At 34.0% G+C, this 115,343-nt stretch carries 99 protein-coding genes and 1 pseudogene; 80 read left to right on the top strand and 20 right to left on the bottom strand.

The genetic code is table 11. The features are described from left to right. Window positions 1–268: ISAon1 family transposase N-terminal region protein (locus tag ACNQGN_RS10935; protein ID WP_417987866.1), on the bottom strand; the 268-nt coding region annotated here is incomplete at its 3' end. Window positions 269–328: 60 nt separating this feature from the next. On the opposite strand from ACNQGN_RS10935, the gene ACNQGN_RS10940 reads away from it, so the two are divergent. Continuing rightward, window positions 329–1,051: an Abi family protein gene (locus ACNQGN_RS10940; RefSeq protein ID WP_417987867.1), complete on the top strand. Its 723-nt coding sequence runs from the start codon at window positions 329–331 to the stop codon at window positions 1,049–1,051. 557 nt (window positions 1,052–1,608) lie between these two features. On the opposite strand, the gene ACNQGN_RS10945 is transcribed toward ACNQGN_RS10940, so the two are convergent. Genes ACNQGN_RS10945 through ACNQGN_RS10955 form a run of 3 tightly spaced genes read right to left on the bottom strand, consistent with a single transcriptional unit; the run spans window position 1,609 to window position 4,471 of the window. Continuing rightward, on the bottom strand, window positions 1,609–2,832 hold the full coding sequence (locus tag ACNQGN_RS10945) for a hypothetical protein (RefSeq protein ID WP_417987868.1): 1,224 nt from the start codon (window positions 2,830–2,832) through the stop codon (window positions 1,609–1,611). After that, on the bottom strand, window positions 2,829–3,269 hold the full coding sequence (locus ACNQGN_RS10950; protein WP_417987869.1) for a QcrA and Rieske domain-containing protein: 441 nt from the start codon (window positions 3,267–3,269) through the stop codon (window positions 2,829–2,831). Before ACNQGN_RS10950 ends, ACNQGN_RS10945 begins: the two co-directional genes overlap by 4 nt. A gap of 2 nt (window positions 3,270–3,271) precedes the next feature. Beyond that, window positions 3,272–4,471 (bottom strand): di-heme oxidoredictase family protein, encoded by a 1,200-nt coding sequence (locus ACNQGN_RS10955; RefSeq protein ID WP_417987870.1) that lies wholly within the window; start codon window positions 4,469–4,471, stop codon window positions 3,272–3,274. Between the two features lie 124 nt (window positions 4,472–4,595). Between ACNQGN_RS10955 and ACNQGN_RS10960 the strand changes: the two genes are divergently transcribed. The 9 genes from ACNQGN_RS10960 to ACNQGN_RS11000 all read left to right on the top strand — a co-directional run bounded on the left by ACNQGN_RS10960 (window position 4,596) and on the right by ACNQGN_RS11000 (window position 15,438). Further along, window positions 4,596–4,910 (top strand): DUF6660 family protein, encoded by a 315-nt coding sequence (locus ACNQGN_RS10960; protein WP_417987871.1) that lies wholly within the window; start codon window positions 4,596–4,598, stop codon window positions 4,908–4,910. A gap of 97 nt (window positions 4,911–5,007) precedes the next feature. After that, window positions 5,008–9,327: a CusA/CzcA family heavy metal efflux RND transporter gene (locus ACNQGN_RS10965; RefSeq protein ID WP_417987872.1), complete on the top strand. Its 4,320-nt coding sequence runs from the start codon at window positions 5,008–5,010 to the stop codon at window positions 9,325–9,327. An 11-nt stretch (window positions 9,328–9,338) separates the two neighbouring features. After that, window positions 9,339–10,598: an efflux RND transporter periplasmic adaptor subunit gene (locus ACNQGN_RS10970; protein WP_417987873.1), complete on the top strand. Its 1,260-nt coding sequence runs from the start codon at window positions 9,339–9,341 to the stop codon at window positions 10,596–10,598. Window positions 10,599–10,695: 97 nt separating this feature from the next. Then, window positions 10,696–11,388 (top strand): HupE/UreJ family protein, encoded by a 693-nt coding sequence (locus ACNQGN_RS10975; protein ID WP_417987874.1) that lies wholly within the window; start codon window positions 10,696–10,698, stop codon window positions 11,386–11,388. 11 nt (window positions 11,389–11,399) lie between these two features. Further along, window positions 11,400–12,029, top strand: coding sequence for a hypothetical protein (locus tag ACNQGN_RS10980; RefSeq protein WP_417987875.1), 630 nt, complete (start codon window positions 11,400–11,402; stop codon window positions 12,027–12,029). 4 nt (window positions 12,030–12,033) lie between these two features. After that, window positions 12,034–12,363, top strand: a complete 330-nt coding sequence (locus ACNQGN_RS10985) for a heavy metal-binding domain-containing protein (protein ID WP_417987876.1) — start codon at window positions 12,034–12,036, stop codon at window positions 12,361–12,363. A 68-nt stretch (window positions 12,364–12,431) separates the two neighbouring features. Then, window positions 12,432–12,788: a hypothetical protein gene (locus ACNQGN_RS10990; RefSeq protein ID WP_417987877.1), complete on the top strand. Its 357-nt coding sequence runs from the start codon at window positions 12,432–12,434 to the stop codon at window positions 12,786–12,788. 5 nt (window positions 12,789–12,793) lie between these two features. Continuing rightward, the gene (locus ACNQGN_RS10995; protein WP_417987878.1) at window positions 12,794–13,408 is read left to right on the top strand and encodes a class I SAM-dependent methyltransferase; all 615 of its coding nucleotides are present in this window, start codon (window positions 12,794–12,796) and stop codon (window positions 13,406–13,408) included. 2 nt (window positions 13,409–13,410) lie between these two features. Continuing rightward, window positions 13,411–15,438 (top strand): heavy metal translocating P-type ATPase, encoded by a 2,028-nt coding sequence (locus tag ACNQGN_RS11000; RefSeq protein ID WP_417987879.1) that lies wholly within the window; start codon window positions 13,411–13,413, stop codon window positions 15,436–15,438. Window positions 15,439–15,490: 52 nt separating this feature from the next. Here ACNQGN_RS11000 and ACNQGN_RS11005 read toward each other — a convergent pair whose 3' ends face one another. The 6 genes from ACNQGN_RS11005 to ACNQGN_RS11030 all read right to left on the bottom strand — a co-directional run bounded on the left by ACNQGN_RS11005 (window position 15,491) and on the right by ACNQGN_RS11030 (window position 20,408). Further along, window positions 15,491–17,461 (bottom strand): protein-disulfide reductase DsbD family protein, encoded by a 1,971-nt coding sequence (locus ACNQGN_RS11005; RefSeq protein WP_417987880.1) that lies wholly within the window; start codon window positions 17,459–17,461, stop codon window positions 15,491–15,493. Window positions 17,462–17,679: 218 nt separating this feature from the next. After that, complete coding sequence (locus tag ACNQGN_RS11010) at window positions 17,680–18,486, bottom strand: hypothetical protein (protein ID WP_417987881.1); 807 nt, start codon at window positions 18,484–18,486, stop codon at window positions 17,680–17,682. Window positions 18,487–18,488: 2 nt separating this feature from the next. Next, window positions 18,489–19,016 (bottom strand): heavy-metal-associated domain-containing protein, encoded by a 528-nt coding sequence (locus ACNQGN_RS11015; RefSeq protein ID WP_417987882.1) that lies wholly within the window; start codon window positions 19,014–19,016, stop codon window positions 18,489–18,491. Between the two features lies 1 nt (window position 19,017). Next, window positions 19,018–19,506, bottom strand: coding sequence for a TlpA family protein disulfide reductase (locus tag ACNQGN_RS11020; protein ID WP_417987883.1), 489 nt, complete (start codon window positions 19,504–19,506; stop codon window positions 19,018–19,020). Window positions 19,507–19,535: 29 nt separating this feature from the next. Then, window positions 19,536–19,898, bottom strand: a complete 363-nt coding sequence (locus ACNQGN_RS11025) for a heavy-metal-associated domain-containing protein (protein ID WP_417987884.1) — start codon at window positions 19,896–19,898, stop codon at window positions 19,536–19,538. Between the two features lie 153 nt (window positions 19,899–20,051). Continuing rightward, the gene (locus ACNQGN_RS11030; protein WP_417987885.1) at window positions 20,052–20,408 is read right to left on the bottom strand and encodes a hypothetical protein; all 357 of its coding nucleotides are present in this window, start codon (window positions 20,406–20,408) and stop codon (window positions 20,052–20,054) included. Between the two features lie 559 nt (window positions 20,409–20,967). Between ACNQGN_RS11030 and ACNQGN_RS11035 the strand changes: the two genes are divergently transcribed. The 19 genes from ACNQGN_RS11035 to ACNQGN_RS11125 all read left to right on the top strand — a co-directional run bounded on the left by ACNQGN_RS11035 (window position 20,968) and on the right by ACNQGN_RS11125 (window position 39,752). Beyond that, on the top strand, window positions 20,968–21,336 hold the full coding sequence (locus ACNQGN_RS11035) for a hypothetical protein (RefSeq protein WP_417987886.1): 369 nt from the start codon (window positions 20,968–20,970) through the stop codon (window positions 21,334–21,336). Window positions 21,337–21,491: 155 nt separating this feature from the next. Further along, the gene (locus ACNQGN_RS11040) at window positions 21,492–22,385 is read left to right on the top strand and encodes a DUF3347 domain-containing protein (protein WP_417987887.1); all 894 of its coding nucleotides are present in this window, start codon (window positions 21,492–21,494) and stop codon (window positions 22,383–22,385) included. Between the two features lie 17 nt (window positions 22,386–22,402). Beyond that, window positions 22,403–23,455: a YncE family protein gene (locus ACNQGN_RS11045; protein ID WP_417987888.1), complete on the top strand. Its 1,053-nt coding sequence runs from the start codon at window positions 22,403–22,405 to the stop codon at window positions 23,453–23,455. Between the two features lie 106 nt (window positions 23,456–23,561). Next, window positions 23,562–24,185: a heavy metal-binding domain-containing protein gene (locus ACNQGN_RS11050; protein WP_417987889.1), complete on the top strand. Its 624-nt coding sequence runs from the start codon at window positions 23,562–23,564 to the stop codon at window positions 24,183–24,185. Window positions 24,186–24,242: 57 nt separating this feature from the next. Further along, window positions 24,243–24,977: a DUF3347 domain-containing protein gene (locus ACNQGN_RS11055; protein ID WP_417987890.1), complete on the top strand. Its 735-nt coding sequence runs from the start codon at window positions 24,243–24,245 to the stop codon at window positions 24,975–24,977. A gap of 1 nt (window position 24,978) precedes the next feature. Then, on the top strand, window positions 24,979–25,449 hold the full coding sequence (locus tag ACNQGN_RS11060; RefSeq protein WP_417987891.1) for a heme-binding domain-containing protein: 471 nt from the start codon (window positions 24,979–24,981) through the stop codon (window positions 25,447–25,449). A 5-nt stretch (window positions 25,450–25,454) separates the two neighbouring features. Then, on the top strand, window positions 25,455–26,753 hold the full coding sequence (locus ACNQGN_RS11065) for an efflux RND transporter permease subunit (protein ID WP_417987892.1): 1,299 nt from the start codon (window positions 25,455–25,457) through the stop codon (window positions 26,751–26,753). Beyond that, a complete protein-coding gene (locus ACNQGN_RS11070) occupies window positions 26,750–28,687 on the top strand; it encodes an efflux RND transporter permease subunit (protein ID WP_417987893.1) in 1,938 nt (645 codons plus the stop codon). Before ACNQGN_RS11065 ends, ACNQGN_RS11070 begins: the two co-directional genes overlap by 4 nt. Then, window positions 28,674–29,927 carry a TolC family protein gene (locus ACNQGN_RS11075; RefSeq protein WP_417987894.1) on the top strand — a complete coding sequence of 418 codons (1,254 nt, stop codon included), beginning with the start codon at window positions 28,674–28,676 and terminating at the stop codon, window positions 29,925–29,927. The genes ACNQGN_RS11070 and ACNQGN_RS11075 overlap by 14 nt, the downstream gene beginning before the upstream one ends. 2 nt (window positions 29,928–29,929) lie before the next feature. Further along, complete coding sequence (locus ACNQGN_RS11080) at window positions 29,930–31,177, top strand: heavy metal-binding domain-containing protein (RefSeq protein WP_417987895.1); 1,248 nt, start codon at window positions 29,930–29,932, stop codon at window positions 31,175–31,177. A gap of 2 nt (window positions 31,178–31,179) precedes the next feature. Further along, window positions 31,180–32,394, top strand: coding sequence for an efflux RND transporter periplasmic adaptor subunit (locus ACNQGN_RS11085; protein ID WP_417987896.1), 1,215 nt, complete (start codon window positions 31,180–31,182; stop codon window positions 32,392–32,394). A gap of 41 nt (window positions 32,395–32,435) precedes the next feature. Beyond that, window positions 32,436–34,064 (top strand): thymidine phosphorylase family protein, encoded by a 1,629-nt coding sequence (locus tag ACNQGN_RS11090; protein WP_417987897.1) that lies wholly within the window; start codon window positions 32,436–32,438, stop codon window positions 34,062–34,064. Between the two features lie 88 nt (window positions 34,065–34,152). Then, window positions 34,153–35,034: a ribose-phosphate pyrophosphokinase gene (locus ACNQGN_RS11095; RefSeq protein ID WP_417987898.1), complete on the top strand. Its 882-nt coding sequence runs from the start codon at window positions 34,153–34,155 to the stop codon at window positions 35,032–35,034. Between the two features lie 316 nt (window positions 35,035–35,350). Next, a complete protein-coding gene (locus tag ACNQGN_RS11100; protein ID WP_417987899.1) occupies window positions 35,351–36,235 on the top strand; it encodes a DUF2911 domain-containing protein in 885 nt (294 codons plus the stop codon). After that, window positions 36,225–38,570, top strand: coding sequence for a multicopper oxidase domain-containing protein (locus ACNQGN_RS11105; RefSeq protein WP_417987900.1), 2,346 nt, complete (start codon window positions 36,225–36,227; stop codon window positions 38,568–38,570). Before ACNQGN_RS11100 ends, ACNQGN_RS11105 begins: the two co-directional genes overlap by 11 nt. A gap of 179 nt (window positions 38,571–38,749) precedes the next feature. Further along, window positions 38,750–38,944, top strand: coding sequence for a hypothetical protein (locus ACNQGN_RS11110; RefSeq protein ID WP_417987901.1), 195 nt, complete (start codon window positions 38,750–38,752; stop codon window positions 38,942–38,944). Next, window positions 38,941–39,171: a hypothetical protein gene (locus ACNQGN_RS11115; RefSeq protein WP_417987902.1), complete on the top strand. Its 231-nt coding sequence runs from the start codon at window positions 38,941–38,943 to the stop codon at window positions 39,169–39,171. Before ACNQGN_RS11110 ends, ACNQGN_RS11115 begins: the two co-directional genes overlap by 4 nt. 33 nt (window positions 39,172–39,204) lie before the next feature. Beyond that, window positions 39,205–39,312 (top strand): heavy metal-binding domain-containing protein, encoded by a 108-nt coding sequence (locus ACNQGN_RS11120; protein ID WP_417987903.1) that lies wholly within the window; start codon window positions 39,205–39,207, stop codon window positions 39,310–39,312. Continuing rightward, complete coding sequence (locus tag ACNQGN_RS11125) at window positions 39,309–39,752, top strand: universal stress protein (RefSeq protein ID WP_417987904.1); 444 nt, start codon at window positions 39,309–39,311, stop codon at window positions 39,750–39,752. The genes ACNQGN_RS11120 and ACNQGN_RS11125 overlap by 4 nt, the downstream gene beginning before the upstream one ends. A 251-nt stretch (window positions 39,753–40,003) precedes the next feature. Here the strand turns inward: ACNQGN_RS11125 and ACNQGN_RS11130 are convergent, their stop codons facing one another. Continuing rightward, on the bottom strand, window positions 40,004–40,612 hold the full coding sequence (locus ACNQGN_RS11130; RefSeq protein WP_417987905.1) for a c-type cytochrome: 609 nt from the start codon (window positions 40,610–40,612) through the stop codon (window positions 40,004–40,006). A 489-nt stretch (window positions 40,613–41,101) separates the two neighbouring features. On the opposite strand from ACNQGN_RS11130, the gene ACNQGN_RS11135 reads away from it, so the two are divergent. From ACNQGN_RS11135 to ACNQGN_RS11150, 4 genes and pseudogenes are all read left to right on the top strand, one after another. Beyond that, entirely contained in the window at window positions 41,102–41,482 is a 381-nt protein-coding gene (locus ACNQGN_RS11135) for an ArsR/SmtB family transcription factor (RefSeq protein ID WP_143388880.1), read from the top strand. After that, window positions 41,479–42,111: a mercuric transport protein MerTP gene (gene merTP / locus ACNQGN_RS11140; protein ID WP_417987906.1), complete on the top strand. Its 633-nt coding sequence runs from the start codon at window positions 41,479–41,481 to the stop codon at window positions 42,109–42,111. The genes ACNQGN_RS11135 and merTP overlap by 4 nt, the downstream gene beginning before the upstream one ends. 82 nt (window positions 42,112–42,193) lie before the next feature. Beyond that, a complete protein-coding gene (gene merA / locus ACNQGN_RS11145; RefSeq protein ID WP_417987907.1) occupies window positions 42,194–43,852 on the top strand; it encodes a mercury(II) reductase in 1,659 nt (552 codons plus the stop codon). Between the two features lie 98 nt (window positions 43,853–43,950). Further along, window positions 43,951–44,058: pseudogene (locus ACNQGN_RS11150) on the top strand (cadmium transporter); the annotation flags it as partial. A 670-nt stretch (window positions 44,059–44,728) separates the two neighbouring features. Here the strand turns inward: ACNQGN_RS11150 and ACNQGN_RS11155 are convergent. Continuing rightward, a complete protein-coding gene (locus tag ACNQGN_RS11155; protein WP_417987908.1) occupies window positions 44,729–45,418 on the bottom strand; it encodes an SIMPL domain-containing protein in 690 nt (229 codons plus the stop codon). Window positions 45,419–45,472: 54 nt separating this feature from the next. After that, window positions 45,473–46,111 (bottom strand): rhomboid family intramembrane serine protease, encoded by a 639-nt coding sequence (locus tag ACNQGN_RS11160; protein ID WP_417987909.1) that lies wholly within the window; start codon window positions 46,109–46,111, stop codon window positions 45,473–45,475. A gap of 115 nt (window positions 46,112–46,226) precedes the next feature. On the opposite strand from ACNQGN_RS11160, the gene ACNQGN_RS11165 reads away from it, so the two are divergent. Beyond that, window positions 46,227–47,096, top strand: a complete 870-nt coding sequence (locus tag ACNQGN_RS11165) for a lysophospholipid acyltransferase family protein (RefSeq protein ID WP_417987910.1) — start codon at window positions 46,227–46,229, stop codon at window positions 47,094–47,096. Window positions 47,097–47,193: 97 nt separating this feature from the next. Here the strand turns inward: ACNQGN_RS11165 and ACNQGN_RS11170 are convergent, their stop codons facing one another. Continuing rightward, window positions 47,194–48,681, bottom strand: a complete 1,488-nt coding sequence (locus ACNQGN_RS11170) for an aminotransferase class V-fold PLP-dependent enzyme (RefSeq protein ID WP_417987911.1) — start codon at window positions 48,679–48,681, stop codon at window positions 47,194–47,196. A gap of 212 nt (window positions 48,682–48,893) precedes the next feature. On the opposite strand from ACNQGN_RS11170, the gene ACNQGN_RS11175 reads away from it, so the two are divergent. After that, a complete protein-coding gene (locus ACNQGN_RS11175; RefSeq protein ID WP_417987912.1) occupies window positions 48,894–49,481 on the top strand; it encodes a hypothetical protein in 588 nt (195 codons plus the stop codon). 160 nt (window positions 49,482–49,641) lie between these two features. On the opposite strand, the gene ACNQGN_RS11180 is transcribed toward ACNQGN_RS11175, so the two are convergent. The 3 genes from ACNQGN_RS11180 to ACNQGN_RS11190 form a co-directional block, all read right to left on the bottom strand. Continuing rightward, on the bottom strand, window positions 49,642–50,223 hold the full coding sequence (locus ACNQGN_RS11180) for a porin family protein (RefSeq protein ID WP_417987977.1): 582 nt from the start codon (window positions 50,221–50,223) through the stop codon (window positions 49,642–49,644). A gap of 36 nt (window positions 50,224–50,259) precedes the next feature. After that, window positions 50,260–51,030: a membrane metalloprotease gene (locus tag ACNQGN_RS11185; protein ID WP_417987913.1), complete on the bottom strand. Its 771-nt coding sequence runs from the start codon at window positions 51,028–51,030 to the stop codon at window positions 50,260–50,262. A 91-nt stretch (window positions 51,031–51,121) separates the two neighbouring features. Next, complete coding sequence (locus tag ACNQGN_RS11190) at window positions 51,122–52,165, bottom strand: hypothetical protein (RefSeq protein WP_417987914.1); 1,044 nt, start codon at window positions 52,163–52,165, stop codon at window positions 51,122–51,124. Between the two features lie 258 nt (window positions 52,166–52,423). Between ACNQGN_RS11190 and ACNQGN_RS11195 the strand changes: the two genes are divergently transcribed. The 3 genes from ACNQGN_RS11195 to ACNQGN_RS11205 are packed head-to-tail and all read left to right on the top strand — an operon-like array spanning window position 52,424 to window position 56,432. Beyond that, entirely contained in the window at window positions 52,424–52,939 is a 516-nt protein-coding gene (locus ACNQGN_RS11195; protein WP_417987915.1) for an RNA polymerase sigma factor, read from the top strand. Window positions 52,940–52,993: 54 nt separating this feature from the next. After that, entirely contained in the window at window positions 52,994–53,908 is a 915-nt protein-coding gene (locus ACNQGN_RS11200; RefSeq protein ID WP_417987916.1) for a FecR family protein, read from the top strand. After that, window positions 53,895–56,432 (top strand): TonB-dependent receptor, encoded by a 2,538-nt coding sequence (locus ACNQGN_RS11205; RefSeq protein ID WP_417987917.1) that lies wholly within the window; start codon window positions 53,895–53,897, stop codon window positions 56,430–56,432. The genes ACNQGN_RS11200 and ACNQGN_RS11205 overlap by 14 nt, the downstream gene beginning before the upstream one ends. A 315-nt stretch (window positions 56,433–56,747) precedes the next feature. Here the strand turns inward: ACNQGN_RS11205 and ACNQGN_RS11210 are convergent, their stop codons facing one another. Together ACNQGN_RS11210 and ACNQGN_RS11215 are read right to left on the bottom strand one after the other, a co-directional pair. Further along, the gene (locus ACNQGN_RS11210) at window positions 56,748–57,347 is read right to left on the bottom strand and encodes an O-methyltransferase (RefSeq protein ID WP_417987918.1); all 600 of its coding nucleotides are present in this window, start codon (window positions 57,345–57,347) and stop codon (window positions 56,748–56,750) included. Window positions 57,348–57,766: 419 nt separating this feature from the next. Continuing rightward, a complete protein-coding gene (locus tag ACNQGN_RS11215) occupies window positions 57,767–58,195 on the bottom strand; it encodes a putative quinol monooxygenase (RefSeq protein ID WP_417987919.1) in 429 nt (142 codons plus the stop codon). Window positions 58,196–58,892: 697 nt separating this feature from the next. Here ACNQGN_RS11215 and ACNQGN_RS11220 point away from each other — a divergent pair. Next, a complete protein-coding gene (locus ACNQGN_RS11220) occupies window positions 58,893–59,192 on the top strand; it encodes a hypothetical protein (RefSeq protein ID WP_417987920.1) in 300 nt (99 codons plus the stop codon). A 355-nt stretch (window positions 59,193–59,547) separates the two neighbouring features. Then, the gene (locus ACNQGN_RS11225) at window positions 59,548–59,928 is read left to right on the top strand and encodes a cupin domain-containing protein (protein WP_417987921.1); all 381 of its coding nucleotides are present in this window, start codon (window positions 59,548–59,550) and stop codon (window positions 59,926–59,928) included. Window positions 59,929–60,019: 91 nt separating this feature from the next. Here the strand turns inward: ACNQGN_RS11225 and glmM are convergent, their stop codons facing one another. Then, entirely contained in the window at window positions 60,020–61,408 is a 1,389-nt protein-coding gene (glmM, locus tag ACNQGN_RS11230; protein ID WP_417987922.1) for a phosphoglucosamine mutase, read from the bottom strand. Between the two features lie 119 nt (window positions 61,409–61,527). Between glmM and ACNQGN_RS11235 the strand changes: the two genes are divergently transcribed. From ACNQGN_RS11235 to ACNQGN_RS11430, 40 genes are all read left to right on the top strand, one after another. Continuing rightward, window positions 61,528–62,112, top strand: coding sequence for an acyl carrier protein phosphodiesterase (locus tag ACNQGN_RS11235; RefSeq protein ID WP_417987923.1), 585 nt, complete (start codon window positions 61,528–61,530; stop codon window positions 62,110–62,112). Next, window positions 62,109–63,794, top strand: coding sequence for a gamma-glutamyltransferase (ggt, locus tag ACNQGN_RS11240; RefSeq protein ID WP_417987924.1), 1,686 nt, complete (start codon window positions 62,109–62,111; stop codon window positions 63,792–63,794). Before ACNQGN_RS11235 ends, ggt (ACNQGN_RS11240) begins: the two co-directional genes overlap by 4 nt. A 15-nt stretch (window positions 63,795–63,809) precedes the next feature. Continuing rightward, entirely contained in the window at window positions 63,810–65,495 is a 1,686-nt protein-coding gene (ggt, locus tag ACNQGN_RS11245; protein WP_417987925.1) for a gamma-glutamyltransferase, read from the top strand. A gap of 15 nt (window positions 65,496–65,510) precedes the next feature. Then, window positions 65,511–66,179 carry a DNA alkylation repair protein gene (locus ACNQGN_RS11250; protein WP_417987926.1) on the top strand — a complete coding sequence of 223 codons (669 nt, stop codon included), beginning with the start codon at window positions 65,511–65,513 and terminating at the stop codon, window positions 66,177–66,179. Between the two features lie 42 nt (window positions 66,180–66,221). After that, the gene (locus tag ACNQGN_RS11255) at window positions 66,222–68,006 is read left to right on the top strand and encodes a chloride channel protein (RefSeq protein ID WP_417987927.1); all 1,785 of its coding nucleotides are present in this window, start codon (window positions 66,222–66,224) and stop codon (window positions 68,004–68,006) included. An 87-nt stretch (window positions 68,007–68,093) separates the two neighbouring features. After that, entirely contained in the window at window positions 68,094–70,925 is a 2,832-nt protein-coding gene (gene uvrA / locus ACNQGN_RS11260; RefSeq protein WP_417987928.1) for an excinuclease ABC subunit UvrA, read from the top strand. Between the two features lie 119 nt (window positions 70,926–71,044). Beyond that, entirely contained in the window at window positions 71,045–71,773 is a 729-nt protein-coding gene (locus ACNQGN_RS11265) for an LOG family protein (RefSeq protein ID WP_417987929.1), read from the top strand. Between the two features lie 257 nt (window positions 71,774–72,030). Beyond that, entirely contained in the window at window positions 72,031–74,778 is a 2,748-nt protein-coding gene (locus ACNQGN_RS11270; protein WP_417987978.1) for a gluzincin family metallopeptidase, read from the top strand. A gap of 185 nt (window positions 74,779–74,963) precedes the next feature. Continuing rightward, window positions 74,964–77,372: an alpha-ketoacid dehydrogenase subunit alpha/beta gene (locus ACNQGN_RS11275; protein WP_417987930.1), complete on the top strand. Its 2,409-nt coding sequence runs from the start codon at window positions 74,964–74,966 to the stop codon at window positions 77,370–77,372. A 143-nt stretch (window positions 77,373–77,515) separates the two neighbouring features. Then, entirely contained in the window at window positions 77,516–77,782 is a 267-nt protein-coding gene (locus ACNQGN_RS11280; RefSeq protein WP_417987931.1) for a hypothetical protein, read from the top strand. Between the two features lie 99 nt (window positions 77,783–77,881). After that, window positions 77,882–78,559, top strand: a complete 678-nt coding sequence (locus ACNQGN_RS11285; RefSeq protein WP_417987932.1) for a peptidoglycan DD-metalloendopeptidase family protein — start codon at window positions 77,882–77,884, stop codon at window positions 78,557–78,559. A gap of 3 nt (window positions 78,560–78,562) precedes the next feature. Then, the gene (locus tag ACNQGN_RS11290; protein ID WP_417987933.1) at window positions 78,563–79,036 is read left to right on the top strand and encodes a hypothetical protein; all 474 of its coding nucleotides are present in this window, start codon (window positions 78,563–78,565) and stop codon (window positions 79,034–79,036) included. Window positions 79,037–79,057: 21 nt separating this feature from the next. Then, window positions 79,058–79,591 carry a hypothetical protein gene (locus tag ACNQGN_RS11295; protein WP_417987934.1) on the top strand — a complete coding sequence of 178 codons (534 nt, stop codon included), beginning with the start codon at window positions 79,058–79,060 and terminating at the stop codon, window positions 79,589–79,591. A 387-nt stretch (window positions 79,592–79,978) separates the two neighbouring features. Further along, window positions 79,979–80,533, top strand: coding sequence for a helix-turn-helix domain-containing protein (locus tag ACNQGN_RS11300; RefSeq protein ID WP_417987979.1), 555 nt, complete (start codon window positions 79,979–79,981; stop codon window positions 80,531–80,533). Between the two features lie 16 nt (window positions 80,534–80,549). Beyond that, a complete protein-coding gene (locus ACNQGN_RS11305; protein WP_417987935.1) occupies window positions 80,550–83,807 on the top strand; it encodes a PAS domain S-box protein in 3,258 nt (1,085 codons plus the stop codon). Beyond that, window positions 83,807–84,241, top strand: coding sequence for a response regulator (locus tag ACNQGN_RS11310; RefSeq protein ID WP_417987936.1), 435 nt, complete (start codon window positions 83,807–83,809; stop codon window positions 84,239–84,241). The genes ACNQGN_RS11305 and ACNQGN_RS11310 overlap by 1 nt, the downstream gene beginning before the upstream one ends. A 92-nt stretch (window positions 84,242–84,333) precedes the next feature. Next, a complete protein-coding gene (locus ACNQGN_RS11315) occupies window positions 84,334–85,158 on the top strand; it encodes a CheR family methyltransferase (RefSeq protein ID WP_417987937.1) in 825 nt (274 codons plus the stop codon). Beyond that, complete coding sequence (locus ACNQGN_RS11320) at window positions 85,159–85,731, top strand: chemotaxis protein CheB (RefSeq protein ID WP_417987938.1); 573 nt, start codon at window positions 85,159–85,161, stop codon at window positions 85,729–85,731. It abuts the gene before it with no gap. A 26-nt stretch (window positions 85,732–85,757) separates the two neighbouring features. Then, window positions 85,758–89,531 carry a response regulator gene (locus tag ACNQGN_RS11325; RefSeq protein ID WP_417987939.1) on the top strand — a complete coding sequence of 1,258 codons (3,774 nt, stop codon included), beginning with the start codon at window positions 85,758–85,760 and terminating at the stop codon, window positions 89,529–89,531. A gap of 117 nt (window positions 89,532–89,648) precedes the next feature. Further along, window positions 89,649–92,096, top strand: coding sequence for a response regulator (locus ACNQGN_RS11330; RefSeq protein ID WP_417987940.1), 2,448 nt, complete (start codon window positions 89,649–89,651; stop codon window positions 92,094–92,096). Window positions 92,097–92,302: 206 nt separating this feature from the next. Next, the gene (locus ACNQGN_RS11335; RefSeq protein ID WP_417987941.1) at window positions 92,303–96,478 is read left to right on the top strand and encodes a CheR family methyltransferase; all 4,176 of its coding nucleotides are present in this window, start codon (window positions 92,303–92,305) and stop codon (window positions 96,476–96,478) included. Between the two features lie 178 nt (window positions 96,479–96,656). Next, entirely contained in the window at window positions 96,657–97,481 is an 825-nt protein-coding gene (locus ACNQGN_RS11340; RefSeq protein ID WP_417987942.1) for an ice-binding protein, read from the top strand. 317 nt (window positions 97,482–97,798) lie between these two features. Beyond that, window positions 97,799–97,993 (top strand): hypothetical protein, encoded by a 195-nt coding sequence (locus ACNQGN_RS11345; protein WP_416845900.1) that lies wholly within the window; start codon window positions 97,799–97,801, stop codon window positions 97,991–97,993. Between the two features lie 819 nt (window positions 97,994–98,812). Then, on the top strand, window positions 98,813–99,805 hold the full coding sequence (locus ACNQGN_RS11350) for a 2-hydroxyacid dehydrogenase (RefSeq protein WP_417987943.1): 993 nt from the start codon (window positions 98,813–98,815) through the stop codon (window positions 99,803–99,805). A 348-nt stretch (window positions 99,806–100,153) separates the two neighbouring features. After that, entirely contained in the window at window positions 100,154–100,489 is a 336-nt protein-coding gene (locus ACNQGN_RS11355; protein ID WP_417987944.1) for a DUF892 family protein, read from the top strand. A 340-nt stretch (window positions 100,490–100,829) separates the two neighbouring features. After that, window positions 100,830–101,918: an alkene reductase gene (locus ACNQGN_RS11360; RefSeq protein WP_417987945.1), complete on the top strand. Its 1,089-nt coding sequence runs from the start codon at window positions 100,830–100,832 to the stop codon at window positions 101,916–101,918. A 51-nt stretch (window positions 101,919–101,969) separates the two neighbouring features. Further along, entirely contained in the window at window positions 101,970–103,031 is a 1,062-nt protein-coding gene (locus tag ACNQGN_RS11365; protein ID WP_417987946.1) for a class I fructose-bisphosphate aldolase, read from the top strand. 358 nt (window positions 103,032–103,389) lie between these two features. After that, window positions 103,390–103,863, top strand: coding sequence for a Dps family protein (locus tag ACNQGN_RS11370; RefSeq protein WP_417987947.1), 474 nt, complete (start codon window positions 103,390–103,392; stop codon window positions 103,861–103,863). 38 nt (window positions 103,864–103,901) lie between these two features. Then, the gene (locus ACNQGN_RS11375) at window positions 103,902–104,069 is read left to right on the top strand and encodes a hypothetical protein (protein ID WP_417987948.1); all 168 of its coding nucleotides are present in this window, start codon (window positions 103,902–103,904) and stop codon (window positions 104,067–104,069) included. 269 nt (window positions 104,070–104,338) lie between these two features. After that, the gene (locus ACNQGN_RS11380) at window positions 104,339–105,712 is read left to right on the top strand and encodes an OmpA family protein (RefSeq protein ID WP_417987949.1); all 1,374 of its coding nucleotides are present in this window, start codon (window positions 104,339–104,341) and stop codon (window positions 105,710–105,712) included. A gap of 279 nt (window positions 105,713–105,991) precedes the next feature. Further along, window positions 105,992–107,038 carry a glycoside hydrolase family 130 protein gene (locus tag ACNQGN_RS11385; RefSeq protein ID WP_417987950.1) on the top strand — a complete coding sequence of 349 codons (1,047 nt, stop codon included), beginning with the start codon at window positions 105,992–105,994 and terminating at the stop codon, window positions 107,036–107,038. Beyond that, the gene (locus ACNQGN_RS11390; protein WP_417987951.1) at window positions 107,028–109,430 is read left to right on the top strand and encodes a glycosyltransferase; all 2,403 of its coding nucleotides are present in this window, start codon (window positions 107,028–107,030) and stop codon (window positions 109,428–109,430) included. Before ACNQGN_RS11385 ends, ACNQGN_RS11390 begins: the two co-directional genes overlap by 11 nt. 151 nt (window positions 109,431–109,581) lie before the next feature. Continuing rightward, window positions 109,582–109,965 carry a hypothetical protein gene (locus tag ACNQGN_RS11395; protein WP_417987952.1) on the top strand — a complete coding sequence of 128 codons (384 nt, stop codon included), beginning with the start codon at window positions 109,582–109,584 and terminating at the stop codon, window positions 109,963–109,965. Between the two features lie 46 nt (window positions 109,966–110,011). Beyond that, window positions 110,012–110,239: a YidH family protein gene (locus tag ACNQGN_RS11400; RefSeq protein WP_417987953.1), complete on the top strand. Its 228-nt coding sequence runs from the start codon at window positions 110,012–110,014 to the stop codon at window positions 110,237–110,239. 534 nt (window positions 110,240–110,773) lie between these two features. Next, the gene (locus ACNQGN_RS11405) at window positions 110,774–111,244 is read left to right on the top strand and encodes a PA2169 family four-helix-bundle protein (protein ID WP_417987954.1); all 471 of its coding nucleotides are present in this window, start codon (window positions 110,774–110,776) and stop codon (window positions 111,242–111,244) included. A gap of 246 nt (window positions 111,245–111,490) precedes the next feature. Next, a complete protein-coding gene (locus ACNQGN_RS11410) occupies window positions 111,491–112,249 on the top strand; it encodes an MlaE family ABC transporter permease (protein WP_417987955.1) in 759 nt (252 codons plus the stop codon). 2 nt (window positions 112,250–112,251) lie between these two features. After that, the gene (locus ACNQGN_RS11415) at window positions 112,252–113,028 is read left to right on the top strand and encodes an ABC transporter ATP-binding protein (protein WP_417987956.1); all 777 of its coding nucleotides are present in this window, start codon (window positions 112,252–112,254) and stop codon (window positions 113,026–113,028) included. Between the two features lie 34 nt (window positions 113,029–113,062). Continuing rightward, entirely contained in the window at window positions 113,063–113,947 is an 885-nt protein-coding gene (locus tag ACNQGN_RS11420) for an MlaD family protein (RefSeq protein ID WP_417987957.1), read from the top strand. Window positions 113,948–114,145: 198 nt separating this feature from the next. Beyond that, window positions 114,146–114,910 carry a DUF4382 domain-containing protein gene (locus ACNQGN_RS11425; protein ID WP_417987958.1) on the top strand — a complete coding sequence of 255 codons (765 nt, stop codon included), beginning with the start codon at window positions 114,146–114,148 and terminating at the stop codon, window positions 114,908–114,910. Window positions 114,911–115,093: 183 nt separating this feature from the next. After that, window positions 115,094–115,303: a hypothetical protein gene (locus tag ACNQGN_RS11430; protein ID WP_417987959.1), complete on the top strand. Its 210-nt coding sequence runs from the start codon at window positions 115,094–115,096 to the stop codon at window positions 115,301–115,303. Window positions 115,304–115,343 lie beyond the last annotated feature (40 nt).

Below are 115,343 nucleotides of genomic sequence, written 5' to 3' on the forward strand. Positions count from 1 at the left end.
CTTTTCCAGTATCCTCATTAAGCCATCTTCTTCGGGTGATATGTAGGTATACCTGATGTCCGCGAATTGGAAAATCCTGAACGGTTATCTCATCAAAGAACCCTTTTGATGTTAACTCAGACCCTCGGTATTCTTTAGGAATTGAATAGATCTCTTTTAGATATAAATGAAGTATTTCATCTTCCTTCTTATAAGAAGTAAGCTCAAAGTAGTCTACTATTATTTCAGGTAGCAATAACTTCAGTATATTGGTAAAAGAATCTTGCATTTGTATAAAATTTGGAAGGACAAATATCTAGATTTTTATATTTCCCCACAACTTTTACGCATGATCCTGATTTATACGTTGTCGCACACTCATGGACCGTTTTGGTTTGATGATTCCACACTTTTTCAAAATAATAGGACTTTTAACAATACTAATGTGCGTTTTACAAAAGATTTTAATGACAGTGATGAAGAATTTATTAAAAACTTTAAATTAAGTTATTCTGAAAATTTACCACCAAGTTGGATGATGTTGGAGATTACATCTTTCGGTAGCCTTTCAATTGTTTTTAAAAATCTTAAAGCGAGCAGAGAAAAAAGATTTATTGCTAATTCTTTTGGTGTAAACGAAACCACATTCCAATCTTGGCTCCATAGTATGGTTTATATTCGTAATGTTTGTGCTCATCATGGAAGACTTTGGAATAGAAACATGAGTATTACTCCTTCTATCCCTACATCACCTATAAACCCATTTTTAAATATTACGACTCTTCCTAACCATGATGTTACTCAACCTCCAATTGATTTAAACAATAGGACGTACTACATTTTATCAATGATTATTTATTTACTAAATACGATAAATCCAAATCATACTTTCAAAGAAAAATTATTTGACTTATTGAAAAAATACCCAATGATTGATGTAAAAGCTATGGGATTTCCTGAAGGTTGGGAAAATGAAAATATATGGAAATGGAAAAATATTGTTATATCACAAAAATGGTATAATATTTTATCTAAAAAAAATATAAAAAAGTTTAATAAACTTCATTCTTAGCTAAAAAAGCAGTCGCTAACAGCTAAGTTTTCGTTGTGCACATAGCAGAAACAATGAAAAACTCAGGTCGCACAACCTCTGAAAAAATCCGAATCGGCAGAAAACGTATAAAAAAACAACCTCGTTTTAAGTCATTTGAGGGAGGTTTGTTTTTTAGGTCTTTACCTGAGAGGGAAGATTTATTAGTTTAGGAAAAATTATCATTATAATGATGGTTGGAGGAATAGGTTAAATCCACCTTGACTGACCCCAATAAGTTTCTAACTTTTTTAGAGCAGTCTAAAATAACCAGGCTTTTGTTTTATATGTGCAGCAAGGTAAAAAAAAAACATCTTTTGAAGCTCGGGCAGTCATTGATACGTCAGGCACATGGCAAAATGGTAATCCACTTGGATCTGGTGGGTTATTAGCTCTGGGTGAAATAGCTGACCCCAAACAAAGTAAATTTGCAAAATAAAATCAAACTAAAATAATTGAAGATTAACTATTTTTAAAATAATAATCCCGTCGACCTTTTTTTGGAGAACTCAAGATTTTAAAACAATTTTCAAAAAAAATTAAAAATAAGTCGAAATCCCAATGTTAAACCCAGCAGTAGTTGCAGGAGGGTTTCCTAAAATATCGGTTTGTTTCTGAAAACGGTAATTTACCCTAAAAACAGTCTGTGAGGTAGGACGAAAACTTACCGCGGGCATGATGCTCCAGATGTCTTCTCTGATATTCCCACCGGTCTCTTTAAAAGTCCCTACGTTCCAGTCTACATACTCTACTCGACAAGCGATGTTTAATACTGCGTTTTCCCATCCTAAAATGTTTTTTTTAAGAATTGGTTGAACGACATCCATAAAGCCACCAAACTGTTTGTTTCCAAATTGCTGTCCATAGGTGCTCGGAACATCTACTTTAATCCATGCCCATTCACCCGTTATAAATGTTTTTACTTTTGGCAAAGTAGTGTTAAAGTCTATTGCAAAAACATCAACACGTCTTTTTCCGTCTATTATTACCCCATCATCTTGATACTTATTGTAAACCCCTCCCATATAGGATAGTCCTAACTCCCCTATTTTACTGTTTCGAATAGCAATTTTACCAGTAAATAACGGTGTTCCACTATTTATTTCTTCAAAACGTTCCGGATTGTTTTTGGCAGCTGGCAGAAAAGTTTTGTTCTCTGTATTTTCAATTATCGAATTATCGAAACTTCCTGAGAAATAAGCTTCATATCCAATCATCCAACTGTTCGAATATTTTTTTCCAAAAAGCCCAGCCCCAGCATTGCTAAAAGTGCTCGGTAACATTTGTGTTGCTGAAATGGGTCTGTCGGTAAATTCCCATTTTGGACCATCATGATTCTGATTGAAAGCCCCAATAGGATTCATGATTATTCCTCCTCTAAAATTAACCAAGGGATGAAATTCAACATCGACAGAGGCGAATTCTATGGCGATTTCCTTTCCGCCATCTTCAAATTCGATCTCGGTTAAAAATTTCACCCGTTTACTGATTGCCGATGACATAAATATGGTTAATCGTCTGGCTTGAAATTGATGCCCTTCGGAAACGCCATCGGTGGAAAGGCGTTGCCAATTGGCTTCCAGATAACCTCCAACGGCTATGGGTGTTTTTCCAATATTTAAAAAAGGACGATTGTAAACCGCATCCATGTTTAATGCTTGTTTTGTACTGTCATTTTGGGTTCTTTTTAGTAAACTGGAGTCTATTTGTGCATAGAAATTTAAGGAAAACAAAAATGTTATGTAGAGGAATTTTAATCTCATTTTAATGATATTTTAAGGGTATTGTTATCTATTTTAATTGGAAAATTTCGTAAATTTCTGTCAGCTGGGCCGTTTTCTACATTTCCTTTGTTGCTAAATTCACTTCCATGTGCTGAGCATTGTAATTTATCTCCAAAAACCTGCAATTCGGTTCCTTGATGGGTACATTGCATTAATAAGGCGCTATAATTATTGGCACCAAATCGATAAACACAAATAGGATATTTTAGTTTCTCGTTTTGTATGATTATGTATTTTTTATATTCGATTGTCCCATTGTCTTTGATTTCAAAATCAGTTAATGGAACTAAAATATCGGAACCGTTTATGTCTTTTGCCAAAACTTGAGAAGAACCGCAGCTTTGCAGCAATGAAGCACCCGTCAATCCTGCCAAACAACCAAAACCGCATGTTTTTAGAAACTCTTTTCTGTTCATGATTACATTGATTTTATAAATTTGAGCAATGCCTCTTTGTCTGATTGTGAAAGATTCTGATAGTTAGCTTTACTATTGTTTGCTTCGCCACCATGCATTAAAATAGCTTCTTCAATAGTTCGTGCCCTACCGTCATGCATTAGGAAATAGTTCCCTCCTTGAGAACTTTCAGAAAGTCCTATTCCCCATAATGGCGGTGTTCTCCATTCATGCGTTTTTGCATTTCCTTCGGTATAGCCATCGTCTAAACTGCTTCCCATGTCGTGTAATAATAAATCGGTATAAGAAGCAAATGTTTTATTCGAAAGGGCTTTAATAGGTGAATAGCCTGTTTTCAATTCAGATTTATGACAGCCAGTACAATTAATTTGATTGAAAATAGTTGCGCCTTTATTAACAGTTGCATCACCTTGATTGCGTTGAATAGGAGCTTTTAGTGTTTGTAAATAAAAAGCAACATCGTTTACGGTACTTGTAGCAATTTCAGGATCGATTTCCAGATGGGTATAGGTATCAATAGGTCTAAATACGGATGTTATTCCCATATCTTGATTGTATGCGTTTGCCGTTTGATGTAATAAACTATGAGCTGCTGCTTTTTTACCAAAGCGACCAATATATTTTCCGTTTTGCGAAACAGCATTTGATGTTGGGATTACAAAATCAGGAATGTCTATCCAGTTTGGAACACCGGATATTCCGTCGCCATCACTGTCATTAGGATCTGCCATCGCTAAGATAGCTGCATCTGTAACAGATTCTAAAAATCCTAAACCTGTATTTGCTGGTGGCGTAAATCTAGCAAAAGTAGCTCCAGATGGAATTTGTTCGGGTAAAAATCCGGGTAATGATCTATTTTGTAATTGTGGACCACCTTGGTTTAGGAACAAGTTTCCTGTTTCGTCAATTTGTCCAAAACGGGTAAGTGTGGTAGAGGGGTGTCCTTTACCATCACCGGCATGACAACTGATGCAGCTTGTCGCAACAAATGTGGGTCCAAGCCCTGTTTCACGGGTAAAAACTTCATTGAATGCCGCATCGCCTTTTAAGAAACGTGCTAACTCTTCATGGGAGAGTCCTTCTACGGTTCCATCTAAAACTTCATCATCGGCAGGAATTTCAGTATAGTTTTCATCACAAGATGTAAATAACAGGATTAAGAGTATTGGTATAACTCCAAAAAACAAGTGTGTGGTTTTCATTTATAAAAAATTAATTTTAGGCAAAGCTAAATAAATATTTCGGATTAAATCAAAATATGGTAATAAAATTAATTAATCCCTAAATCATATATATTTTATTGCTACTTTTGTATTAGTGAAATGGATGAACCTCATACTATCAATTTATCTAATAGCACTTTCATTTTTGCCTTGTGCTGATTTGGAAGTAAATAGTCTGGTACATACATCAAAGGAACTTTCCTCCTATAACGAAAACCATTCCCACAATAAAAAAAAAGATTTGTGTTCTCCTTTCTGCGCTTGCAATTGTTGTGGAGTGCAAATATTAAGTCATTTTCCAATTAATTTCGATTTTCCTTTAATTTCTACGGTTATTAAAACCAAAGAGCCATTTTATAAATCTATTTTTGCTTCCAATTTCTTCGGAAGTATTTGGCAACCACCTCAAATAGCATAATGATACCCGAGTAATTTCGGGTTAGAAAGTTGTGACCTTATCACAAATAATGGCAAATATTCTATTTGCTAATTTCTAATTCATTATAATATTTTCAATGTTAGACAAAATCATACAGTTTAGTATAAAGAACAAGTTCATTATACTTTTATTTACCCTCGTACTTATAGCATGGGGAAGTTATTCCATTAAAAATTTACCGCTTGATGCATTACCTGATGTAACGAATAATCAGGTTCAAATCATTACTACTGCTCCTACATTGGCCAGCCAGGAAGTAGAACAATTAATTACCTATCCGCTTGAACAAGCTGTAAAAACCATTCCAAAAGTCATCGAGTTACGAAGTATTTCTCGATTTGGATTATCGGTGGTTACAGTAGTGTTTAAAGATGATGTAGATATTTATTGGGCAAGAGAACAAATATTTCAACGCTTAAAACAAGCGGAAGAAAACATACCAAAATATGCAGGTTCACCAGAATTAGCACCAATATCTACCGGTCTAGGAGAAATATATCAATATGATGTATATGCCAAAAAGGGCTATGAAGATAAATACGATGCAGTAAAATTACGAACCATTCAGGACTGGATTATTATTCCTCAACTACAAGGTATTGAAGGCGTAGCCGAAGTAAGCACTTGGGGCGGAAAATTAAAACAATATGAAATTGCAGTTAATCCTAATACCTTAAATAGTTTAGGAGTAACAATAACTGAAATTTTTGAAGCTTTAGAAAAAAACAATCAAAACACTGGTGGTGCTTATATCGAGAAAGACCAATATGCATATTTCATTCGTGGTGTCGGTATGGCATCTGGTATCAAAGATTTAGAAAATATAGTGGTCAAAAACAGAAACGGATCACCCGTTTTGGTTCGGGATGTAGCTTCAGTAAATGAAGGAATATCATTGCGTTATGGCGCTTCTACAAAAGACGGAAAAGGCGAAATTGTTAGCGGATTGGTACTAATGCTTAAAGGAGAAAACTCTAGTGCGGTTGTTGATAGGGTGAAAGAAAAAATGGAGCAAATCAACAAAACCCTACCCGAAGGTGTAGTTGCCGAAGCTTTTATCGACAGAGGGAAATTAGTAGATAGTGCTATAGGAACTGTTACCAAAAACTTATTGGAAGGTGCATTAATAGTAATATTTGTACTGATATTATTTCTTGGAAATCTTCGAGCCGGATTAATTGTCGCATCCGTAATTCCGTTGTCCATGCTTTTTGCAGTAATTTTAATGAATGCTTTTGGCGTAAGCGGAAACTTAATGAGTTTAGGGGCAATCGATTTTGGAATTATAGTCGATGGTGCGGTAATTATAGTCGAAGCCACGATGCACCATTTACAAAAAATCAAAAGGCAAAAGGCTTTAACACAAACGGAAATGGATAGCGAAGTATATAAATCGGCTTCCAAAATCCGGAACAGCGCTGCTTTTGGTGAAATCATAATTTTAATCGTTTATCTTCCTATACTGGCATTAGTAGGAACGGAAGGAAAAATGTTTAGACCCATGGCCATGACCGTAGGTTTTGCAGTTATTGGAGCATTTGTACTTTCACTTACTTACGTACCTATGATGAGTGCGATGTTTTTATCAAAAAACACCGAACACAAACCCAATTTTAGTGACAAAATGATGGCTTGGTTTGAAAAAATATACGCACCATTTTTAGATAGCGCCTTGCGTTTCAAGAAAGCAGTTTTAGCAATTGCTCTAGGAATGTTTGTCTTTGCAGTTATTGTTTTCCAAAATATGGGAGGCGAATTTATACCAACAATCGAAGAAGGTGATTTAGCTATTAACGCTACCATTATGACGGGTAGTTCGCTTTCGCAAATGGTTAAAACCACAACCGAATATGAAAAAATCCTAAAAGCAAAATTTCCGGAAATAAAAACCATAGTTTCAAAAATTGGTAGTGGTGAAATCCCGACTGACCCGATGCCAATAGAAAGTGCTGATTTGATTATTGTGCTTAAAGACAAAAGTGAATGGACTGGTGATTATGAAAATTGGGAAGATTTGGCGAATGCAATGAAAGAGGAAATGGAGGCCATTCCTGGTGCAAATATTGAAGTTTCACAACCCATTCAAATGCGTTTTAATGAATTAATGACGGGAAGCCGAAGTGACATTGCCATCAAAATTTTTGGAGACGATTTAGAAATTTTAGATACTAAAGCCAAAGAATTGATTGCAAAAGTCAATAATATTGAAGGTATTGGAGACTTAAAAGCGGACAAAGTAACGGGTTTACCTCAAATAACCGTAAAATATGATTACAATAAAATCGCTTTGTATGGCTTGAATATAACGGATATAAACCAAATTATCCGTTCCTCTTTTGCCGGAGAAAGTGCCGGTAAAATTTACGAAGAAAGCAAACGATTTGATATAGTGGTTCGTATGGATGCAGCCAACCGAAGCGACATTACCGACGTGAGCAATTTATTTATTCCATTACCAAATGGTAAACAAGTACCACTTTCGCAAGTCGCTTCTGTGAATTACGAGCAAGGTCCGGTTCAAGTAAGCCGTGAAGATGGTAAACGCCGAATTACGGTGGGTTTAAATGTTCGAGGGAGAGATATCAAAAGTGTGGTAGAAGAAATTCAGCAAAAATTAGATAAAGATTTTAAACTCCCAGCAGGATATTATATTACTTATGGTGGACAATTTGAAAATTTAGTCGAAGCCAATAAACGATTATCAGTAGCATTGCCGATTGCTTTAGGTTTAATATTGGTGTTATTGTTTTTTACATTCAAAAGCGTTAAACAGGCAGGACTAATTTTTACAGCCATTCCATTATCAGCTATCGGAGGTGTTTTTGCATTATGGCTTCGCGGAATGCCGTTTAGTATTTCGGCAGGAATTGGCTTTATTGCTTTGTTTGGAATTGCAGTGTTAAACGGAATCGTATTGATTTCTTATTTCAACCAACTCAAAACGGAAGGAATTACAGACCCTTTGCAACGAGTTTTGATTGGAACTAAAGTAAGACTTCGACCGGTTTTAATGACTGCTGCGGTTGCCTCACTAGGATTTTTACCTATGGCATTATCAACCAGCGGAGGTGCCGAAGTACAAAAACCATTAGCAACCGTAGTTATTGGCGGATTATTTTCGGCAACATTGCTAACACTTATCGTTTTACCGATTTTATATTTATTATCTGAAAAAGGAATTAAAAGAAGAAAAAATATGTCAAAACCCATTGTAACAGTAATTATTTTATTGATAAGCAGTTTCTCTTTTGCTCAAAATAGTCAAACAATTACGTTAGAAGGCGCCATCGAAAAGGCAAAATCAAATAACATCAATTTGAAAATTGCCGATAAAGAAATTGAAAAACAAACCGTCCTCAAAAAGACGGCTTTTCAAGTGGATCCATTGCAAGTACAGTACCAAGGCGGACAATTTAATAGTGTAGATTATGACCACAATGTTTCGGTACAGCAATATTTTCCGATAGGAAAAATCACTAAAGCCAATCGACAGCTTCAAGAAGAGTTGGTAAAACTTGCCGAAAAACGAAAAGCATTATCTGAATATGAAATCGAAAAAGCGGTAACCTTATCGTATTATCAATATTTATACGGTGTTTCCATTCAAAAACTGAATAACGAATTGAATGACATCTACACCAAATTCTTAAAAAATGCGGAACTTCGTTTCAGTACCGGCGAAAGTGGCAATATCGAAGTAATTAGTGCCAAAGCAAAGGTTAAAGAAATTGAAACCCAAAAAGCACAATTAGAATATGATTTGGCTATTTATCAAAAGCAATTACAATTTTTTGTTCAAACCGAAGAGAACATTGTGCCAGATAGTAATACACCAGTACAGTTTACAACTCTAACTGATGCGAATAAATCGAAAGTAGAAAGTTTAGTAACCGATTATTATCAACAGCAAATTTCAGTATATCAAAAAGAAGCCAAAACGTTCAAGGCAATGCGAACACCAAAACTGGGATTAGGTTATTTTGCCCAAACCATTGATACAAAATCTTTGTTTCAAGGATTTACTGCTGGGCTGCAAATTCCGCTGTTTGGAGGTGTTAATACAGCTCGTGCTAAAGCAGCGGCGATAAGTGTTACGCAATCTGAGCTGGAATTAGAGAAAAATAAATTGTCGCTGAAACTACAAATCCAGGAATTGCAAAACGAATTTGAAAAGCAACAAAAAGGATTATCCTACTATCAAAAAGAAGGTTTACAATATGCGGAACAAATTATTGCAACGGCACAAAAAAGTTATGCCAATGGCGATATGAGTTACTGGACGTACATCAGTTTTCTGAACCAAGCAATCGACATCAAAAAGCAATATGCCGAAACTTTGAATACATACAATCAAAGCGCTGTTCAATTGCAATTCCCATCAATCTATAACAACTAATAATCATTAAAATGAAAAATATAAAAAACAAAATGAGCAGTAAATATTTTCTATTACCAATTGCTTTTTGCCTATTAATTTTTACATCTTGCAACGACAAGAAAGCCGAAGAAACTCACGAAGAAGAAAAATCTGAAAATGAAGTGGCACTAACCGCTGCACAATTTAAAACGGTTGGCGTTGAATTTGGTGCTATTGAGAATCGTAACCTTAATACAGTAATAAAAGCGAATGGATACACCACAGTTCCTCCACAAAATTCCGCTAAAGTGGCTACGCTAATTGGTGGTACTGTTAAGGATATTTTTGTATTGGAAGGCACTTTTGTAAACAAAGGAAAAGTCTTGGCAACCATTCAAAACCTGGAAGTTGTTGAAATGCAGGAAGACTATAATTCGGCAACAGCCAATATTGAGTATTTGCAATTGGAATTCAACCGTCAAAAAACATTGACCGACGAAAATGTGAATCCGCGAAAAACATTACAGGAAGTAAAAGCAAAACTGGCTGTAGAAAAAGCGAGAGCACAAGCTGCAAAAAACAAATTACAAGCATTGAATGTAAGTACTAACAGTAATAGTGCTTTAATACCTATAGTTTCACCAATTAGTGGATATGTCGGAAAAATTAGCATTGCTAAAGGAGCTTTTGCTGAAACAGGAATTCCGCTTTTTGAAGTGGTTGATAACAGCCAAATGCACTTGGATTTGAATGTGTATGAGAAAGATTTAGGTGCTATTTCAGTAGGTCAGGAAGTCGATTTTGTATTGACCAATCAATCCAATAAGGCAATAAAAGGCAAAATATTTGGTATTAATAAATCCTTTTCTAACGAAAGTAAAACCGTAGCGGTTCACGCCAAAATAAATCCGGCTGATGCAAAAGGATTGATTTCCGGTATGTATGTTTCTGCCAATATCAACCTCAATAATGAAACTGTTCCTGCATTGCCAAAAGATGCGATTGTGAGAAATGGGGATAAGTACTTTGTTTATATCCAAGAGGAACACCACGAAGAAAAAAAACCAGTAGCAAAAGAAGAAACTCACGAACACAAAGAAGGAGAGGCACATGCTGAACACGCAGAAGGAGAAGAAGAAGAGCACAACGAAATGTACTTTAAAGCGATTGAAGTGGTACCGGGAACTACTGATTTGGGTTATACTCAAATAAAATTTGTAGAACCAATTCCTGCCAATGCTAAAATTGTTGTAAAAGGGGCATTTTATCTCTTGTCTGCTATGAAAGGTGGCGGTAGTCATGACCATTAATAAAACGAATCCAAATTAAGATAAAAGAACCTGCCGGATGTAATTATTAAAGAATATTACATCCGACAGTTTATAAACATTTAAATCCATACTATAAATGATAAATAAAAATAAGATACCCTACTTTTTAGTGTTAATCTTTACGTTGTTAAGCTGTACAAAAGTATTCGCTCACGGCGTTGATGACAATACAAAAGTTTTTTTGATGGATAATAATGGCCCTGCTTTTATGCCTTTTTTATATATTGGCGCCAAGCACATGTTGACAGGTTACGATCATTTACTATTTTTAGTCGGAGTCATCTTCTTTCTTTACAAACCAAAAGAAGTATTGCTTTATGTAAGTTTCTTTACACTAGGCCATAGTATAACTTTACTATTGGGCGTATTGCTCAATTTTCAAGTAAATGCTTATTTAATTGACGCTGTAATTGCGCTGTCGATTGTATATAAAGGTTTTGACAATTTAGGAGGATTTCAAAAAATCTTTAATTTCCAACCCAATACAAAAATGGCAGTGCTCCTTTTTGGTTTGTTTCACGGTTTGGGATTGGCAACTAAATTGCAAGAGTTTAATTTTGACAAAGAAAGTTTGTTTACCAACTTAATCGGTTTTAATATCGGTGTGGAAATAGGACAATTTGTTGCGCTTCTTTTTGTACTTATTCTGATCAGTGTTTGGCGAAAATACAGTTCATTTTCTCGCTTTTCTACTATTACTAATACTGCCCTAATGATGGCTGGTTTTGTTTTAATGGCTTTTCAACTCTCAGGTTACTTCAATTCTTAAATAAAATAAAAATGACAAATAATAATTCGCAACCAAACCTCACATCGTCACAAATAATCAAAGCAACTGGTATTGCTTTGGTAACTTCATTTATAATTACAATAGTTGCTGTTTTACCCGCTGAATATGGAAAAGATTATACCGGTTTAGGTAAAATAGTAGGCTTTTCTAGATTGCATCAAAACGAAGATAAATCAAATGAAGCAGAAGTAGTAACGCCAAGTTTTAAAGAATTAACTTTAAAAAATGTAGGTTCAAGTCCCGAAGTTCCTATGCCAATAGAAGGCAAAAACCCTGCTCCATCGAAGCAGTATGAAATCAGAAAAGACAGTGTCAAAATTACTGTTCCCGCAGGCAAAGGATTAGAGTATAAAATAGCGGTTTTAAAATACGGACAGGTAAAATACGCATGGAAAACTAACCAAGGAATTTTGTTTGTAGATATGCACGGCGATGTAAAATCTGCAGATAAAAAATCGGGCTACTTTGAAAGTTATACTGTGGCAAATTCTAATAATATGGCAGGTTCTTTTATAGCACCGTATGAAGGAAAACACGGTTGGTATTTTAAAAACAAAACCAATCAGGACATCGAAGTAACAATAAATTTAACAGGTGATTATCAATTAATAAACAATTAAAAAAATGAAAAAAGCAATCCTTATGATGGCATTTGCTATCGCAACAGTGTCAGTAGTTTCGTGTGATAAAAAGGCTAAAACAGAATCAACTACAGAACACGAAGGACATGACCACAAAGCCGGAGACGCACATCAATTAGCCTATGTTTGCCCAATGGATTGTGAAAAAGGAAAAACCTATGAAACAGCTGGAAAATGTCCTGTTTGTAAAATGGATTTGGTAGAACAAAAACACACTAAAAGCGACGGTCACGAACACTCAAAAACTAAAGAATTAACTCCAGAAGAAAAAGAACACGGACATTCACACAATGAGGAAGGGCACGATCATTAATTAAGTAAAAACAGAGTAGTCATTGTAGATTACTCTGTTTAATTTTTTTTTTAAATTAATAAAATCAAATGAAAAATTCAATACTAAAATCAATCTTTTTTTTAGCAGTATTATTTTTTGCAAGTAATACCGTATCAGCACAGAAAACAAATCAAAAAGCAGTTATCAAAACTACTTTAAACTGCGACCATTGCAAAGAATGTGAAACCTGTGGACTAAAATTTAAAACTGAAATGCTTAAAATAAATGGTGTAAAGATGTATGAGCTTGACGATAAGAAAATGACTTTTACTATTTATTACAACTCAAAGAAAACGACCTTACAGGCCATTAAAGAAGGTATTTCTAAATTAGGTTACGATGCAGATGAAGTAAAAGCAACCTCAGAAGGAATTGCGTCTTTGGATGGATGCTGTAAAAAATAGAAACAATGGAAAATAACAAATCACATTGGGAAAATGTTTTTGCAACTAAAAATCCAAACGAGGTAAGTTGGACACAAAAATATCCAAAAACTTCAATGGATTATTTAGAAAGTTTGAACCTATCGAAAATCGCTAATATAATTGATATTGGTGGTGGCGATAGTAATTTAGTAGATGCCTTAATTGAAAAGGGATATGAAAATATTTGGGTATTAGATATTTCTGAATTTGCTTTAGAAAGAGCAAAAAAGCGTTTAGGAGATAAAGCCGATAAAGTACATTGGATAATCTCTGATATTACAGAATTTAAACCCCAAGTAATTTTTGATTTTTGGCACGACAGAGCTGTTTTCCATTTCTTGACAGAACAGGAAAGCATCAATAAGTATATAGCAATAGTAAATAATGCTATGGCTGATAACGGAAATTTTCTATTAGGTACTTTTTCTGAAAATGGACCACTTAAATGCAGTGGATTAGAAATAAAACAATATTCCGAAAATGAGATGGAGCTTACTTTTAGTGAAAATTTTGAAGTTATAAAATGTTTTACGGAAAACCATATTACTCCATTTGATACGGTTCAGGATTTTCAATTTTGTGGATTTAAAAAAAAATAAAAATGAAACACCAACATAAATACGATGCAAACGGCAAACAGCTTTGTTGCACACTAGAAGAAAAAATAAATAGCAAAACGGATAATGAAACTGGATGTTGTTCCACTCACAAAGAACCTGAAAATCATTCTGATGATGATGGACACGACCACGACCATTCAGGCGGTAATGAAAGTACGTTCAAAATGTTTCTTCCTGCAATTATCTCTCTTTGTTTATTACTAATTGCAATTGTTTTTGATAACTATTTTCCACAAACTTGGTTTATGGGTTGGGTTAGAATTGCGTGGTATATAATAGCCTATTTACCTGTTGGATTTCCAGTGTTCAAAGAAGCATTGGAAGCCATAAAAAAAAGAGAAATTTTCACAGAGTTTTTATTGATGTCCATTGCCACTTTAGGAGCCTTCTATATTGGTGAATATCCCGAAGGTGTTGCTGTAATGCTGTTTTATGCCGTTGGCGAAGTGTTTCAAACATTAGCAGTTCAAAGAGCAAAATCAAACATCAAATTCTTATTAGACCAAAGACCGGATACTGCAACTGTAATGGAAGGTGAAAATGCCATTTCTAAAAAAGCATCCGAAATCACCATTGGAGAAATCATTCAATTAAAACCGGGAGAAAAATTAGCATTAGACGGAAAATTACTTTCTGATACAGCCTCGTTCAACACCGCGGCGCTAACGGGAGAAAGTAAGCCAGATACCAAACAAAAAGGTGAAACCGTTCTTGCCGGAATGATCAATCTCAATACAGTTGTTCTTGTTGAGGTAACTACGGCCTACACCGATAGTAAATTGTCTAAAATTCTCGAAATGGTACAAGATGCAACATCCAAAAAAGCACCAACTGAATTATTCATTAGAAAATTTGCCAAAATCTATACGCCAGTAGTCGTATTTCTGGCAATCGGGATTTGTTTACTTCCAATGCTATTTGTCGAAAACTACGATTTTAATGACTGGTTGTACAGGGCATTAATTTTCCTGGTAATTTCTTGTCCTTGTGCTTTGGTAATTTCCATTCCATTAGGCTATTTCGGTGGTATTGGAGCAGCAAGTAAAAATGGAATTTTATTCAAAGGGTCAAATTTTCTTGATCTAATGGCTTCCGTTCAGGTAATCGTTATGGACAAAACAGGAACATTGACCAAAGGAGTTTTCAAAGTTCAAAAAGTAGTTGCCGTGGGTATTCCCGAAGCCGATTTAGTAAAATATACAGCCGCGCTTGAAACCAAATCGACGCATCCGGTCGGCACTGCCATTATCGAATATGCTAAAGGTTCAGAGAAAAATGTAAGCGTTACTGATGTTGAAGAGATAGCGGGCCATGGACTTAAAGGAAAAGTAGATGGAAACGAAATCTTGGCAGGAAATATAAAACTGATAAAAAAATTCAATATCAGTTATGATCCCGAAATCGACAACACCCCTTTTACAATTATCGTTATTGCGATCAATCAAAAATATGCCGGCTATTTTCTAATTGCTGACGAGATTAAAGAAGATGCAAAAGAAGCAGTTCAAAGTTTACACAAAATAAATATTAAGACCATAATGCTTTCAGGCGATAAACAAGCAGTAGTTTCAGCAATTGCCAAAGAATTAAACATTGATCAGGCTTTTGGAGATTTGTTACCCGAAAACAAAATCCAAAAAGTTCAAGAGCTTAAAAAGCAAAACCTAAGAATTGCCTTTGTGGGTGATGGGGTAAACGATGCGCCGGTTGTAGCCCTTGCCGATGCCGGTATTGCAATGGGGGGTTTAGGAAGTGATGCAACAATTGAAACTGCTGACATTGTTATTCAAAACGACCAGCCCACGAAAATTTTTACAGCAATAAATATTGGTAGAAAAACAAAACAAATCGTTTGGCAAAACATTGGGTTGGCATTCACAGTAAAAGCAATTGTACTGGTTCTTGGTGCCGGAGGTTTAGCCACCATGTGGGAAGCTGTTTTTGCCGATGTTGGTGTGGCTTTATTAGCTATTTTAAATGCAGTGAGAATACAGCGAATGAAGTTTTAAATCTGATATAAATAAGAAGAGGCTGTCCAAATCATTTTTGGACAGCTCTTTTCTATTTTTGAAACTGTTTAATACCTAATTTCAGCCATTGCTCATATTCTGCAATGTCAGGTGTATATCCAGCGGGTTTATTTAAACTTTTTTCATTAGTATCTAATATGATATAATAGGGTTGAGCATTTGCTTTATAACGTGTAATTTGAAAATCACTCCATTTGTTTCCTATTGATTTTATCTTTTTGCCAGTTTCTTTAGAGACATATTGTTCTTCGATAGGCAATTCTCTTTTGTCATCAACATATAGTGAAATAAGAACTACTTCATTATTTAAAATAGATAAAATGCGAGGATCCGACCAAACATAATCTTCCATTTTTCGGCAATTTACACAAGCAAATCCTGTAAAATCTAAGAGAATAGGTTTGTTTACACTTTTGGCGTAAGCCAATCCTTTTTCATAATCGGTAAAAGCCATAATATCATGTGGTCCTTTATGTGCTCCGTCTGGTAATGCTATTGCTGATGTAGATTCTCTGTTGGAGCCGCCTACACCGTATGGAGATTCGCTATAGGTCATAGGTGGAGGAAAGCCACTTATTAATTTTAATGGAGCACCCCATAAACCCGGAATAAGATATATTGTAAATACCAATACCACTAGTCCAACAGATAATCTTCCTACTGAAATTGAAGACGAAGGAGAATCATGTGGCAAGGTTATTTTTCCGAATAAGTAGAATGCCAAAGTACCGAATATCGCTATCCAAATGGCTAAGAATATTTCTCTTTCAAACCAATGTAATTGCAATACCAAATCGGCATTAGACAAGAATTTAAAAGCCAAAGCCAATTCTATAAAACCTAAAAATACTTTTACTGTATTTAACCATCCGCCAGATTTTGGTAATGTATTTAACCAACCCGGGAACATGGCAAACAGCATAAAAGGTAATGCTAAAGCAAAAGAAAAACCTAACATTCCCACAATTGGTGCAATTCCACCTTTGGAAGCAGCTTCGACTAATAAGGTCCCTATAATTGGTCCGGTACAAGAAAACGAAACTATTGCCAGTGCCAATGCCATAAACACGATTCCTAATATGCCACCTTTATCCGCTTGACGGTCTACTTTATTGGCCCACGAATTAGGCAACATGATTTCGAAAGCACCTAAAAACGATAGAGCAAATACAACCAATAATACAAAGAAAATAACATTAAACCAGACATTGGTTGACAATGCATTTAACGCATCTGCTCCAAAAATAAGGGTAATTACAGTTCCTAGAAATACATAAATCAAGACGATTGATATACCATAGATAATGGCATTTTTAATTCCTTTGGCTTTGTTTTGGCTTTGTTTTGTAAAGAAACTTACTGTCATTGGAATCATCGGAAACACGCAAGGAGTAAGCAATGCCGCAAAACCAGATAGGAAAGCAATAAAGAAAATCATATATAAACTAGAATCAGATTCATTAGATTCTGGTTGTTTTTCTACCGCTGTATTTGCATCCGTTTTGGTAGTTTTTTCGTTTGCAATATCGGAAGCCTGGATTTCTTTTGCTTCAAGCGTTTTAAGATCAAACTCAAAGTATTTTGTTTCGCTAATACAGTTTTCCTTGCAAACTTGGTAAGAAAGCTCCACTTGTATAATTTCCTTTTCTGGATTAATCTGTTTGATTAATTGGGTAAAAGTAACTTTATCGGAAAAGAAGATTTCATCGACACCAAAGATTTCATTAAACTCTCGTTTGGTTTCACTTTCGGTTGCTTTTCCAATAAATTCATAATTGTTTTTACTATCGTGAAAAATGAATTCGGCAGGAAGAGGACCATCTTCAGGTGTAAATTGAGAATATACGTGCCAACCTGCTTCGATATCACCATTAAAAGTAAGGATGTACTCAGAGTTGGATTTTTTCTCAATTGCTGCTTCCCATTTCACAGGATTTATAATTTGTGCCTGAGCTTTGACAAAAACAAAGCCCAAGAGTAGTAAGTAAAAGATTTTTTTCATTATTATAAGTTTAATCAGAACAACTAGTTCTAGTGATAATTTAATTTTTTTGAAATGTTTATGAACCTTTTCCCTATAATTCATAGTAGATGTCTCAATGGCAAAAAAATGCCATCGAAAACATTTATTTTTTTAGCCCCATATATATTCTGAAAGAGTCAAAATCTTTGAATAATTTCAGAACTAAAAGCTTAAATTAAGATTTTAGGAAAAGTAATTTATTTGGTAACATTGAAGAAAGTATATTCCAGTTTTAAGAAGATACCATCAGCTGTTGCGCGTTGCATTGAGCTATACAATTCTTTTTTGTAAGCAAGGTCGATTCTTGCCTGACTGTTAATTATAAACTGAATAGAAGGAACTAGATCTAGATATGATTTTCCGTTTTCGGTTATAGTTTGTCCAGTAAATTCCAGCATCGCATTGATGTTGGTTTGTTCAAAACTAGTATATTTTTTAGGATACATCAATTTCCCTACAGAAAGGGTATAATTTACGGCACTGTTTCCTAAATGTTCTGGAAAGCTATAATCACTGTTATTAAGGGCTCTAGCATAACTTACAGAAGAACTTAAGGCCACTTTATGGATTAATTGTGTAGCCACTAAACCTGCTTCGTAACCTGAATTTCCATTTGCTAAGTCAATCGCTTCCTGATGAATTACCGAATTGTTCCAGCTGTATCGACCAAAAGCCGCCATCCTAAAATGACTTTGCAAATCATCTACAGATAAAAATCGGTATTTGGCATAAGCACCACCGCCTTTTAGTCCCAATCCGTTGTTTTCATTGTTCAGAAAAGCACTCGTACGAACCATTAAATTCTTATTGATTCCCCAAGTGACTTCGGGCGTTAAATTATACATTGAGCCACTTTCCATTTGGTTTTTCATAAAAGATTGCCCAACACGAACCCCAACAGAACCCGCCGGAGCATTACTGGCGGGCTCGGTTACTACAAATAATTCCTGTGCATCTATTTTGAATGAAACAAACAATAAGAAAATAATTGATAGATATTTCATTTCTATAATGCTTTTAAATAATAATCATTTTCATTTTCTGTTGTATAACCTGGATATTTTGAATATGATTTAATTAGTTTTTTATACTCTTTTTGGGTTACAAAACCTTTATCCAGAACTCTGTATTTTGTTTCTTCATGAGCTACTGGATTTTTAATGTCGATGAAAGTATACGTAGCATCATCGACTTTTAGCGTTGTATTATCTTCAATTTTTGGAGTATGGAACTTTGCGGTCAAAACCATAGAACCTACGAAGAAACCAGCTTTTTCAACAGCGTTTTTCAATACTTTAGGTTGTAATGAATTATCTTTTTTAAAATAAACGGTAAACGTATTTGTGTTTAAATCAGTACCAATACTATCTACTTCGGTAAAAGATTTTAATTGTTTATTTATCGCATTAGAGCACATAGAACAAGTTAATCCCGTTGCCATTATTTCGGCTTTAGTGATTTGAGAATATGATTTTACACCAGTTAATAATACTAAAAGTGTAGCGGCTACGAATTTTATATGTAATGTTTTCATTTTATTTTTTGTTTTTTTTGATTTGAGCAATTATTTGTGCTTCGGTTGGATTGATGGCAATCAGTTTTCCTGATGCATCAAAAAGATAGGTCGATGGCAAAGAATCAACTCCAAAGGTTACAGCTGTTTTGGCATCAAAACCTTTCGGGTCGATTAATTGCTGGTGTTTCATTTTGTCTTTTTCAATGGCTTTTAACCATTTTGATTTATCGATATCAATTGATATTCCAACGATTTCAAAATTCTGACCTTTGTATTGATCATATATTTTTACCAATTTTTTATTGGCCATTCGGCAAGGTGCGCACCATGATGCCCAAAAATCTACCAAAACTGTTTTTCCTTTAAAAGTATTTAGTTTAACTGTAGCGTTCTTATTGTTTTGAAGCTGAACATCTGGAAAAGAATCTCCTATTTTTATTTGTGCACTTGCTATAGAAACAGTTGCTATCAGGGAGAATAATGTGATTATATTTTTTATTTTGAACATGAAATTTAATTTAAATGATTTGATTATGATTACTCCGCTTTTTTAGGACTTGCTTCTCTATCATATTGGCAACATCCGTGCAATTCATCGTAAACAGCATTTGGGGCATTAAATTTTTCATTGTCATATCCAGCATCTGCAACACGTTTTAGTATCGCATCCAGATTGGTTTTCTTTGTATCGTAGGTAACTGTAGCGGTTTTGGTGTTCGTGTCCCAATTTACTTTGGCAACTTTATCAATGTTTGCAGCCGTTTCAATAGTTTTTTTACACATACCACAATTACCATTGATTTTTACGGTTTCAGTTGTTTTGTTTTTTATTTGCGCGCTGGCGAAAGTGACTGATAGCAATAGAGTCATTGCCATCAATAATTTTTTTATTGAGTTCATTGTTTTATTTTTTTTGAGTGAATTAATTCGAAAACATGACAGAAGCACAGCAAATACAGCTATATCTGAAAATGAATCGGATTAAATATTTTAATGATTTTTAGCCTTAAATAGGCTTTGGAAGAGACAGACTTATGGCTGTCAAAAAGGAATCTAGCTTAATTTAGGTGGAAGCCAGATAGAACGGAAATCTGAAGAAATAAAAATTTCTGAATAAAAGTAATCTTGTTTTTTTTCTGAAAAACTAAAAAGAGAATTATTTTCTGTTTGGAAAAAAACCATAGAAGTGGAACCGCAGTAAGTAGTTGGACACCCACAAGAATTACCAACACAACTATTATCGCAATTATGTCCTTTCTTTTTAGAATCTTTCTCTTTACAACATGTTTTTGCTGCGGATTCTTTTTTACAACATGTCATACTTGCCTTATTACTATGCGCAAAAGCCAGCGTTGGCCCTATAAGGAAGCCAAGCGTAACAATTAATAGTATGTAGAATTTTTTTGCCATGTTGGCAGCAAAGATATTATTTAATTCGCTGTCTCGGTTGTTAATTTTTTTATAAATATTCTATTATAATTGATTCTTCAATTATGCTTAGTGACATCTCGTCGAGATAAAAATATTTAATTGATTGATAGTCAGTATTTTTGTTTTCAGGAATAAAAGATTGTTTTTAATTTACTGAACACTTGTAACATGTAGATTAGTAATTTTTACAAATTAAAAGAAATATAATTGTTGATTATAAAACCAGTTAATTGATAACGCACCCCGACTGAAGAACTGAGTATTCATCGCTTTCATTTAACCAACGGAAAGAATTTGATAAAATTATCGATGGATTTGAAGAGCCATATATCTTCCATGTGATAACATTAAAAGCTAGTGAATTCAAATTTCTAATTTTAGATTATGATAAGTCTTTATCTATTTGCTTCCCTAATAATACTTTTAATGAGAATATAAATCAAACCAAAAATAGTAGTGATGAAATTTTTTTAACAAGTCTTTAGCGAGAATTAAGATTATTTCTCTAACTTTGTTTCATATTAGATTTTCGATACAAATGAAAAAGTTTCACATTTTATTAATCGTTGTACTTGGCTTCTTCTTGATGCCAACGGTAACTTTTGCGTGTGGAAACAATTCAGAAAAACAATCTTGCAAAAAAGAAATCTCTTCTAAAACAGATAAAAAAGATTGTTGCGAAGGTGATAATCATTCGAAGAATAAAAATCATAAAGGTTGTGGAGGAAAATGTGGTCATTCTAAATGTGGTTGTGCTTCTTCTTGCAACACATCTGTTTCTATTAATGAATTGAACTTTAATAGAAATATTTTTAATTTCTTTTCAGAAAAACAAAATTTTTACAATTACGAAACCTCCATTTCTTCTGGTTTCAATTCTTTATGGCTTATACCAAAAATAGGCTAAATTTTAAATTTGAGAGCCATAATTGTGTCAAATAAAAAGCAATTATTGCTTTAAAATCATTTGTTTTCTCAGTTAATTTCATCTTCAAAAAGGACGGCTTTGTTGTGCTGTCATTTTGTTCTTGTTTAACTAATTTAATTTAAAATTATTTTACAATGAAATCAATAAAAAAAATATTGATAGCAATGACTCTATTGCTATCAGTCGTAGTCGCTAATGCGCAAATTAAAAACGCTAAAACTGAAACCGTAAAAATATTCGGTAACTGTGGAATGTGTGAGGCTACTATAGAAAAAGCAGGAAATCTCAAAAAAGTTGCCAAAGTAGATTGGAATGCTACTACTGGAATGGCTACTATCACTTATGATACCAAACAAACCAACCAAGATGAAATTCTAAAACGTATTGCTTTAGCTGGATATGATAGTGAAAAATTTCTTGCTCCAGATGATGTATATAACAATCTTCATGGCTGTTGTCAATATGATAGAGAGGCAAAAGTTGCAGTAAAAACCGAAATTAAATCAGACCCGAGCGATAGCGAAAAGGCGAAGCAAATGGCAACTATGGAAAATCATAGCGCTCACGCCAATCAATCAGAAACTCAAAAAATAGGACAAGCAACTCAAAATCAATTAAAACCAGTATTTGATAATTACTTTTTATTGAAAGATGCTTTAGTAAAAACGGATGGCAAAACAGCTTCAATGCAATCTAAAGAATTGTTTTCGGCTATCAATGCAGTAAAAATGGAAACATTGAAAATGGAAGAGCATATGATTTGGATGAAAGTTTTTAAAGATTTAACTGCTGATGCAAAAAATATTTCTGAAACACAGGATATCAAAAAGCAAAGAGAACTTTTCAAATCATTATCTAAAAACACGTATGAGCTGATAAGAGTTTCAAAATTTACTGAACCGGTTTATTATCAATATTGCCCGATGCAAGATGCCAATTGGTTAAGTAAAGAAAATACAGTTAAAAATCCTTACTACGGTTCACAAATGTTGAGTTGTGGTAAAACAGTAGAAACAATAAAACAATAAAATTAAAACTTTAAAATATGAAGAATATATTTTTTACCGCATCAATAATTGGAGTAATACTTTTATCATCTTGTAATAAAGATGATAATATGGATATGACAAATGCAGCATTAAACGTAAACTATCCTGCTGCTTATGTGGTGAATGGAGAAGATGCAACAATTTCAGTAATCAAATTATCAAATAATGAAGTCACGGCAACAATTCCATTGATGGGAACTGGGACTGATATGATAATGTGGCCACACCATATTTCTTCACATTCAAATCATCTTGCAATTGGAGTTCCAGGAATGGATTTAAGCACAGGACATGCAGTAACAGGAACTATGTCGGGGAAACTTGTTATTATTGATGCAATAACTGGTTCAATTGTTAAAAACATGGGGTTATCTGTAATGAACCACAATACTATTTATTCTCCAAATGGTACAGAAATTTGGGTGCCTCAAATGGATATGAATGGTAAAGTATTGGTGTATGACGCTACAACTTATGCATTGAAAAGTACAATTACTGTAGGTATGATGCCGGCAGAATTGACTTTTTCAGCAGACGGAACAAAAGCCTATATTGCTAATGGCGATGATGATACTGTTTCTGTAATTAATGTGTCAACAAAAGCAGTTATTGCAACGGTTACAGTAGGAGATAATCCTGTCGGAGCTTGGACTGGTAGTGATGGTAAAATGTATGTTGATAATGAAGACGGACAATCTATTTCTGTTATCAATGTGGCTACAAATGCCGTTGACCAAACCATTGTTTTAGGTTTTATGCCCGGAATTGCTTCACACAACGGGACTAAAAGTGAATTATGGGTTAGTGACCCGATGAATGGTAAAGTACATTACTGGACTTGGGATGCTGGTATGATGATGTGGATGCACGGCGGAGCTTTTAATACCGGTGCTGGTGCTCACGCAATTTCTTTCACTATGGACGGAAACACTGCTTATGTAACCAACCAAACAGCAAATACAGTTTCTGTTGTAAATGTTACCAATCATATCGTTACTAAAACAATCAATGTTGGTAAAAAACCAAATGGGGTTGTAATAAAAATGTAAACTATTAATTTCTAAAATATCAAATGAAAATTTGATAAACAATTTAAATAGCTTGCAATTGATCAGTGTTTAATATTATAAACAATTAATTAAAACTGTAAAAAAAATGAAAACATTAACTATCGTACTAAGCGTATTCTTAGCAGTAAATACATTGGCATCAGCTCAAGAAGCTACAAAATCTTCGCAAAAAGAAGCTCAAAAAACAACTTACACCTGTCCGATGCATCCAGAAGAAGTGAGTTTAATAGAAGGAAAATGTCCAAAATGTGGAATGGATTTGACAAAAGTCACCGAAAAAATGGATACACACACTACAAAAGGAAGTCAACCTATGAGTAAAACTGTGACAAGATATGTTTGCCCAATGGACAGCTCAACTTCTGATAAACCTGGAAAATGTTCTAAATGTGCAATGAAGATGGTAAAAACCACCGAAAAAATAGATACCCACGCTACAAAAGGAAGTCAACCTATGAGTAAAATTGTGGCAAAATATGTCTGTCCTATCGACGGTTCAATCTCAGAAACCGAAGGAAAATGTTCTAAATGCGGAACAGGAATGGTGAAAATCACCGAAAAAATAGATACCCATGCTACAAAAGGCAGTCAACCTAAAAGTAAAATTGTGACAAAATATGTTTGTCCAATGGACGGCTCAACTTCTGACACTAAAGGGGAATGTCCTAAATGTGGAATGGAAATGACTGAAAAAAAGTCTAAAAAGTAAGAAGTTAAAAATAAAAAATGCACCAATAGTAATAATAACAAATAACAATTAATAAAAATGAAAAATTTAATTCTTTCAACCATAGTGATGTCATTTGTACTGGTTTCTTGTAACCAAAAAAACAAAGAAGCTCAAACCAGTAATTCTGAAACGACCGAAACTGCTTCACAATTGTATGCGTGTTCTATGCATCCCGAAGTAACAGGAAAAAAAGGAGAAAAATGTTCAAAATGTGGAATGGAATTAACCGAACCAGTTGTACAAAATGAAGCAGCTCATGATCATACTGATGGTAGTCATAGTCACGATGATGCAACAACAGTTGAAGTTAATAATGAAGCTACATTGGTTACCCAAACAACATTTTCTACAAATGAAATAATTTCTGATTATTTAAAACTAAAAAACGCACTCACAAAAGACGATACAAAAGGAGCAGCCAATGCGGGTAAAGCATTATATGCAACTTTCAATAAAGTCAATACCAATACAATAGATCCAAAATTGAAAACAGAATATATTGATATTGCTGATGATGCTAAAGAACACGCAGAACACATTGGCGATAATGTTGGAAAAATTGACCACCAAAGAGAACATTTTGCGATGTTGAGTAAAGATGTGAATGATTTGATAAAAATATTTGGAGCAAAACAAAAACTATATCAAGACTTTTGTCCTATGTATAATGAAGGAAAAGGTGCTATTTGGATAAGTGAAAGCAAAGAAATAAAAAATCCTTACTACGGTTCGAAAATGCTTACTTGTGGTTCTATGAAAAAACAATTATAAAATGAAAAAAATCATCAAGAAAATACTCATAATTGGGTTTGTTATTTTTTTGTTGATGCAGTTATATCAACCTGCTCGTAATGAAAGTTATGAGCAGGAATTAACTGCAAATTTCACAAAAATGTACGATGTTCCTAAAAATGTTGAAACTATTTTACGGACATCTTGCTACGATTGTCACAGTAACAATACCAATTATCCATTCTATTCTTACATTCAGCCAGCACGGTTTTTTATGGAAGAACACATTAAAGACGGTAAGAAGGATTTAAACTTTAATGAGTTTGGAAAGTACTCCAAGCGAAAACAAGAAAACAAATTAGAAGCTATCATCAAACAAATAAAATCTGATGAAATGCCCTTAGCGTCCTACACGCTACTTCATAAAAATGCAATAGTAACACCTGCTCAAAAAGAGGAAGTAATCAATTGGATAAATAAAACAAAAGATAGTCTTTCATTAGAAAACTAAACATTATGGTAGAAAAATTAATATCATTTTCACTAAAAAATAGATTTGTTGTTCTTCTCGTCTCAGCTTGCTTATTCGCTTGGGGTATTTATAGCGTACAACAAAACCCCATAGATGCCATTCCGGATTTGTCCGAGAATCAAGTTATTGTATTTACAGAATGGATGGGAAGAAGTCCACAGGTTATAGAAGCACAAGTAACCTATCCTTTGGTTTCAAACCTGCAAGGAATACCAAAAGTCAAAAATATTCGTGGTGCATCTATGTTTGGGATGAGCTTCGTATATATAATCTTTGAAGATAATGTAGATGTGTATTGGGCAAGAACTCGAGTGTTGGAACGGTTGAATTATGCCCAACGATTATTGCCTCAAAATGTAGTGCCCACATTAGGACCTGATGGAACTGGAGTTGGCCATGTTTTTTGGTATCATTTAAAGGCTAACGGTATGGACTTGGGAGAACAAAGAGCTTTACAAGATTGGTACGTGAAATTTGCATTACAAACTGTTCCCGGCGTGGCTGAAGTAGCATCATTTGGGGGTTTTGAAAAACAGTACCAATTAGTGTTAGATCCCTTAAAAATGCAGTACTACAATGTGAGTATGATGGAAGTGATGAATGCAGTCAAAGCAAATAATAATGATGTTGGTGGTCGAAAATTTGAGATGAGTAATATGTCTTACATAGTAAGAGGTTTAGGGTACATAAAAAACATAAAAGATGTAGAAGACATTGCTGTTAAAAATTATAATTCCGTTCCAGTAAAAGTAAAAGACATTGGTTCGATACAAATGGGTGGAGATTTACGCTTGGGAATTTTTGACGAAAATGGAACAGGTGAAGTTGTAGGAGGAATTGTAGTCATGCGTTATGGTGAAAATGCAGATAAAGTTATAAAAGCAGTAAAAGAAAAAATGAAAGAAGTTGAAAAAGGATTGCCTGAAGGCGTTACTTTTAAAACGTCTTATGACCGAAGTGAATTGATTGAAAAAGCTATCGCATCGGTTAAAGGTACTTTAATAGAAGAAATGATTGTTGTTTCAATTGTTATACTACTTTTTCTTTTTCATTGGAGAAGTGCTTTAATTATCTTAATACAATTACCTATATCTGTGGCTATTGGCTTTATTTTGCTTGAAGCATTTGGGATATCATCTAATATCATGTCATTAACGGGTATTGCATTAGCTATAGGTGTTGTCGTCGATGACGGAATTGTAATGGTGGAAAATGCGTATAGGACAATTTCGGAGAAACAGGAAGAGATGGTGAGTAATCAAAATAATTCGGAAATAAAATGAAAGATAAAATAAAAAATATATTCAAAAAAGAACATGACCCCTTATCTTCTGAAGAAAAGTTACAGCTTATAGAAAAGTCTTCAAAATTAGTTGGTCCAGGTGTCTTTTATTCAACACTCATTGTGATAGCTTCCTTTTTACCTGTATTTCTTCTCACGGGTATGGAAGGTAAATTATTCAGCCCATTGGCTTGGACAAAATCGTTTATACTTATAGTAGATGCTTTTTTAGCCATTACCCTTACTCCAGTTCTAATTAGTTTTCTGCTTAAAGGTAAACTTCGTCCAGAAAACAAAAATCCAATTAACAAAAAACTGGAAAGCATCTATACTCCTATTTTAATTTTTTGTTTAAAATGGAGGAAAACAGTATTAGGTATTAATATAATTGCGCTCCTGATTGGCGTTTTAATGTTTACCCGTTTAGGTACAGAATTTATGCCCCCTTTAGATGAAGGTTCCGTGCTTTTTATGCCTGTAACATTGCCAGACGTATCCAATTCTGAGGTAAAAAGAATTTTACAAGTGCAAGATAAATTGATAAAATCAATACCCGAAGTAGCACACGTATTGGGAAAAGCCGGACGCGCTAATACAGCAACCGACAATAGTCCAATAAGCATGATTGAAACGATTGTTTTACTAAAACCCCAACACGAATGGAGAGAAGACAAAACGAAAGCCGATATTGTTAATGAAATAAATAATAAACTTCAAATTCCAGGAGTTACGAATGGTTTTACACAGCCCATCATTAATAGGATTAATATGCTTTCTACTGGTATTAGAACCGATGTAGGAATAAAGATTTACGGAGCAAGCTTAGACACTATCAATGTTTTATCTCAAAAAATAAAAAAAGCCCTTGAAGGTACTTCTGGCGTAAAAGATTTATATGCGGAACCGATTACTGGAGGAAAGTACATCGATATCGAGGCAAAAAGAGAGGCCATTGGCAGATACGGACTTACAATAGATGATATTAACAATGTGGTAGAAGCGTCTATTGGTGGAATGAAACTCACCACAACTATAGAAGGAAGACAACGATTTTCTGTAAATGCAAGATATGCTCAGGAATACAGAAATAGTATTGAGGCATTAAAAAAACTCCAAGTACAAACAATGGAGTTTGGTCCTATTCCATTAGAAGCCGTCGCGGATGTAAAAATAAGCGATGGTCCTCCCATGATAAATAGCGAAAATGCAATGCTACGAGGCAGTGTACTGTTTAATGTGCGAGATCGTGATCTTGGAAGTACGGTAAAAGAAGCGCAGGAAAAATTGAATGCAATGATCACTAAAATGCCAAAAGGCTATTATGTGGAGTGGAGCGGACAGTGGGAAAACCAAATCAGAGCCAACAAAACATTAAGCATGATTTTACCTATAGTTGTTATCATTATTTTCCTTATTCTGTACTTCACCTATCATTCTATGAAAGAAGCACTGATTACAATGATAACCGTACCGTTTGCTTTGATTGGAGGGATTTTTATGGTCTATTTTTATGGAATAAATTTATCCGTTGCAGTTGCAGTTGGTTTTATAGCACTATTTGGTATGGCAATCGAAACCGCTATGTTAATGACTATTTATTTGAATGAAGCAATGAATAAAATGGTAGAAAAACACGGGAACAGTGCAGCAACAATTACAGAAGCAATTTTGAAACAGTACATTATTGACGGTTCTGCCAAAAGGTTGAGACCAAAATTGATGACCGTTTCCGTTTCACTGTTTGGATTAATCCCTATTCTTTGGGCAACAGGAACGGGTGCCGATGTGATGCTGCCAATTACGGTTCCACTCATTGGGGGTACAATTACCTCAACAATTTATGTATTATTAGTAACCCCTATAGTTTTTGAGATGGTGAAACTTCGAGAATTAAAAACAAAAGGCAAAATAGAACTTATAGATGTTAAAGAATAACTATTATATCGCAATAAGCTGTTTGATTTTAAGTACTGCTAATATGGTGGCGCAAACACTTTCGTTGGATGCTGTTTTGACGAATATCAAAACAAATAATCCACAACTAAAAATGTATGATGCTGATATTCAAAGTATGGATGCTGCTGCAAAAGGCGCCAAAAGTTGGATGGCACCACAAGTGGAAACGGGTTTTTTTATGACACCTTACAATAGTAAATTATGGAAAGCCGATGAAATGGGACCAGGTATGGGATCTTACATGGTTGGTGTTACACAAATGATACCGAATGCTAGAAAACTTAAGTCTGATTTCAATTACATGAATGCAATGTCATCTGTTGAAAAAGAAAATAAAGGGTATACGATTAATCAATTAAAGGCACTGGCAAAAACGAATTATTACCAATGGCTGGTATTAAATAAAAAAATAAAAATTGCGGATGATAATTTATTGCTCTTAGACTATATGATAAAAAGTATGGAAATACGCTATCAGTATAATATGGATAAATTGCCAACCTATTACAAAGCAAAATCGCAATACGGTGCATTACAAAGTATGATTGTAATGTTACAAAACGATATTTCCCAGAAGCGAATTATGCTAAATACCTTGATGGCTAGAGATAAAAACACTTTGTTTGAAATAGATGAAACCTATAAATTAAATGATTTTGATACCATAAAAGCAGATACAACCTCACTTTCCCAAAACCGAAGTGATGTTAAAGCTATTGAAAAAACAATGGTATTAAATCAATTAAAAATTGAAACCGAAAAAGCAAAATTATTACCCGAATTTGGTGTCAAATATGACCATATGTTTGCCTTTGGAGAACAGCCAAAACAATTCTCTTTAATGGGAATGATTACTATTCCAATGCCTTGGTCAACAAAAATGAATAAAGCCAATATCAACAGTTTTAAAATCAAGAATGAAGGTCTCAACTGGCAAAAGCAAATGATTTTGAATGAAGCAGCAGGAATGATTTCGGGTATGAATACAGAATTGATAAACTTAAAAAAACAATATGATATTGCTGAAAAAAATATCATTCCTGCCTTAAAACGAAACTATGATACTGCAATATTGGCTTGGCAGAATAATACGGGAGATCTGTTTGCAGTATTGGATGCTTGGGAAGCATTAAATATGGCACAAATTGATGTTCTGGATAAATTACAAAATATTTTAAGCACACAAGTAGAAATTGAAAAACAACTGGAAATCAAATAATTATGAATAAATATTTAAAATATAGTTTAATTTTAATCGTAATTTCTAGTATAGGATTTGCTGTCTATTTCTTTGCAATAAAATCAGAGAATCACTCGGAGAATTCACATCAAACAGAAGTTTATACCTGTTCTATGCATCCCGAAATTATTAGAGATAAACCTGGAAACTGTCCTATTTGCGGAATGACTTTGGTGATAAAAATAACAGAAAACCAAGCTGAGGAAGACAATTCTATTGACAATCTTTTGAAACCTACTGATAATTTTATCGTCGGGAATTATCAAACTACAACAGCTAAAGACACTACATTAAGCAGTGAGATAAACTTACCTGGAATAGTGTCTTACGATCCAAATTCATCAGTAAATATTGCTGCTCGAATAAGTGGAAGAATAGAAAAAATGTATGTCAATTATAAGTACCAAAAAGTAGCTAAAGGACAGAAATTATTTGATTTATACAGCCCTGAATTATTGACAGAACAGCAAAATTTTATTTATTTAGTTTCCAATGATTCCGATAATACATCAATTATTAAAGCCTCAAAGCAAAAATTATTGCTTTATGGAATGACTAAAAATCAGATAAATTCATTGTCTTCTTCCAAAAAAGTAAATCCTCAAGTTTCAATTTACAGTCCAGCTTCTGGAATTATTCAAGGAACAGAAAAAATGGATAATACAAGCAATTCGACGATGCAAAATGCAAGTAACAATACAGAAATATTAAACATAAAGGAAGGTAACTACATAAAAAAGGGAGAAGTCGTTTTTAAATTAGTAAATACAGATAAAGTATGGGGTATCTTTAATGTTAGTCAAGGTTACAATAGTCTAATAAAAATCAATCAAACTATCAAAATTGCTACAGAATTAGACAAAAATGAATTCATGGATGCACAAATAAATTTTATTGAAACTCAATTTAATCCAGCAGATAAATCCAACAGAATTAGGGTATACCTAAACAACAATAAACTGAAATTCCCCATAGGTCTGCGATTACAAGGAATTGTGAAAACAAATTCAATACAAGGGGTTTGGTTGCAAAAACAAGCATTAGTGAGTATTGGCAACAAGAAAATAGTTTTTATAAAAAAGAATAATGGCTTTAAAGCAACTGCAATAAAAGCAGGAATTGAAATAGATGATTTTATTCAAATTATCAGTGGAATTTCCGTTGAAGATACCCTTGCTAAAAATGCACAATATTTAATTGATAGCGAAAGCTTTATTAAAACCGAGTAATTATGAAAACGATAAAAATAATAGGCATTCTATCCATACTACTTACAGTATTTATAGCTTGCAATACTAAAAACAAAGAAGACCATAGCAAACATAAAAACAAAGAAACTATTTTTTACACTTGTTCTATGGATCCTCAAGTAAAGGAAGATAAGTCCGGGAAATGTCCTATTTGTCATATGGAGTTAACTCCAATAAAAAGTGACGACACAGCTGCAAATGAGATAAGCTTGAGTAAACAGCAGCTACAATTGGGAAACATCACCACGCAAACTGTTGCAGAAACTCAAAGCAGTTTAGAGCAAAATTACACAGGGGTTTTAACGATTAATCAGGAAAAAATCAACACCATTTCTGCTAGAGCAATGGGGCGAATTGAAAAGTTATATTTCAAAACGGTTGGAGATTATGTTGCTAAAAACGAACCAGTATATCAATTGTATAGTGAAGATATTGCCATAGCCAAACAAGATTACTTCACAGCATACAAACAACTTACCATGCCAGGTGATTTTGGAAAAAATGCACGTACGATGCTCATTGCTGCCAAACAAAAACTATTGTTCTTTGGTTTATCCAATGCCCAAATTGAAACTATAAAATCCAGTAAAGAAATTTCTCCGTACACTATTTTCTATAGTAATAGCAGTGGAACTATCTCGGAGATAATAGCAACAGAAGGCAGTTACATCATGGAAGGTTCCGGTATAATTAAATTGGCAGATTTAAATAGTCTTTGGCTCGAAACACAGGTGAATATAAATTATGCAAAAAGCATACACCTTGGACAAAACGCCAAAGTTTCATTTACCGATTTTCCAGATAAAACTATAAATTCAAAAATCTCCTTTATTAATCCAGAAATAAATCCAGAAACCAGACTGCTTTTAATTCGAATGGAAGTACCCAATCAAAACTTGCTGTTAAAACCCGGGATGCAGGCAATTGCAAAATTGACACAATCCAATATAAAAGGGGTATTCATACCTACTGATGCTGTTATCAGGGAAGAAAATGCTTCTTATGTATGGATTGAAAAAAGACCGGGAGTATTTGAAAGCCTAATGGTGGAAACAGGAGCAGAAACCAATGGGATGATTGAAATTAAATCGGAAATGGATCCATCTAAAAAAGTAGTCATTACTGGAGCGTATGCCATAAACAGCGAATATAAATTCCGCAAAGGAAGTGACCCCATGGCGGGAATGGAAATGTAATGTTTAAAATATAAAAATGACAAACCTACACCATTACCGGAATGGCTTGTGATATTTGTTTTTCTAAAGTTGGAAAAAAATTGAAGTTTATTTATGGCATTGTAGCTTCAGTTTCATTACCCTCGCCAGGCTACTATAACAATGATAAAAACGATGCAATAATGAAACACCATGATCATTCAAATCCGTTAAAAGTAAAGTCTCTTGGAATAGATACCTACCGAGAGAATAATATTTACATGTTAATCGACTGTGATATTTGTCGATCTGAAGGGTTTTCGGCACTTACACGACTCGTTGTTCACCACAACGAAAAAAATATCGTTGCAACGTTAAACGTAGTACATTCTGAATTGTTACAGGAAAATGAAGCGGGACTTTCCGATATAGCATTAAAGCGCCTCGATGTCAAAGATGGTGATTTAATTACAGTATCACATCTTAAACCGATTGAATCATTGGGCGATGTTCGTGCAAAAATATATCACAAAAAAATTGATGAAACTGCCTGCCGTAAAATCATCAATGATATAACCAATGGCCTTTATTCTGACATCGAAATAGCTGCTTTCATTGCCGGATGTGCCGGAGACAATCTGGATTTGGAGGAAATCACATGGCTTACCAGAGCAATGATTGATTCCGGGTCAAAATTAAAATGGGACGAAAAAATCATCATGGATAAACATTCTGTTGGTGGCCTGCCTGGAAACCGGACAACTCCAATAGTAGTAGCAATCATTGCAGCAGCAGGACTGACAATTCCAAAAACATCTTCGCGCGCCATCACTTCTCCTGCGGGCACAGCCGATACAATGGAAACAATAACTATTGTGAATCTATCCATTGAAAAAATAAAGGAGGTAGTAAAAAAGGAAAGCGGATGTTTTGCATGGGGACGTTTGGCAAAATTGAGTCCGGCAGATGATATTCTAATCGCCGTGGAGAAAGCTTTAGACATTGACAGCTCAGGACAAATGATTGCCTCCGTACTTTCAAAAAAGGCTGCCGCAGGTTCAACACATGTAGTTATTGAAATTCCTTTTGGGGAAACGGCAAAAGTACGAACACACGATGAAGCATTGAAACTGCAATATTATTTCAAAGCCGTTGGCGATGCTATAAAATTAAATATTGAAGTATTAATTACCGATGGCTCACAACCCATTGGGAAAGGAATTGGCCCATCCTTGGAAGCAGTGGATGTACTTGCAGTATTGAGAAATTGCAAGGATGCTCCAAATGATTTAAAAGAAAAATCAGTGCTGATTGCAGGAATATTACTGGAATTATCAACTAAAATTGAAAAAGGAAAAGGAGTTTCGGAAGCAAGACAAATTCTGGAAAGCGGTAAAGCGTATAACAAGTTTGAAAAGATCTGTTTGGCACAGGGAGGAATTACTGAACCAAAATTTGCAAAATATAAAATCGAAATCAAATCAGAAATTGCAGGAATTGTAGCTGCCATCGACAATAGAAAATTAGCGAAGATTGCCAAACTTTCAGGTGCTCCTCGATCTCCTTCAGCTGGAATTTATTTCAATTCACCCATTGGAACTAAAATAGAAAAAGAACAGACACTCTTCACCATTTATTCTGAATCGGAAGGAGAATTACAATACGCTGTTGACTATTTAAAATCTGTAAACCCTATAATCAAAATCGTTTAAGATGAAATAAGCATTAGGCAAACTCGATGTAAAAACTAATGAAGAGATACGAATTCCATATTCCTTTGAAAACAAATATTAGCTACAGATGAAAAAAATATTTTTTGCTTTACCCGGAAATGATGCACTGACTAAATCTTTAGCTGAAAAATGTAATGCGGAATTAGGCAAGGCAATTATCCGCCAATTTCCCGATGGTGAAACCTATATCAAAATCGAATCCGATGTGTCAGACAAGCAAGTACTACTGATTTGTACACTAAATAATCCTGATGAAAAATTATTGCCTCTCTTTTATTTATCACAAACCGCAAAAGAATTAGGCGCAAAATCCATCTGTACTGTAGTGCCTTATCTTGCTTATATGCGGCAGGACAAACGCTTTCAGCCGGGAGAAGGAGTCACTTCATCCTATTTTGCAAAACTCATTTCGTCATTTGCTGATTCACTCATTACTATTGACCCTCACCTGCATAGAAGAAGTTCCTTGTCCGAAATATATGCGATTCCAACCACCGTGATTCATGCTGCAGATCTCATTTCAAAATGGATTCTCAGCGATATTGAAAAACCTGTGTTAGTTGGTCCAGATAGTGAAAGCGAACAATGGGTTTCCGAAGTGGCTCATCAAGCAGGGGCACCTTTCATTATTCTTAAAAAAATAAGAAGAAGTGACAAAGAGGTAGAAATATCTGTTCCGGATCTCGAGAAATATAAAGAGTATACTCCCGTTTTAGTAGATGATATTATTTCCACTGCAAGTACTATGATCGAGACCATTGGTCAGTTAATAAATGCAGGAATGAAAAAACCGGTTTGTATTGGTATCCACGGAATTTTTGCAAATAATGCCTATTCCGATTTGTTCTTTGCGGGAGCAGATAAAGTGATAACATGTAATACTATTCCGCATGAATCGAATAAAATTAAAATTGACGAAATTATTTCCTTATCAATCAACCGTATATGAAAAATAAAGTAACCATACCTTCACTAAGTAATGCTCAGTGCATTTATGTATTGAATCTAAGTATTAAAAAATAATAGTTACTTGGATTTCAAACATTTTAAAATCGAAATCAACGTACAAAAAATCATCTTGCAAGGCAATCATACTTTATGTTCTTTTCTAATAGTGTATTTACAAAACAATCGTTCATTACAACCTTTATGTAAAAGGGACAATTATAAATTAATCAAGTAAGAGCAAACTGAAACCTGGGCAACAGCGGAACTGAAGGAAAATTAAAATAATAAAAAAAGAAAATCAATTAAAATCAAAAACCATGAAAAAAATAATTCTAATACACTTCTTTATTTTACAAGCTTTAATAATTTCGGCACAAGAAAAAGTTCAAATAAAACTAACTTCTGCAAGTCCATCTGCATCATTTGAACAAGAATTGGGTAGCACAATAATCAAAGTTTCTTACAGCAGACCACTAGCAAGAGGCAGAAAAATATTTGGTGAATTAGTGCCTTTTGAAAAACTCTGGCGAACTGGCGCTAGTGATTGTACTTCAATAACTACCAACGAAGATATTGTATTTGGAAATACTACTTTAAAAATGGGTAGTTACTCAATATTCACAATACCTTCTAAAAAGGAGTGGACAATAATTGTAAATACAGATACCTCATTACACGGCGAAACTGGATATGATGCCAAAAAAGATGTTTTTCGTTTTACAGTTCCAGTAGAAAGCATACCTAATTTTTATGAAATATTTACAATCGAAATAAATGACATTAATAACAAAGGGGAGGGATTTCTAAAAATAATATGGGAAAATTCGATGGTGAAAATTCCATTAAAAAGTAAAGCAGATGAAAATATTTTAGCAGTAATAGATAAAAACATCATTAAAGAAAAGACTCAAGATGCTAATTTATTATTTCAAGCAGCAAACTATTATTACAGTACAAACAGAGATTACAAACAAGCAATAGCTTGGCTTATTGAAGCCGAGAAATTAGATCCAGAGAATTTCTATTATCCTAATTTAAGACAAAAAATAGCAACGGAACTAAAAGACTATTCAAGTGCAATTGAAGCAGGCAAAAAAGCTTTATCAATAGCAGAATTAAAAAAAATGAAAAGTGTAGAATCACTTAAAAAACAAATTTTAGAGTTGGAGTTATTATTGAAAAAATTAGAAAATGAAAAATAAAATCATTATCATAATTACAATATTACTTTTTACATTAAATGCAACTGCACAAAAAATAGTCCGGTATGACCTTTATGTAAAAGACACCATTGTAAATTTTTCAGGTAAACCTAAAAGAGCCATTGCCGTAAACGGACAAATACCTATGCCTACATTAACATTTACGGAAGGCGACATTGCTGAAATATATGTGCATAATGAGCTATACGAAGAAACATCCTTGCATTGGCACGGACTAATGCTACCCAATCGATACGATGGTGTGCCCAATCTTACGCAAATGCCTATAAAGCCACATACTACGTATTTGTATACCTTTCCAATTATTCAACACGGAACTCATTGGTACCATAGCCATACTGGTCTGCAGGAACAAATCGGAATGTACGGTTCTTTCGTGATGAATAAAAAGGCAGATACCCCAACTTTTAGGAAAGGTATTGATGATTTACCAACCGTTCCATTAGTTTTAAGCGAGTGGACAGATATGAATCCCGAAAACGTTCACCGAATGTTACATAATGCTTCCGATTGGTTTGCCATTAAAAAAGGAACAACCCAAAGTTATGCTGAAGCCATAAGAAGCGGCTATTTTAAAACCAAACTCAAAAACGAATGGAAAAGAATGAACGCAATGGATGTGAGTGATATCTTTTACGATAAATTCTTAATAAACGGAAAAAACGAAAGCCAACTTACACAATTTAAAGCAGGCGATAAAGTCCGTTTACGGATTGCAAACGGTGGCGCATCAACCAATTTCTGGTTGACATATGCCGGTGGCAAAATTACCGTTGTGGCAAACGATGGAAACGACGTAGAACCAGTTGAAGTAGACAGGCTACTAATTGCTGTTTCTGAAACTTACGATGTTGTGGTCACTATACCAGCAGACAAAACTGCATATGAATTTCTTGCCACACCAGAAGACCGCACAAAATCAGCGTCCTTGTATTTAGGTAATGGTATCAAGCAATTAACAGCTCCTCTACCCAAATTAAAATATTTTGAAGGGATGAAAATGATGAACGACATGATGAAAATGAACGGAGATCTGGACGATATGGGAATGCAGATGAGCCTCAACAAAATGGATATGAATGTAGTTATGTATCCGGAAATAACAGGTGAGCTAAAGAAAAAAGGTGATGATAAAATGCCGGGTATGAATATGGAGGGAGATAAAATGGATGAAATGGAGATGAATAAAGGGGAGATGAAAGATAAGGATAAAGGCAAGGAGAAAAAAGAGGGTATGAATATCGGCGACCATAAAATGCACGGCATGAAAAATCAATATGATTCAAATGCACTTTCTGATCTTGTTACCTTGAATTATGCCATGCTAAAATCGCCAACAAAAACCAATCTTCCAAAAGATGCACCGGTAAAAGAATTAAAGTTTGAACTAACAGGAAATATGAACCGTTATGTTTGGAGTTTAGACAACAAAGTAGTTTCAGAAGCCGACAAGATCTTAATTAAAAAAGGGGGAAATGTGCGTATCGTTTTACACAACAATTCTATGATGCGACACCCAATGCATTTGCACGGACATGATTTTAGGGTAATCAACGGACAAGAAGATTATGCCCCTTTAAAAAATATCATTGACATCATGCCAATGGAAACCGATACTTTAGAATTCAATGCAAATGTAAGTGGTGATTGGTTTTTTCATTGCCATATTTTGTACCACATGATGAGCGGTATGGGAAGAGTTTTCTCTTATGAAAATCAAGCGCCAAATCCCGAAATTCTGAATCCAAAATTAGCACAACGAAAATTATTTGCTGACGACAGAGAGTTTCATTTTATGGCTGAAAATGATTTTGCCACAAACGGAAACGATGGGGAAGCAATGTTAGGGAGTACTCGTTGGAGTATTGGAACAGAATGGCGTTTAGGTTATAAAGAACACCACGGTTATGAAACCGAAACACATATAGGGCGATACATCGACAAAATGCAATGGATAATGCCTTTTATAGGTTTTGATTGGAGATCTAGAAAAGGGGGAATAGACGTGCAAGAAAGAAATCTATTTGGGCAATCCAATTCCAAAGACAAAAGAGCTGTTTTTAGTGCAGGGGTTAATTATACTTTACCAATGCTTATAGTGGCACAAGCCGAAGTATTTACCGATGGTAATTTCCGATTACAATTCGAGCGAAAAGACATTCCTGTTTCAAAACGATTAAGAATGAATTTAATGTGGAATACTGACAAAGAATATATGGCAGGTTTAAAATACATTGTCAAAAGAAACTTTGGAATTACAACGCATTATGATAGTGATATGGGGTTTGGATTTGGTGCTGCTTTAAATTATTAAAATTTTAATTTAAGATTAATGTTGAAGATGCTTGTTGTAAAAACAAGCATCATTTTTTTATTTAAATATTTGAAAACGTGACAATTGTGTAAAAATAAGCTAAGATTATGTAATATTTAATAAATTAGTTATACTACCTTTATATCATGAAAATTACTTCATAGCTAAATATTAAATGAATGAAAACCATTCAAAAAATTATTTTAAGTATTGCTTTTGTAACATTATTTTCATCGTGTCAATCCAAAATTGATATAAATCAAATTCTTTCAAATTCAGATACAAAAAAGGCAATTATGGATACTATTGCAAACAATAGTGAAATGTCTAAAGATATGATGCAAGCAATGCTGAACAGTAGTAAAGGAAAATGATGATGATAAATCACGAAAATATGATGAAAATGATGAAGGATAATCCAGATATGATGAAAGGAATGATGACCGAAATGATGGAAGCATCTAAAACAGATACTACGATGATGTCTGAAATGTGTAAATCGATGATGGATAATCCTAAAATGATGGATATGATCAAAGATAAAAAAATGCAATCACACAAAATGACTGGAATGGATAAAAATATGGATATGTCCAAATAATACAAATACAAACAACATTAAAATATAAAAAAAATGGAAACTCAAAAAACGTACACCTGCCCAATGCACCCAGAAGTTACCTTGGATAAACCCGGAAAATGTTCCAAATGCGGAATGAATTTAGTGGAGAAAGAAGAATGAAAATTCTATTAGCAACCGATGGTTCAAAATATAGTAAAACAGCAATTAATGAAATTGCCAACAGACCATTTCCGCCAAAAACAGAAGTGTGTATTGTGTCTGTTTATGAAAGAATGTCGCTAATAAATACTCTTGAGCCAATGGGAGTTTCACATGAATATTATGCTGAAGTTGATCACAACGCTTTTAAAGGCGCAGCGAAAATTACGGAAAATGCAGCGAAAATTTTACGTGATAAAAATCCGGCTTTAATTGTAACTACAATGGTTATTAGTGGTTCTCCAAAAAGTGCAATACTCAAAGAAGCTGAAACATTCGGTGCTGATTTGATTATCGTTGGTTCTCATGGTCATGGAGCTATAGAAGGCTTTCTGCTTGGATCGGTTTCCCAAGCGGTGGCATTACATGCAAAATGTTCTGTGGAGATTGTACGTAAATAAAAAACTTAACAGTTCTTCCTTCCTTGGTTTGGTATCTTTGTTGTGCCTTAGCTGAAAAGCTCCATAGGAGTAATGCTATAATGGTACATACCCATATTTTTGTTAGAATTTTTACCATTACTTTATACATAATTACGATATAAATATATGTTTGCAATTACTTTTCTGAATTTGAAATATTCTCCATTCCTTTTAAAAGTACTTCGGTTATTATCATTTGAATTATTTATGTTTTTTTTTCATTCATTTTCCTAATGATTTTGCCCTTGGTGTTCCATCATTCCGTCTGAATTTTTCAGAGAATTTACATATGCATAGACCGAAAGGATTTCTTCTTCGCTCAAAACGTTTTCCCATGCTGCCATTGCAGTTCCCTTCATTCCTTTTTTTATGAGGTATATTCGCCCCTGATCTGAATAAAATGATGAATGTTCAGGGTCAGTAAAATCGGCTGGCTTTGGTTGTAATGTTGCTACTCCTGGACCATCGCCTTTACCGCCACTTCCATGACAAGTAAGACAATATTTTGTGAATATCTCTTTACCTTGTGCAAGTTGTTCCTCTGTACCAAGAGATACGGGCTGATTATATTTTTCGCCTAATTCCTGTTTTAACCATTCGCGAGTTTCATTCATTAGTTGTGAATGCTCGCTATGTTCATGGTTGTTATTTTCTTCTCCTTTTTGTTGAGGATGGTTCTGTTCAACTTGCTTCTGGTTTTTTTCTGAATTCCGGCAGGAAGAAAACATCAGCACTGCATAAATCATTGCGGTAATGATTGCAAACTCGATTTTGGTAGCTCGGAAGAGTTTACGCAGAGTGTGACTGAAGGACTCACCATATTGTTTTGATTTTTTCATAGTTGTCGTTCTAGTTTTTAAATTAAACCATCAACCAAATACAAATTCTCGATACTTTTTACTAAAAAACGCTTGAATTAGGTGCAAAGTGCTATTTTTCAGTGATTTAATATAAATTTACGATTTATTTAAGGATGTAACTTGGAATTTTTTATTTTTTTATTTCCACAAATAAATAATATACATCATGTTGAAGGAATCATTAACTTCATAAAACCATTTCAGTTTTAGGATCTTTGCATCCTGCCATTACCGTCACCACTCTCCCTAATAACACTTTGTCAATGCTTATAATAACTCAAGTCGAAGTATTTACCGATGGTAATTTGATACAGTTTGAATGAAAAGCAATACTAAATCATTTACTTTAAAAATTGAAGTATTCATTTCAAAGTAAAATGTTAAACTTATTTTTATTATTTAAGCATTTTCTTAAATAATAAAGCAATTAACTACATTTGTTTAGTATTTAATTTAACAAAGACAGCAATGGATAATAATCAAACGTGTATAAGAGTTTTTGCAGATATAAAACAAATCAACGCCTGCAAAAACAAATTGAACAATAATAGTAATGCTTTTGGGCTATTGAGTGGTTTATTAGCATTGGCCGGCAATGAAGTACGACTGAAAATAATGTTTCTTCTTGAAGAAGAAAACGAACTCTGTCCTTGCGACCTTGCCGATATTTTAGGAATGAGTATTCCTGCCGTTTCACAACATCTTCGCAAAATGAAAGATGGAAATGTTATTGAAGCTAGACGATCTGGTCAGACTATTTTTTATTCTCTAAAATCAGAACAATTACAAATACTTCGTCCTTTTTTTAAATACATTATTAGTCAAAATTCAAATTTAGAACTCATATGAACACAAATTCAAAATCAGGAAAATTAGCTGGAGCAAGTATTTTATCAGCAGTGGCAGCATCACTTTGTTGCATAACACCCGTTTTAGCTCTTATTTCTGGAGCTTCTGGCGTAGCATCAACGTTCTCGTGGTTAGAACCTTTTCGCCCTTACTTAATTGGAATAACTGTTTTGGTATTGGGCTTTGCTTGGTATCAAAAACTAAAACCACGAACTACGGAAGAAATACAATGTGTTTGTGAAGAAGAGGATAAAACACCTTTTATGCAAACTAAAAAGTTTTTAGGTATTGTAACGGTGTTTACTTTTTTAATGATGGCTTTCCCATACTATGGACAAGTTTTTTATCCAAAAGCGGACAAACAGCTAATTGTTGTTTCTTCTGATAATATGCAAAAAGTAAAATTTAATGTGAATGGAATGACTTGTGCCAGTTGCGAAGATCACGTTAAAAATGAAGTAAACAAATTACCGGGAATTATAACCGTTTCCGCTAATAGCAACGAAGGAATCGCATTTGTAAAATTTGACAACAGTAAAACGAACAAAGAGGCTATCATAAAAGCTATTAATACCACAGGTTACAAAGTATCAGGAGAAGTATCAACATCCGTAAATCCTCCACACTGACAAACTGAACACGTTTGTGGTCTAAACGGTTGAAAATAATTTTTTTGACTCTATTATTAAGCATTTAATTAAAATAAGAAAAATGAAAACAGAAAATATAAAACTCGATATCGCAGGAATGACCTGCGACCATTGTGCCACAGGCATTGAAAAAATGCTTACCAAAAATGAAGGAGTAACAGAAGTAAAAGTGAGTTATCAAAACGGCAGTTGCGAATGTTCTTTCGACCCTTCTAAAACCAGTAAAGAGGAAATTATCAATACTATTAACAGCACAAAAAATTATAAAGTAGCTCATACTGCTGAAACTAAATGTTGTAATACAAACGCAAACCACTTCGATTTAATTATCATCGGTGGTGGTTCGGCGGCATTTTCGGCAGCTATAAAGGCCGAAAGTTTAGGATTATCGACCTTAATGGTAAACGGTGGTTTAGACTTTGGCGGAACTTGTGTAAACGTAGGTTGTGTCCCTTCTAAAACCCTTATTCGTGCAGCGGAAACAGCTTATCACGCAACACATTCCAATTTCTCGGGCATCAAACCCAAAGGTGTTGCTATAGATTTTGCTCAAGTAATTAAAGACAAAAAACAATTGGTAGCCACGCTCCAGAAGAAAAAATATATGGACGTGGTAAGTGATTTTCATAACCTGAAAATGCTAACGGGTTGGGCAGAATTTTTAGATACTAAAACCATTGTGGTCGATGGTAAAGTAAAATATACGGCTCTAAAATTTATCATTGCCACAGGAGCAACTACCAATATTCCAATTATTGAAGGGCTAAACGAAGTAGGTTTTCTTACCAACGTTTCGCTTTTTGATTTAGAAGAGAAACCCGAAAGCATCACCATTATGGGGGCTGGTTATATTGGTTTAGAAATTGCTATGGCTTACAATCGTTTGGGCGTAAAAGTTCGTATCATCGAGTTTACTGATCGTGTGTTGAGAACACAAACGCCCGACATCAGTGAAGCCTTGGAAACACAAATGCGTAACGAAGGTATAGAAATCCTGCCAAATTTTAGAGCAGTAAAATTTGATAAAAAAGGAAATGAAACCATTATCCATTGCAAATGCCCTGACGGTTCTTTTACACAAATTATCGAAAAAGGAAAAGTTGTAGTGGCATCTGGCACAACACCCAATATACAAAAATTAGGATTGCAAAATATTGGTTTGGAACTTGATAAAACAGGACACATTTTGGTAAACGAAAAAATGGAAACCAATTTACCAAACATCTATGCGGTGGGCGATGTTACTAGCACACCTGCATTTGTTTACACAGCAGCCTTTGAAGGTAAAATTGCCGTAGAAAATGCGTTTACAGGAGCCAATAATGAAGCCGATTATTCTTCTTTGCCTTGGGTAGTTTTTACCGATCCACAAGTAGCAGGAACAGGATTGGACGAAGCACAGGCAGAAGCCCAAAATATTCCTTTTGAAGTAAGCAAATTAAAATTAAATAACATTCCAAGAGCTATTGCAGCCAATGACACAAGAGGATTTATCAAATTAATACGAAATACCGAAACCGATAAATTGATTGGTGCAAGAATTGTTGCTCCCGAAGGTGGCGAACTCATTCAGCAATTGAGTATGGCTATCAAGTATAATATTACCGTAAAAGAATTGGCAGAAAGTTTTTATCCTTATTTAACATTAGGCGAAGGCATAAAACTAGCAGCCATCACTTTCGGAAAAGATGTTGCCAAATTGAGCTGTTGTGCTAGTTAAATTTTAATATAAAAAGCACGACTATCAATTCTATATGATGCGTCAGTAGTTGCCCTCGCTGATGCAGGAATTGCCAGGGGAGACTTAGGAAGTGACGTCTTGGATCGGGCGGTTTAGCCACTATGTTGGAAGCCGTCTTTGCCGATGTCGGAGTAGCATTATTAGCGATTTTAAACGCTGTTAGAATTCAGAGGATGAAGTTTTAAATCTGATATTAATAAGAAGCGTTAATAGGGACGCTCTTTAAAATATTTATGATTTTTTTGGAGGTGTTTTTCCTCCTGCACAACAAGAACCATCTACACTACAAGATTTTTTCTCATTAGAGAGTAGAACCATTACCCAATAAAATTAAAGTATTTTAAAAGTTATTTTTTTAAACCCTAAAAATATTGCGTTTTAAAAAAAGCTGTCCAAATCATTTTTTGCAATGCATTTTTCCGTATTTCAAATTATTACAATTGATTCAAGAAAACGTTTAGGACACTATTAGTAAAAAATATTAAATTAGCGTTAAACTGGAAAAATATTAAATAAACTTTTTGGATTATCATAAAATTACTTAATTTTGATTTTCAAAACATGAATTACATCATTCAATTCAAACAAGTTAATTCAATAATTTACTTAAAAAATGGCTTAAAATTGTCCTATTGAGTTTTGTGGCAAAATCGTGGCACATTAGTTTATAAGTAGTTGAAAATGCAGTATTGGCACGGGTTCCAGCTTATTGGTTCGAATCCTGCTCTCCCCACAAAACTCTTCAAGCAATTGAAGAGTTTTTTTTTATATAAGAAATTCACCAAATTTATTGCACAAAAAAAATCCCGTCTCATTTATCAGAATGTGACGGGATTTTATAATTTTAGTATGCTTTTATTCTAAAATAAAACTCACACTTACATTAGCTGTGATATTAATTTCTCCTAGCGCAAGAGTTTCTCTTGGCGCCTGCATATCGCTCATTTCAGCTTTCATAGCTGCATATCGAATCGGTTGTGGATAATACGGTTGTGAATTGTCCGATATTGTCATGGCACGCCCTACTTTTTGTCCTAAAACCGAAACATAATCCTCGGCTTTTAATTTAGCCTCTTTCATAGCTAATTTTCTGGCCTCAGATTGATATTGCGCTAATTTTGAAGATTGGAATATTACATTATCAATTCTATTTATTCCTTCGTCTACTAGCCCTTCCATTAATTCATCGTATTTCGATAAATCTTTCAATAGAATTTCGATAGTTTGCGTAGCATTATAATTGTGTTTCTTTTTTTCATAATCGTACTGTGGATTTAGAGAAACCCGTTGGGTTTTATAATCCGCTGGATCTAAGTTCATTTTTTTTATAAACCTTAAAACCGCTTCCATCTTTTGGTCGTTTTGTTTTTTAACGTCTTTGGCATTATTCCCTTTTGTTTCGATAGTAGCTGTTATTGTCGTTTGATCCGGAACTACCTTTACTTTGCCCTCACCGGTTACGCTTACTTGGGGAACTTGTTTCACTTCTTGTGCATAAGACATAGTCATGAACATAATAGATAGAAATAGTACTGCTTTTTTCATTTTTATACTGATTTAATTGTTTTTTGTTTTAATTCTCTTTCAAAAGTTATGCCACTATAGCTTTCCCATCTTTTCCATCACAAAAAGAATAACTATTGGAATCGCCAGTAATATGACCATTAAAGTGTGATCGACGAATAATTGAGGTTCTTTAATCAGTGTAATCAGATAACCGCCAACAGCACCTCCAAAATGGGCCGTATGACCAATGTTATCATTCTTGGCTTTCATTCCGTAAATAGAATACAATAAATAAAGGATTCCAAAAATATATGCCGGCATTGGGATGATAAAAAAGATTCCCAGCATCATGTTTGGCTGTAATAATATTGCCGAATACAAAACTCCTGTTACAGCACCCGATGCACCAACCGCCCTGTAATTATATTGATTCTTATGAAAAACCATTGTCAATAAGCTTCCAAAAACTAAACTGCCGAAATAAATTAAAGCAAACGAAAAATCACCTAAATGACTTATTACTACAGGTGCAAAAAAATAAAGCGTCAGCATATTGAAAATCAAATGGGTCATATCGGCATGAAGAAAACCTGAAGACACCATTCTTATGTGTTCACCTGCCCGAATACTCCCAACATGAAATTCATATTTTCTAAAAAAGGAAAGATCATTAAACCCCTTGTAACTAATTAAAACATTTACAACAATTATTGCTATTAAAACGATATTCATAAAGTGTGTTTATTGTGAATTGTAAATATAGTCATTCTCAAATATCCATATAGTAAGCAGTCAAAATTTATATCAATCTACATTTTTGACATATATTTGCAAGAAAAATTACGGCATGCAATTTCTTGTTTTTATTATAGCTTATCCGTTTCTTTGGATTGTTTCTATTCTTCCTTTTCGCCTATTTTACTGGTTATCTGATGTAGTCTGTTTTATAGTCTATAACATTGTAGGCTACCGAAAGAATATCGTTAGAGAAAACTTAGCATTGGCATTACCTCATCTTACTCCCGAGCAGCGTCTTGTTATTGAGAAAAAATCGTACCATCATTTATGTGATATGTTTCTCGAGATGATTAAAACTATGACTATTTCTTCTGAAGAGATGAACAAAAGATTCACAATAACAAATATTGATCTTATAAAAGAATATGAGAAAAAAGGAAAAAGTATTGTATTATTAGCATCCCATTATGCAAGTTGGGAATGGTTAATAACTCTTAATGATAAAACATCATTAAGAGGAATTGGAGTATATAAAAAAATAGCCAATAAATATTTTGATAAACTTATAAGAGATATTCGGTCAAAATATGATGCTGAATTAGTAGTTACAAGAGAAACTATTCCTTTGATAGCGAAAAACCAAAAGGAAGGGATTTTATGTATTTATGGATTAGCCAGTGATCAGTCACCAAAATTAGATAGGATATTTCATTGGGACACTTTCATGGGTATTGAGGTACCGGTACATACCGGAGCCGAAATGATTGCAAAAAAATACGATTTGAGTGTCGTTTTTGTAAAAGTCAAAAAAATCAAAAGAGGGTATTATCAAGCAACCTTCGTCCCGATCACCGATGATCCCAAATCCATTCCTGATTTTGGAATTACGCATACTTTTATTGAGGAAGTTGAAAAACAAATCCTTGAGGCTCCGGAATATTATTTCTGGACCCACAAAAGATGGAAACACAAAAGGTAGTGTGTTCCGTTAAAAAAAACACTTATTCAAAAACAATACGTTTGCTGAATAAGTGTTTTTTTTTTATTTGCCGAATTCTTAAGTTCCTTCCTCAACTCTATAAAGAAAACCAATCTTTTACCAGGTCATCTTCCAAAGGTCGTGCTTGCTTGTGCACAAATTCATTTGTAGCTGAATTGTAATTATAGTCTAAAGCCCATGTCGTATGGTTTTCCGCCAATGCCGTAATTCCATTACAAACAAATTCTATTTCAGCATTTGTAGTTGTGGGATGAATAGACATTCTAATCCAACCCGGTTTTCTGATTAAATCTCCCAAGCTAATTTCGTCAATCAATTTATGAGAAGTTTCCTGATCTACGTGCAATAAAAAATGTCCGTAAGTACCGGCACAACTGCATCCTCCGCGAGTTTGGATTCCAAATTTATCATTCAATAACTTTACACCTAAGTTAAAATGTAAGTCTTCTATAAAAAAGGAAACTACTCCTAACCTATCTCGATGCTGACCAGCAAGAATTTTAATATTTGGAATGTTGCCAAGAGATTCGAAAATAACATCGACAATTTCATGTTCCCGATTCAATATATTTTCAATTCCCATTTTTTCCTTCAACTGGATAGCCAGCGCCGTTTTTATCACCTGAAGAAAACCCGGCGTTCCTCCATCTTCCCTATCTTCAATATTGTCAATGTACTTGTGTTCACCCCAAGGATTAGTCCAGCTTACCGTTCCTCCGCCAGGATTGTCGGGAATCAGGTTTTGGTATAATTTTTTATTAAAAACCAAAACACCGCTAGTACCTGGTCCCCCAAGAAATTTGTGAGGTGAAAAGAAAATCGCATCCAAATAGCTTTCTGAATCTTCCGGATGCATGTCTATTGTAACATACGGACCAGAACAGGCAAAATCTACAAAACAAAGCCCGTTATGCTGGTGCATGATTCTAGCAACCTGGTGATAAGGAGTTCTGATTCCGGTAACATTAGAACAAGAAGTTATCGAAGCTATCTTAAAACTTCGCTCCTTGTATTTTTCTAATAAAAGCTCGAGATTGGCTATACTAAATAGTCCATCTTCATTCGACGGAATAACAACAACATCAGCGATAGTTTCCAACCAGGACGTCTGATTGGAATGGTGTTCCATATGCGAAATAAATACAATTGGTTTCTTTTCAGCAGGAATAGTAATAAAATCCTTTAAATTCTCCGGTATTTTTAATCCCAAAATACGTTGAAATTTATTGACAACACCTGTCATTCCAGTCCCATCAGTAATTAAAACATCATCGCCACTGGCATTAACATGCTGTTTAATGATGTGCCTCGCATGATGGTATGCTTTGGTCATTGCTGTTCCCGAAACTGTAGTTTCAGTATGGGTATTGGCCACAAAAGGACCGAACTCATTCATCAACTTTTCCTCGATAGGACGGTACAAGCGGCCACTGGCAGTCCAATCCGTATAAATAATTTGTTTTTTTCCGTAAGGTGATTCAAACTCTTGGTCAATTCCTATTGTATTTTGGCGGAACTCTTCAAAGTAAAGCTCCAATTCTGTCGGCTTTTCGATTGTGGTCATTGCAATTTAATTTGAGTCAAAGGTATTGTTATTTTATGAAATTGAGAATTAGACCGTCTGTTATTTACGAATATCACTTGTTTTTTACTAATTTCAATAATTTCCACTCCCATTGAGGTTTCCCGTAAAGTAATGCGAAACAAAGAAAATACTTTTGTTAAAGAAACAGAAATATTTATTTTTTTTTCAATAAATTAATACCACACCCCATCATGAATAATAGTACCCTTCTAGAAGAAAAATTTCATTCCTTCTCTGAGGAAGAATTAACGCAATATATTTATAAAAATGTTGATTCTTTAACAACGTTATCCTTTAGTGCTTTGAAAAAGGAAATCGCTCTCCGAAAAGATTTACCCAATGAAGTAAAAATGTTGATTGGAAATATTCAAGATTTAAGAAATCAAAATTTTATCAGTGAAATATTTCCATATCTCTATTCTAAGAATAGAAAAATAAAAACGGTCGAAGATTTGATTGCTGATTTAAAGAGAAATGAAATTTGTAACCCCGATATTAATACATTATTACAGCAATTGCCTAAAATTATTGAAATTAACACAGTCCAGTCTAATCCTGAAAATTCAATAAAAGCAGCGGGATTACTATTCTGCATCATTATCGCTATAGTGTCCTATAATCTTTTCACAACCATAAGCGTGATTATTGGCTTAGCTTCTGCTCTTACCGGACTTTACTTCGCTTTTAACAAAAATGACTATTCCCGTATCAATAAATTAAAAATTAACATTGAGTTCTATTTAGAGAGTATTAAAGCCATTCCTAAAATAAAATCCTAAGTACAAAAGAGTGCTGAAAATCAGGTAAACCATATCTTATAAAAATTTCCTAAAAAATGCATTTCAAAAACAAAACCCTTTCAAAGCATTACTCTGAAAGGGTTTATTCATTAAAAATAGTGGGATTCTATAGTTTACACTTTATATTGTAGTATCAAGTTTATAAATCAAAACCTACAGAAAATTGCCAAACTCTATTTTGTGCTTTCCCCTCGTCATATAAATCTCCTAAACCTAAGTGATAACGTACTCCTAAACTTACACCAGAATCTGTTTTAAATCCTCCTCCAAAGTTTATTCCCCAATCAAAACTATTAGGATCGTACTCTTGTGAACCACTAAAAAGTCCATCATATTCTTCTTTATGCGAAACTGCTAACCCAATTTGCGGACCTGCTTCCAAAAATAAATTTTGTGAAGGATAGGCTTTAAGCATTAATGGCAAATTGATGTAATTTAGCTTTTGGGTAAAAGTCCCGTTGCTATTTGTAAGCACATATCCTTGTTGAGAATACATCAATTCCGGTTGAATAGAAAAGTTTTCACTAATAAATGACTCGCCATAAATTCCTATATGAAAACTGTGACGCTGTTCTGTTTCTCCTTCTCCATCAAAACTTACGGCTGCTAAATTGTATCCTCCCTTTATCCCTCCATTCGATCTGTGGGTAGTATTCTCCTGCGCATTGATTGTTGCTCCTATTCCAATGAATAAAGCTATTGCTAAAAATTTTGTTTTTATCTGCTTCATAGTGTAGTATTTTATTTAATTTTTATTTTATTTTCCTCCATTGGCACGAAGATCTGCAATACATTGTGCATCCAATTGGGGTGCTGCCCCGCCAGAAACCATATTTTCAATACCCTTTCCGGTTTCAGATGACCAATACATCAAACAGGTGCTTACATTGCAATGTTTTGGATGCGCCGTATCTTCATGATTACTTTGCAAAGTTGTGCCTAAATTGGTTAGTCCCAAAATATGCCCTATTTCATGCGTAATGACTGTTGTTTCCAATAAACTTCTGTTAGGTTCAAATGGACTGTCGCTCAAACCGTGAACTGTTTGCTCATAAATAACTAAAGAGGTATTTCTATAAGCAGTACCCAAAATAACTGATGTACTTGTATCAGTTGATGATTTTCCATCAGCAAAAAAGACCCAAACCGCAATTTGATTAGATGTATTGTATTTTGTTCTGTTAGCATCTTCAATTGCAACAATTTCCTGATCGGTAAAAGTTGCTTTCCCCGGTGATGGTATTGCTCTTTTCACAATACTTATTCCGCTTGGTTTATAGGTTCTTGCACTCAGAAAAGATACCAAATTATTAATCGCAGTTGCTGATGGCTCAAAGCCCTGTACATAAACTACTTCTATAATCATACTTGTAAACTTTTTATCCGATAGTAAATCATTTGAAGAACTTCCGGTTGTTTGTTTATTGGTAATAGGATTTATAGTTTCACTAGTGTCGACAGCGTCTTCTTTTGAACAGGATACTAATAGGACAAAACCTATTGTTAGTGCAGTAATTACTTTTTTCATTATTTTCTTTTATAGTATTTAGTTTATTTTTTAAAGAACAGCGCTATCATTTTAGGTCGCTGTTCTTTAAAAGCACCAACTTCTATGTAGCCTATATTTGTTTCAACATTACTGTAACTGCTGCATTCGTTTTACTTTGCAATGAAATAGATGAAGCACTAAAACTTGTTACTTTCCAATCATTATTCAACAAAGTAAAGGCAGCGTTCCCTGAAAAATTTAGTTTTAGAAAAACATCTAATTCAGAACTAACCGCATAAGTACCATTTACAGTTGTACTCAACATATTTATCGCAGTTACTGATAAATTATTTGCAAAATCTATAGTAAAATCTTTGTAGTTATTTGCAGAATTAACTCCGGCGCTTACAAATGAATCCACTTTAAACTTTCCATTAACTAAAATGGTTTCTATTTTTTTTCCATTTTCAACTGCTGTTGCCTTCGCTTCCTCTGTTTTGATTGACGCATTAATAGCGGCTTGCAATTCAGCATCACTGGAAATCGATATTTTCGATCCATCACTCATTGTCACTGAAATTGGGTAGTTTACTGAAAATAATTCCGTACTACTTACAGTAGACATATACGTATATAATTGTTGTTCGGATGTGATGACAACACTTCCTGTTTGTTGTAAACTTAAATTATAGGTTAAAATTGTAATAGGAAAGGTAATATTTACAGAAGAGATCGCATCTTGACCAGAAGCTTCCGCTGAAGTACATGCACTAACAATAGCATTATACTCTGTTTGATTATTAACGGTAGCCTCTGAATAATTACTTAATCTTACTCTTAAAGGGAATTGTAATACTACGGAATCCTGGTCATTATTAAACTGTCCAAAAATAGAAATAACCTGTTGGTAATCCAATTGGCTTAAAATAGAAACCTGAATCCCATTTACTTTAGCGGTAACTGGCAATAAAATTGAAGAGCATGATGCTCCATCTAAAAAGTCATCAGATGAACCGTCGTACATACCAGTACGTTTCAAATTACTTGTTGTGGTCGAATTAGCCGAATTTGTATTTGGATTTTCTCCTTGTACATCATCAACTTCACTTTGGCATGATGTAAAACCTAAAATAGCCATCAATGCAATTCCTGTAATAATTTTTAACTTTTTCATAATTTTCAAATTTAATATATTTTTATATTTACAAGCAGTATTTTCTACGCCTTTCTATTAGTAAGACAACTACGGTTATTTTTACCCTACCTAAATTTTAAAAAAAATATAAAATTTTAAAAACAAATTCATAAAAAATTAAAAATCAACCAATTAACTTTTAACTTATTTTTCACAAAAAAGCAATTAGAATTAATTCAACCGCTTTTTGAAAAAAAAATTTACATTTACAACCTACAAAAAATGAATTAATACTCAATGAGCGACGAAAACAGCACACTTTGCGACGAAAATCACTTTAGAGACTTTTACCTAAAGCAGGTGCAATCAGCAACTAATTTTGCTTATTACAAATGTGGTGATAATGAAGTGGCATTAGATTTGGTACAAGATGCATTTACCAAAATTTGGGAGAATTGCTCAAAAATTGACTTTAGTAAAGTCAAAACCTATTTATTCACCAGCATTAGTAATTTATTTTTAAATACTATAAAGCATCAAAAAGTAGTATTAAGATATGCCAAAGACGCGCCTAATCTAGATACCAATAATCAAAGCCCTGAATATTTACTCGAAGAACAAGAATTCAAACAAAAACTTAACAGCGCTATTGCATCATTAAGTGAAGCACAGCGGGAAGTATTTTTATTGAATCGGATAGATGGCAAAAAATACAGAGAAATAGCAGATTTACTTGATATATCTCAAAAAACAGTGGAAAAACGAATGTCTGCTGCGCTAAAAATATTAAAAGCCCAAATCGAAAATATATAATTAAACAGTAGGGTAATTTAAAAGTCAGTTGTCTTATAAACATAGCGATCTAAAATGAAAAATGAAAAAGAGATATTAAAATGGTTGAATAATGAGCTTTCAGGTAAAGAAATTGAAGATTTAAAACAATCTGAAGATTTGCAGACTCTTGAGAAGATCGCTCATTATGCATCGCAATTAGAAGCTCCAAAAGTAGATTCTCCTGCTGCTTTAGAAGCTTTTAGGGCCCGAAATAATTCTAAAAAGAAAACAAAAGTCAGAACTTTAAACTTCAAACTATTCTATCGAATAGCTGCCGTATTAGCCGTTGTGTTAACATCCGCTTATTTCTTGTTTTTTAATGACACTAAATCTTTTGAAACTCAAATAGCACAGACAAAAACATTTACGCTTCCTGATAATTCAGAGGTGGTATTAAACGCTGCTTCAAAATTAAGTTTTAACGAAAAAAAATGGGCTGATAAAAGAGATTTAACTTTAGCGGGAGAAGCTTTTTTTAAAGTAAAGAAAGGACAGACTTTTAGTGTAAATACAGCCGCCGGTGTTGTTACCGTTTTGGGAACACAATTTAACGTAAAAGAGCGCAAAAACTATTTTGAGGTTAATTGCTACGAAGGACTGGTCAGCGTTGCCTATAATACTAAAATCATTAAACTACCTCCTGGAAAAACCTTCCGCGTTATAAATGGCACTATCGAAAATGTTGACGATTTTAACGCCCAGAATCCTTCCTGGCTGCGACAAGAATCCAGTTTTAATAAAATCCCATTAGATCAGGTTATTGCTGAATTGGAGCGCCAATATGATATAAAAATTAAAGTCGAAGGTGTGGATACTTCAAAACTGTTTACGGGAAGTTTTACGCATACTGATAAGGAAATTGCACTCCAGGCAGTTACGATTCCACTTAAATTAAGTTACAAGACGCAAGGCAAAACCATTATATTTTACAACTATGGCGTTAAATAAATGGCTGATTTCTTTACTTCTTTGCATTGGCAGTTTTTGTTATGGACAAAATACAGCTAAAAAAATTCCTTTAACCGAGGCCATTATTGCTATCGAAAAACAATTTAATATTAAGTTTTCGTATGCCGTTGAAGATGTTGCCACCATTGCAATTGAGAAACCAGCTGCTTCTTTCTCATTACAAGAAACAATTGATTATCTGAATTCAAAAACACTTTTAAATTTTAAAGCTTTAGACAATCGATATGTTACTGTTTCAGTATTAAACAAAACGATATTGGTTTGCGGAATTGTTTTATCCGATCAAAATAAATCGCCTCTGGTTGGTGCTTCTGTAGCTTCGGGTAATAATGTCATAGGCACAATTACCAATGAAAGTGGGAAATTCTCTATACAGAATGTACCAATAAATGCAACATTAACCGTTTCCTACTTAGGTTTTGAATCGAGACAATTCTCAGCAAAAGAGTTATTTTCAACACAAAATAATTGCAAAGAAATTATTCTCTCCACAAAAAATGAAGAACTGAATCAGGTTTTGATAAATGTCTATTTAACACCCGGTTTGCAAAAATATCTGGATGGAAGCACCGTTTTAAATACTAAAAAATTTGGGATCCTTCCTGGATTAATAGAGCCTGACATTTTGCAATCCATACAAGCGTTACCAGGTGTTGAAAGCACCAATGAAAGTATTGCCAATATCAATGTACGTGGCGGTACTAACGATCAGAATTTAGTAATTTGGGATAATATAAAAATGTACCATTCTGGTCATTTCTTTGGGTTAATATCACCTTACAATCCCAATCTCACCAACAAAGTAGTCGTTAGTAAAAATGGAACAAGTGCTGAATACAGCGATGGTGTTTCCAGTACTATAAACATGCATACTAAAGATGTCCTAACCAATACATTTTCCGGTGGCGCAGGGATTAACTCCATTAGTACCGATGCTTTTTTAGAAATACCAATAACAAAAAAATTAGAGTTTCATATTTCAGGACGCCGTTCTATTACTGATCTGGTCAGATCTCCCACCTACACTAAATATTTTGATCGTAGTTTTCAAGATACTGAAATCAATAGGGATAGTGATAAAAATGAGACCTCTTCTGATTTTTACTTTTATGATTATACCGCTAAATTACTTTTCGACTGGAATGAAAAGCATCAATTCAGAGCTAACATCATTGGTATCAACAACGCTTTAGACTATTCAGAGCGCCGCACTGTAAATGCAAATCAAACGGAATCTAAAACCAGTAATTTATCTCAAAAGAATCTCGGTTACGGCGGAAATTGGAAGGCTGTATGGAATCCAAAATTAAGCACAAACTTCATCACCTACTTTTCCAAATACAATATTGGCGCTGCGGATTACAGGGTGGAAACAAACCAGCGCTTAACCGAAGCTAATGAAGTACTGGAAACCGGGGTAAAATTAAATACGTATTACAAAACGAATGAGAACCTAAATTTCTTGTTGGGCTACCAATTTAATGAAACTGGGATGTTAAACCAGACTACCGTTAGTAATCCCTTCTACTCCAGCACTAAAAAAGATGTTTTACTGAATCATGCCTTATTCTCTGAGATTGAATACAACAAAAATAACACATACCTAAGAGTTGGATTGCGTTTGAATTATTTTCAAAAATTTGAAAAGCTACTGATCGAACCCAGAATAAACATTAGACAAAAAGTATCAAATCAATTTGCTTTAAAATTAGAGGGCGAATTTAAGAATCAATCTTCTACACAAATTGTAGATTTTGAAGATGATTTTCTTGGTGTTGAAAAAAGACGTTGGGTTTTAGTCACTGATAAAGATATACCAATCGCTACGAGTAAACAAGGATCTTTTGGTTTAGAATTCAACCAAAATAAACTAAATATTGAAGCTACAGCTTTTTATAAAGTTGTAGATGGTATTACAGCTTCTAATCAAGGTTTTTATAACAGCTTTCAGTATAATACCGCACAGGGTAGCTACACCGCTAAAGGATTGGAATTTTTAGCCAATAAAACAGCACTTCAATATAGTGTTTGGATGAGTTACACCTATAGTACAAACGACTATGAATTTAATACTTTTACGCCTTCCACATTTCCTAATAATGTAGATATAAGGCATTCTGTATCTTTAGGTTTTTATTACAATATATTTAAAAATCTAAAAATAGCTGTTGGTGGCGCCTGGAGAAATGGTCAGCCTTATACCAAACCAATTGAAGGAAATGAAACAATTCAAAATGGAAATAATGTTGTGGTAAACTATGATTCTCCAAACAATGAAAATTTGGATAATTTCATGCGTTTTGATGCTTCCATAAATTACAATTTCGATCTGTCGCAACTTATTAAAGCTTCATTTGCTGCCGGAGTAATTAATGCCAGTAACCATGATAATGTTATCAATCGGTATTATAAAGTGGACCCCAGTGATTCCAACAATACCGTTCAGGTAGATAACAAATCGTTAGGTTTGACACCAAATCTAAGCTTTAGAGTGAATTTTTAATATTTATTTTCAACTACTTTAAAGATATTCAAATGGTTGTAGATTTGTAGACCTCTCACAGCTTGGCTTTACTGTGCACCATCAAAGGAGGTCAGCCGAGTTAAATTTAAAAATATTTTTATAAAACTATCTCAAGGGAATTAGAAGCTGTCGAAAACTAGCAAAAGAAAATTGTGGCTTCGTATTGTTGGACGTTAAATCTGAAAACCAACACCACCAACTTGCTCCCATACATATTGTAATATAAGAGCAGACTCCGGCAATTTTTGGACAATCTTCATCGATTAATTATAGTTTTGTTTTTTAATGTACTCATTAGCTAACTTTTAAATTTGGCTGTTTTTTGGTGGCAATAATAATTCCAGTAGACCAATTCATTTTAGTCAGAGTAAAATCTTTACGATTCTCTAAGTATTCAATAAGTTTATCAACATTATCTTGATGACCATTTGGCCAATTTGGTTGCGCTAACATATCATCAATGATATAAAATCCACCTTCTTTTACTAAATCAAGTATTTCCTCAATTTCACTATACTTACCAGGCCAAGCATCTGTAAATATTAAATCGAACTTACTTCCGTTATATTCTTTAATCCATTGCGTCCCATCTGTACAAATAATTTCTACTCTTTTTTCATTTCCAAAATAATTTTGCGCAATTTCAGTCAACTTTGGATTATTGTCAATCGTAATAAGATTTGATTCATTATCCATTCCATCAATCATCCATGATAATGACAAACCAGTACCTGTTCCTAATTCCAATAAATTAGATTTTGGCTTGGATGTTATTAATGTTTTTAATAGCGTACCAATATAAATATCAGATGGCATTGTAAACCCAATTTCTTTAGATTTATTTTCAATTTCTGAATGTACTTTTGGGATATCAAGAATGTTTAAATCGTTCATATTTTGTTTATTTTTTAAATTTAAGCTAATATTTTTTTTACAAGTAACTACGCATTTAGAATCCAATTTACTAATTGATATGGCTGAAACGAGCTGCTAATAATTACCCCCTCCTTTTATTCCGATTACTTTTTTATAAGCTCTCCAAAGGCAGCAAAGTCTTTAGACTGTCGATAAGGACTGTCAGTTAAGCCATAAAGATAATAACAGTTAAAATCTACCATAGAGAATTTTGGAGTAATCTGAGCTGTCTCTTATACCGACAGCTGTTTATCCTTATTTCTAAAAATGCTAAATATTCCCATTGTATTTTTGTTTCGATTTTTAATATACCCACTAAAGCCAGTACCATCTCCCATTAGTGGACATCATTTCCTTTCGTTTTCCTATATGCCTGTAACGGAAAGCTTTTTTACGGATTATTTATCCATCTTCACAGCCGAGCCAATTAGTGTCACATCTATCAGTTCTAAAGATTTAACCATATCTTTAACGGTCTCCTTGTATTTCTTAAAATGAGTTGTTTCTATGTGTGATTTATATGCAGCTGTATCGGCATATATTTCAAGTATTGTGATAAATGAGGGGGTATTTTTGTCGGCAACGGCGTAATACGTTAATACACCTGGCTCGAGACGAACTGCAGTAGTCATTTGTTCTTTTAGTGCACTATTATATGTATCCAATTGCAATGGATCAACTTTAATTTTTGCTAATCGAACCATTTGTTCTTTTTCCTGGGCCACAGTACTAAACGAAAACGTTACTAAAGATAAAGCGACTATTGCGGTAAGCAATTTGGTTCGGCTTAATTTCTGCTTCTCAGCTGTTTTAAACATTATTTTCATATTTATTGTGTTCAAGTTAAAATTATGATTGTCCTGATCTTCTCCTACTCTCTTTCTGTAACTTTACAAGTCTTTTTTTACGAAATTATCAGGGAAGTCTGCAGTTAACTTCTTAAAGCATGATAAAATCATACATATCCACCACACATAGACTTTCTTTATATGACTGTATCCTATTTTTCAACTAATATAGTTTAAATTTATAAATCCTCAAAAGGACTTTTATTTCTTGTTCTGCATATACTTTTCCTGGATCAACTCCAATTTAAAGTCAAAGCTGTACAATTGAGTTTGAGAAAAATCCAATCCTTTATTCTTGAATTGAAAACACCTCGTTTTCGTTAATTTCAATTTTCAACTATAGAAACATTTTACTTAACAATGTTTTAATAATGCTTTTTTTATATAAAGAAAACTTATTTAAAAAAATAAACATATTTACCTATTAATCAATATATTACAATATAATAATTGTATTTTTGTTTGAACTTTTATAATCAAAAAAAGTAGTTTTGAAATGCTCAAAAGCATATACTATCGCTATTTTTCTTTGAGAACTCGTTACAAAATTTTACTGGATTCTTTGCCCCTAAGCTGACACTATGCTATTTGAAAGTGGAGACCAGAACCCACTTAAAAAAACGGGGCGTTGTCGAAAAGCCATATGAGTAGAAGAACAAAATAAAAAATAGTAAAAATGGAAAACGTGAAAAAAGTAATGGTACAGTTTGACTTTCCAAGCATGACGTCAAAACAATACGATCAGGTATGGCAAGATCTGCGTGAAGCTGGACATGAAAATCCAAAAGGGTTGATACATCATGTAAGTGCTCAGACCGAAAAAGGTTTAAAAGTAATTGACGTTTGGGAAAATGCGGCCAAATTTAATGAATTTGGACAGACGCTGATGCCTATTCTTACTAAGAACGGGATTACGCCAACACAACCACTTATATTGCCACTCTACAATGAATATTCTGGTATCCAAGTTCATTAAACCTTTATCATGTTAGTTAAAAGGCAAATGAGAGCGAACTGTCTTAATCAAACAGTTCACTCTCTAATTAATTGGACTTTTCTTTCGCAACAAAATCAATAGATTCTCGGAATCTGCTTACCATCTCATCGTAGCTGAATTGGTAAGAGAATCATCAAAACTATTGTTCCTCAATTTCTTAAAGCATTATATAGCCTTTTAGAATGCGGGAAATAAAAACAAAGCAATCTCAAAAATAACAACGGAAATGAAAGCAAAACAAAAAACGGCAATCTTGATACTACTAGGTATTTTCAGCATAGTGGTGCAAATTCAGGCACAAGATTTGAAAATGTCTGGCGATCACATCATGGTTATGCCCGACCAAATTAAGTGGGGCGGTGCTCCTTCAGGTTTACCTCCGGGAGCTCAAGCTGCAGTAATCGAAGGCGACCCAAGCGTAGCAGGATTATTTACGCTCCGCGCAAAAATTCCCGCCAATTATATGATAATGCCACATTGGCATCCTGCCGCTGAGCATATCACTGTTCTTGAAGGGACATGCTATATGGGAATGGGGGATAAATATGATGAAAATGCGGCAATGAAGATGGTGACAGGAGGATTTGCAGTTATGAAAACTGGCTCTCGCCACTATTTCTTCACAAAGGAGGAATGTATCATTCAATTACATGGTATGGGACCTTGGGGAATCACTTATGTCGATCCTGCCGATGACCCTAGAAATAAAAAATAAATTTAAAAAGCTCAAAAAATATTTATTAAAAACAAAACCCTTTCAAGAGCACTATACTCTGAAAGGGTTATTAATTTTAAAAAAAGTTGTATTAAATTCCAGCTACCGCTTTAATTTCGTCAATAATTCGCAGTGCCAAAGCATCCGCTCTTTCTTGTGAAGCCGCTTCAGTGTATATGCGAATAATTGGCTCTGTATTTGATTTTCTCAGGTGCACCCAATTTTCAGCAAAGTCAATTTTCACGCCATCAATAGTAGTAATGTCTTCGTCTTTGTATTTCTCAGTCATTGCAACAAGAATGGCATCAACATCAATTTGTGGCGTCAATTCAATTTTATTTTTGCTCATGTAATATTCTGGATAGGAAGCACGCAAAGCAGAAACTGTCATTTTTTTGTTAGCCAAATGCGTTAAAAACAGTGCCACACCTACCAAACTATCACGTCCGTAATGCAGTTCCGGATAAATTATTCCACCGTTTCCTTCACCACCAATTACCGCATTATTTTTTTTCATCAATTCCACTACATTCACCTCCCCCACCGCACTGGCTTCATAGCTACCGTTATGCCTGTTGGTCACATCACGCAACGCACGAGAAGATGACATATTCGATACTGTATTTCCCGGAGTTTTACTCAAAACATAATCGGCACAAGCTACCAACGTGTATTCTTCACCAAACATTTCTCCATCTTCACAAATGAAAGCCAAACGATCCACATCTGGGTCCACTACAATTCCTAAATCTGCTTTTTCTTTTACAACCAATTCCGAAATATCAGTCAGATGTTCCTTTAACGGTTCCGGATTATGAGGAAAATGTCCGTTTGGTTCGCAATAGAGTTCTACTACTTCAACGCCCATTAATTCCAGTAATCTTGGGATAATAATTCCTCCTGAAGAGTTTACGCCATCTACAACAACCTTAAATTTAGCCGCTTTAACTGCATCAACATCCACTAATGGCAAATTCAACACTTCATCAATATGAATATCCATGTATGCATCATTAATCATAATAGCTCCTAAATCATCCACATCCGAGAAATCGAATGCTTCCGCTTCTGCAATTTCGAGAATTTTCAGCCCTTCTTCTCCATTCAGAAATTCTCCTTTCTCATTCAATAATTTTAAGGCATTCCATTGTTTTGGATTGTGAGAAGCAGTAAGAATTATTCCACCCTCCGCTTTTTCTAAAGGAACTGCAACTTCAACCGTTGGCGTTGTAGACAGACCCAAATCTATCACATCAATTCCTAAACCAATTAAAGTGTTTACTACGAGATTATGAATCATTGGCCCTGAAATACGAGCGTCACGACCTACAACAACAGTGATTTTTTCTTTTCCAATATATTTTTTCAGCCAGGTTCCATAGGCCGAAGCAAATTTAACTGCATCGACAGGTGTCAGATTATCACCTACTTTGCCTCCTATTGTCCCACGGATTCCTGATATTGATTTTATTAAAGTCATTGATTATTATTTTAATTTTTGAATTACAAATTTTAAATTGCCCACAAATATAATAATTGACAGTTTATAAAAGTTATTTAGAATTCAAAATTCATCATTTAAATTCCTAAATTAGGCGAATGAATTTTCTAGCGCACATCTATCTTTCCGGTGATAATGATTTAATCAAAATTGGCAATTTTATGGCCGATGGAATTCGTGGAAAACATTTTGAAAGTTATCCTACAGAAATTCAAAAAGGAATCATTCTGCATCGCGCTATTGACACTTTTACCGATGCAAATCCCATTTTTAGACAAAGCACCAAAAAACTGCATGAGAAATACCATCATTATGCGGGTGTAATTGTAGATGTTTTTTACGATCATTTTTTGGCTAAAAACTGGAGTACTTATTCCGATGAAAAACTGGAAGATTTCGTAGAGCGTTTTTACCAATCTTTAAAGGATAACCATACCTTTCTTTCAGAAAGGACTACGGAAATAATGCCCTACATGATTAAACACAATTGGCTCGCAAGTTATCAAACAGTGGAAGGAATCAATCAAATTTTGACGCAAATGGATCTGCGCACCAAAAACCAATCTAAAATGCGATTTGCTACCAATGAACTTTCCGAATTTTATATGGAATTTGAAAATGAGTTCACCAATTTCTTTCAAGAATTAATGTTATTTTCGAAGAATAAAATAATCACCCTATGAAAAAAGTACTTTTTTTCCTTGCCTTTGCCGTTTTAGCTTGCAAATCGAATGAAAAAACAGTGGAACCAACTGGATTGGTAAGCTCAAAAGCCATGGTTGTTTCAGCTCGTGAAGAAGCTTCACAAATAGGAGTGGAAATAATGAAAAAAGGTGGAAACGCTTTTGATGCCATGGTTGCCACTGAATTGGCTTTGGCAGTTTCCCACCCTCAGGCAGGAAATATTGGAGGTGGCGGTTTTATGGTTTATAGAAAAGCCAATGGTGAAACAGGTGCAATTGATTATAGAGAAAAAGCACCTTTAGCAGCGTCTAAAGATATGTTTTTGGACAAAAAAGGGAATGTAATAGCAGGAAAAAGTACAGAAACTGCTTTGGCAACTGGAATTCCGGGTACCATCGCAGGAATATTTGAAGTACACAAAAAACATGGTTCTTTACCTATAAGCGAAATTCTGAAACCAGTAATTGCCTTGGCAGAAAGGGGTGTTGTTGTCCCTAAATTTCAAGCTGAAAGTTTGGCTTACTATAGTGCTTCTTTTCTAAAAAGCAACGGTTCAAATAGTTTGTTTTCCAAAGTATATAAAGAGAATGACACTATAAAATATAAAGCATTAGCTGCAACATTAAAACGAATTGCCAAAAATGGACGTGATGAGTTTTACAAAGGAGAAACAGCTCAAAAGTTAATTGCTTTTCTTGCTAAAAAAGGGGGTAATGCCATGTTAGAAGATTTAAATAATTATAACGCCAAATGGAGAACACCAATTTCCTTTCAATATAAAAATTTAAAAATCACCTCCATGTCTCCTCCCAGCAGCGGCGGAATTTGTCTGAATCAAATCATGAAAATGATTGAGCCTTACAATCTTTCACAAATGGGGCACAACAGTGTAAAAACCATTCAGGTAATAACAGAAGCCGAACGAAGAGCATATGCCGACAGAAATTATTTCTTAGGTGATCCTGATTTTGTAAAACTCCCTATAACAGAATTGGTAAGTCCATCGTATTTAGAAAAAAGAATGAGTGATTTTTCTTTTGATAAAGCTTCTAAATCTTCGGATATTGCCCATGGGGAAATTAAAGGATATGAAAGCAACCAAACCACTCATTATTCCATTGTGGATGCTGCAGGAAATGCTGTTTCGGCAACTACTACTTTAAATGATAATTATGGGTCTAAAATATATTGCGATGAATTAGGTTTCTTCTTAAATAATCAAATGGATGATTTCAGTGCCAAACCGGGTGTTCCCAACTTATACGGACTCACTGGAAGTAAAGCCAACAGCATTGCTCCGGCGAAAAGAATGCTGAGCTCTATGACACCAACCATTGTGGAAAAAGACGATACACTTTTCATGGTTGTGGGTACTCCTGGAGGTTCGACAATTATCACCTCCGTTTTACAGACGATATTGAATGTTTACGAATTTGGAATAAGTATGCAAGATGCGGTCAACGCGCCTCGTTTTCACCATCAGTGGCTGCCGGATGAAATTACTTTTGAACCCAATTCATTTTCTAAAGAAGTATTGGAAAGCCTAAAGAAAAAAGGATATTTTATCAATGAAAAAAATAAAGAAATCATTGGTGAGGTAGATGCGATTTTGGTACTTCCTGATGGTAAACTTGAAGGTGGTGCAGATAAAAGAGGGGACAATAAAGCCGTTGGTTTTTAATTTTATAGTATTGGAATGAAAAAAATTATTATTCTGTTGAGTGTTTTTTTTATTGGTTGTAAAACACAAACCGTTACGGTTCAACCTACAGGACTCGTTGTTAATCAGGCAATGGTCGTTTCGGCACGTGCAGAAGCTTCCAAAATTGGAGTTGAAATCATGAGAAAAGGTGGCAATGCATTTGATGCTATGGTGGCAACCGAATTGGCTCTTGCTGTTGCTTACCCATTTGCAGGAAATCTAGGCGGCGGTGGCTTTATGGTCTATCGAAAAGCAAACGGCGAAATTGGTTCTTTGGATTACCGCGAAAAAGCACCGCTAGCAGCTACAAAAGATATGTTTCTTGATAAAAATGGAAATGTTATTAAAGGAAAAAGTACGGAATCTCCTCTTGCTATTGGCGTTCCCGGAACAATTGCCGGCGTTTTTGCAGTTCATGAAAAAATGGGTTCGCTACCTATTGAGGAAATTCTAAAGCCCGTCATTGCTTTGGCTGAAAGAGGTGTCATTGTTACCAAAAAACAAGAAGACCGACTAAATGCATACCGAGCAAAAATCATAAAAGTAAATGGTGACAAAACCTTATTTGCAACGGTTTTCAAAGAAAATGATAGTATAAAATATCCTGCACTGGCAACTACACTAAAAAGGATTTCAAAAAATGGCAGGGATGAATTTTATAAAGGAAAAACTGCCGAACTATTAGTTAAATACCTTCAGGAAAAAGGTGCTATAATCACCCTGAACGATTTGGCTAAATATGAAGCCAAATGGCGAACACCGCTTACTTTTGATTATAAAGATTTAAAGGTAATCGCTATGCCTCCACCAAGCAGTGGTGGAATTTGTCTGGCTGAAATATTCAAAATGATAGCGCCTTACGACTTGGCTAAAATGGGCCATAATTCAACTGAGGCAATTCAAGTTATCGTAGAGGCAGAAAGAAGAGCTTATGCGGACAGAAGTTATTTTCTGGGCGATCCTGATTTTGTAAAAATTCCGCTTAAGGCGTTAATGTCAGATGCTTATTTAAAACAAAGAATGTCAAATTTTAGTTTTGAAAAAGCCTCCTTGTCATCGGATATAAAAGAAGGCAAAGTAAATTATAATGAAAGTACAGAGACTACCCACTATTCAATTGTCGATCAATTTGGCAACGCTGTTTCGGCAACCACAACATTAAATGATGGTTATGGCTCCAAATATTACTGTGATGAATTGGGTTTTTTCCTTAACAATGAAATGGATGACTTCAGTGCCAAACCAGGTGAGCCCAATATGTTTGGATTAGTTGGAAATGAAGCCAACAGTATCGCGCCGCAAAAAAGAATGCTAAGTTCCATGACCCCCACAATAGTGGAGAAAAACGGAAAATTATTTATGGTTGTAGGCTCTCCTGGAGGTTCTACGATTATTACCGCTGTATTGCAAACGATATTAAATGTTTATGAATATAAATTAAGTATTCAAGAAGCCGTAAATGCGCCACGCTTTCATCACCAATGGCTGCCGGATTTAATCACTTTTGAACCCAATACATTCAACACTACAACCTTTGATACGTTGAAAGCAAAAGGATATATCATTAATGAAAAAACAACACCTGTAATAGGGAAAGTGGATGCGATTTTGGTTTTACCAAATAAAAAACTGGAAGGCGGCGCGGATTTTAGAGGAGATGACAAAGCCGTAGGATTATAAAAAAACAGAATTCATATGAACTTTATAACTGCATTAGAAAACGCTTTCAAAAAAAATAAAAATCCGGAAAATGCTTTTGCAATGTCAAAATACATGAAGAATAATTTTGCTTTTTTTGGAATAAAAACGGAGGAACGAAGACGGATCTTCAAAGAAACATGGAAAGAAAACAGCCAAGAAGTTTCCGCAAATGCAAGAGAAATTGCTTTGGCTTTATATGCAAAACAAGAACGGGAATTCCATTATTGTGCCATTGAAATCTTATTAAAAGAACTCAAAGGGAATTATAGAAAAGAAGACATTCAACTGATTGAAAAACTGATACTCAATAATTCTTGGTGGGATAGCGTGGATACGATTGCTAAGTATATTTTGGGCGAATACCTATTGGAATTTCCATCAGAAATAAAAAATGTAGTAGAACGATTTTCAAATTCAGACAATATGTGGCTGAACCGCAGCGCCATTTTATTTCAGTTGAATTACAAACAAAAAACTAATACTGATTTTTTATTTTCACAATGCTTAAAGCAAGCCCATTCTAAGGAATTTTTTATTCAAAAAGCAATTGACTGGGCCTTAAGGGAATATGGAAAGTCCAATCCCGAAATTGTGAAACAGTTTGTAGAAAACAATAATTTAAAGCCATTAAGTACAAAAGAAGCGTTGAAAAATATTTGTTGAGATTAAAATAATAGTAGTTTTGCACCCCTTTTAAAAAGTATCATGTTCAAAAAATATATCTCGAAATTAGAAACCATAATCGCTTTTGCACAATCCATTTTAACACCAAAGCAGTTTATATTTTTATCTGCGGTTTTAGTTGGTATTTCTGCTGCATTTGCTGTAATAGTCTTAAAAACTTTTGCGCACTGGGTATTTTCTTTTGCTACTTATGTAACCGGAATTTTAAAATTAGGATTCATTAACAGTATACTGCCCATAATTGGTATTCTGCTGACTGTTTTTGTTGTCAAAAGAGTTTTAGGTGGAACAATTCAAAAAGGAACTTCACAAATTTTATATGCTGTTGCCAAAAAAGCGAGTATCATTCCCAAAAAACAAATGTACGCCCAAATTGTAACGAGTTCGTTAACGGTTGGATTAGGGGGTTCGGCAGGTTTAGAAAGCCCTATTGTAATTACAGGTGCCGCCTTTGGTTCGAATTATGCCCAAAAATATAAATTAAGTTACAAAGACCGAACCTTATTAATAGGCTGTGGTGTAGCTGCCGGAATTGCAGCTGCTTTTAATGCTCCCATTGCCGGAGTATTGTTTGCTATCGAAGTTTTGTTGGTCGATGTGAGTATTTCGGCCTTTACTCCCATTATGATCGCTGCAGCAACAGGAGCTTTAGTTTCCGTAATTGCGTTAGATGAAACTATTTTACTGTCCTTCAGACAACAACAAGATTTTGATTATCACAATATTCCTTTTTACGTGCTACTGGGATTATTAACCGGATTTATTTCGGTTTATTATTCTCGAAATTTTCAAAGAGTAGAACACTTTTTTGCACGACTGAAATTGTCACCTTACAAAAAAGCACTCCTTGGCGCTTCGGTTTTGGCTGTCCTCATTTTTATTTTTCCGACACTTTTTGGTGAAGGGTATGAAAGTATTAAAACATTATCAGAGAATGATCCTGGAAAGCTACTGGAAAACACATTATTTAGCGGTTTCAGAAATAACAGTTGGGCACTTTTACTTTTTGTGGGTTGTACGATGATGGTAAAGGTATTTGCAACGGGAATAACTTTAAGTAGCGGAGGAAATGGAGGAAACTTTGCTCCTTCCCTATTTTTGGGTTCTTATGTCGGTTTTTTCTTTTCCAAATTTCTAAATCTGACAGGCCTTACCAAATTACCCATAAGTAATTTTACTATGGTAGGAATGGCTGGTATTTTGAGCGGCTTATTTCATGCTCCTTTAACGGCAATATTCCTAATAGCAGAGATAACGGGAGGTTACAATTTAATGATTCCTTTGATGATTGTTGCCTCAATTAGTTTTGCCATTTCAAAACGTTTTGAAAAACATTCTATGGATGTTAAGAATTTAGCCAAAAAAGGGCATGCCTTTACCAGTAATAAAGACACGAACATACTTTCGACTTTAGAGACTTCTTCGATAATCCAAACTGACTACTTAACGGTTTCACCTAATGAAAATTTAGAAAGACTCGTAGACCTGATTTCCCATTCCAATCAAGTAATTTTTGCAGTAGTGGATACTGAAAAAAACTTATTGGGTATTGTGCATTTTAATGATATTCGGGAAATAATATTTAATACCTACAGAGTAAAGTATACTTTGGTTAAAGAAATAATGACTAAACCGATAGAAATAACCACACCAGATGACAGTATGGAAATGGTTATGAATAAATTTGAAAAATCTAAAAAAGCCTTTTTACCCGTACTCAAAAACGATAAATACTATGGTTTTATTTCCAAATCTGTTGCACTTGAAGCCTACAGAACAAAACTAAAATCAATGACGATTGAATAATTTTTAATTCTTCTTTTAACATAAACTTCTAAACTGTTGTATCGAAAGAATAAATCAAAATGGTAACTTTGCTTTTTTGTAAAAATTATGTTAGACAAAGACAATACCATTGAAGTTCAAGGCGCTCGCGTTCATAACTTAAAAAACATAGACATTTCCATTCCTCGTGAAAAACTGGTCGTAATTACCGGTCTTTCAGGTTCTGGAAAATCATCCTTAGCTTTTGATACGATTTATGCCGAAGGGCAACGCCGTTATGTAGAAACATTTTCTGCCTATGCACGTCAATTTCTCGGTGGCTTAGAACGGCCTGATGTAGATAAGATTGACGGACTGTCACCCGTAATTGCCATTGAACAAAAAACAACCAGTAAAAGTCCGCGTTCCACAGTAGGGACAATTACTGAAATTTATGATTTCCTGCGTTTACTATATGCCCGTGGTGCCGATGCCTACAGTTACAATACAGGTGAAAAAATGGTTTCCTATTCTGATGCGCAAATCAAGGATTTGATTATTCATGATTTTAAAGGAAAACGAATCAATATTCTCGCACCGGTTATTCGCGCTCGAAAAGGACATTATGCAGAGCTCTTTCAACAAATAGCCAAACAAGGTTTCCTTAAAGTGAGAGTAAATGGGGATGTGCTGGATATTACTTTGGGAATGAAATTAGACCGTTATAAAACACACGATATAGAAATTGTTGTCGATCGAATGGTGATTGAAGATACGGCAGATCACGAAAAACGATTGTCGGAAAGCATCAACACGGCAATGCATCATGGAGAGAATGTTTTGATGGTTTTAGATCAAGATTCAAATGAAGTGCGTTTTTTCAGTAGAAATTTGATGTGCCCAACCACTGGAATTTCATACCAGAATCCAGAGCCGAATTTATTCTCTTTCAATTCCCCAAAAGGCGCTTGCGACCATTGCAACGGTTTGGGAACTGTAAATGAAATCAATACTAAAAAGATTATTCCCAATCGGAAATTATCAATAAAAAATGGTGGTTTTGCCCCTTTGGGAGAATACAAATCATCCTGGATTTTTAAGCAATTAGAAATCATTGGTGAAAAATATGGTTTCAAATTAACGGATGCCATAGAAACTATTCCGCAGGAAGCGATGGAAATGATTTTGAATGGCGGAAAAGAAAAATTCACCATCAACTCCAAAGATTTAGGTGTTGCACGAGAATACAAAATTGATTTTGAAGGGATTTCGCATTTTATAAAAAACCAGCACGATGAAAGCGGGTCAACGACTATAAAACGTTGGGCAAAGGAATTCATGGACGAAATAAAGTGCCCCGTTTGCGAAGGTTCCCGTTTGAAAAAGGAAGCGATGTTCTTTAAAATCAATGAGAAAAATATTACCGAATTGTGCGATATGGACATTTCGGATTTGACCGCCTGGTTTTTTGACCTGGAGAATCATCTGTCTGACAAACAAAAAATTATCGCTACGGAAGTAATCAAAGAGATTAAGGACAGATTGAATTTTTTAATGAATGTCGGTTTGGATTATTTGGCCTTAAGCCGAAGCTCAAAATCACTTTCGGGAGGTGAGGCACAACGCATTCGTTTGGCTACTCAAATTGGCTCCCAATTGGTTGGTGTTTTGTATATTCTGGATGAACCAAGTATTGGTTTGCACCAAAGAGACAATGATAAATTGATTCATTCTTTAGAACAATTAAGAGATATTGGAAATTCGGTAATTGTGGTAGAACACGATAAAGATATGATCGAACGTGCAGATTATGTTATTGACATTGGACCAAAAGCGGGAAAATATGGAGGAGAAATCATTAGTAAAGGTACGCCTTCCGAAATACTGAAACACCATACTATTACAGCCATGTATATGAATGGTGAAATGAAAATTGAAGTCCCGGCTACACGTCGTGAAGGAAATGGAAAATTCCTAAAACTTTCCGGAGCTACCGGAAATAACCTAAAAAATGTTTCAATAGAATTACCGTTAGGTAAAATGATTTGCGTGACCGGCGTTTCTGGAAGTGGAAAATCAACTTTGATAAATGAGACGCTCTACCCTATTTTGAACGCGTATTATTTTAATGGCGTCAAAAAGCCACAACCGTATAAAAAAATTGAAGGATTGGAACATATCGATAAAGTGATTGATATCGACCAAAGCCCTATAGGCAGAACACCCAGAAGTAACCCGGCAACATACACCGAGGTCTTTACAGAGATCAGAAATCTGTTTACAATGACTTCCGAGAGTATGATACGCGGATATAAAGCGGGACGATTTAGTTTTAATGTAAAAGGCGGTCGTTGCGAAACCTGCGAAGGTTCCGGCGTACGAACCATTGAGATGAACTTTTTGCCAGATGTTTATGTGGAATGCGAAACCTGTCAAGGGAAACGTTTTAACAGAGAAACACTGGAGATCCGATACAAAGGAAAATCAATTTCGGATGTTTTGAACATGACCGTTGATGAAGCTGTTCCTTTCTTTGAAATGATTCCGAAGATTTATAGAAAAGTAAAAACAATTCAGGACGTTGGTTTAGGATATATCACATTAGGCCAACAAAGTACAACACTTTCAGGTGGCGAAGCACAGCGCATCAAACTGGCAGGAGAATTGTCTAAAAAAGATACTGGCAATACTTTTTATATTTTGGATGAGCCGACAACGGGATTGCATTTTGAAGATATCAGAGTGCTGATGGAAGTAATCAATAAACTGGTCGACAAAGGAAATACGATTTTGATTATCGAGCATAATATGGATGTCATTAAGCTAGCGGATTATATTATAGACATTGGTCCTGAGGGCGGTAAAGGCGGCGGACAACTTATAGCCAAAGGAACTCCGGAGGAAATAATAAAAATTAAAAAGAGTTATACTGCGCAGTTTTTGAAAAAAGAATTACTTTAGTATTGGAGAGCCCTGGCGGATGCAGGGACTATCCTTTACCTTGCTGCTGCCAGCAAGTGAAAGATACTGTACAAAGCAGAAAATAGCGCTAAAAAGAAATCGTTAAAATACAATAGAAAATGAGATTAGAAGATTTTGATAATGACGAGGATAAAGTAATCCAAGATAGACTAAAGAGAAAAACCTGGAACGAAATAAGAACAAATGACAGCTGGGCTATTTTTAAAATTATGGCCGAATTTGTCAATGGATATGAGAGCATGGGCCGTATTGGTCCGTGTGTAACCATTTTTGGTTCTGCAAGAACAAAACCCGAAGAGGCCTACTATTTACTTGCCGAAAAAATTGCCTATAAAATCAGTAAAGCCGGTTATGGCGTGATTACCGGTGGTGGTCCCGGAATTATGGAAGCCGGAAATAAAGGAGCACATTTAGGAGGAGGAACATCAGTGGGATTGAATATTGAACTGCCTTTTGAGCAACATTTCAACCCGTATATTGACAGCGATAAAAACTTAAATTTTGATTATTTCTTTGTTCGAAAAGTAATGTTTGTAAAATATTCCCAAGGTTTTGTGGTGATGCCGGGAGGTTTTGGAACAATGGACGAATTGTTTGAAGCAATGACGCTGATTCAAACTAAGAAAATTGCAAGGTTCCCAATAATATTGGTAGGCACCAGCTTTTGGTCGGGATTAATCGACTGGATAAAAACCGTTTTAATAGAAAAAGAACATACGGTAAGCCCCGAAGATTTGAATTTATTCAAAATTGTAGATACTGAGGATGAAGTCGTTGATGTGTTAGACAAATTCTATAAAAAATATGATTTAACACCGAATTTTTAATAAAAAGGAGGTCTCACCCATAAGAGTGGTCGAAAGAAATTCTGGCCACTTTATAAATCTTCCGACCATGACTATTTCACCAACAGCTTTCTTTTTTTAGTAATTTTAATATGGTTTTATCCTTTTTTAGTCGAATAAATAAGTATATTTATTTTTTATAATTTTAATGCCAACACTTGAAATCATTCTTTAAAATTGCATTTTACATTCTTGTTTTAGTACCTTCAGTAAAACAATATGCACAACATCATTCCAAAATGATCGTTGAATTGAATTCAGAGCGTAAAACATTAAATATTCAACAAGAACTTACTTTTTTTAACCAGTCAAAAGATACGTTGTCGACACTTATTTTAAATGACTGGCAAAATGCCTATTCTGATAAAAATACGCCATTAGCGAAACGCTTTTCGGACGAATTTTACAGAGGCTTTCATTTGGCTAAAGAAGAAGAACGGGGAAGCACTAAAGATTTAACCATAATTGACGCCAATCAATTATTCCTTTCCTTTAAAAGAACAGCGAAAAACCCTGACTACATTGAAGTTAAACTACGAGAAAAAGTACTTCCAAACCAGAAAGTCACTTTCCATCTCACCTATATTGTTAAAATCCCCAGTGATAAATTCACAAAGTATGGGTATAACACTAACGGAGAAATGAATCTTAAAAACTGGTTTCTTACTCCAGCTCGTTATGAAAATCATAATTTTATTCGCTACAGCAACAATAATCTAGATGATATTGCCAATGCGGTTTCCAATTTTGACATTGACCTGAAAGTTCCCGCATCTTTAGAAATTACATCTGATTTAAATAGTGCCCTTATAAGTGCGAATGAAAATTATAAAAATTATAAATTATCGGGAAACAACCGAACTGATTTTAGTCTTTTTGCGGAAGCAAAATCTAGTTTTATAAGTTTTAAAAATAATACAGCTGAGGTGCTGACAAATCTCAAAGAGAATAAAATAAGCGCCATTCAAAAAGCAGTTATTGTGGATCGTGTGATGAATTATGTAAATAACCTTGTAGGTACATATCCGCATGAAAAAATAACTGTTTCCCAAACGGACTATGAGAGAAATCCTTTTTATGGACTGAATCAATTGCCTTCCTTCTTAAGTCCCTTTTCAGATGAGTTTATTTTTGAAATTAAGTTTTTGAAAACCTATATGAATTCCTACTTGAAAAACAGCCTGCGTTTAAATCCCCGAAAAGACAACTGGATTTATGATGGAATTCAAGTGTATACCATGATGAAATACATTGATGAAAATCATCCGGACACTAAGATGTTTGGTAGTGTTTCTAAACTTCGATTATTGAAAAGCTATAATATAACCAACCTGAATTTTAATGAACAATACAGCTATTTTTATATGCTGATGGCTCGGAAAAATTTAGACCAGCCCCTTGGTGATCCAAAAAATAGCCTGATAAAATTTAATGAACAAATTGCCAGTAAATACAGAGCTGGTTTGAGTTTTAGATTTCTGGATGATTATCTGCAGCAGGAAGCGGTGGGAAATAGCATTCGTCAATTCTACAAGCAAAACAAGCAAAAACAGGTTTCCAGAACTGATTTTGAAACGATTCTAAAATCAAACACCAATAAAGACATTAACTGGTTTTTTACTACCATTATCAATTCCAGAGGAATCATTGATTATAAATTTTCGAACGTTTCAAAAACAAAAGACAGCATTACTTTTTCTGTAAAAAACAAAACCAATGTTTTAGTGCCGATTCCTGTGTATGGTGTAAAAAAAGGGAAAGTGGTTTTTAAGAAATGGCTTGATGCCGATGAAATGGACAGCACTTTTACTATTGAAAGAAAAAATGCGGATAAAATTATTTTAAATTATAAAAACGAAGTTCCGGAATATAATTTGAGAAATAACTGGAAAAAATTAGAAGGTTTTTTTCCAAACAATCGCCCAATCAAATTTGACTTTCTTAAGGATTTAGAAGACCCTTATTACAATCAGGTTCTGTACGTGCCTACGCTAGCTTATAATTTTTACGATGGACTTAGTCCGGGCCTAAGACTTCATAATAAAACTATATTAGATAAGCCATTTACTTTTGATATTAATCCGTCCTATTCGACTAAATCCGACAATTTATCCGGATTTGCTTCTTTTGTAGTCAACAAAAACTACCGAAACAGTACCTTATACAATGTAAAATATTCTGCCACCGGTTCTTTTTTCCATTATGCTCCGGATGCGACCTATCTAAAAATAAACCCTGCAGTACTGCTGCGGATTCGTCAAGAAAGCTTTAGAGACAATAGAAAACAGGCTATACTACTACGCCAAGTATTGGTGAATAGAGAAAAGAGTGCATTAATCACTGATAATTCAACTGAAAATTATTCGGTTTTTAACGCCAAATATTTCAATACCAGAACAGAAGTTACCAATCACTTTAATTTCATTTCTGATGTCCAAATATCAAGTAAATTTGGTAAAATTGCGACCGAATTTGAATACAGAAAACTCTTTGAAAATAATTTTCAAATAAATTTACGATTGTATGCCGGAAGCTTTTTATACAATAGAACCGAATCCGATTTTTTCAGTTTTGCTTTAGATCGCCCAACGGATTATCTATTTGATTATAACTATTACGGGAGATCCGAAAGCAAAGGTTTTTATAGCCAGCAATTTATATTAGCGGAGGGCGGTTTTAAATCAAAACTTAGCACCCCTTTTGCCAATCAATGGATTACCACTTTAAACGGAAGTTTTAATATTTGGAACTGGATGGAAATTTACACAGACATAGGTCTTATTAAAAACAGAACCCAAAATGCGCGATTCGTATATGATAGTGGAATTCGTCTGAATCTGGTAACCGACTATTTCGAATTGTATTTTCCAATATATTCCAACAATGGATGGGAAATTGCACAAAATAACTACAATGAAAAAATCCGATTTGTAGTCACATTCTCTCCAAGAACATTAATCAATCTTTTTAATCGAAAATGGTTCTAATCGAACGCAAAAAGTAATATAATTTACATTATTCTTTAAAAAACGACACTTTAGATACAGATACTTAAAAAATACAGATGGTAATTAGATATTGACTACTAATAATTAAATTATATTTCTTTTAATGAATTATGAAAATAGCTAGTTTTTAATTAAATTTGCAGCTCAAAGTTATACTTTCAATTATGATAAAAGAAAAAATCAATACTACCCTGACATTTGAAGATTTCAAAACTGAAGTATTAAGTGACTATAAAATAGCCACTATTAGCAGGGAATGTAGCCTGTTAGGACGCAAAGAAGTATTGACTGGAAAGGCTAAATTTGGAATATTTGGCGATGGAAAAGAGGTACCTCAGTTAGCAATGGCAAAAGCGTTCAAGAATGGAGATTTCCGTTCCGGTTACTACCGTGATCAAACTTTTATGATGGCCATTGGTCAATTAACCATGCAGGAATTTTTTGCAGGTTTATATGGACATACTGATATTGATCAAGAACCAATGTCCGCAGGACGACAAATGGGCGGTCACTTTGCAACGCACAGTTTGAATGAAGACGGATCTTGGAAAGATTTAACCAAACAAAAAAATTCAAGTGCTGACATCTCTCCTACCGCGGCACAAATGCCACGATTACTGGGATTAGCACAAGCATCAAAAATATACCGCCAAGTTTCAGGAATTACCAATGCTGCAAATTTTTCTGTGGATGGTAATGAAATTGCCTGGGGAACAATTGGAAATGCAAGTACATCTGAGGGGTTATTCTTTGAGACTATAAATGCTGCCGGTGTTTTACAAGTTCCTATAGTGATGAGTGTTTGGGATGATGAGTATGGAATTTCGGTTCATGCAAGACATCAGACAACCAAAGAAAATATTTCAGAAATTTTAAAAGGATACCAAAGAGAAAAGGACACCAATGGTTTCGAAATATTAAAAGTAAAAGGTTGGGATTATGCCGACCTGGTTGCTACTTATGAAAAAGCAGCGGCTATTGCTCGTGAAAAACATATTCCGGTTCTCATTCATGTAAATGAATTGACTCAGCCACAAGGACATTCCAGTTCAGGATCTCATGAGCGATATAAAGACTCAAATCGATTGGCATGGGAAAAAGATTTTGATTGTCTGCGTCAAATGAAACTGTGGATGATTGCTATCAATATTGCATCTCCAGAAGAAATTGAAGCAATTGATTTACAAGCAAAGAAAGATGTATTTGAAGCTAAAAAAGCGGCATGGAATGCTTTTATTGAGCCTATCGTTGAAGAACAAAAAGAGCTTGTTTCGTTATTACAAAAAATAGCCGAAACGAGTATCAATAAAGAAAGAATACTAAAACTGATAACCGATTTAAACAGTATAAAGTCGCCTTTGAAAAAAGAGATTCTTGTAACTGCCCGAAAAGTATTGCGTTTAGTACTGAACGAAATCGGAAAAGAAGCGCTATCACAATGGATAACTTCCTACACAACCAAAACACAACAGAAATTCAGTAGCAATTTATTCTCGGAAACGGATTTAAATGTGTTCTCAGTAGAGAAAATTCTACCTGAATATTCTGAAAACGCAAAAGAAGATACGGATGGTCGCATGATCTTGCGCGACAACTTTGATGCAATTTTTACAAAATATCCTGAAACACTAATTTTTGGTGAAGATGCAGGAAACATTGGTGATGTAAACCAAGGTTTAGAAGGAATGCAGGAAAAATACGGAGAACTTCGTGTTGCCGATGTAGGAATTCGTGAAGCAACGATTATTGGTCAAGGTATTGGAATGGCTTTGAGAGGTCTGCGCCCTATTGCTGAAATTCAATACTTAGATTATTTATTGTACGCTATACAAATCATGAGTGATGACTTGGCGACCTTGAGATACCGTACTGTCGGCAAGCAAAAAGCGCCACTAATCATACGAACACGTGGTCATCGTTTGGAAGGAATCTGGCATTCTGGCTCCCCTATGGGAATGATTATAAATGCCGTTAGAGGAATCCATGTTTTGGTTCCAAGAAACATGACCCAGGCCGCTGGTTTTTATAATAGCCTATTGGAATGTGATGAACCTGCTTTAGTAATCGAATGTTTGAATGGCTATCGATTAAAAGAAAAAATGCCGTTGAATTATGGTGAATTCAAAACTCCGATCGGTGTTGTTGAAACTTTGAAAGAAGGTACTGATATTACCCTGGTTTCATATGGTTCCACTTTGAGATTAGTGCAGCAAGCTGCAAAAGAATTATTGGAAGTAGGCATTGATTGCGAGATTATCGATTTACAATCTTTACTCCCATTTGATGTCAATCAAGATGTAGTAAAAAGTATTGCCAAAACAAATCGTCTTTTAGTAATTGACGAAGATGTTCCAGGAGGTGCTTCAGCGTATATTTTACAACAAATTATAGAACAGCAAGACGCCTATAATTATTTAGACAGCAAACCGCAAACCTTGGCTGCAAAAGCACACAGACCCGCTTATGGCACAGATGGTGACTATTTTTCAAAACCGTCTACTGAAGATATTTTTGAAAAAGTGTATGCCATGATGAATGAAGTAAATCCTTCGAAATACCCTAGTTTGTATTAAAACTTAAATTATTTATACATTGAAATCCTAATCGTATTTTCGGTTGGGATTTTTTTTTAAAGGGGTACAATACTCCGTTTACAAATTAAATCAGTAAATTGTGAATCAATTCAGTAGTTAATAACTATAATACATAAAATAAAATGAGAAAAATAGCCCTTTGTTTAGGAATACTGTCATTGATTGCAATTGTTTCCTGTAGGGAAAAAGATGACAAACCTTATACTCCGCAAGTAGAAAACTCAAGCGAAACAACAACAACTAAAACTACAACAGTTTCTGGAGAAGCGAAAGACAGTACGTCTATAAAAGTTAGTACTGACGGTGTAAATGTTAGTACTAAAGATGGTGGTACAAAAACCAGTGTTAAGGTTTCCGGTGGTGAAGCAGCAGTTGAGATTAAAAAATAACATCCTACTATTTTCTTAATTAAAAGTTATAATGCCAATGTAAATTTTTTATGTTGGCATTTTTTATATTAATTTAAACTTTATTAAAAATAATTAGTAATGAACACTTTGGAAACTATTTTAAGAAGCATACAAAATGTCAAAGTGATAGATGATTCCATTGCTTATAAAAACTATATTCCTTTAGATTTATCAATTCTTAATATTGAATTGTCAAAATTGGATGTTAGCAGTTCAATTGAATTCGAGAAATATATTGAAAATTATTTAATGGCCACCAAAACACAAGTAGCCTTCGGAGGATATAATGAACAACGTAATTTATACAAACGAAGTACCGTTTTTAATGATCTTAAAACGGAGGAAAGAAATATCCATATTGGATTAGATTTATGGGTAAAAGCTGGAACTCCTGTGTTAGCAGCGCTTGATGGAACTATTCACAGTTTTAATTACAATGCTGGTTTAGGAGATTATGGTCCAACCATAATTTTAGAACATAAAATAGAAAATCAAAATTTTTATACTTTATACGGTCATCTTTCGTTAGAAAGTATTACTGAAATTGAAATTGGACAGGTTGTCAAAAAAGGTCAGCAAATAGCAACTTTGGGTATTTCAGCAATTAATGGCGATTATTCACCACATTTACATTTTCAAATTATAAAAAACATTGGATGTAATTTCGGAGATTACCCTGGTGTTTGCAGCATCAGTGACTTGAATTATTATTTAGAAAACTGCCCCAATCCGAACCTATTATTAAAAATTACATAAATTATGAAAAAAATAATTCTTATTCTAAGCATCATTTTGCTTATTGGTTGTAAATCAAAAACTGTTGTTATCGCCCCTGTTCCTGAAGAAGCCATAGTCAAACTATCCTTTTCTGAAGTCAGTGAAGCTCAAAAAGACAAAGCTTATGTATTAGGAAAAAGAGTTTTAATGACTTGCAATACCTCAAAGTTTAAACCTTTTAACGAAAGTGAAGCAACCGCTTCGGTAATTAAAAATACAACCGAGGAAAGATTAACAAAAACATGTACCAAATTCCGTCAGTTTTATGGAACTTTCAAAGACCTACAACTCGTTGAAATCTACAAAAATAAAAGTGATCAGGCTACCATTTTCCGCTACAAAGCATTATATACAAAGAAAGTAGCCAACAAAGAACTTCGCGTTTCAATAAATCAAGAAAATAAAGTTTCTTCTATAAAATCATTGGATTGGGTAGATACGTTTCAAAACAAATAGCCTAAAAAATAAACGGAATAAATGAATCCAAAAATCCTGCTTTTTTTATTATGTATCGCAACCATTGCTGCAACAAGCCAAGAAACACTGAGTTTTAAAGGTTCTAAACCCTATCGAGCTACCAACTCTTGGTCTTTTATTTGTGAAAAATACGCCTTGACTGGAGCTGCCTCGATTCAAATTGCAAAAACTGAAAAAGGAGGAATCCTGAAATTAGCTGTTGAAACTACAAACCCAGCATTCAACATCGCAGGAACTTCGTATATATATCTGGCAGATAATTTTATTATTACCTGTTCCGACAAGGGTATTAGGGAAAACAAAGAAAATCAGATTGTATCGTATTACTCCCTTTCGCCTTTAGAAATGAATAAAATAAAAAATATTGATATTCAATCTATCCGTTTCAACATCAAAGGAAATAGCGGTAAATATAGTAGTCAGACAGGCAATTTTACTGCCGTTAATCAAAAAACATACTTTTCTACAGCGACAGATGAAGCCAAAAAAAAGCACACTACGGCTTTAGAAATAAAAGCTTTATATCAATACTAATTTCGAATCAAAAACCAACTGATCCAATAATTTTAAAAAATTTCCAGCTAAAACTAATCAATAGCTGACAAAATTTCTTAGGCTATTATGGGAAAATAGTGTTGTCTCACAGCAGTACAACGTTTAAAAAAGACACTAACCCTACTTTTTCGGAGTTTATTCGTAAATTTATAAAAAATTAAAACTTAATAATGGACCGGATCTTAAAACGAGTCTCTTTTTAATTATTCTTTGTTTACCGAGCTCTGCATTATTACAAAGATCTTGTATTAATAATGTGTGAATTATATAACTTTATTCCTAAGTTATATAAGTTTTTTTAATGAAATATATTGGATTTTTACATAATCTGTTAAAAAAAATAATTTGAAACTATATATCAAATACATGGTCAGTAATCGCTGTAAAATGGCGGTAAAAGAGGAATTAAAAAAACTTGGGCTACACTTCATTGTTGTTGATTTAGGCGAAGTCGAAATTATGGAAAATATTTCCATGGATCAAAGAGGAAAACTTAAACTGGCACTATTAGATTCAGGACTTGAACTAATGGATGATAAGAAAGCAATGCTAATTGAGAAAATAAAAAATGTGATTATTCAAATGGTCCATCATTCCACTGAAAATATAAAAGTAAATTTTTCTGATTATCTGAGTGAAAAATTAAACCACGATTATACTTACTTGTCCAACTTATTTTCAGAAGTACAAGGAACAACAATTGAGCAATTTATCATCTCCCATAAAACCGAACGAATAAAAGAATTAATTATCTATGGCGAATTGAATATTACTGAAATCGCCTGGAAAATGAATTATAGCAGTGTTGCTCACCTATCCAGTCAATTTAAAAAAGTTACGGGGCTCTCCCCTTCTCATTTTAAACAATTGAAAGATAAAAGAAGAAACCCAATTGAAGAAATTGGAAATATAAATGAATAAATTGTAACGTACAAGCATGCACAAATCTCAACATACCAGAAATTTAATTGAAGCCAATTTAGGCCCTTTCGTTACTATTAGTTCCGAAGGAAAAATTACTGATGTTAATGAGGCTTCCATAAAAATGACTGGAGTTTCAAGAGAAGCATTGATAGGTACAGACTTTTCTGATTATTTTACTGAAGAAAAGAAAGCAAAAAAAGGATATCAAAAGGTTTTTGAAAAAGGATTCATTGCAAACTATCCGCTAACGGTAAAACATATAAACGGAAAATTAACCGATGTCTTATATACTGCCTCCGTTTATAAGGATAAGGAAGGAAATGTTCTAGGGATTTTTGCAGCAGCAAGGGAAATAGCTGCTGAAAAATTAGCTTCTCAATATCCACTAAGTCTGATTGAAGCAAGTCTTGATCCATTGGTTACCATAAATACCGAAGGCAAGATTACCGATATGAACGAAGCATTAGTGAACATCACAGGTGTATCACGAAAAGAACTTACCGGTTCCGATTTCTTTAATTATTTTACTGAAAAACAAAAAGCGAGTGAAGTCTATCAGGAAGTATTTGAAAAGGGCTCTGTAGCTGATTCTCCGCTTACCCTTAGACACATAAATGGAAAATTGACTGATGTATTATTCAACGGTTCCGTTTATAAAGACAGTCAGGGAAATGTTTTAGGAGTAGTTATTGTTGCAAGAGATATGGCAGGACAAAAATGGGCATTAGATTTACAAATTGCAAATAAAGAACTGGCGCATCAAAACAATGAAAAAGAAAAGCGTGCTGCCGAACTAATCATCGCTAACCATGAACTGGTATTTCAAAATAACGAAAAAGAAAAACGGGCTAATGAATTAATCATTGCCAATAAAGAACTTCTGTTTCAAAATGATGAAAAAGAAAAACGGGCTGCAGAATTAGTTATCGCTAATAAAGAACTTGCTTTTCAAAACAACGAAAAAGAAAAACGGGCCGCAGAGTTAGTAATTGCGAACAAAGAACTTGCTTTTCAAAACGACGAAAAAGAAAAAAGAGCTGCAGAGCTAGTTATTGCTAATAAAGAACTTGCTTTTCAAAACGACGAAAAAGAAAAAAGAGCTGCTGAATTAATTATTGCCAACAAAGAACTTCTGTTTCAAAACAATGAGAAAGAAAAGCGGGCAAACGAATTAATCATTGCTAACAAAGAGCTTCTATTTCAAAATAAAGAAAAAGTAAAACAAAAAATTGCGAATAAAGAACTGGAAGCACTCAGCTATACTGCAAAATTATCTTCGCAATATTCTCTTAGTCTGATTGAAGCAAGTCTGGATCCTTTGATTACAATAAATACCAAAGGAAAGATTACTGATATCAATGAGGCCATGGTAAAAATTACGGGTATCAATCGTGAAATATTGATTGGTTCTGATTTTTTTGATTATTTCACTGAACCACAAAAAGCACGTGAGGTTTATCAGGGAGTATTTGCTGAAGGTTCTGTTGCTGATTCTCCACTAACACTTCGTCATAAAGACGGGAAACTAACAGACGTATTATTCAACGGTTCTGTTTATAAAGATCATGGAGGAAATGTTCTCGGTGTAGTTATTGTTGCCAGAGATGTAACAGATCAAAAAAGAATTGCTACAGAACTGATTGAGGCGAGAGTTTTTGCTGAATTAGCTACAGAAATTGCCGAAGAAGCAAAAATAAATGCTGAAAATGCTACTATTATAGCAGAAAATGCAGTAAAGGCAAAACAACAATTTTTGTCCAATATGAGTCATGAAATTCGTACCCCGATGAATGCAATTATTGGATTTACAAAAGTGGTATTGAAAACCGATTTATCAAATAAGCAAAAAGAATATTTAAACGCAATTAAAATGAGTGGTGATGCACTAATAGTACTGATCAACGACATACTTGATTTGGCAAAAGTTGATGCCGGTAAGATGACCTTTGAGAAATCACCTTTCAAAATGAAGTCTTCCATATCAGCAATGCTTCATTTATTTGAAACAAAAATTCAAGAAAAAAACTTACAATTGGTTACGGAATATGACGATAAAATCCCTGCTGTTCTTATAGGTGACCCTGTACGTTTGCACCAAATTATTTTAAATCTGGTCAGTAATGCCGTAAAATTTACCGCAGACGGAAAAATTACGGTAAGCGTTCATTTATTACATGAAGATGATGATAAAGCAGTTATCGAATTTGCGGTAACTGATACAGGAATTGGTATACCTGAAAATAAAATAGGGAAAATATTTGACAATTTTCAACAAGCCTCCAGCGGAACCTCCAGATTGTATGGGGGAACAGGATTAGGTCTTGCTATTGTAAAACAATTAGTAGAGCCGCAAGGGGGCACTATTCGTGTAAAGAGTATTATAGATGAAGGTTCAACATTTAGTTTTACCCTAAGTTTTCAAAAAACAAATGCCGATGCACAATTAGAAAATGAGCTGATGGAATTAGATACAGAAATAAAAAATATAAAAGTGTTAGTGGTTGAAGATATTGCGCTCAATCAATTATTAATGAAAACACTTTTAGATGATTTTGGTTTTGATCGTGATATTGCCGAAAATGGTAAAATAGCCATCGAAAAACTAAAAAACAAAGACTACGATATCATTCTGATGGACTTACAAATGCCAGAAATGAACGGATTTGAAGCTACAGAATACATTCGCAAAACGATGAATTCAAAAATTCCAATTATTGCCTTAACGGCTGATGTCACTACCGTTGATTTAGCAAAATGCAAAGCGGTGGGAATGAATGATTATCTTGCGAAACCGGTGGACGAAAAACTATTGTATAGTAAGATAGTTGGTATCTTAAAGAAACCAAAACTTACAAAACTTAGTGCGAAACTTAATGAAAAATTAGAAGAAAAAGACACTACAAAGAAAAAAATAAAGTGCATTGATTTGGTGTATCTAAATCAAAGAACAAAATCAAATCCAGCTTTAATGATGGAAATGATATCGTTGTATTTGGCACAGACACCCCCATTAATAACTACAATCAAACAAAGTTTAGAAGATCAAAATTGGTCTTTATTAGGTGCCGCAACGCATAAAATGATTCCCTCTTTTTCAATAATGGGAATCAGTCCTAATTTTGAAAATATAGCAAAAAAAATTCAGGAATTTGCAAGTACGCAAGAAAAATCAGAAGCAATACACGACTTAGTTCTCCAACTTGAAGAAGTTTGTTTACAAGCCTGCAGCGAATTAGAAGAAGAACTTAATATAATTAAAAATACCATATAATGAATAACGACAATAAAGTAAAAATATTTCTTGTAGATGATGATGCATTATTTTTAAAATCTTTAGAAATTGAATTTCTGGACAATGCTGACTTTATAGTTGAAACCTATCCTACGGGAGAACTCTGTATTGCAAATTTATCCCATAATCCCGATATAGTAATACTAGACTATCAACTTGATGGTATTGTAGAGAATGCCATGAATGGCCTTGAAACTTTAGATAAAGTAAAAGCTTTCAATTCAGAAATTCCAGTTATTATGCTATCTTCACAAGATAAAATTGAAGTAGCCATAAACTGTATGCATCATAAGGCATTTGATTACGTAGTAAAAAGTGAAACTGCTTTTGTTCGATTGCAAAAAATAATCACTGCTATTTTTCAATATCAAAAAATGCAAAAAGAATTAAATTGGTATATGGATCGTATGTAATCTTTACTACAGAATCCCTTTTCAATTTCATCAACAGATTCGATTAATCACTCCTGATTTGGTCAAAATTAAACCAAATTTATTTTAAAAAAATGCGGTATAAAGACACATCAGATCTGGAAATTTCATTGCTTCTGGAAGCTATCTATCGGCAATACGGTTATGATTTCAGAGAATATTCCCAAGCACATATCAGGCGCAGGATTATGAACAGGATGGCGGTATCGCGATTCGAAGATATTTCTCAAATGCAAGCAAAGGTTCTGAATGATGAAACATTTGCTTCCGAACTCTTACAGGATTTATCAATAACAGTAACCGAAATGTTTCGGGACCCTGTCTTTTATAGAGCACTGCGGGAAAAGGTCATCCCAATTTTAAAAACATATCCTTTTATAAAAATATGGCATGCTGGCTGTGCAACAGGAGAAGAGGCCTATTCTATGGCTATTCTTCTGCAGGAAGAAGGCCTTTATGACAGAACTACCATTTATGCTACAGATTTCAACCAGATGGCTTTAAACCGTGCAAAAGATGGAATTTTCTCTAACAAAATGATTAAAGAATACACTTCCAACTATCAACTGTCGGGAGGAAAAGAATCTTTTTCTAGTTATTATATTTCAAATTATGATAACGTCATTATGAATCAATCATTGAAAAAAAACATTGTTTGGGCCAATCATAATTTGGTCACCGACAGCGTATTTGCAGAAGTGCAATTGATATTATGCAGAAATGTACTAATCTATTTTGATAAAAATTTACAAAATAAAGTCCAAACCCTTTTTTATCACAGTCTCATTAATGGTGGCGTTTTATGTTTAGGATCGAAAGAAAGTTTACGATTTACCGATTTGCATCAGGAATATATTGAATTGGATACAAAACAACGCATATTTAAAAAAAAATATTAAATGCAATATGATGCAATTGTAATAGGGGTTTCTTCTGGTGGCCTTAATGCTTTGAAAATTATATTCGCAGCCTTACCGGTCCATTTCAATATACCAATTATCATAGTGCAGCATTTAGGTGCTCATTCCGATAGTAATTGGATAAAAATTTTAAATGAAAAAAGCCATCTCGATATAAAAGAAGCAGATGAAAAAGAGAAAATTGAAAAAGGTAAAATTTATTTTGCTCCACCCAATTATCATCTGCTAATCGAAAAGGATAAAACCTTTTCGCTTACTATAGATCAACGCGTAAGTTTTGCAAGGCCATCAATTGATGTATTGTTCGAAACGGCGGCCGAGGCTTATACAAACAAATTAATTGGAGTGGTACTCACCGGCTCTAATTATGACGGAACAGAAGGTATTAAACGAATAAAGCAGTGTGGGGGTCTGGCCATTATTCAGGACCCTAAAACAGCAGAATCGGCTTACATGCCGGCATCAGCAATTAAAGCTATTGTACCTGATTATGTTTTATCATTGGAGGACATTGCAGAAGTACTAATAATAATGGATCAACAAAAAAGATAATTAGCAAAAACTTTACCTATAACAAAATGGAAATGACCCTTGGAAAAAAAATAGTATTAGCATTTATCACATGTGCCCTGGTACTTTTAGGAGTTGCTATTTTCACTTTTAAAAACAGTGAGAAATTTGTCGCATCAAATGCTTTGGTAAATCATTCCAATCAGGTATTATATGAATTCGAACAAATACTAATGTCTTCTGTTGATGCAGAAACAGGCGTTAGAGGTTATATCATTACAGGCAAGGATATTTTTTTGGAACCGTATACAACTGCCAATAAAAAAGTAACCGAGCAACTTAATAAAGTAAAGGAATTAACAAAAGACAATCCGAATCAGCAAAAGAATATTGATAAACTCGCGAAAGTGTTCAAAATGCGTTTTGACAATTTAAACAAATCTATTGCCCTTAGCAAAAATGATTTTGAAAAAGCCAGAGCATTTGTGACCTCAGGTGAAGGAAAACAAATTCAAGATGAAATAAGGAAAACAATTACTAAAATACAGGAATCAGAACGCGCTTTACTTACCGAAAGAATACAAATCAGTAAAGACGATGCCAGTATGTTTAATATTGTTTTTGCTGTTTTATTGTTGGTCATTATACTGATTCTTGTTGTGGTATATTCTATAGTTGCGACAAATTTGAAAGCTCTTAAAAATTCCGAGTCAGAAACTGCCAACAAAAACTGGTTGCTTACCGGTAACTCCGAACTAAATAAAAAATTAATGGGAGACCAAAGTATAGTACAGTTGGCAAACAATACCATCAGTTTTTTATGCACTTATTTAAAAGCTAATATAGGAGCTGTTTATCTCTTGAATGATAAAGAAAACATGCTGATGCTCGGTGGTAAATTTGCTTTTTCGTCTGGTGACAGTAAAGAAAATTTCAAATTAAATGAAGGACTAATAGGTCAGGCTGCATGGGAAAAGAAACAAATTTCTCTAACAGATATATCCGAAGATCAGATACGCATCACTTCATCCGTTCTCAATGCAAAACCAAAAAATGTACTTGTAACTCCTTTTTTACTTGAAGGTAAAACGATAGGTGTAATAGAAATAGGCAAGCTTACTGATTTCACCGAAACGGAGAAGGAATTCATCAATGTTTCTATGAACAGTATCGCTATCAGCGTTAATACGGTTCAACAAACGGAAGAAAAAGAAAAAAGAGCAGCAGAGTTAGCCATTGCCAACAAAGAATTAGCCTACCAAAATAATGAAAAAGAAAAACGGGCAGCAGAGTTAGAAATTGCCAACAAAGAATTAGCCTACCAAAATGACGAAAAAGAAAAACGGGCAGCAGAGTTAGGGATTGCCAACAAAGAATTAGCCTACCAAAATGACGAAAAAGAAAAACGGGCAGCAGAATTAGGAATTGCTAACAAAGAATTAGCCTATCAAAATGACGAAAAAGAAAAACGAGCAGCAGAATTAGGAATTGCTAACAAAGAATTAGCCTATCAAAATGACGAAAAAGAAAAACGGGCAGTAGAATTAGGAATAGCCAACAAAGAACTTGCCTATCAAAGTGATGAGAAAGAAAAAAGAGCTGTAGAGTTAATTTTTGCGAATAAAGAGCTTTCGACTCAAGCTGAAGAACTTCAAATGCAGCAGGAAGAACTTAGACAATTGAATGAAGAATTAGAACAGCAAGCGCAAAATCTAAAACAGCAGCAGGAAGAATTGCAAATGACCAATGAAGAATTGGAAGAGCAAACCCAATCACTAGAGGAGAAAAACAAAGAAGTTGAAGCTTCTAAAAATGACATTGAACAAAAAACAAAACAACTTGAGATTAGCAGCAAGTATAAATCAGAATTCCTTGCAAACATGTCGCATGAGCTCAGAACGCCGCTTAATAGTTTGCTTATTCTATCAAAGGATCTATCAGAAAACAGAAAGAAAAACCTGGATGATGTACAGGTTGAAAGTGCAGAAATCATTTACAAAAGTGGCCATGATCTTCTTATTTTAATTAATGAAGTACTAGACCTCTCTAAAATTGAAGCAGGAAAAATGTCAATCACTGTTGAAAAAGTAGCACTAAAAAATTTCACGGATCATCTTGTTCGTGATTTTAAGCATCAGGCACAACAAAAAGGATTGGAACTCATTTGCAAATTGTCCACAGCTTTACCAGAATTTATCTATACCGATTCGCAACGCTTGAACCAGATACTTAAGAACCTCATATCCAATGCTATAAAATTTACCGAAAAAGGAAGTGTAACTATAGCTATTGCCCCAAATTCGGATACTACTTTGAATATTTCTGTTTCTGATACAGGGATTGGAATATCACAAGACAAACAAATAGCCATATTTGAAGCATTTCAGCAAGCCGAAGGCGGTACTTCCAGAAAGTATGGTGGTACAGGATTAGGGCTTTCCATTTCACGAGAACTCGCAAAATTATTGGAAGGGGAAATTAAAGTGAGTAGCAATCTGGACGAAGGATCAACTTTTTCTCTTATTATTCCTCTGGAAATAAACCCTGAACAAGAAGCTGTCAGTACAACTCCATTGAAACCGGCTTTATATACACCGGGCTTCAAAGATGAATCAACCTATCTAAACTACGCCACGATAGAAGACGACAGAAATTTAATAAATACAGATGATATAGTGGTACTCATAATTGAAGACGATCGAAATTTTGCTTCTATACTTTTAAAACAAGCCAACAAAAAAGGATTTAAATGTTTATCGGCGGCTTCTGGAGAAGATGGTTTATCACTTGCTTCAAAATACAGACCCCACGCAATCATTCTCGATATGGGTTTACCAGGAATCAAAGGAAAACAAGTATTGCAGGAGCTAAAAGCAAATCCATCCGTAAGGCATATACCGGTACACATTATTTCGGCAAACGACCGCTCTCTGGAGCCAATCAGAGATGGTGCGGTAGAGTACCTGATGAAACCAATAGCTAAAAATGAATTGGAAGAAGCTTTTAACAGAATTGAAAATTTCGTTAATAGAAAGATAAAAAATCTGCTAATTATAGAAGACAATGAAAATTCCAGAAAAGCAATGAAAATACTCATTGGCAATGGTGATGTAAAGTGTTTTGAAGCAGCAACGGGTAAAGAGGCTATAGCATTGTATGAGCAGAATCATATCGATTGTATTATACTAGACATTGGACTGCCTGACATGAGTGGATTTGACCTTATCCATAAACTGGAAGATATAAAAGGTCGTAACATGTCTCCTATTATTGTTTATACCGGAAAAGAACTTACAAAAGAAGAAAATGATCTGCTTCAGAAATATGCTGAGAGCATTATTATAAAAGGTATAAAATCGGAAGAACGATTACTGGATGAAACAGCTCTTTTCCTGCACCGAACAATTAGTAATTTACCAAAATCGAAACAAATAATTATAAATAACCTGTACGATAAAGAAGCTATATTTCATTCCAAAAAAATATTACTGGTAGATGATGATATGCGTAATGTTTTTGCATTATCTAAAATATTGCAAGAACGCGGAATGGAAATCATAAAATCCGAAAACGGAAAGAATGCATTAGATATGCTAGATGTGCATACCGGCATTGATTTGGTATTAATGGATATTATGATGCCTGAAATGGACGGTTACGAAGCAATGAAACGAATACGATCTCAGATAAAATTCAGAAACTTACCCATAATCGCCCTTACTGCAAAAGCCATGAAAGACGATAAACAAAAATGTATTGACGCAGGCGCCAACGATTACATAACTAAGCCTATTGACATAGAACGCCTGCTGTCATTGATGCGCGTATGGTTAAGTAAATAATAAAAATACCGTACCGAATCCGCAATACTCCCAATCTTATAGGTTAGCACTTTTTGTCGGGATTAAAAAATTCGTTACTGGACATTCAACATTCAAACTTTTATTTTACAATTATAAATGAAAATAAATAGCCCTGTTAAAATTTTATTGGTCGATGATCTTCCCGAAAATTTGTTTGCCTTAGAAGTAATTCTTTCTGATGAAAACTATTTATGTGTAAAAGCAAATTCCGGTAATGAAGCCTTAAAAATTCTGTTGCACCAACAAGATTTCGCCATCATATTAATAGACGTGCAAATGCCTTTGATGGATGGATTCGAAACCGTAGAATTAATTCGCCAAATTGAAAAACTCAAACACGTTCCGATTATTTTTTTAACGGCCAGTATGGATAATTCAATGCAAGTATTCAAAGGCTATCAGGCTGGTGCGGTCGACTATATGACTAAACCGCTTTCCCCAGAAATATTAAAAGCAAAAGTTTCCATTTTTGTGGATTTACATAAGAAAAACAATGAATTATTAGTTCAGGCGGAACAACTGAAAAGGCTTAATACTGATCTTACAGCTCAAAAACTACTTTCTGAATATTCTCTTAGTCTTATTGAAGCAAGTCATGATCCTTTATTTGCAATTAGTCCCAAAGGAAAAATAACAGATATGAATAATGCATCGGTAAAAGTAACTGGTGTCTCACGCGAAAAATTAATTGGAACTGATTTTTTTGATTATTTCACCGAACCGCAAAAAGCGCGCGAAGTATATCAGAAAGTGTTCGAAAAAGGATCTATAACGGATTCTCCGCTGATACTTCGTCATAAACAAGGCAAGTTGATTGATGTATTATTCAATGGATCGGTATATAAAGATGATAAAGAAAATGTGTTAGGAGTAGCAATCGTTGCCAGAGATGTTACAGATCAAAAAAGAATTGCTACTGAATTAATTGAGGCGAGAGTTTTTGCCGAACTAGCCACAGAGATTGCCGAAGAAGCAAAAATAAAGGCAGAAAATGCCACCTTCATTGCGGAAAATGCCGTAAAAGCAAAACAGCAATTCTTGTCGAATATGAGCCATGAAATTCGTACCCCAATGAATGCAATCATTGGATTTACTAAAGTGGTACTAAAAACAGATTTAACAAGTAAACAAAAAGAGTATTTAAACGCTATTAAAACAAGTGGTGATGCACTTATCGTACTCATCAACGACATACTCGATTTGGCAAAAGTAGATGCCGGAAAGATGACATTCGAGAAAACACCTTTCAAAATGAAGTCTTCCATTTCAGCAATGCTTCATTTATTTGAAACAAAAATTCAAGAAAAAAATTTACAATTAATTAAGGAATACGACAGTAAAATTCCTGATGTTTTGGTAGGAGATCCGGCTCGTTTGCACCAAGTAATTTTAAATCTGGTAAGTAATGCATTAAAATTTACAACAAAAGGAAAAATTACAATAAGTGTTGATTTAATGCATGAAGATGATGATGCAGTGATTCTACAATTTGCTGTGACAGATACTGGAATTGGTATCTCCGAGGAAAAAATTGGAACCATATTTGAAAATTTTCAACAGGCGACCAGCGGAACTTCAAGATTGTATGGCGGGACTGGACTGGGTCTTGCCATTGTAAAGCAATTAATAGAACCGCAAGGAGGTAGTATTCGTGTAAAAAGTGCTATTAATGAAGGCTCTACATTTAGTTTCACATTACCTTTTCAAAAAACAAATGCTGATGCAGCATTGGAAAATGAGTTGACAGAGATAGATTCAGATATGAAAAATATAAGTATATTGGTAGTGGAAGATATTGCTCTGAATCAATTGCTTATAAAAACACTTTTGGATGATTTTGGATTTGCCTGCGATATTAGTGAAAATGGTAAAATAGCTATTGAAAAACTAAAAGAAAAACACTACGATATAATTTTGATGGATTTACAAATGCCAGAAATGAATGGATTTGAAGCTACAGAATATATTAGAAACACTCTGAATTCATCAATTCCTATTATCGCAATAACCGCTGATGTGACAACTGTTGATGTAGATAAATGTAAATCCGTGGGAATGAATGATTATATTGCCAAACCTGTTGATGAAAGAGTATTATATAGTAAAATTGTAGGATTAATAAAGAAATATAAACTGAATACAAAAGAAGAAAGTAAAAATAATAGCATTCCAGTTGAAAAAATAAAATACATTGACTTAGACTATTTAAATCATAGAACAAAATCAAATCCAACATTAATAATGGAAATGATATCGTTATATTTAGCACAAACTCCGGAATTAATAAACACAATAAAACAAAGTTTAGAACAGGAAAATTGGCAATTATTAGCTGCTGCCGCGCATAAAATGATACCCTCTTTTTCTATAATGGGAATCAATTCTGATTTTGAAAATATGGCGAAAAAAATTCAGGAATTGGCAATCGCACAAGAAAAACCGGAGGAAATACCTAAATTAGTTCTGCAACTTGAAGAAGTTTGCCTTCAGGCCTGTACTGAATTAAAGGAGGAACTAAACACAATTACTAAAACCCAAAAATAAAACCATACATTATGGCTTTATTAAAAGACCATCTCACTATTACAAATTGAAGACAGAAAATAAATAAACGTGAGATTTGGAATAAATAGTAAGTTTTAAAGGTTTGAAAAATCTATTTTTATTAAAATATTGGTTTAAGAAATAATTTTAACAAAATTCATAGTCAATCATTACAACTATGAATTAAAAATACAAAATTAGTACAAATGGAATCAGCCAAAAAGTCCTCACCTAAAAAAATGACACTTAAAGAAGAGACCAAAGCAAACTCCTTTACGGTCGTAGCGATAGGGGCCTCAGCAGGAGGACTGGAAGCTTTTAGCCTCTTATTAAAAAATTTACCAACTGATACCGGAATGGCATATATCTATGTCCAGCACCTAAGCCCAGACCATAAAAGTTTACTGACTTCAATTCTTTCCAAAATTACTGAAATGAAAGTACAGGAAATTGACAATATGGAAAAAATGGAGCCAAATAATGTTTATGTGATTCCTCCCAATAAAGTTATTGAGGTAATTAACGGACACATTAGGTTGCTTCCCAGGATTAAAAAAAATATTCCTAACCTCACCATAGACGTTCTCTTTTCCTCACTTGCTGAAACCCATAAAGAAAATGTTATTGGAGTGGTACTTTCCGGATACGCTAGTGATGGTATGATTGGACTTAAGGCCATTAAAGATGCAGGTGGAATAACCTTTGCGCAAGATGATACGGCTCAAGCCGCCAGTATGCCTAAATCAGCTATTTCTTCAGGGGTCGTAGACTATATTTTATCACCAGAGGAAATCGCTGCTGAATTAGTTCGCATCAGTAAAAATGGTGTTCGTACAAATAACGCTAAACCAAAAGAGAAAGAAGCTGATATTGAAAATAATAATTTTGATATTAATACTATTTTTGAGCTATTACTCAAAGAAACTGGTGTGGATTTTAGTCATTATAAAATGCCCACAATTAAGAGACGAATAAGCCATAAAATGCAACAATATGGCATAAAAACGATAGAAGAATATGTAAAACTTTTACTCAAAAAAAATAACGAAATTGAAATTCTTTATACAGACCTGTTAATAAATGTAACCAGTTTTTTTAGGGAAACCGAAACATTCAATTTTTTAAAAACCAATCTTCTAACAAAACTTTTAAAGAGTAAAACTGCTGAAGAAACCCTCCGCATATGGGTTCCGGCATGTTCAACGGGAGAGGAAGCCTATTCTATTGCAATGATTGTTGCGGAATTACAGCAGGGGAAAACGAATAAAATACCCGTTCAGATTTTTGCAACAGACCTAAGCGAAGCGGCAATCAGGAATGCCCGTAATGGAGAATATTCTCAAGGTGATGTCGATGCCATCCCCAAAAAATATTTATCCCGTTTTTTTACTAAAGAGGGAGATAATTATCGTATTGTTAAAGAACTTCGCGAAATGTGCATATTTGCCCCTCATAATATTTTACGCGATCCTCCTTTTTCGCGCATGGATTTTGTTAGTTGCTGTAATGTTCTTATATATTTTGATTCAGCCGCGCAAAAGAAAGTCTTTACATCCCTTCATTTTGCATTGAATGATACCGGATATTTGATGCTTGGCAAAGCAGAAAGTATTGGAACAACATCTCAACTTTTTACTTTAGTAAATAATAAATTTAAAATCTATTCTCGAAAAAATAATTTGGGAGTGAGAAAAATTCTTGAATTAACACCTCGTTTTACACGAACAACTATGTCCAGTAAAAAAACAAATCCGCCTTCTAAAAGCGTAAGTGTAAATCAAGAAAGTATAGAAAACGCCATTGATTCAGCACTTCTTTCCAGTTATATGCCTGCCTGTGCGGTAGTCAATAAAGACTTGGATATCCTCCAGTTTAGAGGCCCAGTCTCCTCCTATCTCGAGCATGCGTCCGGTAAAGCCAGCCTTAATATTTTAAAAATGGCCCGACCAGAATTTGCTTTTGAACTCCGTAATGCAATTAATAGGGCACTCGAAACAAAGAAATCCGTATACAAATCAGGTATTGAAATAAAAATCGAATCTGTTTTGCGATTAATGTCATTTGAAGTTTGCCCGTTGAAAATTGAATGGGAAGAACCGCTTCTACTCATTGTTTTTAAACCACAGGAACTGGTAGAAAAATATATTGAATCTGATTCTGTCCATAAAAATAAAGCAACACTCCAAGACCTAAAAATAAAAAAACTGACTGAGGAGCTAAATACAACTCGAGCAGAGATGATTGGTATAATTGAAACGCAAGAAAATATTTATGAGGAATTACAAGCAGCAAATGAGGAGATAGTTTCCTCAAATGAAGAATTTCAGACCTTAAACGAAGAGCTTGAAACCTCAAAAGAAGAAATTGAAGCCACCAATGAGGAGCTTATTTCTACTAATCAGGAATTACAAATGCGTCATGATTTATTAATAGAATCGTATGAATATTCAGAAGCAATTATTGCTACCATTCATGAGCCAATGCTTATTCTCAACAAGAACTTTCATGTAATATCAGCGAATAAATCTTTTTATAAAAAATTTCTGGTTGAAAAAGAGGAAACCGAAGGGAAATTATTATTTGATTTAGGAAATAAGCAATGGAATATTGCAAAACTGCATGACGTTCTAAATGATATACTTTCGAAAAATAGTAGTTTCGAAAATTTTGAAGTGACGCACACTTTTTCTGGAATCGGAGAACGAATAATGTTGCTTAACGCTCATTTGATTATTCAAAAAACGAATAGCGAACAGTTAATTCTTCTTGCTATTGAAGACATAACGGATCGTTCTCGTTATTATCTCAAAGAAAAATATTCCCTTAGTCTTATTGAAGCTAGCCTTGATCCCTTGACGACCATAAATAATGAAGGCAAGATTACAGATATGAATCGTGCGACTGTAAATATTACAGGGCTATCCCGTGAGAAATTAAAAGGTTCCGATTTTTTTGGGTATTTTACCGAACCTGAAAAGGCTCGAGCGATTTATAAGGAAGTGTTCGCCAAAGGGTTTATTACCAATTCTCCACTTAAACTACGTCATAAGAGCGGCAAACTTACGGATGTGTTGTTAAACGGATCGGTTTATAAAGATGATAGAGGAACTGTTCTGGGTGTAGTTATTGTTGCCCGAGATGTTACCGATCAAAAAAGAATTGAATCAGAACTAATAGAATCAAAAGTATTTGCAGAATTGGCCACCTTAATAGCGGAAGAAGCAAAAAGTAAAGCAGAAGAAGCCACACGAATTGCGGAAAATGCGATGAAAGCAAAACAACAATTTTTGTCCAATATGAGTCATGAAATCAGGACTCCTATGAATGCAATCATTGGATTTACCAGAGTGATATTAAAAACCGAATTATCTGAAAAACAAAAAGAATACTTAAATGCAATTAAATTGAGTGGTGATACATTAATTGCATTGATTAACGACATCCTAGATTTAGCAAAAGTAGATGCCGGTAAAATGATTTTTGAAAAAAAACCATTCAAAATGGCCGTTTCCATAGCTTCAATGCTTCAATTGTTTGCGACAAAGATTCAGGAAAAAAATTTAAAATTAGTAACAAATTATGACAAAAAAATACCTGATATTCTTTTAGGGGATTCTATTAGATTACACCAGATTATTTTAAATCTGGTAAGTAATGCCGTGAAATTTACTTCGGAAGGTAAAATTGTGGTTAGCACCAATTTATTATTTGAAGATGAACAAAAAGTAATTATAGAATTTGCAATTACTGATAGTGGAATTGGTATTCCAGAGGACAATATAGATGTAATATTTGAAAATTTTCAACAGGCTACCAACGGGACTTCCAGTCTGTATGGAGGAACTGGCTTGGGGCTAGCTATCGTTAAGCAATTAGTAACATCTCAAGGAGGGACTATTCATGTCAAAAGTAAAATTGATGAAGGCTCTACTTTTAGTTTTACTTTACCTTTTCAAAAAACAAAAAATGGTACTGAGTTAGAAACTAATTTAATAGGATTCGATACACCTGTAAAAAATATAAAAATTTTGGTAGTGGAAGATATGCCGCTCAATCAATTATTGATGAAAACAATATTGGATGATTTTGGGTTTGAACGTGATATTGCTGAGAATGGTAAAATTGCCATCGAAATGCTGCGAACAAAATCATACGATATTATTTTGATGGATTTGCAAATGCCCATAATGAATGGATTTGAAGCAACAGATTATATTCGTAATACAATGAATTCAAAAGTGCCAATAATTGCTCTGACAGCCGATGTTACAACAGTAGATTTAACAAAATGTAAAGCAGTGGGAATGGATGATTATATCGCTAAACCCATTGATGAAAAATTATTATTCAATAAAATTGTAGCGTTAGCCAAAAAAACATAAAATAAAAAATGCGGCTAACGAGTGTTACAGAATAAGCGACAACCTAAAAAATACGACCTCTTTTTTTTAATAAGAGCACAATGATACAACTTTTGTTAGTAATGTTATAACATATTTAAAGATTAAGGGTTCATCTTTGTTTTGTGGCAAATAAGTCACTAATTAAACAAACAAAGTCATGAAATTTAAAAATGCATTACCTACTCTAGCCTTACTACTTATAGTTTTTATGTCTAGTTGCAATAACGAAATGGAAGAGGATTTAAGCACTAACATGTCGTCACTTGAAAAATCGTCTTCGCTAACATATGCCCTAACCAAAACTATTGAGCCTCTGTCAAACATTGGTGGATTAAAAGGTGTAAACCTTGGAGTTTCTGGAGACTTCGCAATTCTATCAAAAACAGGGATTACAGACGTTTATAAATCCGCTGTTACCGGTGATGTTGGTTCTAGTCCAATAACTGGCGCTGCCATTCTACTGAAATGCGAAGAAGTAACAGGAACAATATATACAGTTGATGCTGCAGGTCCACTTCCGTGCAGACTTACTAATGCCACTAGATTGACTACAGCGATAGGTGACATGCAAACCGCATACACGGACGCTGCAGGACGATTAAACCCCGATTTCTTGAATTTAGGTGCTGGGAATATTGGAGGTAAAACACTTACCCCTGGCCTATATAAATGGACCAGTGCAGTTAAAATACCAACTGATATTACAATTGCAGGAGGTCCAGACGATGTTTGGATATTTCAAATATCCGGAACACTCAACATGAGTTCGGCTGTGAGAATTACATTGGCTGACGGTGCGCAAGCAAAAAACATTTACTGGCAAATAACGGATTCAGTAACCTTAGGTACGACAAGCCATTTTGAAGGAAATATATTGGGACAAACCGCCATTAATTTACAAACAGGTGCATCAATAAACGGAAGGTTGTTAGCACAAACAGCTGTTACATTGCAAATGAATGCCGTTACACAACCAAAATAGAATAAAACAAAATTAATTTTCAAAGAGGCTGCCTATGAGGTAGCCTCTTTTTTTTCATAATAAAGCAGTAAAAGAATAACAATGTGTGAATAATGTAAGTCTTTTACAAAATCGTGTAACTTCTATACTGCACAATTACATTACTTTTGATTAGGTTTTAAATCGCTATATATGTGGCTTTTAAGTTTTTTTGATTTCAATTCTTTAAAAAAACACCTGCTGAACTAGCAACGTGTCTTGTAACTGCATAGCCTTCAAAAAAATAACCAAACAGAAAATCAAACATTAAACTTAATAAATTTCTAAAACTAAAAATTATGAATCTAAAAAGAATCTTTGGAGCGTTACTAACTGCTCTCGGAATAGGTGGTCTTATTTATACAGCAGTATTATTTTCCGGAACATCAGGCGAAATGAGGGATGTAAAATCACTCATTATTTACGGTGTACTTGGTATTATTTTCTTCGTTTCTGGAATTAGCTTAGTTCGTACAACAAAAGACGAATCTTAAAATATATTTCAGGCTGTCTATCGTATTAATGTAAAATTCATTTGAATAGACTGCCATACAAAATTCAGACACAGCCATAACGATCTTCAAGAGCGCAATTTTATAGGCAAATCAAAACATTTTGATGCGTTTATATAAGAATTATAATATAACTATATCTCTCTGAATTTAAAAAAAATTCAGAGAGAAGTTATTTAGTTTACTTCTTTATCAAATTTTGATTGCTAAAACTTTATCTCCCAAAGCAATCCCCCAACAACTTTACCCTCAGATGAGACTTGAAATTCAATTTATTTAAAAATATTTTCCCGTCTTTTATTGCTAAATTTGAAATTCCCTCAACTGTGTAAATAGTTCATAAAAAATATCCTTTTTCTCCTTATATTGTAAAAAAGAACGCTAGTAATTAGAATTCATATTCCATATCTTATACTAAAAAAAAGCATCAATCAAAAAAAAACGTGAATGTTGCAATTTTTTTTATTAATTATATAACGCATTTTATACGAAAATTTACCACCTTAGTATCCTCAAAACTAAGCTAATGAAAAAAACAATCTACATTCCAAAATTAAATATCATTAAGATTAAGAAGAGAAAAAAAAATAATCTTAAGGGTTATCCTGTTTACCCTCTCTCTGAAGATATTTACAATCAAATCCAAAATAAATTAATATTGATCCAGAGAACGTTTCTAACTAAAAGAAACAATTTAAAGCAATAAAATTGGTACACCTACCATTGAAATCTGTTTGGGAATGATTTACATTTTCCAGATTCGGAATTAGACAAACAAAGCGAAAAAATATAATTACAACCATGAAAATAGCCGTATTCAGTACAAAACCCTATGATCGTGAATATCTTGATAAGTTTAATATTGAGAAGAAACACGAATTGACTTATTTTGATGCTCCATTAAATGTCGACACCATAAATTTGGCTATAGGATTTGAAGGCGTTTGCCTATTTGTAAATGACAAAATCGATAAAAAAACTATAGATAAATTATCCGAAATTGGAATAAAACTTATTGATTTACGTTGTGCCGGGTATAATAATGTTGATATTGAAGCAGCAGTAAAACAAAAGATTAAAGTACTGAGGGTACCTGCTTATTCTCCACAAGCTGTTGCCGAACATGCCGTAGCTTTAATTTTAACTTTGAATAGAAAAACGCATAAAGTGTACAACAGGGTTCGAGAAAGCAATTTTTCTTTAGAAAACCTTACCGGTTTCAATCTTTATAAAAAAACTGTTGGAGTAATTGGAACAGGTAAAATAGGCACTGCTTTTTGCCAAATAATGTTAGGCTTTGGATGTAAAGTGATTGCTTATGATGTTAAGGAATCTAAGGAATTAATAGCAAAAGGGGTTGAATATAAAACATTGGATGAAATATTCGAAAACTCCGATGTAATCTCTCTCCACTGCCCTCTTACCATAAACACAAAACATCTTTTTGACAGTACAGCATTTTCTAAAATAAAAAAAGGAGCGATGCTTATTAATACCAGCAGAGGTGCATTAATCAAAACATCACATGCAATTGAAGCTTTAAAAAACGGACAGTTGGGCTACTTGGGAATTGATGTTTATGAGCAGGAAGAGAATCTGTTTTTTAAAGATTTATCTGAAAGCATTATTCAAGATGATTTAATCGAACGATTAATGGCTTTTCATAATGTTTTGATTACACCACATCAAGGTTTTTTTACCACTGAAGCATTAGACCAAATAGCGTTAACGACTTTAAAAAATTTTACAGATTTTGAAAACGGATTACCATTGGAAAATGAAGTGACACTCTAATTTTTATTTTCGCTTAATTGTTAAAATCTCAATATGCTTATTTGTTGGGAAGAAAATCGATGCTAAAATAACTATTTAATTAAAAAAAGGTTGTTAAATAAAAGAATTTGATCCCGAAATAATAATGCAATGGAATAGTTTACAATTGTTTTTTTTAATTAGCACAATGTAAACTTTACGAATGACAGCGATTTATTTAGGATTAAAAATCAAATTCTTTTTTTACGGCCTTTTTTTATGCAAACATGTGAAAGTTATAACTCATAATTTAAATTGTATAAGACATCAAAAAGCATTAAACCTCAATTTTACAGTATTAAATTTATACAACCAATTAAATAGAAACTGATGAAAAGTACAGCCACTAAAACTAATCAAAAAGTAGTGTTGCAAAAAAGTAAAGGAAATTCAGAAAACACTATAGAGGAGAAAAAAGAAGATTTCCGCAATATTTTTGTAGAGGAATTAAAAGAAATTTACTTTACTGAAAAAGCACTAATTATCTCTATTCCCATAATGATTAAAAATGCTACTACAGAAGAATTAATGGATGCTCTCAAAGTTCATCTACAATTTACAAAGGAACACATAAAACGATTGGAATTCTTCTTTACCTCTATTGGTGAAGCTGATATTATGCTAAAATACGAAGCAATGTACGGATCACTCACGCCAGAAAAATAAAACAAATCGAATACTTTTATTCCGCAAAATTAAAAACAGTTATTAAAACACCTTTTACGGCCTAAAATAAACTAAATCAATAATTTATGGTTAGTATTACATATTTCCAAAAGACCCAAAATATGTATCCACACTAAAAATTATATAGTCTAATTATTACCCGATTCTAAAACTTACTGGAATTATTTATTGTATAAAAAGCAAAATAATTGTTCAAAGAGAAATACCTATAATCTGAATTCGATTACTTAATAAGCAGTATATCATTTTCTTTAGAATTTTAACCCTCTTGGTCACTAAATATAATTATCTTTATATCAATGTTTTACACTAAAAAAATATGAAAGAAAACGAATTATTCACACCAAAAAAAATGGGTTCCATAGCATTAAAAAATAGAATTGTTATGGCACCTATGACAAGATGCAGAGCAATTGGAAATATTCCTAATGATTTGATGGCTGAATACTATAATCAACGTGCCAGTGCCGGTCTAATCATAACCGAAGGTACAGCACCATCTCCAAATGGACTTGGATATGCCCGGATTCCAGGTATTTTTAATGCATTGCAAGTTGAAGGATGGAAAAAAATAACGAATGCCGTTCATAAAAAAGAAGGTAAAATAATTGTTCAATTAATGCATTCCGGAAGAATCAGTCATCCTCTGAATATGCCTAAAGGCGCTGTTATTCTGGCTCCGTCACAAGTAAAAGCGGCCGGGCAAATGTGGACAGACTCTCAAGGGCTACAAGACTTTGTAGTTCCAAATGAAATGACTTCGCAAGATATTTTACATGCTCGGACAGAATATATTTCCGCAGCAGAAAATGCTTTATTTGCCGGATTTGACGGCGTAGAATTACATTCGGCTAATGGGTATTTATTAGAAGAATTTCTTTCTCCTATAAGCAATATCAGAACAGATCATTATGGTGGAAGTATTGAAAACCGATGCCGTTTCGTAATTGAAGTTGCCAAATCTGTTGCCCAAGCTATTGGGAAAGAAAAAACAGGAATTCGTTTATCACCTTATGGAGTGGCCAGTGATATGCCACATTATCCCGAAATCGATGCCACCTATGATCACTTATCAAAAGAACTCAACAAACTGGACATTGCCTATATTCATATTGTGGATCATACCGCAATGGGGGCACCTGCAGTTCCATTAGAAATTAAAAAATTGATACGGCATAACTTCAAAAATACCTTAATTCTCGGCGGTGGCTTTGACAAAGAAAGTGCCGAGGCAGCAATTAAGAGCGGACTTACCGATCTCGTAGCTTTTGGTCGCCCCTTTATTAGCAATCCTGATTTAGTGGAAAAATTTGAAAACAATTGGCCGTTATCTGAGGATCTTAATATGGATTTATTTTATACTGCTGACGAAAAAGGTTATACTGATTATCCTGTCCATAAAGGTTAATCAAACAATAGGTTTATCTGTTTTTACAAACACATTCAAATCAAAGGCAAAATGAAAGACATATCCCAATTATTAGCATTATTAGGTGATGAAAAAGACGCTTTGTTAAATCATGTCTGCCAAACAATTTTAAAAGATCAAATTCACCTGCCTCGTCCGTCCCATATAGATAGTACTTTTTTGCAGAGTAATCGAAATGGGCAAACAATCCGAAGTTTGACACAACTATACCATCATGGCCGACTTTCGGATACCGGCTATATTTCTATTTTACCGGTGGATCAGGGCATTGAGCATACTGCAGGAAGTTCGTTTTCTCCAAATCCTATTTATTTTGATCCTGAAAACATTGTAAAATTAGCCATTGAAGCGGGTTGCAATGCAGTGGCTTCTACAATGGGCGGACTAGCGATGCTATCGCGGAAATACGCGCATAAAATTCCGTTTGTAGTAAAAATTAATCATAATGAACTTCTGACGTATCCTAATAAACACGATCAGATTATGTTTGGAAGTGTTCGAGATGCCTGGAACATGGGGGCAATCGCTGTGGGAGCAACAGTCTATTTTGGTTCAGACGAATCAAACAGGCAAATTATAGAAGTCGCACAGGCCTTTGAAGAAGCGCATAATTTGGGTATGGCAACAATCCTTTGGTGCTATTCCAGAAATGATGCGTTTACAAAAGAGGGCATCGATTACAATACTGCAGCTGACATAACCGGTCAAGCCAATTACTTAGGCGTTTCCATTCAGGCAGATATTATTAAACAAAAACTGCCAACTGGTAACGGTGGTTTTCCTGCGATAAAATTTGCGAAAACAAATCCTGATATGTACACCAAATTATCCAGTGATCATCCTATAGATTTATGCCGTTATCAGGTAATAAATTGTTATTCAGGACGTATTGCCATGATAAATTCAGGTGGAGAATCAAAAGGCGAAACTGATTTGGCGGAAGCCATAAAAACAGCTGTAATAAACAAACGAGCTGGTGGATCCGGAATGATTATGGGCCGAAAAGCCTTCCAGCGCCCCTTTAGCGAAGGTGTAAAACTCATACATATGGTACAGGAAATTTATCTGGCGAAGGAAATCACCATAGCTTAAGACTTCATTCCTAAATCTTCAGAATCGTTGATCTATAGCTTATTATCAAGAGTATAAAATCTTGGTAAATAGCTGACATTATGGTATTCAAACTCCCCTGATTTAAAATTTATTTATTGTCAATCAAAACTGTCAGCATCAGCTAAAATATTGATTATACGTGTTTTATATTGAAATGAGGTGTGAATGATGTAACATATTTTTGTAATTTTATAATACTTTTCGAAGGGAATAAAATGACCTTTGTAAAGTAAATTCTTTTTTAATTGTCCTGCATTCAATCGATAATTCAAAACCAAGAATTTTGGCAAAATCATTTTAAACATTCCTATAACAAAATAAAAAAAATATGGAAACTATGAAACCACACATTGGAATTACAGATGCACATTTAAAAAATAGCATTTCGATTCTTTCTTCAATTTTAGCGAATGAAATGACGCTGTATATCAAATTACGAAAATTTCATTGGAATGTATCAGGCGAAAGTTTTATGGAGCTTCATAAATTATTTGAAGGCCAATACAGACAATTGGAAGAATCAATCGATGAAATTGCAGAAAGAGTAAGTAAATTAGGAGGAAAAACGATTGGAACAATGAAGGAGTTTTCGGATTTATCGATACTTAGAGAAGCTCCAAATCATTATCCTGATCAAAAAGATATGCTCAAGGAATTATTACAAGACCATGAAGTTGTTATTATTCATTTGCGAAAAGACATTGACATAAGTTCTGAAGACAACATGGATGCCGGAACAGCTGATTTCTTAACCGGTTTGATGGAAGCACATGAAACAATGGCCTGGACTTTAAGAAGATACTTAGACTAATTTAAATAAAAAATAAAGCATTAATAAAATTAATAAAAATGGAACATTCAGAAAACGAAGTTTACTTGGCCTCAAATAGTTATTGTAAAGTTGGTAAAATAACCTCCAAGAGATTTATTAGGGAAGAGCCATCAATAGCAGAAAATGATCTTGAAAAAGAAAATTATATACGATATGACGAAGTCTTAAGTAATACAATAATGTAATTATTATTATCTTCAAGTTTTCTGTTTTTCGTATAAAATAGAATTATTAAAAAATCTTCTTTCAAACCACCCTCCCAGAGTGGTTAATTGAAAAACTGTTTTTTTAATGGTTCTATTTTTTTTTCAAATATAATGGATTAATTAAATCCTTTTTGACTTCAAAAATTAAAACCAAAAATGTGGTAATGATGCAACTTATTGCAGAAGTTATATAACATTTATCGTTTCCATCTTGCTCATCTTTGCCGTAAATAATAAAACAAATTAAAATGAAAAAAGTCCTACTGCTTTGTACTTGTTTAGCATTTACATTAGTATCAAAAGCACAAACTGAAGACAAGAAATGGAATATTGGTCTTCATGGTGGTGTAACGCAATACCAAGGTGATCTTGGTAATAATTTTTACAAAACTGATAAAGCATTTTACGGTTTCGGAGGTTTATCTGTATCTAGATATTTAGGTGAGCATTTCGATTTGAATTTTTTGGCTTCAAAAGGAACTATTGGCTACAATAGCACATTAGGAAGTTTTAAAACTGATTTTAATTCTGTTGCGTTGAACGTAAGATTTAATTTTACAGGGTCACAGTCTGTAGTAAGACCTTATGTATTTGCAGGAGTTGGCGCTATGTTGTTTGACAAAGACCTCAGTTTTGACAAAGATAAAATTGATTATGCATTACCAACTGCCGGTGGTGGATTAAATTTCAGATTGAGCCCGGTTATCATGCTTAATTTACAAGAAACTTTTAGTTTTTCAAATAAAGACAGAAGAGATGGTGTGACTGCGGGTAAAAAAGATGCTTATTTATCACATATGGCTGGTCTGACTTTCAATTTTGGAGACAAAAAAGATGCTGACAATGATGGCGTTTCAGATCGTAATGATACGTGTCCTGAGACTCCGGCTGGTGTATCTGTAGATGCAAATGGGTGTCCATTAGATAAAGACAAAGACGGTGTAGCTGATTATTTAGACACATGTCCAGATGTTGCAGGAACTGCTGCTTTAAATGGTTGTCCTGATACGGATAATGACGGTGTAGCTGATAACAATGATAAATGTCCAGATACTAAAATGGGAACTAAAGTGGATGCAACGGGTTGTCCAATGGATAATGATAAAGATGGCATCACAAATGATTTAGATCGTTGTCCAGATGTTGCGGGTCCGTTAAGTTTAAATGGTTGTCCTGATTCAGATGGTGATGGCGTTGCTGACATGGACGATCGTTGTCCTACAGTAAAAGGAACAATGGCAAATAAAGGATGTCCTGAAATTACAAAACAAGATATTCAAAGAATTACTTATTTAGGAAGTAAGATTTTCTTCGAAAATAATAGTGAAAAATTAAAAGTGGCTTCATTAGTGCAGTTGGACGAATTGGTTAACTTAATTAATAAATACGACGCTTCAAATTTAGTTATCGAAGGACATGCAGACAGCAATGGTAGCGATGCATTCAATTTAGAATTGTCTCAAAAACGTACCGAATCAGTTAAAAATTATTTAATGGGAAAAGGTATTTCTGGATCTAGACTGACAGCAATAGGTTATGGCGAAAGCAAACCAATTGCTAGTAACAAAACCGCTTTAGGTCGTGCAAAAAATAGAAGAGTAGAGTTGAAAATGAACTACTAAAGAACGTAAGATTAGGTTGGATTTTTTTGGTTTTGGTTAGGGCTGTTGGAGACAACAGCCCTTTTTTTGCGTCCAAAACTTAAAATCTTAGTTCGTTGCAATGGTTAGACTGGTGTAACATTTGAAACAGTAAATAGTATAACTAATTAAAAAATTTATATAACACTTTTAACCGCTAATAAACAGACCTTTATATTCTTTGCAAACAATAGTAATACTCGTAAACATTGTTTTAGTTAAGAAGTGAAGTATTAAATAAATCTATTCACAGCATTTATCATGATAACAGTAAAAAAAGAGGGCATTATAATTCAAAAAACACTACTCAATTTTGAAAATGAAGGAGTCTTAAATCCTGCATCAATAAAAGAAGGAAATAGTGTACATCTTTTTTATAGGGCGGTAAGTAATGGTAATTATTCCAGTATTGGTTATAGTAAATTAGATGGGCCACTTACCGTTGAAAATCGTAACGATACGCCCATCATAATTTCTGAATTTGATTATGAATCACATGGCGTTGAAGATCCACGAATTGTGAAAATTGATGATTTATATTATCTTACCTATACCGCTTACGACGGTGTAAATGCATTAGGTGCTTTGGCGTTATCCAAAGATTTGATCGAATGGGAAAAGCAAGGTATTATCGTGGCACAAATAACGTATAAGGAGTTTGTTGAGCTCTCTGAATCTAATGAACCAAAAAGTGAAAAATATTCTCGTTACAATCGGCAGAAAGGCGTTCGTAAAAAAGACGGTGGAAAAGTGCTGCTTTGGGATAAAAATTTAATTTTCTTCCCGAGAAGAATTAATGGGATGCTTTATTTTCTGCATCGAATAAAGCCCGATATCCAGATCGTTGTCGCCGTAAATGAATTGGTAGAACTTACGCCTGAATTCTGGGAGAATTATTTTATAGGTTTTGAGGACACCATTGTTTTAGCACCACAATATAACCATGAATCAAGTTACACTGGTGGAGGCTGTCCTCCAATTGAAACGGAATTTGGTTGGTTGCTAATCTATCATGGTGTAGAAGATACCATAAAAGGATTTGTTTATTCAGCCTGTGCATCATTACTTGACTTGCATGATCCTCAGAAGGAAATTGCACGATTGCCCTATCCCCTATTTAAACCCGAACTAAGTTGGGAATTAAATGGAGAGGTGAATAATGTATGTTTCCCTTCCGGTACTGCTTTATTTGGCGATACGCTGTACATCTATTATGGTGCTGCAGATGAGCGTGTGGGTTGTGCCTCACTTAATCAATCAGAATTGCTAAAAGAATTAATGCTAAACACCATAAATAATGAGTACTAAAATCATAGTTACACGCCAAAATAAAAAATCCCTAAGCATTCCAAGAAAAACTTATGTGAGTGAGCTCAATAATTTGCTACTTCCAGGGACAAAAAATGAGTTGCCTGAAATCTTATTTATCACTACGTATCCTCCAAGAGAATGCGGTATTGCAACATATTCCCAGGATTTGATTAAAGCACTGAATAATAAATTCCAGAAATCTTTTAAAATAAAAATTTGCCCTTTGGAATCCAATAATGAGCAACATGCTTATACTGATTCTATAAAATACATTCTCAATACAGATCACTCTAATGCCTTTATCAATTTGGCATGTCAGATTAATACCTCTGTTAATTTGCAGATGGTGTTAATTCAGCATGAATTTGGATTATTTAAAAATAATGAGGCCGATTTACGTCAGTTTATAAAAACAGTTCAAAAACCTGTTATTATTGTGTTCCATACCGTACTGCCCACACCAAACCATACCTTTAAAGCAAATGTTCAGGAAATAGTCCAAGAAGCGAATTCCGTTATTGTCATGACCAATTCTGCTGCTGAGCTATTAGTTAAAGATTACGGTGTTGCAGAAGATAAAATCACAATAATTCAGCATGGAACCCATTTAGTTCCTCATTCTGACAAAGAAGAATTAAAAGTTAAATATAAATTAACCGGAAAAAAAATACTTTCGACATTTGGATTATTAAGCTCCGGAAAAAGCATCGAAACTACTTTAGAGGCATTACCCGAAATAGTAAAAAAGAATAAAGAGGTGCTGTTTTTAATTATCGGAAAAACGCATCCTTCTGTATTAAAAGAGGAAGGAGAAAAATACCGATTAATGCTTCAGGCAAAAATTGAAGAATTACAACTTCGAGAACATGTGAAATTCATTAATTGCTTTTTACCATTAACTGAACTACTAGAATACTTACAACTCACGGATATTTATTTATTTACATCCAAAGATCCGAATCAAGCAGTTAGCGGAACCTTTTCCTATGCCATTAGTTGTGGTTGCCCAATTATTTCAACACCTATTCCCCATGCATGTGAGGTATTGAAGAATGATGCCGGGGTTATTATTGATTTTGAGAATCCGAAACAATTAGCTGAAAAAACTAATGTTCTATTGCTTGATCAGCAATTGAGAAAAAATATGGCTTCAAACGGGTTGCATCGAATAGCTCCTACCGCTTGGGAAAATGCGGCAATTGCCCATGCAATGTTATTTGATAAAATTGGAGAAAAAAACTTTAGCTTGCATTATAAACTTCCAAAAGTCAATCTTGATCATGTAAAAAAGTTGACTACTCCTTTTGCGATGATTCAATTTTCGAATATCAATCAACCAGATATTGATTCAGGATATACTTTAGACGATAATGCCAGAGCTATGGTAGCCATGTGCCAGCAATATGAAATAACAAAGGACAAGCAGGATTTAAAATACATACAGATCTATTTTAATTTTATAAAATATTGTTTGCAAACTGATGGATACTTTCTAAATTATGTAGATGAAAAACAAAATTTCACCGCACAAAATAGCACTACAAATCTCGAAGATTCAAATGGAAGGGCGATCTGGGCTTTGGGCTATTTAAATTCAATAAGTGCGATGCTTCCCGATCAATTAGCTAAAGATGCTGATTTTATCATGCAGAGTGCCTTACAAAGAGTTCTTGAAATTCATTCCACTCGAGCTATGGCTTTTATAATTAAAGGAGTGTATTATTATAATACAAAAAGAGTTGCTGAACAAAACATTGCCATAATCAAGAAACTGGCCAACAGGTTAGTAGAAATGTATAGATACGAAGCGGAGAAAGAATGGAATTGGTTTGAAAGCTACCTTACCTATGGTAATAGTATTTTACCTGAAGCTATGCTTTGCGCTTGGTTAGCCACAGAGAAATTAATTTATAAAGAAATTGCAAAATCATCTTTTGATTTTCTTCTTTCTAAAATTTTCATAGAAAACCGTATTCACGTAATTTCAAATAAAGGATGGCTGAATAAAGAAAACAAATTGGATCCCAGTCCAATTGGTGGCGAACAGCCCATCGATGTAGCCTACACTATTCTTGCTTTAGGTAAATTTAATGCAGTTTTTAAAAAGGAAGGATACCTTCAAAAAATGGAAATCGCTTTTAATTGGTTTTTGGGAAATAATCATTTACAACAGATCATTTACAATCCTTGTACCGGAGGCTGTTACGACGGATTAGAAGATGACTATGTAAATCTAAATCAAGGCGCGGAGTCAACGGTGAGCTATTTGATGGCACGATTAGCTTTGGAAAAATCTCTAAAAAAAGAAGAAAAAAACAATCCTACTCACATTGGGAACCCAAATAAATTACTAAAAAATTCTTTATTCAAAATAAATCTAACGCACTAATATCAGTAACAAACATGTAAATTATATAATATTTTCCGAAAGTTATATAAATATTTTTAGGATTAGATTGCTGAAATTTAGAGCATTGTAATTTATCAATTATAAATAGGTGCTAAACCAGGTATTCATCTATTATCTTAAAAAAATCTATATGAAAACAACAAAAAAATTAGGCATTTGGATGGATCATTCCATTGCTCATTTAATGGAATTTACATCAAAGCATTTTGAAATAGAAACTATTGAATCAAAGTTTACAAATCAAGAGCAAAATAAAAGTTTTGCAAAAAGTGAAAGTCTGATGCAAAATAAGCAGAAACAACAGCTTTCGGATTATTATAAAAAAATAGGTGAAGCGATAAAAAATTATAAACGCGTAATTCTTTTTGGTCCTACTGATGCAAAAGTCGAATTATTTGATATTTTGAGTGAAGATGAACGTTTTTTAAAAATTAAAATCGAAATTAAAGATACCGACAAAATGACCCAAAACCAACAACATGAATTTGTTAGAACCTATTTTTCAAGAGCCTAATTTCATTTTTACAAAATCCCTTTTAAACTTAAATAATAAATATAAAATGCAGACAAAAACCATAGGAATCGTAATGACATTGATAGGAGTACTTATGTTGCTATACAATAGCTTCAATTTTGTAACTACTGAAAAAGTAATTGACTTAGGTCCAATCCAAATAAATAAAGAAGTAAATCATCCCGTTGAATGGTCCCCAATTATAGGCATAGTATTCGCTATCGGAGGTGTTCTTTTGATTGTTATAAATGAAAAAAAAACAGTTAATCTCTAACAGGACTATTTATTTTAAAATACCTGAATAATTCAAGATCTAAAAATTTGCAAAACATAGAGTAAACAAAAAAGTGATTAGTTATCGCTTTATATATTCCTGCCATAACATTAGCCGTTTTTCCTGGCCGTTTAGCATTGTAGATAAGTGATTCTTACAGATTAAAATTATTTTATAACGGAACTTCTTACCTCAAATACGTTTTGTTTCGAACTTTACTCTGATTGCTAAAAAACTTTAAATGGCTTTAATAGCAGCCCGTTTAGAGCCGGTTCGTACAGTTCCCATTTTAAAAATTCTTCACCAATTAATAACTCCCGATTAGGACGACTAGTTACCCTTAAAAATAAAAGCAGACTTACGCTTCTTTTATTAATCATTCCGCTCATCTCCAATTTATTAGAAAAACAATGTGTGAAAGTTGAAACTTATTCTAAAAGTTATATAACACTTTTTGTTTTCTATATTCTGATCTTTACTATGTTTTAATCGCTGCGGATAAATTGATAATCAACAATTTAAAATTAAAGTAAAATGAATATAGATAAATCAATTGAAGTATTAAATACTCTCGTCGAAATTAATAATGATAGAATCGAAGGCTATAAAAGCGCCTCTATAGCAACAGAAAAATATGGCTTAAAAAACATGTTTTTTGAATTTCAACAAACCAGTCAAAAATGCAAATTAGAACTTATAAAAGAAATTAAAAAATTAGGCGGAATTCCGAAAGAATCAATTAAAATTAATGGTTTTTTATTTAAGTTTTGGATTAATCTAAAAACTACATTTATTTGTAAAGATTGTAAAGACATAATTAATTCATGTGAGTCTAATGAGCATAGAATTGAGCAACGCTATAATAATGTATTAATTCATAATCTTGAAAGCCTAAATTTTGAACAACAGATTATGTTAAGAAAACAATATCTGTTAATTAATATAGACAATAATAAAATCAGAGTTTTAAAAGATGTATTAATCGAAAATAAGCATTTCTTTTAAACATCATTTTAGGCAATAATCCTATTTTGAAAACCAGGTACTTTAAATCAAGAGCAGAAGATTCTTTGCAAAGTTGTATTTCCACATACTAGAAACTAGGATTAAATCCTACCCTGCCCAAATCCTTTTGCATACGACAATCTAATTATCAATTATAAATAGAATCTTATGCTACTCAAAGATCTGATATGTTAAAAAATCTATCAACTGTATAAATTACATTAATCTTTATTAAAACATACTATTTTGATTATTTATTTAAAAAATATTTTTAACGATGTTGGTAAAGTAACACTGTTTACAACTCAGTTTTTTCGCGAAGTCTTTACACCTCCGTATGAAATAAAAGAGTTTATTAAGCAATGTTATATTATTGGTTATAAATCGCTGCCGTTAGTAACTATTACAGGTTTTATAATGGGATTAGTGCTTACGCTTCAATCAAGACCAACATTGGCAAAATTTGGCGCGGAATCTTGGCTGCCTGGCATGGTAGCTCTCTCCTTAATAAGAGAAATTGCACCTGTAATTACGGCCTTAATTTGTGCCGGGAAAATTTCTTCTGGAATTGGTGCAGAATTAGGTTCGATGAAAGTGACCGAACAAATTGATGCTATGGAAGTTGCAGCTATAAATCCTTATAAATACCTGGTAGTTACGCGGATTTTGGCTACTACACTCATGGTTCCTCTTTTAGTGATATTCGCAGATGGAATTGGAATGTATGGAGGGTATATCGGTGTTAATATGCATAGTGATGTCACGCTCTTTCGTTACACGTCTCAAATTCTCGAATCAATTACATTTTTGGATATTTTTCCAGCGACTATTAAAACTTTTTTCTTTGGTTTTTTTATTGGAATGATTGGTTGTTATAAGGGTTATACAGCAGAAAACGGAACAGAAAGTGTGGGTAAAGCAGCTAATTCAGCAGTAGTAACAGCTTCACTAACTATATTCATTATAGACATGGTTGCGGTTCAGTTAACTGATTTATTCTTCTAAAAATGATACAAGAAAAAACAAATATAGACTCTCCTACAGCAGCTAATAAAAATGCTCCCATTATAGAAATAAAGGATTTACATAAATCTTTTGGAAAAAATGAAGTGTTAAAAGGAATTAATCTTTCCGTAAATAAAGGAGAAAACTTAGTGATCTTAGGAAGATCAGGATCAGGAAAATCAATAACGATTAAGTGTTTGGTGGGATTGGTAGTTGCAGATAAGGGAGAGATAAAGGTGTTTGATACCGATATCACAACAATAGACACTACCGAACTCAATAAGATCAGGATAAGGATTGGATTCCTTTTTCAAAATGCGGCTTTATATGATTCCATGAGCGTTCGAGAAAACCTTGGTTTTACTTTAAAACGACATGTAAAGGGTTTGTCCCCTGAAGAATTAGAAGTTGAAATTACAGAAGTATTAGAGAGTGTAGGTTTGGCGGATGCTATTGATAAAATGCCTTCTGAACTATCCGGTGGAATGCGAAAAAGAATTGGACTTGCAAGAACACTGATTCTAAAACCTGAAATAGTGTTGTATGACGAACCTACAACAGGACTGGACACAATAACTTCTAGAGAAATAAGCGAATTACTAATTGATATTCAGAAAAAAAACAAAACTACTTCTATTATAATTACACACGATATGGCTTGTGCAAAATACACCAGCGATCGATTAATGATTCTAAAAGACGGGGTAATTCACGCTGAGGGCAGTTATGAAGAACTTGAGAAAAGTGACGACGAATGGGTTCGCTCTTTCTTTAATTAAATTAAAAATAAATTAAAAAAATAAATTAAAAGCTATGAATAAAGAATCTGGGTTCCAATGGAAATTGGGAATGTTTGTAATAATTGGATTGGTACTTTTTGTTTCGGCATTATATTTTGTTGGGAAACAAAAAAATCTATTTGGTTCAACATTTCATTTAAGATCAAACTTCAAATCCGTAAGTGGTCTTGAAGTTGGAAATAATGTCCGCTTTTCAGGGATCAACATAGGAACGGTAAGCGAAATCGAATTAGTCACAGACTCCTCTGTTGTAGTCAAATTATTGATAAAAGACGAGGTCAGAAAATTTATTAAAAGTGATGCTGTAGCCAGCATTGGTTCGGATGGATTAATGGGAGATAAAGTATTAACCATCTATGCTGGTACCAACTCTAATCGGATTGTAAAAGACAATGACGTCATTGCTTCTAGAAAAGCTATTGATATGGAGGACGTAATGAGCAGTGTGAAAACCAGTGTAGATAATGCCGGAATCATTACAACAGAACTTGCTAAATTTAGTTCCAATATGAACAGCGGAAATGGTATGGTATCCAAATTAATGACAGACAAAGAATTTGCTAACAGTATAACAAACACACTAGCCAATTTAGAAAGCAGTTCAAATGAATTTGCCAATTTCACTACTAAAATGAATAATGGCAAAGGTGCTTTATCCAAATTAGTTACCGACGAAAAGATGGGAAGAACAATCGATTCCACCTTAACAAATGTCAAAACAGGAACCGAAGGACTTAATGAAGTGATAGAGGCTGCCAAACATAATTTTTTATTGAGAGGCTATTTCAACAAAAAGAAAAAAGAGGAAGATAAAAAACTAGAGGAATTAGATGGACAGCAAGAAGCAGAAATGAAAAAGGAATTAAACATTGTTGATGAGAAGGAAGCAACAAAATAATTATAAATATAAAGCAGTTCGTTGCTCTTATAAGTTATCACAGAATAGGAAAACCTAATAGCTAAGAAAATACTTATTTATATCCCATTGAAGGTGTAAATCCTGCAACATTATACTAAAGTTCTATAACACTCTTTTTTAAAGTAGAAACTATCTTTACTTGGTTACGAAAATTTTTATAAACTTAAAAAAATGAAAATGAAAAAAATGAAAATCGTTCTATCTTTTATCATGCTTGGATTACTGGTAATTTCATGCAACAGTGATGATACGAAGTCCAGTTATCCTTATGCTGTAAGATTGACAGATGCACCAGGTCCTTATGATGAAGTAAATGTAGATATACAAGGTGTAGAAATAACTGGCGAAGGAGGAGAAACTGTTTCGCTAAATGTAAAAAAAGGAATTTATAACCTACTTGATTTTTCTAACGGAGTCGATACGCTAATTGCTACTGATTCATTAGAAGTATCCAAAGTGGAACAAATAAGACTTATATTAGGTACTAACAATACGGTTGTACTTAATAATGTTAGTTATCCTTTGAGTACACCAAGTGCGGAACAAAGCGGATTGAAGCTTCAAGTTCACCAAACACTTCAACAAGGTATCCTGTATAGTGTTCTTCTTGATTTTGATGCCAATAAATCTATTGTTACCACAGGTAATGGAACTTACAAATTAAAACCGGTTATCAGAACAATAGAAACTGCAATAAGTGGCTCTATTCGAGGTAAAATTACTCCTGTAGGTACAATGGCAGTGGTTCAGGCAACTTCAGTCACAGCTGAAACCTATACAACAAATGTAAATGAGAATGGCGATTTTCTAATTATGGGACTACCTCCGGGAACCTACAGCATAACCATTACTCCCGCCTTACCTTTTGTTGCTGCTACCAAAACTGATATTATTGTAACGGCAGGTGCTACAGCTGATATAGGAACTATAATACTACTCTAAAAGCAAGTACTGATTGCTTATAAAATACTATTCGGTTTTCGAATGGAAATTGAAAAGCTATTTTAAGATAGCAATCATTTTAAATCATTAGAAACATCATTCCATTTTATGATGCTTTTAATGATTTAATTTTTTTAGGATTCGGACAAAAACACCAATCTAAATATCTCAAATTAATTTATTATGGAAACAGAAAAACAACTTAATGATGCGATTCTAAAAATGACTTTGAAAATTCAAAATGAATATCCTGAATTGTCAAAATATTTAATTGAAATGCCAATGACGGTCCCTAATGCCGCTAATCCAGAAATAAATATCAAAATACTTAAGGATTATTACAACTCTTTAAACTCAATACTAAAAGAATATACTCCAAATCATACTAAATAGTAAGAGTATAATTAATATCATTACATACGCCTATTTTATT

Source organism: Flavobacterium rhamnosi, from assembly GCF_048286515.1.
Lineage (GTDB): Bacteria > Bacteroidota > Bacteroidia > Flavobacteriales > Flavobacteriaceae > Flavobacterium.

Bases quoted from the DNA above. Each gene is read 5' to 3' on its own strand.
- ACNQGN_RS10940 (WP_417987867.1), top strand. From the start codon at position 329: ATGATCCTGATTTATACGTTGTCGCACACTCATGGACCGTTTTGGTTT.
- ACNQGN_RS10945 (WP_417987868.1), bottom strand. From the start codon at position 2,832: ATGAGATTAAAATTCCTCTACATAACATTTTTGTTTTCCTTAAATTTC.
- ACNQGN_RS10950 (WP_417987869.1), bottom strand. From the start codon at position 3,269: ATGAACAGAAAAGAGTTTCTAAAAACATGCGGTTTTGGTTGTTTGGCA.
- ACNQGN_RS10955 (WP_417987870.1), bottom strand. From the start codon at position 4,471: ATGAAAACCACACACTTGTTTTTTGGAGTTATACCAATACTCTTAATC.
- ACNQGN_RS10960 (WP_417987871.1), top strand. From the start codon at position 4,596: ATGAACCTCATACTATCAATTTATCTAATAGCACTTTCATTTTTGCCT.
- ACNQGN_RS10965 (WP_417987872.1), top strand. From the start codon at position 5,008: ATGTTAGACAAAATCATACAGTTTAGTATAAAGAACAAGTTCATTATA.
- ACNQGN_RS10970 (WP_417987873.1), top strand. From the start codon at position 9,339: ATGAAAAATATAAAAAACAAAATGAGCAGTAAATATTTTCTATTACCA.
- ACNQGN_RS10975 (WP_417987874.1), top strand. From the start codon at position 10,696: ATGATAAATAAAAATAAGATACCCTACTTTTTAGTGTTAATCTTTACG.
- ACNQGN_RS10980 (WP_417987875.1), top strand. From the start codon at position 11,400: ATGACAAATAATAATTCGCAACCAAACCTCACATCGTCACAAATAATC.
- ACNQGN_RS10985 (WP_417987876.1), top strand. From the start codon at position 12,034: ATGAAAAAAGCAATCCTTATGATGGCATTTGCTATCGCAACAGTGTCA.
- ACNQGN_RS10990 (WP_417987877.1), top strand. From the start codon at position 12,432: ATGAAAAATTCAATACTAAAATCAATCTTTTTTTTAGCAGTATTATTT.
- ACNQGN_RS10995 (WP_417987878.1), top strand. From the start codon at position 12,794: ATGGAAAATAACAAATCACATTGGGAAAATGTTTTTGCAACTAAAAAT.
- ACNQGN_RS11000 (WP_417987879.1), top strand. From the start codon at position 13,411: ATGAAACACCAACATAAATACGATGCAAACGGCAAACAGCTTTGTTGC.
- ACNQGN_RS11005 (WP_417987880.1), bottom strand. From the start codon at position 17,461: ATGAAAAAAATCTTTTACTTACTACTCTTGGGCTTTGTTTTTGTCAAA.
- ACNQGN_RS11010 (WP_417987881.1), bottom strand. From the start codon at position 18,486: ATGAAATATCTATCAATTATTTTCTTATTGTTTGTTTCATTCAAAATA.
- ACNQGN_RS11015 (WP_417987882.1), bottom strand. From the start codon at position 19,016: ATGAAAACATTACATATAAAATTCGTAGCCGCTACACTTTTAGTATTA.
- ACNQGN_RS11020 (WP_417987883.1), bottom strand. From the start codon at position 19,506: ATGTTCAAAATAAAAAATATAATCACATTATTCTCCCTGATAGCAACT.
- ACNQGN_RS11025 (WP_417987884.1), bottom strand. From the start codon at position 19,898: ATGAACTCAATAAAAAAATTATTGATGGCAATGACTCTATTGCTATCA.
- ACNQGN_RS11030 (WP_417987885.1), bottom strand. From the start codon at position 20,408: ATGGCAAAAAAATTCTACATACTATTAATTGTTACGCTTGGCTTCCTT.
- ACNQGN_RS11035 (WP_417987886.1), top strand. From the start codon at position 20,968: ATGAAAAAGTTTCACATTTTATTAATCGTTGTACTTGGCTTCTTCTTG.
- ACNQGN_RS11040 (WP_417987887.1), top strand. From the start codon at position 21,492: ATGAAATCAATAAAAAAAATATTGATAGCAATGACTCTATTGCTATCA.
- ACNQGN_RS11045 (WP_417987888.1), top strand. From the start codon at position 22,403: ATGAAGAATATATTTTTTACCGCATCAATAATTGGAGTAATACTTTTA.
- ACNQGN_RS11050 (WP_417987889.1), top strand. From the start codon at position 23,562: ATGAAAACATTAACTATCGTACTAAGCGTATTCTTAGCAGTAAATACA.
- ACNQGN_RS11055 (WP_417987890.1), top strand. From the start codon at position 24,243: ATGAAAAATTTAATTCTTTCAACCATAGTGATGTCATTTGTACTGGTT.
- ACNQGN_RS11060 (WP_417987891.1), top strand. From the start codon at position 24,979: ATGAAAAAAATCATCAAGAAAATACTCATAATTGGGTTTGTTATTTTT.
- ACNQGN_RS11065 (WP_417987892.1), top strand. From the start codon at position 25,455: ATGGTAGAAAAATTAATATCATTTTCACTAAAAAATAGATTTGTTGTT.
- ACNQGN_RS11070 (WP_417987893.1), top strand. From the start codon at position 26,750: ATGAAAGATAAAATAAAAAATATATTCAAAAAAGAACATGACCCCTTA.
- ACNQGN_RS11075 (WP_417987894.1), top strand. From the start codon at position 28,674: ATGTTAAAGAATAACTATTATATCGCAATAAGCTGTTTGATTTTAAGT.
- ACNQGN_RS11080 (WP_417987895.1), top strand. From the start codon at position 29,930: ATGAATAAATATTTAAAATATAGTTTAATTTTAATCGTAATTTCTAGT.
- ACNQGN_RS11085 (WP_417987896.1), top strand. From the start codon at position 31,180: ATGAAAACGATAAAAATAATAGGCATTCTATCCATACTACTTACAGTA.
- ACNQGN_RS11090 (WP_417987897.1), top strand. From the start codon at position 32,436: ATGGCTTGTGATATTTGTTTTTCTAAAGTTGGAAAAAAATTGAAGTTT.
- ACNQGN_RS11095 (WP_417987898.1), top strand. From the start codon at position 34,153: ATGAAAAAAATATTTTTTGCTTTACCCGGAAATGATGCACTGACTAAA.
- ACNQGN_RS11100 (WP_417987899.1), top strand. From the start codon at position 35,351: ATGAAAAAAATAATTCTAATACACTTCTTTATTTTACAAGCTTTAATA.
- ACNQGN_RS11105 (WP_417987900.1), top strand. From the start codon at position 36,225: ATGAAAAATAAAATCATTATCATAATTACAATATTACTTTTTACATTA.
- ACNQGN_RS11110 (WP_417987901.1), top strand. From the start codon at position 38,750: ATGAAAACCATTCAAAAAATTATTTTAAGTATTGCTTTTGTAACATTA.
- ACNQGN_RS11115 (WP_417987902.1), top strand. From the start codon at position 38,941: ATGATGATGATAAATCACGAAAATATGATGAAAATGATGAAGGATAAT.
- ACNQGN_RS11120 (WP_417987903.1), top strand. From the start codon at position 39,205: ATGGAAACTCAAAAAACGTACACCTGCCCAATGCACCCAGAAGTTACC.
- ACNQGN_RS11125 (WP_417987904.1), top strand. From the start codon at position 39,309: ATGAAAATTCTATTAGCAACCGATGGTTCAAAATATAGTAAAACAGCA.
- ACNQGN_RS11130 (WP_417987905.1), bottom strand. From the start codon at position 40,612: ATGAAAAAATCAAAACAATATGGTGAGTCCTTCAGTCACACTCTGCGT.
- ACNQGN_RS11135 (WP_143388880.1), top strand. From the start codon at position 41,102: ATGGATAATAATCAAACGTGTATAAGAGTTTTTGCAGATATAAAACAA.
- merTP (WP_417987906.1), top strand. From the start codon at position 41,479: ATGAACACAAATTCAAAATCAGGAAAATTAGCTGGAGCAAGTATTTTA.
- merA (WP_417987907.1), top strand. From the start codon at position 42,194: ATGAAAACAGAAAATATAAAACTCGATATCGCAGGAATGACCTGCGAC.
- ACNQGN_RS11155 (WP_417987908.1), bottom strand. From the start codon at position 45,418: ATGAAAAAAGCAGTACTATTTCTATCTATTATGTTCATGACTATGTCT.
- ACNQGN_RS11160 (WP_417987909.1), bottom strand. From the start codon at position 46,111: ATGAATATCGTTTTAATAGCAATAATTGTTGTAAATGTTTTAATTAGT.
- ACNQGN_RS11165 (WP_417987910.1), top strand. From the start codon at position 46,227: ATGCAATTTCTTGTTTTTATTATAGCTTATCCGTTTCTTTGGATTGTT.
- ACNQGN_RS11170 (WP_417987911.1), bottom strand. From the start codon at position 48,681: ATGACCACAATCGAAAAGCCGACAGAATTGGAGCTTTACTTTGAAGAG.
- ACNQGN_RS11175 (WP_417987912.1), top strand. From the start codon at position 48,894: ATGAATAATAGTACCCTTCTAGAAGAAAAATTTCATTCCTTCTCTGAG.
- ACNQGN_RS11185 (WP_417987913.1), bottom strand. From the start codon at position 51,030: ATGAAAAAAGTAATTACTGCACTAACAATAGGTTTTGTCCTATTAGTA.
- ACNQGN_RS11190 (WP_417987914.1), bottom strand. From the start codon at position 52,165: ATGAAAAAGTTAAAAATTATTACAGGAATTGCATTGATGGCTATTTTA.
- ACNQGN_RS11195 (WP_417987915.1), top strand. From the start codon at position 52,424: ATGAGCGACGAAAACAGCACACTTTGCGACGAAAATCACTTTAGAGAC.
- ACNQGN_RS11200 (WP_417987916.1), top strand. From the start codon at position 52,994: ATGAAAAATGAAAAAGAGATATTAAAATGGTTGAATAATGAGCTTTCA.
- ACNQGN_RS11205 (WP_417987917.1), top strand. From the start codon at position 53,895: ATGGCGTTAAATAAATGGCTGATTTCTTTACTTCTTTGCATTGGCAGT.
- ACNQGN_RS11210 (WP_417987918.1), bottom strand. From the start codon at position 57,347: ATGAACGATTTAAACATTCTTGATATCCCAAAAGTACATTCAGAAATT.
- ACNQGN_RS11215 (WP_417987919.1), bottom strand. From the start codon at position 58,195: ATGAAAATAATGTTTAAAACAGCTGAGAAGCAGAAATTAAGCCGAACC.
- ACNQGN_RS11220 (WP_417987920.1), top strand. From the start codon at position 58,893: ATGGAAAACGTGAAAAAAGTAATGGTACAGTTTGACTTTCCAAGCATG.
- ACNQGN_RS11225 (WP_417987921.1), top strand. From the start codon at position 59,548: ATGCCCGACCAAATTAAGTGGGGCGGTGCTCCTTCAGGTTTACCTCCG.
- glmM (WP_417987922.1), bottom strand. From the start codon at position 61,408: ATGACTTTAATAAAATCAATATCAGGAATCCGTGGGACAATAGGAGGC.
- ACNQGN_RS11235 (WP_417987923.1), top strand. From the start codon at position 61,528: ATGAATTTTCTAGCGCACATCTATCTTTCCGGTGATAATGATTTAATC.
- ggt (WP_417987924.1), top strand. From the start codon at position 62,109: ATGAAAAAAGTACTTTTTTTCCTTGCCTTTGCCGTTTTAGCTTGCAAA.
- ggt (WP_417987925.1), top strand. From the start codon at position 63,810: ATGAAAAAAATTATTATTCTGTTGAGTGTTTTTTTTATTGGTTGTAAA.
- ACNQGN_RS11250 (WP_417987926.1), top strand. From the start codon at position 65,511: ATGAACTTTATAACTGCATTAGAAAACGCTTTCAAAAAAAATAAAAAT.
- ACNQGN_RS11255 (WP_417987927.1), top strand. From the start codon at position 66,222: ATGTTCAAAAAATATATCTCGAAATTAGAAACCATAATCGCTTTTGCA.
- uvrA (WP_417987928.1), top strand. From the start codon at position 68,094: ATGTTAGACAAAGACAATACCATTGAAGTTCAAGGCGCTCGCGTTCAT.
- ACNQGN_RS11265 (WP_417987929.1), top strand. From the start codon at position 71,045: ATGAGATTAGAAGATTTTGATAATGACGAGGATAAAGTAATCCAAGAT.
- ACNQGN_RS11270 (WP_417987978.1), top strand. From the start codon at position 72,031: ATGATCGTTGAATTGAATTCAGAGCGTAAAACATTAAATATTCAACAA.
- ACNQGN_RS11275 (WP_417987930.1), top strand. From the start codon at position 74,964: ATGATAAAAGAAAAAATCAATACTACCCTGACATTTGAAGATTTCAAA.
- ACNQGN_RS11280 (WP_417987931.1), top strand. From the start codon at position 77,516: ATGAGAAAAATAGCCCTTTGTTTAGGAATACTGTCATTGATTGCAATT.
- ACNQGN_RS11285 (WP_417987932.1), top strand. From the start codon at position 77,882: ATGAACACTTTGGAAACTATTTTAAGAAGCATACAAAATGTCAAAGTG.
- ACNQGN_RS11290 (WP_417987933.1), top strand. From the start codon at position 78,563: ATGAAAAAAATAATTCTTATTCTAAGCATCATTTTGCTTATTGGTTGT.
- ACNQGN_RS11295 (WP_417987934.1), top strand. From the start codon at position 79,058: ATGAATCCAAAAATCCTGCTTTTTTTATTATGTATCGCAACCATTGCT.
- ACNQGN_RS11300 (WP_417987979.1), top strand. From the start codon at position 79,979: ATGGTCAGTAATCGCTGTAAAATGGCGGTAAAAGAGGAATTAAAAAAA.
- ACNQGN_RS11305 (WP_417987935.1), top strand. From the start codon at position 80,550: ATGCACAAATCTCAACATACCAGAAATTTAATTGAAGCCAATTTAGGC.
- ACNQGN_RS11310 (WP_417987936.1), top strand. From the start codon at position 83,807: ATGAATAACGACAATAAAGTAAAAATATTTCTTGTAGATGATGATGCA.
- ACNQGN_RS11315 (WP_417987937.1), top strand. From the start codon at position 84,334: ATGCGGTATAAAGACACATCAGATCTGGAAATTTCATTGCTTCTGGAA.
- ACNQGN_RS11320 (WP_417987938.1), top strand. From the start codon at position 85,159: ATGCAATATGATGCAATTGTAATAGGGGTTTCTTCTGGTGGCCTTAAT.
- ACNQGN_RS11325 (WP_417987939.1), top strand. From the start codon at position 85,758: ATGGAAATGACCCTTGGAAAAAAAATAGTATTAGCATTTATCACATGT.
- ACNQGN_RS11330 (WP_417987940.1), top strand. From the start codon at position 89,649: ATGAAAATAAATAGCCCTGTTAAAATTTTATTGGTCGATGATCTTCCC.
- ACNQGN_RS11335 (WP_417987941.1), top strand. From the start codon at position 92,303: ATGGAATCAGCCAAAAAGTCCTCACCTAAAAAAATGACACTTAAAGAA.
- ACNQGN_RS11340 (WP_417987942.1), top strand. From the start codon at position 96,657: ATGAAATTTAAAAATGCATTACCTACTCTAGCCTTACTACTTATAGTT.
- ACNQGN_RS11345 (WP_416845900.1), top strand. From the start codon at position 97,799: ATGAATCTAAAAAGAATCTTTGGAGCGTTACTAACTGCTCTCGGAATA.
- ACNQGN_RS11350 (WP_417987943.1), top strand. From the start codon at position 98,813: ATGAAAATAGCCGTATTCAGTACAAAACCCTATGATCGTGAATATCTT.
- ACNQGN_RS11355 (WP_417987944.1), top strand. From the start codon at position 100,154: ATGAAAAGTACAGCCACTAAAACTAATCAAAAAGTAGTGTTGCAAAAA.
- ACNQGN_RS11360 (WP_417987945.1), top strand. From the start codon at position 100,830: ATGAAAGAAAACGAATTATTCACACCAAAAAAAATGGGTTCCATAGCA.
- ACNQGN_RS11365 (WP_417987946.1), top strand. From the start codon at position 101,970: ATGAAAGACATATCCCAATTATTAGCATTATTAGGTGATGAAAAAGAC.
- ACNQGN_RS11370 (WP_417987947.1), top strand. From the start codon at position 103,390: ATGAAACCACACATTGGAATTACAGATGCACATTTAAAAAATAGCATT.
- ACNQGN_RS11375 (WP_417987948.1), top strand. From the start codon at position 103,902: ATGGAACATTCAGAAAACGAAGTTTACTTGGCCTCAAATAGTTATTGT.
- ACNQGN_RS11380 (WP_417987949.1), top strand. From the start codon at position 104,339: ATGAAAAAAGTCCTACTGCTTTGTACTTGTTTAGCATTTACATTAGTA.
- ACNQGN_RS11385 (WP_417987950.1), top strand. From the start codon at position 105,992: ATGATAACAGTAAAAAAAGAGGGCATTATAATTCAAAAAACACTACTC.
- ACNQGN_RS11390 (WP_417987951.1), top strand. From the start codon at position 107,028: ATGAGTACTAAAATCATAGTTACACGCCAAAATAAAAAATCCCTAAGC.
- ACNQGN_RS11395 (WP_417987952.1), top strand. From the start codon at position 109,582: ATGAAAACAACAAAAAAATTAGGCATTTGGATGGATCATTCCATTGCT.
- ACNQGN_RS11400 (WP_417987953.1), top strand. From the start codon at position 110,012: ATGCAGACAAAAACCATAGGAATCGTAATGACATTGATAGGAGTACTT.
- ACNQGN_RS11405 (WP_417987954.1), top strand. From the start codon at position 110,774: ATGAATATAGATAAATCAATTGAAGTATTAAATACTCTCGTCGAAATT.
- ACNQGN_RS11415 (WP_417987956.1), top strand. From the start codon at position 112,252: ATGATACAAGAAAAAACAAATATAGACTCTCCTACAGCAGCTAATAAA.
- ACNQGN_RS11420 (WP_417987957.1), top strand. From the start codon at position 113,063: ATGAATAAAGAATCTGGGTTCCAATGGAAATTGGGAATGTTTGTAATA.
- ACNQGN_RS11425 (WP_417987958.1), top strand. From the start codon at position 114,146: ATGAAAAAAATGAAAATCGTTCTATCTTTTATCATGCTTGGATTACTG.
- ACNQGN_RS11430 (WP_417987959.1), top strand. From the start codon at position 115,094: ATGGAAACAGAAAAACAACTTAATGATGCGATTCTAAAAATGACTTTG.